101 protein-coding genes, 2 pseudogenes and 1 riboswitch (1 of these 104 only partly in view) are annotated in these 113,859 nt (G+C 73.7%); of the genes and pseudogenes, 44 read left to right on the top strand and 59 right to left on the bottom strand.

The features are described 5' to 3' along the window. On the top strand, window positions 1–292 hold a 292-nt coding region (locus D7I43_RS07975), incomplete at its 5' end, for a transposase (RefSeq protein WP_147427235.1). Between the two features lie 121 nt (window positions 293–413). Here D7I43_RS07975 and D7I43_RS07980 read toward each other — a convergent pair. Then, window positions 414–1,376, bottom strand: coding sequence for an AraC family transcriptional regulator (locus D7I43_RS07980; protein WP_338041995.1), 963 nt, complete (start codon window positions 1,374–1,376; stop codon window positions 414–416). Between the two features lie 346 nt (window positions 1,377–1,722). Here D7I43_RS07980 and D7I43_RS07985 point away from each other — a divergent pair, with 346 nt between their 5' ends. After that, window positions 1,723–2,199, top strand: coding sequence for a hypothetical protein (locus tag D7I43_RS07985; protein WP_120327778.1), 477 nt, complete (start codon window positions 1,723–1,725; stop codon window positions 2,197–2,199). A 67-nt stretch (window positions 2,200–2,266) separates the two neighbouring features. Then, window positions 2,267–4,081: a glycoside hydrolase family 15 protein gene (locus tag D7I43_RS07990; RefSeq protein ID WP_204985170.1), complete on the top strand. Its 1,815-nt coding sequence runs from the start codon at window positions 2,267–2,269 to the stop codon at window positions 4,079–4,081. On the opposite strand, the gene D7I43_RS07995 is transcribed toward D7I43_RS07990, so the two are convergent. Next, complete coding sequence (locus D7I43_RS07995; protein ID WP_120327780.1) at window positions 4,023–5,309, bottom strand: alpha/beta hydrolase; 1,287 nt, start codon at window positions 5,307–5,309, stop codon at window positions 4,023–4,025. The two genes, D7I43_RS07990 and D7I43_RS07995, sit on opposite strands and share 59 nt — an antisense overlap. A gap of 428 nt (window positions 5,310–5,737) precedes the next feature. Between D7I43_RS07995 and D7I43_RS08005 the strand changes: the two genes are divergently transcribed. Both D7I43_RS08005 and D7I43_RS08010 read left to right on the top strand, forming a co-directional pair. Continuing rightward, window positions 5,738–7,027: a sensor histidine kinase gene (locus tag D7I43_RS08005; protein ID WP_120327782.1), complete on the top strand. Its 1,290-nt coding sequence runs from the start codon at window positions 5,738–5,740 to the stop codon at window positions 7,025–7,027. Next, window positions 7,018–7,692 (top strand): response regulator, encoded by a 675-nt coding sequence (locus tag D7I43_RS08010; protein ID WP_120327783.1) that lies wholly within the window; start codon window positions 7,018–7,020, stop codon window positions 7,690–7,692. Before D7I43_RS08005 ends, D7I43_RS08010 begins: the two co-directional genes overlap by 10 nt. A gap of 84 nt (window positions 7,693–7,776) precedes the next feature. On the opposite strand, the gene D7I43_RS08015 is transcribed toward D7I43_RS08010, so the two are convergent. The 3 genes from D7I43_RS08015 to D7I43_RS08025 form a co-directional block, all read right to left on the bottom strand. Continuing rightward, window positions 7,777–8,535, bottom strand: a complete 759-nt coding sequence (locus tag D7I43_RS08015) for an SRPBCC family protein (protein ID WP_120327784.1) — start codon at window positions 8,533–8,535, stop codon at window positions 7,777–7,779. A 108-nt stretch (window positions 8,536–8,643) separates the two neighbouring features. Beyond that, window positions 8,644–9,252, bottom strand: coding sequence for an ArsR/SmtB family transcription factor (locus D7I43_RS08020; RefSeq protein ID WP_192902103.1), 609 nt, complete (start codon window positions 9,250–9,252; stop codon window positions 8,644–8,646). A 175-nt stretch (window positions 9,253–9,427) separates the two neighbouring features. Further along, the gene (locus D7I43_RS08025; RefSeq protein WP_120327785.1) at window positions 9,428–10,060 is read right to left on the bottom strand and encodes a TetR/AcrR family transcriptional regulator; all 633 of its coding nucleotides are present in this window, start codon (window positions 10,058–10,060) and stop codon (window positions 9,428–9,430) included. Between the two features lie 123 nt (window positions 10,061–10,183). Between D7I43_RS08025 and D7I43_RS08030 the strand changes: the two genes are divergently transcribed. From D7I43_RS08030 to D7I43_RS08045, 4 genes are all read left to right on the top strand, one after another. After that, a complete protein-coding gene (locus D7I43_RS08030) occupies window positions 10,184–11,215 on the top strand; it encodes an aldo/keto reductase (RefSeq protein ID WP_120327786.1) in 1,032 nt (343 codons plus the stop codon). Between the two features lie 491 nt (window positions 11,216–11,706). Next, a complete protein-coding gene (gene ileS / locus D7I43_RS08035) occupies window positions 11,707–14,829 on the top strand; it encodes an isoleucine--tRNA ligase (RefSeq protein ID WP_120327787.1) in 3,123 nt (1,040 codons plus the stop codon). A gap of 90 nt (window positions 14,830–14,919) precedes the next feature. Continuing rightward, window positions 14,920–15,252 (top strand): YciI family protein, encoded by a 333-nt coding sequence (locus tag D7I43_RS08040; RefSeq protein WP_120327788.1) that lies wholly within the window; start codon window positions 14,920–14,922, stop codon window positions 15,250–15,252. Window positions 15,253–15,264: 12 nt separating this feature from the next. Then, on the top strand, window positions 15,265–16,527 hold the full coding sequence (locus D7I43_RS08045) for an RNA polymerase sigma factor (protein ID WP_120327789.1): 1,263 nt from the start codon (window positions 15,265–15,267) through the stop codon (window positions 16,525–16,527). A gap of 57 nt (window positions 16,528–16,584) precedes the next feature. Here D7I43_RS08045 and D7I43_RS08050 read toward each other — a convergent pair whose 3' ends face one another. Together D7I43_RS08050 and D7I43_RS08055 are read right to left on the bottom strand one after the other, a co-directional pair. After that, a complete protein-coding gene (locus D7I43_RS08050; RefSeq protein ID WP_120327790.1) occupies window positions 16,585–17,493 on the bottom strand; it encodes an LLM class flavin-dependent oxidoreductase in 909 nt (302 codons plus the stop codon). Then, window positions 17,490–19,778 carry an LLM class flavin-dependent oxidoreductase gene (locus tag D7I43_RS08055; RefSeq protein ID WP_240032856.1) on the bottom strand — a complete coding sequence of 763 codons (2,289 nt, stop codon included), beginning with the start codon at window positions 19,776–19,778 and terminating at the stop codon, window positions 17,490–17,492. The genes D7I43_RS08050 and D7I43_RS08055 overlap by 4 nt, the downstream gene beginning before the upstream one ends. A gap of 134 nt (window positions 19,779–19,912) precedes the next feature. Between D7I43_RS08055 and D7I43_RS08060 the strand changes: the two genes are divergently transcribed. Both D7I43_RS08060 and D7I43_RS08065 read left to right on the top strand, forming a co-directional pair. Then, complete coding sequence (locus tag D7I43_RS08060) at window positions 19,913–20,392, top strand: MarR family winged helix-turn-helix transcriptional regulator (RefSeq protein WP_204985171.1); 480 nt, start codon at window positions 19,913–19,915, stop codon at window positions 20,390–20,392. A gap of 127 nt (window positions 20,393–20,519) precedes the next feature. Then, window positions 20,520–21,473, top strand: coding sequence for a sensor histidine kinase (locus D7I43_RS08065; RefSeq protein WP_120327793.1), 954 nt, complete (start codon window positions 20,520–20,522; stop codon window positions 21,471–21,473). A gap of 18 nt (window positions 21,474–21,491) precedes the next feature. On the opposite strand, the gene D7I43_RS08070 is transcribed toward D7I43_RS08065, so the two are convergent. From D7I43_RS08070 to D7I43_RS08080, 3 genes are read right to left on the bottom strand one after another with little or no spacing between them, the layout of a single operon-like run. Then, window positions 21,492–21,950 (bottom strand): hypothetical protein, encoded by a 459-nt coding sequence (locus D7I43_RS08070; protein WP_120327794.1) that lies wholly within the window; start codon window positions 21,948–21,950, stop codon window positions 21,492–21,494. 2 nt (window positions 21,951–21,952) lie between these two features. After that, a complete protein-coding gene (locus tag D7I43_RS08075; RefSeq protein WP_120328058.1) occupies window positions 21,953–24,391 on the bottom strand; it encodes a molybdopterin oxidoreductase family protein in 2,439 nt (812 codons plus the stop codon). Between the two features lie 17 nt (window positions 24,392–24,408). Beyond that, the gene (locus D7I43_RS08080) at window positions 24,409–24,909 is read right to left on the bottom strand and encodes an HPP family protein (protein WP_120327795.1); all 501 of its coding nucleotides are present in this window, start codon (window positions 24,907–24,909) and stop codon (window positions 24,409–24,411) included. A gap of 149 nt (window positions 24,910–25,058) precedes the next feature. Here D7I43_RS08080 and D7I43_RS08085 point away from each other — a divergent pair, with 149 nt between their 5' ends. Together D7I43_RS08085 and D7I43_RS32715 are read left to right on the top strand one after the other, a co-directional pair. Beyond that, the gene (locus D7I43_RS08085) at window positions 25,059–25,586 is read left to right on the top strand and encodes a DUF421 domain-containing protein (RefSeq protein WP_120327796.1); all 528 of its coding nucleotides are present in this window, start codon (window positions 25,059–25,061) and stop codon (window positions 25,584–25,586) included. Window positions 25,587–25,703: 117 nt separating this feature from the next. Then, window positions 25,704–25,862 carry a hypothetical protein gene (locus D7I43_RS32715; RefSeq protein ID WP_158610083.1) on the top strand — a complete coding sequence of 53 codons (159 nt, stop codon included), beginning with the start codon at window positions 25,704–25,706 and terminating at the stop codon, window positions 25,860–25,862. 57 nt (window positions 25,863–25,919) lie between these two features. Here the strand turns inward: D7I43_RS32715 and D7I43_RS08090 are convergent, their stop codons facing one another. The 7 genes from D7I43_RS08090 to kdpF all read right to left on the bottom strand — a co-directional run bounded on the left by D7I43_RS08090 (window position 25,920) and on the right by kdpF (window position 34,599). Then, window positions 25,920–26,327 carry a four-helix bundle copper-binding protein gene (locus D7I43_RS08090; protein ID WP_240032857.1) on the bottom strand — a complete coding sequence of 136 codons (408 nt, stop codon included), beginning with the start codon at window positions 26,325–26,327 and terminating at the stop codon, window positions 25,920–25,922. Window positions 26,328–26,452: 125 nt separating this feature from the next. After that, window positions 26,453–27,133, bottom strand: a complete 681-nt coding sequence (locus D7I43_RS08095; RefSeq protein ID WP_120327797.1) for a response regulator — start codon at window positions 27,131–27,133, stop codon at window positions 26,453–26,455. Then, a complete protein-coding gene (locus D7I43_RS08100) occupies window positions 27,130–29,682 on the bottom strand; it encodes a sensor histidine kinase (protein ID WP_120327798.1) in 2,553 nt (850 codons plus the stop codon). Before D7I43_RS08100 ends, D7I43_RS08095 begins: the two co-directional genes overlap by 4 nt. A gap of 78 nt (window positions 29,683–29,760) precedes the next feature. Next, window positions 29,761–30,642, bottom strand: a complete 882-nt coding sequence (locus D7I43_RS08105) for a potassium-transporting ATPase subunit C (protein WP_120327799.1) — start codon at window positions 30,640–30,642, stop codon at window positions 29,761–29,763. Beyond that, the gene (gene kdpB / locus D7I43_RS08110) at window positions 30,642–32,834 is read right to left on the bottom strand and encodes a potassium-transporting ATPase subunit KdpB (RefSeq protein WP_120327800.1); all 2,193 of its coding nucleotides are present in this window, start codon (window positions 32,832–32,834) and stop codon (window positions 30,642–30,644) included. The genes D7I43_RS08105 and kdpB overlap by 1 nt, the downstream gene beginning before the upstream one ends. Before the next feature lie 20 nt (window positions 32,835–32,854). Further along, the gene (kdpA, locus tag D7I43_RS08115) at window positions 32,855–34,510 is read right to left on the bottom strand and encodes a potassium-transporting ATPase subunit KdpA (RefSeq protein ID WP_120327801.1); all 1,656 of its coding nucleotides are present in this window, start codon (window positions 34,508–34,510) and stop codon (window positions 32,855–32,857) included. Continuing rightward, a complete protein-coding gene (kdpF, locus tag D7I43_RS08120) occupies window positions 34,510–34,599 on the bottom strand; it encodes a K(+)-transporting ATPase subunit F (protein WP_120327802.1) in 90 nt (29 codons plus the stop codon). Before kdpF ends, kdpA begins: the two co-directional genes overlap by 1 nt. Before the next feature lie 343 nt (window positions 34,600–34,942). Here kdpF and D7I43_RS08130 point away from each other — a divergent pair, with 343 nt between their 5' ends. Continuing rightward, window positions 34,943–38,137: an ATP-binding protein gene (locus D7I43_RS08130; protein WP_120327804.1), complete on the top strand. Its 3,195-nt coding sequence runs from the start codon at window positions 34,943–34,945 to the stop codon at window positions 38,135–38,137. On the opposite strand, the gene D7I43_RS08135 is transcribed toward D7I43_RS08130, so the two are convergent. Beyond that, window positions 38,113–38,904: an ABC transporter permease gene (locus tag D7I43_RS08135; protein ID WP_120327805.1), complete on the bottom strand. Its 792-nt coding sequence runs from the start codon at window positions 38,902–38,904 to the stop codon at window positions 38,113–38,115. The genes D7I43_RS08130 and D7I43_RS08135 overlap by 25 nt on opposite strands. Beyond that, window positions 38,901–39,857: an ATP-binding cassette domain-containing protein gene (locus D7I43_RS08140; protein WP_120327806.1), complete on the bottom strand. Its 957-nt coding sequence runs from the start codon at window positions 39,855–39,857 to the stop codon at window positions 38,901–38,903. Before D7I43_RS08140 ends, D7I43_RS08135 begins: the two co-directional genes overlap by 4 nt. A gap of 158 nt (window positions 39,858–40,015) precedes the next feature. Here D7I43_RS08140 and D7I43_RS08145 point away from each other — a divergent pair, with 158 nt between their 5' ends. Together D7I43_RS08145 and D7I43_RS08150 are read left to right on the top strand one after the other, a co-directional pair. Continuing rightward, window positions 40,016–41,164, top strand: a complete 1,149-nt coding sequence (locus D7I43_RS08145; RefSeq protein WP_120327807.1) for an acyl-CoA dehydrogenase family protein — start codon at window positions 40,016–40,018, stop codon at window positions 41,162–41,164. Beyond that, window positions 41,154–42,305, top strand: coding sequence for a CaiB/BaiF CoA transferase family protein (locus D7I43_RS08150; protein WP_120327808.1), 1,152 nt, complete (start codon window positions 41,154–41,156; stop codon window positions 42,303–42,305). The genes D7I43_RS08145 and D7I43_RS08150 overlap by 11 nt, the downstream gene beginning before the upstream one ends. 192 nt (window positions 42,306–42,497) lie before the next feature. On the opposite strand, the gene D7I43_RS08155 is transcribed toward D7I43_RS08150, so the two are convergent. After that, window positions 42,498–43,892 (bottom strand): cation:dicarboxylate symporter family transporter, encoded by a 1,395-nt coding sequence (locus tag D7I43_RS08155; protein ID WP_120327809.1) that lies wholly within the window; start codon window positions 43,890–43,892, stop codon window positions 42,498–42,500. 104 nt (window positions 43,893–43,996) lie between these two features. On the opposite strand from D7I43_RS08155, the gene D7I43_RS08160 reads away from it, so the two are divergent. Together D7I43_RS08160 and D7I43_RS08165 are read left to right on the top strand one after the other, a co-directional pair. Then, a complete protein-coding gene (locus D7I43_RS08160; protein WP_120327810.1) occupies window positions 43,997–45,604 on the top strand; it encodes a sensor histidine kinase in 1,608 nt (535 codons plus the stop codon). Beyond that, window positions 45,601–46,284 (top strand): response regulator, encoded by a 684-nt coding sequence (locus D7I43_RS08165; RefSeq protein WP_120327811.1) that lies wholly within the window; start codon window positions 45,601–45,603, stop codon window positions 46,282–46,284. The genes D7I43_RS08160 and D7I43_RS08165 overlap by 4 nt, the downstream gene beginning before the upstream one ends. 73 nt (window positions 46,285–46,357) lie before the next feature. Here D7I43_RS08165 and D7I43_RS08170 read toward each other — a convergent pair whose 3' ends face one another. The 3 genes from D7I43_RS08170 to D7I43_RS08180 are packed head-to-tail and all read right to left on the bottom strand — an operon-like array spanning window position 46,358 to window position 48,014. Then, window positions 46,358–46,747, bottom strand: coding sequence for a hypothetical protein (locus tag D7I43_RS08170; RefSeq protein ID WP_204985172.1), 390 nt, complete (start codon window positions 46,745–46,747; stop codon window positions 46,358–46,360). After that, window positions 46,744–47,568 (bottom strand): cytochrome c oxidase assembly protein, encoded by an 825-nt coding sequence (locus D7I43_RS08175; RefSeq protein ID WP_204985173.1) that lies wholly within the window; start codon window positions 47,566–47,568, stop codon window positions 46,744–46,746. Before D7I43_RS08175 ends, D7I43_RS08170 begins: the two co-directional genes overlap by 4 nt. Before the next feature lie 2 nt (window positions 47,569–47,570). Continuing rightward, complete coding sequence (locus D7I43_RS08180; protein ID WP_120327814.1) at window positions 47,571–48,014, bottom strand: DUF2243 domain-containing protein; 444 nt, start codon at window positions 48,012–48,014, stop codon at window positions 47,571–47,573. 156 nt (window positions 48,015–48,170) lie between these two features. Between D7I43_RS08180 and D7I43_RS08185 the strand changes: the two genes are divergently transcribed. Genes D7I43_RS08185 through D7I43_RS08195 form a run of 3 tightly spaced genes read left to right on the top strand, consistent with a single transcriptional unit; the run spans window position 48,171 to window position 51,283 of the window. Beyond that, complete coding sequence (locus tag D7I43_RS08185; protein ID WP_120327815.1) at window positions 48,171–49,415, top strand: DUF2786 domain-containing protein; 1,245 nt, start codon at window positions 48,171–48,173, stop codon at window positions 49,413–49,415. Between the two features lie 48 nt (window positions 49,416–49,463). After that, window positions 49,464–50,027, top strand: coding sequence for a YciI family protein (locus D7I43_RS33530; RefSeq protein WP_240032858.1), 564 nt, complete (start codon window positions 49,464–49,466; stop codon window positions 50,025–50,027). Between the two features lie 38 nt (window positions 50,028–50,065). Then, complete coding sequence (locus D7I43_RS08195) at window positions 50,066–51,283, top strand: RNA polymerase sigma factor (protein ID WP_120328060.1); 1,218 nt, start codon at window positions 50,066–50,068, stop codon at window positions 51,281–51,283. A 193-nt stretch (window positions 51,284–51,476) separates the two neighbouring features. On the opposite strand, the gene D7I43_RS08200 is transcribed toward D7I43_RS08195, so the two are convergent. The 6 genes from D7I43_RS08200 to D7I43_RS08225 all read right to left on the bottom strand — a co-directional run bounded on the left by D7I43_RS08200 (window position 51,477) and on the right by D7I43_RS08225 (window position 57,690). Then, window positions 51,477–53,012, bottom strand: a complete 1,536-nt coding sequence (locus D7I43_RS08200; protein WP_120327817.1) for an alpha/beta hydrolase — start codon at window positions 53,010–53,012, stop codon at window positions 51,477–51,479. A gap of 124 nt (window positions 53,013–53,136) precedes the next feature. Then, complete coding sequence (locus tag D7I43_RS08205) at window positions 53,137–53,631, bottom strand: hypothetical protein (protein ID WP_120327818.1); 495 nt, start codon at window positions 53,629–53,631, stop codon at window positions 53,137–53,139. A 145-nt stretch (window positions 53,632–53,776) separates the two neighbouring features. Next, a complete protein-coding gene (locus D7I43_RS08210) occupies window positions 53,777–53,950 on the bottom strand; it encodes a CsbD family protein (RefSeq protein WP_120327819.1) in 174 nt (57 codons plus the stop codon). Window positions 53,951–54,177: 227 nt separating this feature from the next. Continuing rightward, window positions 54,178–56,442 (bottom strand): heavy metal translocating P-type ATPase, encoded by a 2,265-nt coding sequence (locus D7I43_RS08215; protein WP_120327820.1) that lies wholly within the window; start codon window positions 56,440–56,442, stop codon window positions 54,178–54,180. 11 nt (window positions 56,443–56,453) lie between these two features. Next, entirely contained in the window at window positions 56,454–57,449 is a 996-nt protein-coding gene (locus D7I43_RS08220) for a hypothetical protein (RefSeq protein ID WP_120327821.1), read from the bottom strand. Between the two features lie 31 nt (window positions 57,450–57,480). Further along, window positions 57,481–57,690, bottom strand: a complete 210-nt coding sequence (locus D7I43_RS08225; RefSeq protein ID WP_120327822.1) for a heavy-metal-associated domain-containing protein — start codon at window positions 57,688–57,690, stop codon at window positions 57,481–57,483. A gap of 148 nt (window positions 57,691–57,838) precedes the next feature. Here D7I43_RS08225 and D7I43_RS08230 point away from each other — a divergent pair, with 148 nt between their 5' ends. From D7I43_RS08230 to D7I43_RS08240, 3 genes are all read left to right on the top strand, one after another. Then, on the top strand, window positions 57,839–58,135 hold the full coding sequence (locus D7I43_RS08230; protein WP_120327823.1) for a metal-sensitive transcriptional regulator: 297 nt from the start codon (window positions 57,839–57,841) through the stop codon (window positions 58,133–58,135). A gap of 130 nt (window positions 58,136–58,265) precedes the next feature. Next, a complete protein-coding gene (locus D7I43_RS08235; protein WP_120327824.1) occupies window positions 58,266–59,657 on the top strand; it encodes a YibE/F family protein in 1,392 nt (463 codons plus the stop codon). 166 nt (window positions 59,658–59,823) lie between these two features. Further along, a riboswitch (cyclic di-AMP (ydaO/yuaA leader) is annotated at window positions 59,824–59,954 on the top strand. A gap of 4 nt (window positions 59,955–59,958) precedes the next feature. Next, the gene (locus D7I43_RS08240) at window positions 59,959–60,975 is read left to right on the top strand and encodes a coiled-coil domain-containing protein (protein WP_120327825.1); all 1,017 of its coding nucleotides are present in this window, start codon (window positions 59,959–59,961) and stop codon (window positions 60,973–60,975) included. A gap of 135 nt (window positions 60,976–61,110) precedes the next feature. Here the strand turns inward: D7I43_RS08240 and D7I43_RS08245 are convergent, their stop codons facing one another. Continuing rightward, a complete protein-coding gene (locus D7I43_RS08245; RefSeq protein WP_192902104.1) occupies window positions 61,111–61,830 on the bottom strand; it encodes a carbonic anhydrase in 720 nt (239 codons plus the stop codon). A gap of 277 nt (window positions 61,831–62,107) precedes the next feature. Here D7I43_RS08245 and D7I43_RS08250 point away from each other — a divergent pair. Beyond that, window positions 62,108–62,425, top strand: a pseudogene (locus D7I43_RS08250) (helix-turn-helix transcriptional regulator); the annotation flags it as partial. A gap of 320 nt (window positions 62,426–62,745) precedes the next feature. Next, window positions 62,746–63,993: a type VII secretion-associated serine protease mycosin gene (mycP, locus tag D7I43_RS08260; protein WP_240032859.1), complete on the top strand. Its 1,248-nt coding sequence runs from the start codon at window positions 62,746–62,748 to the stop codon at window positions 63,991–63,993. 306 nt (window positions 63,994–64,299) lie between these two features. Here the strand turns inward: mycP and D7I43_RS08265 are convergent, their stop codons facing one another. The 3 genes from D7I43_RS08265 to eccCa all read right to left on the bottom strand — a co-directional run bounded on the left by D7I43_RS08265 (window position 64,300) and on the right by eccCa (window position 69,127). Then, window positions 64,300–64,599, bottom strand: a complete 300-nt coding sequence (locus D7I43_RS08265; RefSeq protein WP_120327826.1) for a WXG100 family type VII secretion target — start codon at window positions 64,597–64,599, stop codon at window positions 64,300–64,302. A gap of 28 nt (window positions 64,600–64,627) precedes the next feature. Beyond that, a complete protein-coding gene (locus D7I43_RS08270) occupies window positions 64,628–64,936 on the bottom strand; it encodes a WXG100 family type VII secretion target (RefSeq protein WP_120327827.1) in 309 nt (102 codons plus the stop codon). A 231-nt stretch (window positions 64,937–65,167) separates the two neighbouring features. Continuing rightward, complete coding sequence (gene eccCa, locus D7I43_RS08275) at window positions 65,168–69,127, bottom strand: type VII secretion protein EccCa (RefSeq protein WP_120327828.1); 3,960 nt, start codon at window positions 69,125–69,127, stop codon at window positions 65,168–65,170. A gap of 165 nt (window positions 69,128–69,292) precedes the next feature. Between eccCa and eccD the strand changes: the two genes are divergently transcribed. Next, window positions 69,293–70,690, top strand: a complete 1,398-nt coding sequence (gene eccD / locus D7I43_RS08280; RefSeq protein ID WP_120327829.1) for a type VII secretion integral membrane protein EccD — start codon at window positions 69,293–69,295, stop codon at window positions 70,688–70,690. On the opposite strand, the gene D7I43_RS08285 is transcribed toward eccD, so the two are convergent. Further along, complete coding sequence (locus tag D7I43_RS08285; RefSeq protein ID WP_120327830.1) at window positions 70,674–71,861, bottom strand: type VII secretion protein EccE; 1,188 nt, start codon at window positions 71,859–71,861, stop codon at window positions 70,674–70,676. The two genes, eccD and D7I43_RS08285, sit on opposite strands and share 17 nt — an antisense overlap. A 161-nt stretch (window positions 71,862–72,022) precedes the next feature. On the opposite strand from D7I43_RS08285, the gene eccB reads away from it, so the two are divergent. The 8 genes from eccB (at window position 72,023) to D7I43_RS08325 (ending at window position 78,904) form a co-directional block, all read left to right on the top strand. After that, the gene (eccB, locus tag D7I43_RS08290) at window positions 72,023–73,603 is read left to right on the top strand and encodes a type VII secretion protein EccB (protein WP_120327831.1); all 1,581 of its coding nucleotides are present in this window, start codon (window positions 72,023–72,025) and stop codon (window positions 73,601–73,603) included. A gap of 103 nt (window positions 73,604–73,706) precedes the next feature. Next, window positions 73,707–74,075 carry a hypothetical protein gene (locus D7I43_RS08295; RefSeq protein WP_120327832.1) on the top strand — a complete coding sequence of 123 codons (369 nt, stop codon included), beginning with the start codon at window positions 73,707–73,709 and terminating at the stop codon, window positions 74,073–74,075. Beyond that, window positions 74,068–75,312: a WXG100 family type VII secretion target gene (locus D7I43_RS08300; protein ID WP_120327833.1), complete on the top strand. Its 1,245-nt coding sequence runs from the start codon at window positions 74,068–74,070 to the stop codon at window positions 75,310–75,312. The genes D7I43_RS08295 and D7I43_RS08300 overlap by 8 nt, the downstream gene beginning before the upstream one ends. 172 nt (window positions 75,313–75,484) lie before the next feature. Further along, entirely contained in the window at window positions 75,485–75,856 is a 372-nt protein-coding gene (locus D7I43_RS08305) for a hypothetical protein (RefSeq protein ID WP_120327834.1), read from the top strand. A gap of 300 nt (window positions 75,857–76,156) precedes the next feature. After that, window positions 76,157–76,960: a hypothetical protein gene (locus tag D7I43_RS08310; protein ID WP_240032861.1), complete on the top strand. Its 804-nt coding sequence runs from the start codon at window positions 76,157–76,159 to the stop codon at window positions 76,958–76,960. A gap of 129 nt (window positions 76,961–77,089) precedes the next feature. Beyond that, on the top strand, window positions 77,090–77,431 hold the full coding sequence (locus D7I43_RS34065; RefSeq protein ID WP_120327835.1) for a YkvA family protein: 342 nt from the start codon (window positions 77,090–77,092) through the stop codon (window positions 77,429–77,431). 93 nt (window positions 77,432–77,524) lie between these two features. Further along, window positions 77,525–77,908: a pyridoxamine 5'-phosphate oxidase family protein gene (locus D7I43_RS08320; protein ID WP_420870190.1), complete on the top strand. Its 384-nt coding sequence runs from the start codon at window positions 77,525–77,527 to the stop codon at window positions 77,906–77,908. 300 nt (window positions 77,909–78,208) lie between these two features. After that, window positions 78,209–78,904 carry a C39 family peptidase gene (locus D7I43_RS08325; protein WP_120327837.1) on the top strand — a complete coding sequence of 232 codons (696 nt, stop codon included), beginning with the start codon at window positions 78,209–78,211 and terminating at the stop codon, window positions 78,902–78,904. A 10-nt stretch (window positions 78,905–78,914) separates the two neighbouring features. Here the strand turns inward: D7I43_RS08325 and D7I43_RS08330 are convergent, their stop codons facing one another. Continuing rightward, entirely contained in the window at window positions 78,915–80,258 is a 1,344-nt protein-coding gene (locus tag D7I43_RS08330; RefSeq protein WP_120327838.1) for an FUSC family protein, read from the bottom strand. 127 nt (window positions 80,259–80,385) lie between these two features. Between D7I43_RS08330 and D7I43_RS08335 the strand changes: the two genes are divergently transcribed. Together D7I43_RS08335 and D7I43_RS08340 are read left to right on the top strand one after the other, a co-directional pair. Further along, complete coding sequence (locus D7I43_RS08335) at window positions 80,386–81,273, top strand: aminoglycoside phosphotransferase family protein (protein WP_120327839.1); 888 nt, start codon at window positions 80,386–80,388, stop codon at window positions 81,271–81,273. 98 nt (window positions 81,274–81,371) lie between these two features. Next, complete coding sequence (locus D7I43_RS08340; protein WP_120327840.1) at window positions 81,372–81,971, top strand: hemerythrin domain-containing protein; 600 nt, start codon at window positions 81,372–81,374, stop codon at window positions 81,969–81,971. 49 nt (window positions 81,972–82,020) lie between these two features. On the opposite strand, the gene D7I43_RS08345 is transcribed toward D7I43_RS08340, so the two are convergent. Further along, complete coding sequence (locus tag D7I43_RS08345) at window positions 82,021–82,203, bottom strand: antitoxin (protein WP_120327841.1); 183 nt, start codon at window positions 82,201–82,203, stop codon at window positions 82,021–82,023. A gap of 70 nt (window positions 82,204–82,273) precedes the next feature. Further along, complete coding sequence (locus tag D7I43_RS08350; RefSeq protein ID WP_120327842.1) at window positions 82,274–82,927, bottom strand: dienelactone hydrolase family protein; 654 nt, start codon at window positions 82,925–82,927, stop codon at window positions 82,274–82,276. A 168-nt stretch (window positions 82,928–83,095) separates the two neighbouring features. On the opposite strand from D7I43_RS08350, the gene D7I43_RS08355 reads away from it, so the two are divergent. Further along, on the top strand, window positions 83,096–83,293 hold the full coding sequence (locus D7I43_RS08355; RefSeq protein ID WP_120327843.1) for a hypothetical protein: 198 nt from the start codon (window positions 83,096–83,098) through the stop codon (window positions 83,291–83,293). A gap of 41 nt (window positions 83,294–83,334) precedes the next feature. Here D7I43_RS08355 and D7I43_RS08360 read toward each other — a convergent pair whose 3' ends face one another. The 9 genes from D7I43_RS08360 to D7I43_RS08400 form a co-directional block, all read right to left on the bottom strand. Continuing rightward, window positions 83,335–85,707, bottom strand: coding sequence for a glycoside hydrolase family 65 protein (locus tag D7I43_RS08360; protein ID WP_120327844.1), 2,373 nt, complete (start codon window positions 85,705–85,707; stop codon window positions 83,335–83,337). Next, window positions 85,704–86,456 carry an HAD family hydrolase gene (locus D7I43_RS08365; RefSeq protein WP_120327845.1) on the bottom strand — a complete coding sequence of 251 codons (753 nt, stop codon included), beginning with the start codon at window positions 86,454–86,456 and terminating at the stop codon, window positions 85,704–85,706. Before D7I43_RS08365 ends, D7I43_RS08360 begins: the two co-directional genes overlap by 4 nt. A gap of 84 nt (window positions 86,457–86,540) precedes the next feature. Then, window positions 86,541–87,005, bottom strand: coding sequence for a DUF4442 domain-containing protein (locus tag D7I43_RS08370; RefSeq protein ID WP_120327846.1), 465 nt, complete (start codon window positions 87,003–87,005; stop codon window positions 86,541–86,543). 62 nt (window positions 87,006–87,067) lie between these two features. Beyond that, the gene (locus tag D7I43_RS08375; protein ID WP_120327847.1) at window positions 87,068–88,366 is read right to left on the bottom strand and encodes an ABC transporter ATP-binding protein; all 1,299 of its coding nucleotides are present in this window, start codon (window positions 88,364–88,366) and stop codon (window positions 87,068–87,070) included. Between the two features lie 228 nt (window positions 88,367–88,594). Beyond that, entirely contained in the window at window positions 88,595–90,805 is a 2,211-nt protein-coding gene (locus D7I43_RS08380) for a bifunctional glycosyltransferase/CDP-glycerol:glycerophosphate glycerophosphotransferase (protein WP_120327848.1), read from the bottom strand. Between the two features lie 15 nt (window positions 90,806–90,820). Then, a complete protein-coding gene (locus D7I43_RS08385; RefSeq protein WP_120327849.1) occupies window positions 90,821–92,794 on the bottom strand; it encodes a DUF5941 domain-containing protein in 1,974 nt (657 codons plus the stop codon). Continuing rightward, entirely contained in the window at window positions 92,791–93,537 is a 747-nt protein-coding gene (locus D7I43_RS08390; RefSeq protein WP_120327850.1) for an ABC transporter ATP-binding protein, read from the bottom strand. The genes D7I43_RS08385 and D7I43_RS08390 overlap by 4 nt, the downstream gene beginning before the upstream one ends. Before the next feature lies 1 nt (window position 93,538). Next, the gene (locus tag D7I43_RS08395) at window positions 93,539–94,366 is read right to left on the bottom strand and encodes an ABC transporter permease (RefSeq protein ID WP_120327851.1); all 828 of its coding nucleotides are present in this window, start codon (window positions 94,364–94,366) and stop codon (window positions 93,539–93,541) included. Between the two features lie 70 nt (window positions 94,367–94,436). Further along, window positions 94,437–95,807, bottom strand: a complete 1,371-nt coding sequence (locus D7I43_RS08400) for an L-serine ammonia-lyase (RefSeq protein ID WP_120327852.1) — start codon at window positions 95,805–95,807, stop codon at window positions 94,437–94,439. Window positions 95,808–96,235: 428 nt separating this feature from the next. Between D7I43_RS08400 and D7I43_RS08405 the strand changes: the two genes are divergently transcribed. Next, window positions 96,236–96,442, top strand: coding sequence for a PspC domain-containing protein (locus tag D7I43_RS08405; RefSeq protein WP_120327853.1), 207 nt, complete (start codon window positions 96,236–96,238; stop codon window positions 96,440–96,442). Window positions 96,443–96,731: 289 nt separating this feature from the next. On the opposite strand, the gene D7I43_RS08415 is transcribed toward D7I43_RS08405, so the two are convergent. The 7 genes and pseudogenes from D7I43_RS08415 to pdxH all read right to left on the bottom strand — a co-directional run bounded on the left by D7I43_RS08415 (window position 96,732) and on the right by pdxH (window position 102,910). Continuing rightward, entirely contained in the window at window positions 96,732–97,487 is a 756-nt protein-coding gene (locus tag D7I43_RS08415) for a DUF4230 domain-containing protein (RefSeq protein ID WP_120327855.1), read from the bottom strand. Window positions 97,488–97,601: 114 nt separating this feature from the next. Next, on the bottom strand, window positions 97,602–98,771 hold the full coding sequence (locus tag D7I43_RS08420) for an acyl-CoA dehydrogenase family protein (protein ID WP_120327856.1): 1,170 nt from the start codon (window positions 98,769–98,771) through the stop codon (window positions 97,602–97,604). Window positions 98,772–98,803: 32 nt separating this feature from the next. Continuing rightward, window positions 98,804–99,109: a type II toxin-antitoxin system VapB family antitoxin gene (locus D7I43_RS08425; protein WP_091593012.1), complete on the bottom strand. Its 306-nt coding sequence runs from the start codon at window positions 99,107–99,109 to the stop codon at window positions 98,804–98,806. Window positions 99,110–99,297: 188 nt separating this feature from the next. Further along, window positions 99,298–99,900 (bottom strand): nitroreductase family protein, encoded by a 603-nt coding sequence (locus D7I43_RS08430; protein ID WP_120327857.1) that lies wholly within the window; start codon window positions 99,898–99,900, stop codon window positions 99,298–99,300. 17 nt (window positions 99,901–99,917) lie between these two features. After that, window positions 99,918–100,847 carry an aldose 1-epimerase family protein gene (locus D7I43_RS08435; protein ID WP_120327858.1) on the bottom strand — a complete coding sequence of 310 codons (930 nt, stop codon included), beginning with the start codon at window positions 100,845–100,847 and terminating at the stop codon, window positions 99,918–99,920. A gap of 159 nt (window positions 100,848–101,006) precedes the next feature. Continuing rightward, a pseudogene (locus tag D7I43_RS08440) lies at window positions 101,007–102,284 on the bottom strand (MFS transporter); the annotation flags it as partial. Beyond that, window positions 102,281–102,910: a pyridoxamine 5'-phosphate oxidase gene (gene pdxH, locus D7I43_RS08445; protein ID WP_120328064.1), complete on the bottom strand. Its 630-nt coding sequence runs from the start codon at window positions 102,908–102,910 to the stop codon at window positions 102,281–102,283. The gene pdxH and the pseudogene D7I43_RS08440, both read right to left, overlap by 4 nt. A gap of 282 nt (window positions 102,911–103,192) precedes the next feature. On the opposite strand from pdxH, the gene D7I43_RS08450 reads away from it, so the two are divergent. From D7I43_RS08450 to D7I43_RS08465, 4 genes are all read left to right on the top strand, one after another. Further along, window positions 103,193–104,299 carry a citrate synthase 2 gene (locus D7I43_RS08450; protein WP_120327860.1) on the top strand — a complete coding sequence of 369 codons (1,107 nt, stop codon included), beginning with the start codon at window positions 103,193–103,195 and terminating at the stop codon, window positions 104,297–104,299. Window positions 104,300–104,545: 246 nt separating this feature from the next. After that, window positions 104,546–105,673 (top strand): phosphoserine transaminase, encoded by a 1,128-nt coding sequence (serC, locus tag D7I43_RS08455; RefSeq protein ID WP_120327861.1) that lies wholly within the window; start codon window positions 104,546–104,548, stop codon window positions 105,671–105,673. A gap of 183 nt (window positions 105,674–105,856) precedes the next feature. Then, complete coding sequence (gene sepH, locus D7I43_RS08460; protein WP_120327862.1) at window positions 105,857–106,933, top strand: septation protein SepH; 1,077 nt, start codon at window positions 105,857–105,859, stop codon at window positions 106,931–106,933. Window positions 106,934–107,100: 167 nt separating this feature from the next. Then, the gene (locus D7I43_RS08465; RefSeq protein WP_120327863.1) at window positions 107,101–108,087 is read left to right on the top strand and encodes an aldo/keto reductase; all 987 of its coding nucleotides are present in this window, start codon (window positions 107,101–107,103) and stop codon (window positions 108,085–108,087) included. Between the two features lie 104 nt (window positions 108,088–108,191). Here D7I43_RS08465 and thpR read toward each other — a convergent pair whose 3' ends face one another. From thpR to D7I43_RS08490, 5 genes are all read right to left on the bottom strand, one after another. Next, window positions 108,192–108,770 (bottom strand): RNA 2',3'-cyclic phosphodiesterase, encoded by a 579-nt coding sequence (thpR, locus tag D7I43_RS08470; protein WP_120327864.1) that lies wholly within the window; start codon window positions 108,768–108,770, stop codon window positions 108,192–108,194. A 13-nt stretch (window positions 108,771–108,783) separates the two neighbouring features. After that, a complete protein-coding gene (locus D7I43_RS08475) occupies window positions 108,784–109,293 on the bottom strand; it encodes a hypothetical protein (RefSeq protein ID WP_120327865.1) in 510 nt (169 codons plus the stop codon). Window positions 109,294–109,445: 152 nt separating this feature from the next. Beyond that, entirely contained in the window at window positions 109,446–110,729 is a 1,284-nt protein-coding gene (locus D7I43_RS08480) for an MFS transporter (RefSeq protein ID WP_120327866.1), read from the bottom strand. Window positions 110,730–110,803: 74 nt separating this feature from the next. Then, window positions 110,804–111,253, bottom strand: coding sequence for a MarR family transcriptional regulator (locus D7I43_RS08485; protein WP_192902105.1), 450 nt, complete (start codon window positions 111,251–111,253; stop codon window positions 110,804–110,806). 116 nt (window positions 111,254–111,369) lie between these two features. After that, window positions 111,370–112,842, bottom strand: coding sequence for an NCS2 family permease (locus tag D7I43_RS08490; RefSeq protein WP_120327868.1), 1,473 nt, complete (start codon window positions 112,840–112,842; stop codon window positions 111,370–111,372). 133 nt (window positions 112,843–112,975) lie between these two features. Here D7I43_RS08490 and D7I43_RS08495 point away from each other — a divergent pair, with 133 nt between their 5' ends. Continuing rightward, the gene (locus D7I43_RS08495; protein ID WP_396843829.1) at window positions 112,976–113,182 is read left to right on the top strand and encodes a DUF2530 domain-containing protein; all 207 of its coding nucleotides are present in this window, start codon (window positions 112,976–112,978) and stop codon (window positions 113,180–113,182) included. A 5-nt stretch (window positions 113,183–113,187) separates the two neighbouring features. Here the strand turns inward: D7I43_RS08495 and D7I43_RS08500 are convergent, their stop codons facing one another. Beyond that, window positions 113,188–113,859 carry the 3' portion of a DUF3027 domain-containing protein gene (locus D7I43_RS08500; RefSeq protein WP_396843830.1) on the bottom strand. It continues 258 nt past the right edge of the window, so the window shows 672 of its 930 coding nt (coding positions 259–930); its start codon lies off the right edge, out of view; it ends in the stop codon at window positions 113,188–113,190.

Raw genomic sequence — 113,859 nt, forward strand, 5'->3', positions numbered from 1 at the left:
CGCCGCCTACGCCGGTCTGGCACCCGTCACCCGCCGCTCCGGCAGCAGCATCCGCGGCGAACACCCACCCCGCGGCGGCAACAAGCAACTCAAACGCGCCTTCTTCCTCGCCGCGTTCGCCGCCCTCGCCGACCCCATCAACCGCGCCTACTACGACCGCAAAAGAGCCGAAGGCAAACGCCACAACGCCGCCCTCATCTGCCTCGCCCGACGCCGCTGCGACGTCCTATTCGCCATGCTCCGCCACAAGACCCCCTACCAACCACGCCCGACGGCCCCCGTCGCTGCTTGACGAAACCCATAGGGACACCCCCCGGGCCGAACTGCCGGATCCCCTCGGCGGTGACAGACCGAGCGACCTGGGCACCCGATCGTCTCGCGTGGTTGCGCGATCCTCTTCGTCCGGGCGAGTGTCAGGGCAGCGCCGCGGGGGCGGGGGCGGCGGCACCGCGCATACGGGCCGCGTCGACGCTGGGCGGCGCACCGAACTGACGCCGGTACTCACGGCTGAACTGGGACGGATTGTCGTACCCGACACGGTGACCGACACCGGTGACGTCGTGCGGGCGGCTCGCCAGCAGCAACCTCGCCGCCTGCAGCCGGATGTGCTTCTGGAACTGGATAGGGGCCAGCCCCGTGACCGCCTGGAAGTTCCTGTGGAAGGCGGGCACACTCATCCCCGAAAGCCGCGCCACCTCCTCGACCCGGAACGGTCGGTGGTAGTTCTCCCGGATCCACTGCACGGCCCGTCTGATGTGCGCCAGGCTGCTGTCGGCCAGGCCGAGCTGGCGGACGACGTCCCCTTGCTCGCCGGTCATCAACAGCCAGAGGATCTCCCGCTTCACCAGCGGGACCAGCACCCTCCGGTCCCGAGGCCGGTCGAGCAGCCGCAGGAGCCGCACGATCGCGTCGAGCAGCTCGTCCGGGGCGTCGGTGACCGCGATTCCCGGCCGTACGCCGCCCGGGGACTTCGGTAGGTCACCCGGCCCGGCCTGCAACAGCAGCTCCGCGATGGCAGCGGGCTCCACAGTCATCCCGAAACCGAGTGCCGGCTGGTCCGGACCGGCGTCGAGGAACTGCCCCGTCACCGGAAGATCGACCGAGGCCACCAGGTACTGACCGGGGCCGTACTCGTAGACGTGATCCCCCACCGCCAGACGCTTGGTGCCCCGGGCGACGACCGCCAGCACGGTGCCGGACATCGAGGATCCCGGCGAAACCGTGTGGTCGGCCCTACAGATCCGGACCCCGTCGATGACAGTGGTCAGATCGGGACGCGCATGCCGTTGCAGCAGCTCGACCAACTCGTCTGCGGGCATGGCACCAGTGCAGCACAGAACCCACGCCGGCTCCCACGAGGCGAAAGGATCGTGCATGCATGAGAGAGTTTCGTGCAGAGCCGCAGGCGGAACAGCGGTGGGATCTCGCCAGCCGCCGACACCACCGATCCAATGGGCTTATGGTGACAGACTGGGTGGAAATGGTCCCCGTCCGTTGATCTCCGGCGGGTGCGCGCTCCACCGACGTGTCTGTGAACGGAGGGTGGACCGTTGACCGAGAGGATCTCGGCGCGCCCGTCGACGGCTCGCCGTTCGGCAGCTCGCCAGCTCACCGTGGTTGACGCGGCCGGCGGGAGACTCGGCGTCGCCGGCGCCCGCCGCGCGTGCCGGGGAGGGCTCGCCGTAACGACCGCGCACGCCCGCGGCGTCCAGCACCGCTGAGATGGACTGGGCCGGATGGGCGTTGTTTGGTCTGGTCGCCACCACGGCGCTCACCGCCGCGCTCGTTGCCGCCCAACTGGCCGGCCTCACCCGGCTCGACTTTCCCCTGGTGCTCGGGACCCTCGTCACCGAGGATCCCGACCGGGCCCGGATCGTCGGGTTCCTCATGCACCTGGGCATCGGCCAGGGCTTCGCCGTCGGTTACGCCGCCACGTTCGCCCTGCTGCACCGCGCCACGTGGTGGATCGGGGCGCTGCTCGGCGCAGTCCACGTGGGCATCGCGCTCACGGTGATCCTGCCGCTGCTTCCGGGTGTGCACCCGCGCATGGCCTCACCGCGGGCGGGCCCCGCCAGCACCGCCGTGCTGGAGCCGCCCGGCCTGTTCGCCGTCAACTACGGCGTGCAGACTCCCACCGTCGCCGTGGTCGTCCACATCCTCTACGGAGCCGTTCTCGGACTGCTCCTCGACGGCGCGTGACCCGCTCCCCCGGGCCGGACGGGGGCGTGCTCGCCAGCGCACCGCGCGATCGTCAGGAAGCGACGTCATGAGCGGTGAGCCCCTGGTGACGCGTCCGCGATCCCCCATGAGGATCGAGGACTACGGGCTGCTGGGTGACACGCGCACCGCTGCCCTGGTCGCCGCTGACGGCGGGATCGACTGGCTCTGCGTACCCCGCTTCGACGGCGAACCCCTGTTCGGCCGCCTGGTCGGGGGGTCGGAGGCGGGAACGTTCCGGGTCGGCCCCGCCGGGCCGGTGACGGCCGTCGAGCGCCGCTACCGGCAGCACAGCGCCACCCTGGAGACGACCTGGACGGTGGGGAGCGGCCGCCTCAGCCTCACCGAGGGCATGGTGGCCGAGGTCGGCGGCCGTCTGCTACCCGGAACCCTGCTCGTGCGGCGGCTGTCGGCCGAGGGGGCACCCGTCGCCGCCGTCATCGAGTTCGATCCACGCCTCGGCGTACGGCACCGGCGTCCCCGGGTCGATCAGCGGAGCTGGGCCCTGGTGTGCCAGTGGGGGTCGCTGGCGGTCTCGCTGCGCTGCTCGCCCGAGTTGACCGTCGAACCGGGTCGACCCACCACGATCACGGTCACGCCGGACCGTCCGGTCACCCTGGTGATGGCCGTGGCCGACCGCGAACCGCTGGTCCACATCGAGCCGGAGGCCGCCTGGGCGCTGCTCGGCGAGGACGAGGAGCGCTGGCGGGAGTGGACCGCCGGGATCGACGAATCGCTGCCCTTCCGCGAGCACGTCGTCCGAAGCCTGCTGACCATGCGGCTGCTGACCTACTCACCCTCGCGCTCCCCGGTGGCGGCGCCCACGACGTCGCTGCCCGAGGATCCCGGCGGCGTACGCAACTGGGACTACCGCTACGTGTGGCCCCGAGACGCCAGCATCAGCGTCAGTGCCTTCCTCAGCGTCGGCAAGGCCGACGAGGCCCGCGGTTTCCTCGCGTGGCTGCTGCACGCCAGCCGGCTGCAGCGGCCCCGCCTGCCCGCGCTGCTCACGCTGCACGGCCGCCACGTACCGGCCGAACGGGAGCTGCCCGGCTGGCCCGGCTATCTCGACAGCGCCCCGGTACGGATGGGCAACGGTGCCGCCGGCCAGCACCAGCTCGACGGGTACGGCTGGGTGATCGACGCCGCCTGGGCCTTCGCGCAGGCCGGTCACCGCCTCTACAGCGAAACGTGGCGGGCGGTGCGCGGCTTCGCCGACGTGGTCGCCCGTTGCTGGCCGGAGCCGGACGCCGGCATCTGGGAAGTCCGCGAACCCGCCCACCACGTCCATTCCAAGCTCATGGGCTGGCTCGCCCTGGACCGGGCCCTGCGCATCGCCGAGACCCACCCGCTGCCGGATCGTCAGCGGCGACGCTGGCGGACGGCACGGGACGCCATCGCCGCCGAGGTCCGGACGCGCGGCTTCGACCCGGAGATGGTCAGCTACGTCCGCAGCTACGGCTCCGAGGACCTCGACGCGGCCCTGCTCGCCCTGCCGCTGCTCGACATGGACGACATCGACTCGCCCCGGGTACGTGGCACCATCGACGCCATCCGCGCGAGGCTGTCCGCCGGCGGGCCGCTCCTCTACCGCTACCCACCGGGACGTGACGGCTTCCCCGGCAGCGAGGCCGCCTTCCTCCCGTGCTCGTTCTGGTTGGTGCAAGCCCTGGCTCGCACCGGGCGCCACCGCGAGGCGGTCGAGCTGTTCGAGGCCATGGTCGGCTACGGCACCCCGCTCGGCCTCTACGCCGAGGAACTGGACCCCGCGACCGGCGCGCATCTCGGCAACTACCCGCAGACGCTCACCCACGCCGCGCTCGTCCAGGCCGCGCTCGCGATTCGAGACGCCCCCCGCCCGTGATCCCGGGCCGCAGAGCCCGTGGATTCCGGCCCGTGGATTCCGGGTCCGCGGCTCCCTGACTAGCGGGGACGTTCCTGTCCCGTGACCTCACCCAGGCCGTGAAGGCCTCGACGGCGTCGACGACGGCCTCGAAGCGGAGCGAGTGGAACAGGTCGAAGGCGTGGTGCCCGCCCTTCAGTTCGGCGTAGACGACGGGGGCGGCCGAGGTCCGGCGGAGCTGGCGGACGAAGTGCCGGGCGTCCGCCACGGGGACCAGTGTGTCCTTGTCGCCGTGCGCCAGGAAGAAGGGCGGTGCGTCCGCGGTGATGTGCGGTTCCGGCGAGGACTCTGGCCCCTGGCCGTAGTAGGGGCCGTACCAGGCGTTCAGGCAGATGGCGCCGCTCACGGACGTGTCGACGTCCGCGAAGCCCGGCTGGAAGGCGGGGTCGTTCTGGGTGAGTGCGGCCAGCGCCGCCAGGTGTCCGCCGGCCGAACTGCCCGCGACGAACAACGTCGTGGGGTCGGCTCCGTACTCGTGGGCGTGCCTCCGCACCCAGCCGATGACCTTCTTGAGGTCGATCAGGTGGTCCGGATGCTGGGCCTGTGGCCGGAGCCGGTAGTTGGCGCTCACGCACACCCAGCCCTGGCTGGCGAGCCGGTGGAGCAGCGGCAGCGACTGGCTGTTCTTGTGGCCCCCGGAGTAGCCGCCGCCGTGCAGGTGGATCATGACGGGCGCGCCGTGCGGGCGCGCGCGGTGGTGGTAGAGGTCGAGCAGGTTGCGCCGGCCCGCATCGCCGTAGGCGAGGTTGGCCACGCGCCGGACGTCCAGGCGGCGCCGGAAGACGGGCAGGAGCAGGATGCGGGCCAGCGGAAGGCGGCGCCGCAGTCCCGCGGCGAGGTCGGCGTCCACGGCGGCACGCCACCCCGCCCCCAGCCCTTCGTCGAGGGCGCGTCTGATCCTGTCCCGCTCGCCCAGCGCCTGACAGGCGACGACCGCGAGCCCGGTCGCGGTCACGGTGGCCAGGGCGACGACCGCCCAGCCACCCGGCGAGTCGATGTCACCCTCGGCGAACGCCAGCGCCGTCGGGAGCAGCAGCATCCAGAAGAAGGCCGCGAACGGCAGTTCGTTGGCGGCGACGCCGACGAAGTAGCTGACGCGGCCGAGCGGGCGCGACCACGGCACTGGCCGCAGCGCGAACAGCGTGCCGATCGCGACCAACACCACGGTGATCAGATAACCGACCGGCACGGAGCCTCCCGGGGATCGTCGATGGCCGGGAGCGCGCGGGCCGCTCCCGCGGCGACGGTGACCGCGCGGCCCGTGTGCCCCGGGATCGTCCAGGTCGTGCCGGTCGGTTGCGTGTCGTTCCTCATGCCGATGAGCCTCGCAGCCCGGCCGACCGGTGACATCCGACCGCGCGCCGCGCCGGCGCTCACCTGGGTAGGGCCGACCTCCGACTTTGGAAGGTGCCAACGCCCGGCCCCGCGACCGGCGTGTGAACAGCACTTCCGCAAGCTGTCGTGCAGAGTTCGTGCCGGCGTAGCCCGGGCCCCGAGGACAGGGCCCGGACCGGGTGGACGGGCCGGGTCAGCGGGCCGGGACGGTAGGGGTGGCCATACCCCGATGGTGGACGCAGCCGGCTGGGTCGGCGCCATCGCCGTCGATAGCGTCGCCGCATGACATCGGCTCAGCCTCCACACCTGGCCGCGGCACTGCGCCACCGCGGCTACCTGCTCTCCTGGTGGCCGTGGCGGGCACTGGCGTACGTGCTGACCACCGTCCCGATCGCCGGCGTGCTCTCCGTCGGTCTGCTCGTGGTCGGCGCGCCCCTACTGGCGGCCGTCAACGCGGTCCGCCAGCACGACCGCCCGGTCTCGCTGCCCCTCGCGCTCTTCCTGGCCGTGGGGACGCTCGTCGTGGTGGCCCTGGCCCCGCTGGTGAGCGCCGCGGTGGCGGCGCTGGAACGCGGGCGGCTCGGCGTCGTCGACGGGCGGCCGGTGCCGGCCCGGCCCTGGTCGGGCCTCGCCGCCCGCTACACGAGCGCGGACGCCTGGCGGGAGGCGGCGTACGCGGCGCTGCTGGGCAGCGTGGTGCCGCTCGCGTACTGGGTGTACCTCCTGCTCGTGCTCGTCGACCTCATGCTGGTCGCCAGCCCGTGGCTGGCCGGGGACGCCGACCAGGTCATCGTGGTCTGGTCCACCGTCGACACGCCGGCCGAGGCCGCCCCGTACGCCGTCGTGGGCGTCCTGCTGCTGCCGGTGCTCTGGTACGGCCTCGGGGTGGTCGCGGCGGCTCAGGCCGCGATGGCGCGCAGGCTGCTGGGATCCGCGGGCGACACGGCGGCGCTGCGGGAGGTCACGCGGTCGCGGGCCCGCCTGGTCGACAGCTACGAGGCCGAGCGCCGCCGCATCGAACGCGACCTGCACGACGCCGCCCAGCCACGGCTCACCAGCCTGACCCTGCAACTGGGCCTGGCCCGCCTCGACGTGCCCGAGGACTCCCCCGCGGCCCGGCCGCTCGCGGTGGCGCACGAGCAGGCGAAGGGACTCATGGTCCTGCTCCGGCAGATCGTGCACGGCATCCGCCCGCAGAGCCTCACCGACCTCGGCCTCGCCGGGGCGGTCCGGGAACTGGCCGGCGAGGCCACCATCCCCGTCACCGTGCACGCCGACCTCGACCGGCCCCTGCCCGAGACCGTCGAGACGACCGCCTGGTACGCGGTCTCGGAGGCCCTGAACAACGTGACCCGGCACGCGGCGGCGACCCGGGCCGAGGTGCGGCTGGCGCGGGCCGGCGACCGGCTGGTGGTGGAGGTCTCCGACGACGGCCGGGGCGGCGCCGACCCGGCGCGGGGCACCGGGCTGACCGGCCTCGCCGACCGGGTGGGCGCCGCCGGCGGCCGGTTGCTGCTCGCGAGCCCGCCGGGCGGACCTACGCTCGTCCGGGTGGAGCTGCCATGCCGGTGACCCGGGTCGTGCTCGCCGAGGACGAGGTCCTCCTGCGGGAGGGGCTCGTCGGCCTGCTGGACCGGTTCGGCTTCCAGGTGCTGGCCGCCGTCGGCTCGGCGCCGGACCTGATGGACGCCGCCCGTACGCACGGCCCCGACCTCGTGGTGACCGACATCCGGATGCCCCCCGGCGGACGCGACGACGGCCTGCGCGCGGCGGTCGCGTTGCGGGACGAACGGCCGGACCTCGCGGTCGTGGTGCTCAGCCAGCACGTGCAGGCCGAGTACGCCGCCGCCCTGCTCGACAGCGGGGACGGCCGCCGCGTCGGCTACCTGCTCAAGGACCGGGTGGCCGACGTGGCCGAGTTCGTCGGGCATCTGCGTACCGTCGCCAGCGGCGGCACCGTCGTCGACCCCGACGTCGTACGCCGGCTGCTGCACCGCCCGCGCGACCCCCTCACCGCGCTCTCCGCCCGGGAGCGGGAGGTGCTCGCGCTGATCGCGGAGGGCCGGTCGAACGCGGCCATCGCCGCGGCGCTGCACGTCACCGAGGCGGCCGTCGGCAAGCACGTCGGCAACATCCTCACCAAGCTCGGCCTGCTGCCGAGCGACGACACCAACCGCCGGGTGCTGGCGGTGCTCACCTACCTGCGTACGCAACCGCCCGGCGGACCGCCGCGGTAGGCCGAGTCGCGCGACCGGCCCGACCAGCGACCACCGGGGCGGCCGCCTCCCGCGGAAGGGAGATGGCCGCCCGCGTCTCGACACTCAGCCGATGGCGAGGTTGTCCACCCACGCCTGCCACGCCTGCTCGGCACGCGCCGGGTCCTGGTCGGCGGCGAAGAGGTGGTGGCCGAGCACCAGGACGTTGCCCCGGTCGGTGCCGGAGTGCAGGAACCGGTAGAGCGCGTCGTCGGTGCGGACCCCGAAGTAGGTGGGCAGACCGGCGAGGTCGACCACGCCGTCGATCGGGGGCAAACCGTCGACGGTGAGCCGGGCGCGCTGCCCCTCGGCGACCGGGCCGGAGATGCCGAAGGCACCGGCCACGGCGGCCCAGACCTGGTCGGGGGTGCCGGCGCCCGGACGGAACGCCGCGACCGGTGCGCCGGAGCGGCCGGCGAAGTGGGCGACGTACGCGGCGAGCGTGCCGAGGTACATGTCCCAGCCGACCTTCATGGCCTCGTACTCGGTCTCCCAGTTGTCGCCGAGCACGCCGCTCTGGACCATACGCAGCACCGTCGAGCCCTGGTCACGCCCCTCGATCAGGTACTCCAGTGCCATGAACGTGCCGTCCGGCCCGGGGTCGCTGCGGTACGCGAACCGCTTCCCCGGCTCCCACGAGGTGACCGTCGCCTCCTCGGTCTGGCCGGCCATCGTGAAGCGGGTCCGGCCGCCCTCACGCGGCTCCACCTCGCTCCGGCCCATGAACCAGGAGTCGATGCCGGGCCCCGTGGCGATCGCGTCCCACACCTCCTCGGGGGTGGCGGCCAGCTCGATGTCCTTCTGAAGCTCGAAGTGGTGTCCCATCGTGGTGAACCTTTCGTGTGCGGGTGTCGGTGGCGGGTCGAAGGTGCGTGCCGGTCCGGACGGCCGGCGGGCAGGCCCCGGCGGGACGTCGGTCCGTGCCGGGGGCGGTCAGGACTCCTCGGGGGCGTCGGTGGTCGCCGGATTGACGCTGGGGTGCAGGGCGATCACGACGCGGTGCTCGCGGCCGCCGGGTGCGTTCTCGTCGTGGTAGCGGCCGACCAGGGAGGCGACCGTGGCGGCCAGCTCCTCGGCGAACGCGGACCGGTCGCTCGCCGACGCGAACCTCACCGTCGCGTCGACGGTGAAGGTCGCCAGTCGCTTCTTCGCCCGCTCGGCACCGGTGATGAGGGCGCCGACGTCCTGGACGAGCCGGGCCGCGACCGCGAGCAGCCACCGCGCCGACAGGCGGTCGGGCGCTCGGGCCGGATCGGGCCGCACGGCGGCCAGGGCCGCGGGCGAGATCACGTACGACGCCGCGGTGGCGCGCATGACCCGCTCGGTGACGTTGCCCTTGCGCCGCTCCTCCACGAGCTCGATGAGGCCGTGCTGCTCGAGAGCGCGGAGGTGGTAGTTGACCTTCTGCCGGGGCAGGCCGACCCGGGCGGCGAGCATCGTCGCCGAGGCCGGCTCGGCGAGCTCGGCGAGGAGCCGGGCCCGCATCGGGTCCAGCGACGCCTCGGCCGCCGCCGGGTCCTCGATCACTGCGATGTCGAACATGCCATGACTCTCCTACCGACAAATCCTCTTGTCAAGACAAAAAATCTCGTCGGTGCGAGATCAGCACCCGCGATCTTGCAGTTTCGGCCCCGACAAAAAACCCGAAATGCCGCAAAACGAGGGCACAAAGTGCAAGATCGCGGGGGGTTCGGCGGGGAGAGAGAGCGCGGGGGCGTCAGGGTTTGGGGGTGGGGCGGCGGTAGACGCCGTACCACCAGGTGGCGGCCAGCTCACGGGCGGCTGTCTCGTCGCCGCTGCCGTCGTCGCTGGTCACGTGGTCGGCCACGAACCGCTCGCCGCCGACCACGATCAGGCGGCTCGCGATGACCGGGTCGAGGTCGGCGGGAGCACGGCCCGCCCGCTGCTCGGCGATCAACAACTCTTCGGTACGGGCCGCGAACTGGTCGACCCGGGCGTGCCAGAACCGGCGGATCATCGGGTCGTACGCGGAGACCTCGGTGATCGCGGCGAGCACCGCGGCGTGCCGCCGGTAGACGGCGATGATCTGCCGGAACGTCTCGACCAACCCCTCGAACGCGTCCGGCCCGCCCGGCTCCCACGCCGCCGCCACCTCGAAGGACTCGGCGCTGAACGAGCCCGCGAGCCGCATGAGCAGCTGCGACTTGTCCGCGAAGTGGGTGTAGAAGGTCGACCGGGCGACGCCCGCCTCCCGGGCGAGGCGCTGCACGCCCAGTTCGGTGAAGGTCTCCCCCTCGCTCAGCAGGCGTTCGGCGGTGGCGAGGATCCGCGCCTCGACCGTGAGACGTCGGTCGGCGCCGCCGGAGCGTCGTCGCGTGATCGAAGGCATATCCCGATCCTAGGCAGCTCGCGACGGGCCTGGGTACGCTTGCCCGGACACAGTGTCCGACAGAGTGTCCGACATCTTGACCGACGCGCGGCCCGACCGCGCACCACGCAGGGAGCTGTCAGCGTGAAGTACCGACTCCTCGGCCCCACCGGCGTCTGGGTCTCCGAGCTCTCGCTCGGCGCCATGACCTTCGGCGGCACGAACCACCCCGTCTACTCCACGCTCGGCGCGCTGGGCCGCGAGGACACCGAACGCATGGTCGGCACGGCGCTCGACGCCGGGATCAACTTCATCGACACGGCGGACGTCTACAGCGACGGGGAGAGCGAGGAACTGCTCGGCCACGCGCTACGGCACCGGCGGGACGACGTCGTGCTGGCCACGAAGGTGTACGCCCCGACCGGCCCCGGCCCCAACGACGTCGGCTGGTCGCGGCTGCACGTGACGCGGGCGCTGGACACCAGCCTCCGCCGGCTCGGCACCGATCACATCGACCTCTACCAGCTGCACAACATCGACCCCGTGACCCCCTTCGAGGAGGTCCTCGCCGCGCTCGACGACGCGGTGCACCAGGGCAAGGTCCGCTACATCGGCTGCGCCAACCTCGCCGCCTGGCAGATCAGCAAGGCCCTCGGCGTCTCGGCGCTGCGGAACCTGAACCGGTTCGTCTCGGTCCAGGCGTACTACTCGCTGGTCGGCCGGGACGTCGAGCGCGACCTGCTGCCGATGGCGCAGGCCGAGAACCTCGCGGTCACCGTCTGGAGCCCGCTCGCCGGCGGCTTCCTCACCGGGAAGATCAGCCGCGACGGGGGCTCCACGGGCCCCTCCCGCCGCACGGCCGAGGGCGGGCAGGACTTCCCGCCCGTGGACCGCGAGCGCGGTCACGAGGTGCTCGACGTGCTGCGTACCGTCGCCGGCCGGCACGGGGTGAGCATCCCCCGGGTCGCGATCGCCTGGCTGCTGGCCCAGCCGGCCGTCACCAGCGTCATCGTCGGCGCGCGCACGACCGACCAGCTCACCGACAACATCGCGGCCAGCGGGCTCACCCTGAGCGAGCAGGACCTGGCCGAGCTGGACGCGGTCAGCCGGCAGGCCCCGGCGTACCCGAACTGGATCCACGAGATGTTCGCGCCGGTGCGCAACCCGAACGCCTGACCGCCGCCCGGCCGTGGGCCCGGGGGTCCACGGCCGGCCGGCAGGCCGCGGGCAGCGCGGGCGGGGGCCACGGGCCGCGCGGGGCGACAGGCCACGGGCCGCGCACGGCGACAGGCCACCGGCCGCGCACGGCGACAGGCCACGGGCCGCGCAGGCCGGCAGGCCGCCGCGCCGGCCGCGGGCTCGGACGCCGGGCACCCGGCGTCACCGTCGTGGCCCGCGCTCCGGCTGGGATAAGATGCGTCCGGAAGGCGTAGATGGGGACGAGTACCGTCGCACGCAGCCAGGAGCGATCCGGGGATGGTGGAAGCCCGGAGGCGTGCGCGGCGGGAAGATCACCCCGGAGCCGTCGGAAGAAAGGCCGCGAGGCCGAGTAGAACCGACCACACCCGAAACGAGAGGGCCGGCACACCGGTCAAGGAGGGTGGTACCGCGGGGCCACGGCCTCGTCCCTCCGGCGGAGCTTCAGCACACGCGCCGACGGAGGAGCGATGTACCGCAGCGTACCGACCCAGGTCGATCTGCCCGACCTCGATCACCAGGTCCTGCACTTCTGGCACGCCAACAGCATCTTCAGGCGCAGCCTGGAGCAGTCCGAGGGCCGGCCGGAGTGGGTCTTCTACGAGGGCCCGCCCACGGCCAACGGCATGCCCGGCGCCCACCACATCGAGGCGCGCGTCTTCAAGGACGTGTTCCCGCGCTACAAGACGATGAAGGGGTTCCACGTCGCCCGTAAGGCCGGCTGGGACTGCCACGGCCTGCCCGTGGAGCTCGCCGTCGAGCGGGAACTCGGCTTCTCCGGCAAGCAGGACATCGAGAAGTACGGCATCGCCGAGTTCAACGCCCGGTGCCGGGAGTCGGTGACCCGGCACACCGACGCGTTCGCCGAGCTGACCGAGCGCATGGGCTACTGGGTCGACATGGACGACGCCTACCGGACCATGGACCCGGAGTACATCGAGTCCGTCTGGTGGTCGTTGAAGCAGATCTTCGACAAGGGTCTGCTGGTGGAGGACTTCCGGGTCGCGCCGTGGTGCCCGCGCGACGAGACCGGCCTGTCCGACCACGAGCTCGCCCAGGGGTACGAGACGGTCGTCGACCCGTCCGTCTTCGTCCGCTTCCCGCTCACCTCCGGGCCCCTGGCCGGCCGCGCCGCCCTCCTGGTCTGGACGACCACCCCGTGGACGCTGCCCTCGAACGTCGCCGTGGCCGTGCACCCCGACGTGCGGTACGTGGTCGCGAGCGACGGCAACGAGCAGCTCGTCGTCGCCGAGCCGCTGCTGGCGTACGCGCTGGGCGACGGCTGGGAGCTGACCGGCGAGTCGTTCAAGGGCAAGGAGCTGGAGCGCTGGACGTACCGGCCGCCGTTCGACCTCGTCGAGGTGCCCGACGCGCACTTCGTGGTCCTCGCCTCGTACGTGACGACGGACAGCGGCACCGGCCTGGTCCACCAGGCGCCGGCGTTCGGCGCGGACGACCTCGCGACCGCCCGGACGTACGGGCTGCCGATGGTGAACCCGGTGCAGTCGAACGGGCGGTTCTCCCCGGAGATCCCGCTGGTGGGCGGGAAGTTCTTCAAGGAGGCCGACCGGCCCCTCATCGAGGACCTCCAGCTGCGCGGGCTGCTCTTCAAGAACGTCCCGTACGAGCACACCTACCCGCACTGCTGGCGCTGCCACACGGCGCTCATCTACTACGCCCAGCCGTCCTGGTACGTGCGGACCACCGCCATCCGGGACGCGCTGCTGCGCGAGAACGAGCGCACCACCTGGCACCCCGCCACCGTCAAGTACGGCCGCTACGGTGACTGGCTGAACAACAACGTCGACTGGGCACTGTCACGGCGGCGCTACTGGGGCACTCCCCTGCCCATCTGGCGCTGCCCGAACGACCACCTGACCTGCGTCGGCTCGTTGACCGAGCTGAGCGAGCTGACCGGGACGGACGTGACCGGCCTCGACCCGCACCGGCCGTTCATCGACGAGGTCACCTTCGCCTGCCACTGCGGCGAGACCGCCCGCCGCGTGCCCGAGGTCATCGACGCCTGGTACGACTCGGGCTCCATGCCGTTCGCCCAGTTCGGGTACCCGTACCGCAACGCCGACCTGTTCGAGAAGCGCTACCCGGCCCAGTTCATCTCCGAGGCCATCGACCAGACGCGCGGCTGGTTCTACACCCTCATGGCGGTCGGCACGCTGGTGTTCGACCGGTCGTCGTACGAGAACGTGGTCTGCCTCGGCCACATCCTCGCCGAGGACGGCCGGAAGATGTCCAAGCACCTGGGCAACATCCTCGAACCCATCCCGCTGATGGACCAGCACGGCGCGGACGCGGTGCGTTGGTTCATGGCCGCGGTCGGTTCCCCGTGGTCGGCCCGGCGGGTCGGGCACACGGCGCTCCAGGAGGTCGTCCGCAAGATCCTGCTGACCTACTGGAACACCGTCGCCTTCCAGTCCCTCTACGGCCGTACGGCCGGGTGGACCCCGTCGGCGGCCGACCCGGCGCCGGCCGAGCGGCCGGTGCTGGACCGCTGGCTGCTCTCCGAGCTGAACACCCTGGTCCAGCAGGTCGACGCGGCGATGGCCGCGTTCGACACGCACCAGGCCGGCCGGCTGCTCGCCGCGTTCATCGACGACATGTCGAACTGGTACGTCCGGCGCAGCCGGCGGCGGTTCTGGCGCGGTGACCCGGCGGCGCTCGCCACCCTGCACGAGGCGCTCACCACCGTCACCCTGCTGCTGGCGCCGCTCACGCCGTTCATCACCGAGCGGGTCTGGCAGGACATGGTCGTGGTCGTCGACCCGGAGGCGCCGCAGTCGGTGCACCTGGCGCCGTACCCGGTGGCCGACGAGTCGCTGATCGACCCGGCGCTGTCCCGGCAGATGGCGCTCGCCCGCCGGCTCGTCGAGCTGGGCCGGGCGGCCCGGGCCGACTCCGGCATGAAGGTCCGCCAGCCGCTGTCGCGGGCGCTGGCCTCGGCTCCCGGCTTCGAGGAGCTGTCGCCGGAGCTGCTCGCCGAGGTGGCCGCCGAGCTCAACGTCGGCGCGGTCGACCCGGTGGGCGGGGCCGGCGGATCGCTCGTCGACACCACCGCGAAGGCCAACTTCCGTACGCTCGGCCGGCGGTTCGGCAAGACGGTGCAGCAGGTGGCCAAGGCGATCGCCGCGGCCGACGCCGCCGCCCTCCGCGACTCGTTGCGGGACACCGGTTCGGCGACCGTCCAGGTGGGCGACGAGACCGTGACGCTCGGCCCGGACGAGGTGGTCGTGACGGAGACCCCGCGGGAGGGCTGGGCGGTGGCCAGCGAGGCCGGCGCGACGGTGGCGCTGGACCTGCACCTCACGCCGGAGCTGCGCCGCGCCGGTGTGGCGCGGGACGCGATCCGGCAGATCCAGGAGGCGCGCAAGTCCAGCGGCCTGGAGGTGACCGACCGGATCGAGCTGCGCTACCGCACCGACCGGGAGGAGACCGCGCTGGCGCTGCGCGAGCACCGCGACCTCGTCGCCGAGGAGGTGCTGGCCACCGACTGCGCCGAGGGCGAGCCGACCTGGGCCGACCCGCGGGCGTTCACGGAGGAGTCGCTGGGCCTGACCTTCTGGATCCGCCGGTCCTGACCGCGGAAGAAAAATCCGCGGGGCCTGTCGATCCGCGCCGGAGCCGTTCGTCGTCAGGTCGTACGGCAACCGAGACGACAGGAGTCGGACATGAAGTACATGCTGCTCATCTACGGTTCCACCGACACGCAGAACGCCTGCACGGTGGAGGACTGGATGGCCTACGACAAGGAGGTCCAGGAGGCGGGCATCTTCGTCACCGGGCACTCGCTGGCGGACCTGACGACGGCCACCACGGTCCGGGTCGACGACTCCGGCGAGCGGACCGTCACCGACGGTCCGTTCGCCGAGACCCGCGAGGTCCTCGGCGGCTACTACGTCATCGACGTGCCGGACCTCGACGTGGCCCTCGACTGGGCCGCCCGCTGCCCCGGCGCCCGTGACGGCGGGACCGTCGAGGTGCGGCCGGTCGCCGAGTTCTGAGGCGAGGTCGGGATGGACGAGCGAGCCGCCGGCACGCGCGCCTCGGTCGAGGCGGTGTTCCGCGAGGAGCGCGGCCGGCTGCTCGCCACACTGGTGCACCGCTTCGGCGACCTCGACCTCGCCGAGGACGTCGCCTCCGAGGCGGTCGAGGCGGCCCTGGTGCACTGGCCGGTCGAGGGCGTACCGGCCCGGCCCGGGGCGTGGTTGCTCACCACGGCCCGGCGCAAGGCCGTGGACCGGCTCCGGCGCGACCAGGCGTACGCCGCCCGGCTGGCCCTGCTCGCGGCGGAGGCGGAGCGGACCGGCGGCGCGGTGCCGGAGGAGGCCGACGGCGGCCTGCCGGACGAGCGGCTGCGCCTGTTCTTCACCTGTGCCCACCCGGCGCTGCCGGCCGCCGACCGCGGTGCGCTGACCCTGCGCTACCTCGCCGGCCTCACCACGCAGGAGGTGGCACGGGCGTACCTGGTGCCGAACGCGACCATGGCCCAGCGGCTGGTCCGGGCCAAGAAGAAGATCCGCGAGGCGCGGATCCCGTTCCGGGTGCCCGAACCGCACGAGCTGCCCGGGCGGCTGCCGGGAGTGCTCCAGGCGGTGTACTCGATCTTCACGGAGGGGTACGCCGCCAGCTCCGGTCCTCTGCTCCAGCGGCTCGACCTCGCCGAGGAGGCCGTCCGGCTGGGCCGGATCCTCCACCGGCTGCTCCCCGCCGAGCGGGAGGTGACCGGCCTGCTCGCGCTCATGCTGCTGGTGCACGCCCGGCGGGACGCCCGGACCGGTCCGGACGGCGAGCTGGTGCTCCTCGACGCCCAGGACCGCGGGCGCTGGGACCGGGACATGATCGCCGAGGGGGAGGCGTTGGCGGTCGCCGCGCTGACCGGCGGTCCACCCGGCCCGTACGGGGTGCAGGCCGCCATCGCCGCGCTGCACGACGAGGCCGCCGACGCGGCGTCCACCGACTGGCCGCAGGTGGTGGCGCTGTACGACGTCCTCCTCGCGCTGAACCCCTCGCCCGTCGTGGCGTTGAACCGGGCCGTGGCGGTCGCCATGCGCGACGGCCCCGCGGCCGGCCTCGCGCTGCTCGACGAGCTGGCGGGCGAACCGCGGCTGCGCGCGTACCACCCGTGGGTGGCGGCCCGGGCCGAGCTGCTGCACCGGCTCGGCCGGGACGCGGAGGCGGCGGACGCCTACCGCCGTGCGCTGGAGCTGGCCGGTACCGAGCCGGAGCGGTCACACCTGCGCCGGCGGCTGGCCGCCGTCGCGCCGCCCGAGCGCTGAGCCCGGGCGGGCCTGGGCCAGGAGGGGATCCCTTCGGGAAGGGTCCCCTCCTTCCGCTCAGGCGGCGGTGCGGGCGCGCTCCTCGGCGACCAGTTCCCGGGTCGCCGGGGCGACCTCCGCGGCGAAGACCTCGATGGCGGCGGGGTCGTCGGTGGCCAGGATGAACGCGCTCACCCCGTGCTCCAGGGCCAGCCCGGCGAGGTCCTCCGCCCACTGCTCCGGCGGCCCGTCGAGCAGCGCCCGGCCGGTCGGCGCGAACCGGCCGGCGACGTTGAGCAGCCGCCGGATCCGCGCCGGCTCCCGACCCGCCGCCGCGGCGGCCTCGTCGATCTGCGCGTTCATGGCGGTCAGGTCGGCCGGCCCGCCGGGCAGGTACTGGAGGCTGGGCAGCCACCCGTCGCCCACCCGACCGGTGAGGCGCAGCATCCGCGGCTTGTACGCGCCGATCCACACGTTCACGTGGTGGGCCGGGGCGGGCCCGCGCTTGGCGCCCTCGACCCGGTAGAAGTCGCCGTCGACGCGTACGCCGCCGGGCCGGTCGGCGGCCCAGACCTCGCGGATCACCCGGATCGCCTCGTCCAGGGCGGTGATCGCCTGGCCGGGGGCGAGCCGCCGGCCGCCCATCGCCTCGATGGCCTCCCAGAACGCGCCCGCGCCGATGCCGAGTTCGAACCGGCCGCCGCTCAGCAGGTCGAGGCTGGCCGCGGCGCGCGCGAGCACGGCCGGTTGCCGCAGCGGCAGGTTGAGCACGTTGCCGCTGAGGTGGACCCGTTCGGTGCGCGCGGCCACGTACGACAGCAGGGTCCAGGTGTCGTGGAACCGCGGCTGGTACGGGTGGTCCTGGAAGGTGACCAGGTCCAGCCCGGCGCGGTCGGCCAGCACGGCCAGGTCGACGGCGTGCCGCACGGGTTGCGCGGCGGGCGTCGTGAACGTGCCGAACAGCAGGTCGTGCCCGTAGTCGGTCATGGCGTCGTCCTCGATGCGGTGTCGGGTGTGATGGCGAAGTTGTCGTGGAACAGGCGGTCCGGGTCGTACCGCGACTTCAGGGCGCGCAGCCGGTCCAGCGTGGCGGGCGGGAACGCGTCGCGCAGGCGTTCCGGGCGCGGGTCGGTCTCGAAGCTGAGGTAGAGGCCGCGCTGGTGCGTCCCGAGAAGCTCGTCCCAGAGCGCGTCCAGCCGTCCGCGGTGCCGCCCGAACGCGGTCACGTGGAAGTTGGCTCCCCGGTGGCTCCAGGCCATGGCGCCGGGCGGGACGTCGTTGACCGCCCCGCCGACCGAGCGGATGTGGAAGAAGTAGACCACCCCGCTGGCGAGCAGGCGGGCCGCGGCCTCGGCGAAGTCGGGCGTGATGTGGTCGACGAAGCCCGAGCGGGTGATGGGCTCGCCCTGACCGTGGTGCGGGCCGTCGGTCGCGTTGGCCATCACCGACGCGTACGAGGTGAGCACCACCTGCTGGTCGTAGCCGGGCGCGACGTCGGCGAGCGGCTGGAGCTGCCGGACGACCGTCTCCGGGTCGTCGGAGTCGACCATCGCCATCACCTGCGCCACCCGCGGCTGGCCCATCCGGGGCGGGCCCATGATGATCGCGCTGGTGAGGTCGCGGGGCGCCGCCTCGACCGCGGCCCCCCACCGGGTCAGCAGGCCCACCGGGTCGCTGGCGTCGAGGGCGAACTGCGCCCAGCCGACCGCGCCCACCTCGTCGACCTCGAACTCGAACGCGGTCACCACGCCGAAGTTCGCGCCGGCTCCGCGTACCGCCCAGAACAGGTCCGGGTTCTCGGTCTCGCTGGCCCGCACCCGCGTGCCGTCGGCGAGGACCATCTCGACGGCCCGCAGGTGGTCGATGGTCAGGCCGTGCTTGCGCGCCATCCAGCCGACGCCGCCGGCGGTGGCGAGGCCGCCGACGCCCACGCCGCCGTAGTCACCGGAGGTGAGCGCCCAGCCGTACGGGTGCAGCGCGGCGGCCACGTCCATCCACCGCGCGCCGGGGCCGATCCGCACCCGGCGGGTGGCCCGGTCGAGCACCTCGATCTCGTTCAGCGCGCCGACGTCGATCACGATGCCGCCGTCGTTGGTGGAGCGCCCGCTGATGCCGTGCCCGCCGCTGCGGACGCCCAACGGCAGGTGCCGGTGCGCCCGGGCGAACGCGAGCGCGTCGGCCACCTCGGCGGGGGTACGCGGGCGCAGGACGAGCCCGGGCGCGCCGCCGCGCAGGTAGTTCGACCGGACCCGGGCGTACGCCACGTCACCGGGTTCCACGGCGGTGTCGGCCAGCGAGGCCGGCACCTCGTCGTACGCGATGCCCGGACGCCGCTTGGCGCGGACGGCGGCGCTGCGTCCCACGGTGCGCGGCAGCGGCGCGGGCAGGGCCCGGTCGACCGCCTCGCGCAGTGCGGGAACCACCTCGCGGGCGAACCTCTCCATCGTCCCGGTGTCGTCCGTCGCGACGACGAGGGTGCCGACGCCATCCTCGACGACCAGCGGCAGCAGGTCCTCGACCCACGCGGCCGGCGGCCCGTCGAGGAAGCCCCGGCGGGTGTCGGCGAAGACACCGGAGATGGTCACGAGCCGCCGGATCTCGGCAGGGTCGCGGCCCGCCTCCCGCGCCGCCTCGTCGATGATCTTGTTCCCGGCGCGGAGGCCGTCCGGTCCCGTGCGGTCGAGCGTGGCGAGCCACCCGTCGGCCTTCGTCCCGACGAGCCGCAGCAACCGGCCGTCGTCCCCGTCGAGCCAGAACGGGATGTGGTGCGCCGGCAGCGGACCGCGCTCGGCGCCGGCGAGGCGGTGGTGGGCACCGGAGTAGCGGAGGGCGTCCTGCCGGTCGGTGTCCAGCATGTCCCGGATGACGTCGAGGGCCTCGCCGACGGACTCGACCGCCTGGTGCGGGTCGAGCCGGGGGCCGCCCATCGCCTCGACGGCCTCCGGGGCGTCGCCGACGCCGAGGGCCAGCTCCAGCCGGCCGCCGGAGAGCAGGTCCAGGCTGGCGGCGGAGCGGGCCAGCACCGCCGGGGAGCGCAGCGGGACGCTGCGCACGCTCGCGGCGAGGTGGATCCGTTCGGTCCGCCCGGCCACCCAGGCCAGCAGTGTCCAGATGTCGAGGTGCGCCGGCTGGTCCGGGTCGTCCCGGAAGGCCACGAGGTCGTACCCCAGTTCCTCGCTGCGCCGCGCGAGCGCCACCGGCGTGGCGGGCGACGTGGCCACGGGCGTGACGAGTGTGCCGAACTCGAGCCGGTGGCCGTAGTTAGCAGTCACGACTTCCCCCAAAGGTTGATGCGTCAACCAGAATACGGCCGCGGCGTCCCACCCGCGTGTGAGCCTCGTCATCCCCGCCGGACCCGGATTCTTCCCGACAGGCCCGGTCGTGCCAGCCGAACTACGCTGGTCGTGTGGGCGGATCGGTAACTCGGCTCGACGAGCGCGAGCAGCAGGTCTGGCGCACCTTCCGACGGATGCGCGACCAGCTCGCGCTCGCCCTCAACCAGTCCCTCCAGCAGGATTCCGGCATCTCCGAACCGGACTTCGAGGTGCTCGCCGCGCTGGAGGAGGCGCCGGAGCACGCCCTGCGCGCCCGTACGCTGCGCCAGGAACTCCAGTGGGAGAAGAGCCGCCTCGCACACCAGATCCGCCGGATGGAGCAGCGCGGCCTGGTCGCCCGTGACGAGTGCCCGGAGGACGGCCGCGCCGCGACGGTCCGGCTCACCGACGCCGGCCTCGCCGCCATCCGCGCCGCCACCGCGGCCCACGCCGCCCGGGTGCGCGAACTCTTCCTCGACGCGCTCACCCCCGCCCAGCTCGACGCCCTGCACGAGGCCGGAACGGCCGTGCTGGCTCGGCTGCACCAGAACTGCCCGGCCGAGGCGCCGTGACCCGGTTGTGCCTAGACTGCCGGCATGAGGCACAGGGCGTGACCCGGCACGTGCGCGCCTCGACACCGCACGGCCACGTCTGCTCGGTCCGTGACGACCCGATCGGGCCCACCGTGGAGGTGGCCGGATGAGGACGGGCGCCGCCGCCGGGCACCAGGGCTACTTCCACGAGGCGGTCCGCTACGACTCGGACGAGGAGTTCCTCGCCGTCGTGGTGCCGTTCCTGCGCGGCGGGATCGAGGCGGGTGAGCCGACGTTCGTGGCGCTCGGCGAGCGCACCGCCGACCTCGTCCGGCGCGCCCTGCCCGCCGGCTCGGACGTCGAGTTCCTGAGCGGCAGCGGCATGTACGCCCGCCCGACCGCCGCGATCCGCTCCTACCGCCGGTTGCTCGCCGACCGGACGGCCGCCGGGGCCGCCCAGATCCGGATCATCGGGGAACTGCCCCCCGTCGCGTTCGGCGCCACCTGGGACTGGTGGGCACGGTACGAGTCGGCGATCAATCACGCGTACGACGACTACCCGCTCTGGAGCATGTGCGCGTACGACAACCGCACCACCCCGCCGCACGTCCTCGACGAGGTCGCCCGCACCCATCCGCGGTTCGCCACGCCGGACGGCCGGCACCCACCCAGCCCCGCGTACACCGAGCCCGCCGTCTACCTGCGCGAGGAGCGGGCCGCGCCGCCCGACCCGCTCCAGGCGACGCCGCCGCTGGTGGAACTCACCGACCCGACGGCGGCGCAGGCCCGCGCCGCCGTCGAGGCCGTGGGCCGCGGCGTGCTGCCGCGGGACGACGTGGACGACCTGATCGTCGCCGTGAGCGAGACCGTCAGCAACGCGCTGCGGCACGGATGCCCCCCGGTCCGGCTGCGCCTCTGGACCGGCCCCGACCGGATCGTGGCCACCGTCAGCGACTGCGGTGACGGCCCGAAGGACCCGTTCGCCGGGCTGCTCCCCGCCGGCACCGGGGTGACCGGCGGCCTGGGCCTCTGGATCACCTACCAGTCCTGCAACCACGTGAGCCTGCAGCGGGGGGCCGCCGGCTTCACGCTGCGCCTCACCGCCGGCAACCCGCACTGACCGGCGGCGGGACGACTGTCACTCGGCCACCACGAGCGCCTGCGGTGCGGCCTGCTTCATCCGCGTACGCAGCCACTTGAGCTGCATGGCGGTCTCCCCCTCGCAGCGGCGGACCACGGCGAGCAGCTCCCGGTCCCGGGCCCCGTACGCGGCCTGCCCGACGATCGTCCAGCAGATGTCGCACTCCGCCGCCATCAGGTAGAGGTCCTGGAGGTCGCGCAGCAGCCCGATCCCGCCGGTACGGGTGCCCCGGAACAGCTCCGAGTGCAGCCGGTCCGGCTCGGCCGGCGCCTCCTCGGCGTACCGCTCGGCGAAGGGGCGCAGCTGTTCGGCGTACCCGTCGCAGCGCTTCGCCTGCTGCTCGCACAGGTGGAAGACGTCCGGCTCCTCGCCGTGCGCCGCGCCGACCTGCCGGAACGCGTCGGCGAGGTTCAGCTGGGCCCGGTGCAGCAGACCGAGGTAGTGGGCGAGATGCATCGTCACTCCCCTCCCGCTCGGCTGGTCGCCTCGGCGGCGGGTCCACCCACCGTGGCCGGGACACCGGCCACCACGGGCGCGCTGCCCCCGACGGTCGGCGCCGGGGACGGTACGCCCCGCCCGTCGCCGAGCCGGGCCACGGCGACCGCGGCGACCTTGAAGAGCGGCTGTTTGGACACGGGATCCCAGGCGGTGATGGTCAGCTCGTTGGCCGCCCGCGGCGTACGGTCGGCCGGGTCCTGGTCGAACCAGCCGTAGTGGAACGGCAGGAAGACCACGCCGGGGCGGATGCCGCTGAGCCGGGCCCGCGCCTGCACCCCGCCGCGCGCCGAGGCGATCCCCACCAGGTCCCCCTCGGCGATGCCGAGGCGATCGGCGTCGGCCGCGTTGAGTTCCACCCACACGTCCGGCGCGGCGGCGTCCAGTTGCGGCGCCCGCCCGGTCTTCGTGCGCGTGTGGAACTGGTAGACGGTGCGACCCGTGGTGAGCAGCAGCGGATGTTCCGCGTCGGGCACCTCCGGTGAGGGCTGGTAGTCGACCGCGTGCAGGAACGCCCGCCCGCCCGGCTGCTTCGCCCGGTACTCGGCGGCCGTGAACTCGGCACCCGTGGCCAGGTCCTGGCCGTAGGTCTCGCACACCTCCGGGTCGGTGGGGAACACGCCGTCGGTGTAGAGCCGTTCCGTGCCGTCGGGGCGCTCCTCGGTGCACGGCCACTGGATGCCGCTGCCGCCGCGCAGCTTCTCGTAGCTGAGGCCGGTGTAGTCGCAGGGCCGCCCCCGCGAGCACTCCTTCCACGCCTCGAACGCCTCCTCCGGGGTCGTCCACCGGATCAGCGGCTGGCCGTCGCGGTTGCGGAAGTCCATCCGCCGCGCGTAGTCGAGGAAGATGTCCAGGTCGGCGCGGGCCTCGCCGGGCGGGTCGACGGCCTTCTCACTGAGGTGGACGGTGCGGTCCACGTTCGTGAAGGTGCCGGTCTTCTCGCCCCAGGTCGCGCCGGGCAGCACCACGTCGGCCAACTCGGCGGTCTCGGTCAGGAACAGGTCCTGCACCACGACGAACAGCTCCGGCCGGCGCAGGATGTTCCGGATGCGGGACAGGTCCGGCAGGGACACGGCCGGGTTGGTGGCGCTGATCCAGAGCAGCTTGATCGAGCCCTGCTCGGCGTACCGGAAGATCTGCATGGCGTGCGTCGGCGGCGCCCAGTGCGGGATCGTCTCCGGCTCCACGTTCCACAGCCGGGCCAGTTCGGCGATGTGCTCGGGGTTCTCCCAGTTCCGCAGGCCGGGCAGGTCCCCGTCGGCGCCCGTCTCCCGGGTGTTCTGCGCGGTGGGCTGGCCGTTCATCTGGTAGATGCCCGCGCCCAGACGGCCGATCATCCCGCGGATCAGGTGCAGGTTGTTGACCTGGCAGGACGCCGCGGTGGCCTGGTTGGACTGGTAGAAGCCCTGGAGGACGGTGGAGAGCAGCCGTTGCGACCCGCCGAGCAGCTCGGCGGCCCGGCGGACGTCGGCGGCGGGCACGTCGCAGATCTCGGCCACCCGCTCGGGCGGGTACGCGTCGACCGTCCGGCACAGCTCGTCGAAGCCGAGGGTGTGCGCGGCCACGTACTCCTCGTCGTACCAGCCGTTGCGGATGATCTCCCGCAGCAGGCCGTTCATCAGCGCCATGTTGGTGCCGTTGCGGATCGCCAGGTGCAGGTCCGCCTCGCGGGCGACCGCCGTGGCCCGGGGATCCGCCGCCAGCATGGCCGGCGGGTTCGGGCCGCGCCGCCGGTCGAGCATCCGCATCCAGAGCACCGTCTGGGTCTCCGCGACGTTGTGCCCCCAGAGCGCTATCGCGTCGCAGTGGTCGATGTCGGTGTACGAGCCGGGCTGCCCGTCGGCGCCGAAGGTCGCCTTGAGCGCCGCCGCGGCCGTGGCGGTGCAGAGCCGGGTGTTGCCGTCCATGTGCGGGGTGCCGATACCCGCCTTGCCGATCACGCCGAGCGTGTAGTACTCCTCCAGGAACAGCTGTCCCGTGGTGTAGAACCCGAAGTGCCCCCACCCGCCGGGGCCCTTCAGCAGCTCCTGCGAGCGGGCCACGATCCGGCCCATGGCCGTGTCCCAGTCGGTCTCCACCAACCGTCCGCCCTCGCGGACGAGGGGCCGCGTCAGCCGGTCCGGGCTGTGGTTGGCCTGCCAGCCGTAGAGGTCCTTCGGGTCGACCCGGCCCCGGTTGACCCGGTCCACCGCCCGGCCCCGTACGCCGACGATCCGGCCGTCCTTCACGGCGATGTCGAGCGCGTCCCCGTTGGAGTGCAGGATGGACGCCGACTGCACCCAGCGGTCGACGTCCGACTCCCGCAGGCCGGCGTCGAGGAACGTGTCCACCCGCACCGGCCACTCCTGCCCCGGCCCGTACGGGGTGCGGTCCCCCCAGGGGTCGGCGATCCGGTCAACCACGATCCACTCCCTCCACGTCAGGCCGCCCACACGGGCATCGCCCGACCCGTCGCCCGGTTGTACGCCCAGTCCACGACCGTCACCAGCAGCACCGAGGCGGCCGCCACGACCAGTTGGACCGGGGTGTGCAGCAGTCCGAGGCTCACGATCAACGTGGTGGCGCCAGCCGGCGGGTGCGACGCCCGCAGCAGGTACAGCACCACGGCCGTGACCGCGAGCGAGCCGGCCGCCGCGACGATCCGCCACCCGCTGACGCCCTCCTCCAGCGCGGACGGGTGATCGGCGAGACCGCAGGCCAGCAGGAAGGCGTACCCGGCCAGCAGCGCCACGACGTGCCCGATGAGGGTGCTGCGCGGTGACGACTGCGGCGCCCGCGGCTTCTCCACGTGCAGCATGACGGCGGGGCCGAGGCTCGGGAAGAGCCAGGGCTGCCCGGTGGCGATCGCGACCGCGCCGGCCACCACGACGGCGACGGCGCCGCCCACGAGGATGTGGGTCGCGTCCCGCGCGTTCGCCATCGCCGTGCCACCTCCTCGCGGGCTCAGCCGGCTTTCTCCACCGGTCCGATCCTCACACCTGCCCGGCGTGAAGCGGCCCAAACGGGAGAGACGGGTCGAACCCCGGCCCGGGCGGGGAATGGCCCCGCCGCGGACGGGTAGCCAACGCCGTGATCGACTGGGGGCAGGTGTTCGTTCCGAGCACGCCGCTGCTGGAGACGGTCGTCCGGGGCAGCGTGATGTACCTGACCCTCTTCGGGCTGCTCCGGGTCATCCTCAAGCGCGAGAGCGGCACCACCGGCGTCACGGACCTGCTGGTCATCGTGCTGCTGGCCGACGCCGCCCAGAACGGCATGTCGGGCAACTACACCTCGATCACCGACGGGGTGCTGCTCGTCGCGGTGATCATCGGTTGGTCGTACCTGCTCGACGCCGTCGCGTACCGCTGGCCCGCCGCCGCCCGGCTGATCCGGCCCGGTTCGCTCGTCCTGGTACGCGACGGACGCATGTTGCACCGCAACATGCGGCGGGAGCTGATCACGGACGAGGAGCTGCGTCAGAAACTACGCGAACAGGGCGTCGACGACATCGCGAAGGTCCGGGAGGCCCGGATGGAGTCCGACGGGCAGGTGAGCGTCACCACGTCGAGCGGCGACGACCAGCCCCGCTCGCAGAGCCGACGCCGCGGCGTCCCCTGACCGGCGGGCCGGCGCGTCCCCTGACCGGCGGGCCGTTTGCCCGTACCGGCACCGGGAAACCGTCTGCTGCCCGGCGCGAGGCCACGCCTCGTGCGAGTCACACGGATGGAGGCTGAGATGACCAGCCGGGAGCAACTGCACGATCTCCGTCAGCGCGCCCACAACGCGGGCATCGAGGGCAACTCCAAGATGACGGAGAGCCAGCTGAAGGACGCCCTCAAGAAGGTCGGCAAGGGCATGGACCCGCAGGCCGCGAAGCAGCAGACCCGCCGCTGACCCCGGGCATCCCGCCGACCGTCCCGGCTGTGCCGGCAGGCGGTCGGCGGCCGTCGCTCAGCTGATCGTCGCCAGCAGGTCCCGGCAGGCCCGTTCGCACTCGCGGCAGGCGTCGGCGCAGATCCGGCAGTGCTCGTGCCGGTCGGCGTGCCGGGCGCACTCGTCGCCGCAGGAGCGGCAGGTGGTGGCGCACGCCTCCAGCAGGCTGCGGGTCACGTTGGCGTCGTAGCCGGTGTGCCGGGACAGCACCCGGGCCGTGGTCGTGCAGACGTCCGCGCAGTCCAGGTTCGAGCGGACGCACTTCGCCAGCTCGGCCACCATGTCGTCGCTGAGGCAGGCGTCCGCACAGGCGGTGCACGCCTGGGCGCAGGAGTTGAGCGTGTCGACGACCGCCGCCAGCTTCGCGCGGTCCAGGTTGATCGACTTCGGGTACGCCTCGAGCATCGACATCGTCACGCTGGCCACTGGCTGCCTCCGATCGTGGTGGACAGGGCTCCGCCAGCCGTACCCGAACACCTCCCGGACATGCCTACCGGCCACCCGGGACCCACCCGACGGCGACGTGGCCGTCCCGCCCGGCCGCGCGAGGGTCAGGGGCGGTAGCGGTAGCCCATCCCCGGTTCGGTGATGAGGTGCCGGGGACGGGCCGGGTCGTCCTCCAGCTTGCGGCGCAGCTGGGCCAGGTACTGCCGCAGGTAGTTGCTCTCGTTCTCGTACTCCGGCCCCCACACCTCGTGCAGGAGCTGCCGCTGGCTGACCAGCTTGCCGGGGTGGCGCAGCAGCTTCTCCAGCACCGACCACTGGATCGGCGTCAGCTTGACCTCGGCGCCGTCGTCGCGGGTGACCGTCCGGTCGGCGAGGTTGACGGTGTGCCGACCGACCCGCAGGGCGGCGTTCGCGTCGCCGCCGGGTCCGAGCCGTCGGGTGACCGCCCGGATGCGGGCGAGCAGCTCCTCGACCCCGAACGGCTTGGTCACGTAGTCGTCGGCCCCCGCGTCCAGCGCGCCCACCTTGTCCTCGCTGCCGGCCCGACCGGACAGGACGATGATCGGCGCGCTGGTCCAGCCTCGCAGACCACGGATGACGTCCACGCCGTCCATGTCGGGCAGGCCGAGGTCGAGGATGACCAGGTCCGGCGGGTGGCCGGCGGCGGTCTTGAGCGCGGCCGCGCCGCTGTCGGCCACGTCGACGTCGTACCGGCGGGCGCGCAGGTTGATCCGCAGGGCACGCAGGATCTGCGGCTCGTCGTCGACGACCAGGATGCGCGTCATTCCTGTGGTCCCTCCACCATGCCGTGGGTGGCGGCGGGCAGCCGCAGCACCATGGTCAGTCCACCACCCGGCGTGGTCTCCGGGGTGAGGCTGCCGCCCATCGCCTCGGCCAGCCCGCGGGAGAGCGCCAGCCCCAGCCCCACGCCGGTCTGGTTGTCCCGGTCACCGAGCCGCTGGAAGGGCAGGAAGACGTGCTCCCACTGGTCCTCCGGGATGCCCGGGCCGGTGTCGATGACCCGTAGCTCGACCTGATTGGCGTGGGCGCTCGCGGTGATCGTCGGCGGCTGGCCGGGCGGGCTGTGCCGCAGGGCGTTGGCGACGACGTTGACGAGCACCCGCTCCAGCAGGCCGGGGTCGGCGGTGGCGGCGGGCAGGTCGGCGGGGATGTCGGTGGCGACACCGGCGGCCTGGGGCCCGAGTTCGTCCAGGGCGCGCGGCACCGCGTCCTCCAGCCCGATGACGGCCGGCGTGACGCCGAGCGCTCCGGCCTGGAGCCGGCTCATGTCGAGCAGGTTGGCCACCAGCCGGGCCAGTCGGTCCAGCGACTCCTCGGCGGTGGCGAGCAGCTCCGCCCGGTCCTCCTCGTCGAAGTCGATGTCGGGGCTGCGCAGGCTCGTCACCGCCGCCTTGGCCGAGGCGAGCGGCGTGCGCAGGTCGTGGCTGACCGCCGCGAGCAGCGCCGTACGCATCCGGTCGGCCTCGGCCAGCGGCCGGGCGGTGGCCGCCTCCTCGGCCAGCCGCTCCTGCCGCAACGCGACGGCCGCCTGCGCCGCGAACGCCTCGATCAGCCGGCGGTCCGCGGCCTCCAGCCGGGCGCCGCAGAGCACGACCGTGATCCGCTCGTCGACCGGCACCACCGTCTCACCGCTGTCCGGCGTGGTGGCCGCTTCCTCGCCGACACTGGCCACCACGCGCCAGGCCCGCTCCTCCCGGGCCCGGGCCGGCCGGCCGGTGGCCTCCTCGGCCAGCTCCAGCACGCTCACCGCGCGCAGGCCGAACGTCTCCCGGAGCTGGTCGAGCAGGGCGATCAGCGGACGGCCGCCCCGCAGCACCCCGCCGGCGACCGCGGCCAGGGTCTGGGCGTCGGCGGCGGCGCGGGCGGCCTCCCGCGTGCGCCGGGCGGCCACGTCCACGATCCAGCTCACGGAGAGCGCCACCCCGACGAAGACGGCCAGGGCGAGCAGATTGTCCGGCTCGGCGATGGTCAGCGTGTAGAAGGGCGGCGTGAAGAACCAGTTGAGGATCAACGACCCGCCGAGCGCGGTGATCAGCGCCGGCCAGAGCCCGCCGACCAGCGCGACCACGATCACCGCGGCGAGGAAGAGCAGGATGTCGCTGGCGAGGGTGAGGTCGGGCAGGACCTTCAGCAGCAGCGTCAGCAGCGGTACGCCCACCGCGGCGAGGGCGAAGCCGAGCAGCCGCCGGGGCCGGGACAGGGCCGCCGGTACCCCGCCGGCCCGGCGTCCCCGGCCGGCCTCGGTGTGGGTGACGAGGTGCACGTCGATGGCGCCGGACTGCGCGATGGTGGTCACCCCGACGCCCCGCGAGAGCAGCTGGGCGAGGCGGCCCCGGCGGCTGGCCCCCAGCACCAGCTGGGTGGCGTTGACGCCCCGTGCGAAGTCGAGCAGCGCGGCCGGCACGTCGGTGCCGAGCACCTGGTGGTACGTCCCGCCGAGGCTCTCCACCAGCACCCGCTGCCGGGCGAGCTGCGCCGGGTCCGCGCCGACCAACCCGTCACTGCGGGCCACGTGCACGGCGAGCAGGTCGGCGCCCTTGCTGCGCGCCGCGATCCGCGCCGCCCTGCGGATCAGCGTCTCGCCCTCCGGACCGCCGGTCAGCGCGACGACCACCCGCTCGCGGGCCTCCCAGGTCTCGGCGATGCCCTGCTGGCTGCGGTACTGGCCGAGCTGCTCGTCCACCTTGTCGGCCAGCCACAACAGTGCCAGCTCGCGCAGCGCGGTGAGGTTGCCGACCCGGAAGTAGTTGCCCAGAGCGGCGTCGATCTTGTCGGGCCGGTAGATGTTGCCGTGCGCCATCCGCCGGCGCAGCGCCTCCGGGGTCATGTCGACCAGCTCGACCTGCTCGGCGGCCCGCACGATCTCGTCCGGGACGGTCTCCCGCTGCACGGTGCCGGTGATCTGCGCGACCACGTCGTTGACCGACTCGAGGTGCTGGATGTTGACGGTCGACAGCACGTCGATCCCGGCGTCGAGCAGCTCCTGGACGTCCTGCCAGCGCTTGCCGTTGCGGGAACCGGGCACGTTGGTGTGCGCCAGCTCGTCGACGACGGCGACCTGCGGCCGGCGGGCGAGGACGGCGTCCACGTCCATCTCGGTGAACTCGGCGCCGCGGTACTCGATGGTGCGACGGGGCACCTGCTCCAGGTCGCCGATCATGGCCGCCGTGTGCTTGCGGCCGTGCGTCTCGACGAGCCCGATGACCACGTCGGTGCCCCGCTCGGCTCGCCGGTGGGCCTCCTCCAGCATGGCGTACGTCTTGCCGACGCCCGGGGCGGCCCCGAGGTAGATGCGGAGCTCTCCCCTTGCCACGGGCACATCCTCTCCGATGGGCGGAAGGAGGGGCCCCTTCTTGACGCGGACGCGGCGAAGGGGTCCCTTCCCGACAGGTCAGCGGGCCGGGAACTCCCGGTCCAGGGCCAGGTTGAGTTCGAGCACGTTCACCCCGGGCTCGCCCATGAAGCCGAGCGCCCGGCCGGTCGTGTGCGCCTCGACGAGCCGGCGGACCGCGGCCGGGTCCGCGCCGCGCTCACGGGCGACACGGTTCACCTGCAGCTCCGCGTACGCCGGGCTGATGTGCGGGTCGAGGCCGCTGCCGCTGGCGGTCACGGCGTCGGCGGGCACCGCGGGGTCGGCCGGCGCGTCGCCCCGGATCGGGGTGACGATCCCACCCTCGGCCACGTAGTCGTGGCCCGGCTGGGCCAGCTCCACCGGCACCCCCTCGTAGGTCGCGAGGAACGGGGTGGCCGGAGCCGTCTGGTTGACGCTCACGACCCGGGTGACCGGGCCGGTGAGCCCGTCGGCGCGGAACACCGCGAGCACGGCGCCGACCCCGTCCGGCGTGCAGAACGGCCGGCTGCCGTCCACGCCGTCGAGCTCACCGACCGCCCGGCTCCGGGCGCAGACCTGGGTGAGCAGGCTCTGCGTGGACTCCTCGGGATCGGTGGCGATGGTGTCCACCACGCTCTCCGGCCCGAGGTTGCTGGCCGAGGTGGACGTGGGGTCGTAGCCGTCGCCGGCCGCCGACGGTCGACTCTGGAAGTAGCGGACGATCGGGTTCCCGTCCGCGTCGGTGAAGGACTGGCCGATCAGGCTGCTGCCCACGGTGCGTCCGTCGACGCTGATCAGGGAACCGTCCGCCCTGCCGTCGAGGCCGGGGATCCGACCCACGGCGACCATCGCGAGCGGGTAGGCGATGCCGAGCAGCACGGTGAAGACGAGCACGGCGCGCAGGGCGGCGAGGTGCTGGGCGAGCCAGGTTGGTAGGCGCATCACGAGATCCCTGGGATGAACTGGATGAGCAGGTCGATGAGCTTGATGCCGACGAACGGCACGACGAGGCCGCCCAGGCCGTAGAGCCAGAGGTTGCGGCTGAGCAGCTTCGACGCGCTGGCCGGCCGGTACCGCACGCCGCGCAGGGCGAGCGGGATCAGCGCGACGATGACGACCGCGTTGAAGATCACCGCGGCCAGGATCGCCGACTCCGGGCTGGCGAGGCGCATGACGTTCAGCGCGTCCAGGCTCGGGTAGATGCCGGCGAACATGGCCGGGATGATGGCGAAGTACTTCGCCACGTCGTTGGCGATGGAGAAGGTGGTCAGCGCGCCGCGGGTGATGAGCAACTGCTTGCCGATCTCGACGATCTCGATGAGCTTCGTCGGGTCCGAGTCGAGGTCGACCATGTTGCCGGCCTCCTTGGCGGCCGACGTGCCGGTGTTCATGGCCACGCCGACGTCGGCCTGCGCGAGCGCGGGCGCGTCGTTGGTGCCGTCGCCGGTCATGGCGACCAGCCGGCCGCCCTCCTGCTCCTTGCGGATCAGGGCGAGCTTGTCCTCCGGCGTGGCCTCGGCGAGGAAGTCGTCCACCCCGGCCTCGTCGGCGATCGCCTTCGCGGTCCGCGGGTTGTCGCCGGTGATCATGACGGTCCGGATGCCCATCCGGCGCATCTCGTCGAAGCGCTCGCGCATCCCGGACTTGACCACGTCCTTCAGGTGGATGACGCCGAGCGCCCGGGCCGGCCGGCCGTCGAGGTGTTCGGCGACCACCAGCGGCGTGCCGCCGGTGCCGCTGATCGCGTCGACCAGCTCACCGACATGTGCGGTGGGGTGGCCGCCGTTGTCGCGTACCCACTTCATGACCGCGGCCGCCGCGCCCTTGCGGATGCGGCGCACGCCGCCGTCGACGCTCTCCGCGCCGAGGTCGACGCCGCTCATCCGGGTCTCCGCGGTGAACGGCACGAAGGTGGCGTGCGGCATGACGCCCGGCTCGCGTTCGCGCAGCCCGTACTCGTTCTTCGCGAGGACCACCACCGAGCGCCCCTCCGGGGTCTCGTCGGCCAGGCTGGAGAGCTGGGCGGCGTCGGCGACCTCCGCGGCCTCGACCCCCTCGACCGGGAGGAACTCGGCGGCCTGCCGGTTGCCGAGCGTGATGGTGCCGGTCTTGTCGAGCAGCAGGGTGTTCACGTCGCCGGCCGCCTCGACCGCCCGGCCACTCACCGCGAGCACGTTGCGCTGCACCAGGCGGTCCATGCCGGCGATGCCGATGGCCGACAGCAGCGCGCCGATGGTGGTCGGGATCAGGCAGACGAGCAGGGAGACCAGCACCACGCCGGTGACACCGGCGTCGGTGATCGCGCCGGTGTCCGGCGCGGCGGCCTGGAAGCCCTTCGAGAAGATCGCCAGCGGCTGGAGGGTCACCACCGCGAGCAGGAAGATGATCGTGAGCGCGGCGAGCAGGATGTTCAGCGCGATCTCGTTCGGGGTCTTCTGGCGGTTGGCGCGCTCGACCAGGGCGATCATGCGGTCGATGAAGCTCTCACCCGGCTTCTGGGTGATCTTCACGACGATCCGGTCGGACAGCACCCTGGTGCCGCCGGTGACCGCGCTGCGGTCGCCACCGGACTCCCGGATCACCGGGGCCGACTCGCCGGTGATGGCCGACTCGTCGACGCTGGCGATGCCCTCGACGACGTCACCGTCGCCGGGGATGACGCCGCCCGCCTCGACCAGGACGATGTCGCCCTGCCTCAACTCCGGGGCGGGCACCGCCTCGTCCCGGTACGCGTTCGCCGGGGCACCCGACGTCCAGCCGATCAGCCGGGTGGCGATGGTGTCGCGCTTCGCCTGGCGCAGGGTGGCGGCCTGCGCCTTGCCCCGGCCCTCGGCCACCGCCTCGGCGAGGTTGGCGAAGACCACGGTGAGCCAGAGCCAGACGGCGATCGCCCAGGCGAACACGGAGGGGTCCGCGATCGCGAGCACGGTCGTGAAGACGGAGCCGATCTCGACGATCAGCATCACCGGGTTGCGCCAGAGCGTGCGCGGGTCGAGCTTGCGCAGCGCGTCCGGCAGGGACCGGAGCAGCTGCTTCGGGTCGAGCAGACCGCCGCCGACCCGGTCGCCCTGGGTGGCAGGGGTGCCGGCGGTCGGCTCCTCGCCGGCCCCGGATGTCACCGACGTGACGGACATGTTCTCGTTCCTCATGGAGATCAGAGCCCCTCGGCCAGCGGGCCGAGCGCGAGGGCGGGCAGGAAGGTCAGCGCGACGAGGACCACCGTGACGCCGACGACCATCCCGACGAACAGGGGTCGGTGGGTCGGCAGGGTGCCCTCGGACGCCGGGGTGGGTTGCTGGCGGGCCAGCGAACCGGCCAGGGCGAGCACGAAGATGATCGGCAGGAACCGGCCGAGCAGCATGCACAACCCGAGTGCCGTGTTCCACCAGGCGGTGTTCACGGTGATGCCGGCGAACGCGGAGCCGTTGTTGTTGCTGGCCGAGGTGAACGCGTAGAGCACCTCGGTGAGCCCGTGCGGTCCGACGTTCAGCGCGGTCGCGTTGTTGCCGGTGGCGAACGCCGCGGCCGTGCCGATCAGCACCAGCGCCGGCGTGATCAGGAAGTACATCGAGGCGAACTTGATCTCCCGGGCACCGATCTTCTTGCCCAGGTACTCGGGAGTACGGCCAACCATCAGTCCCGCGACGAAGACCGTGATCACCGCGAGGATCAGCAGGCCGTACAGGCCGGCGCCGACACCGCCGGGGGCCACCTCGCCGAGCATCATGTTGACCAGCGGCACCATGCCGCCGAGCGCCGTGTACGAGTCGTGGAACGAGTTGACCGCGCCGGTGGAGGTCAGCGTGGTCGCCGCGGCGAAGGTCGCCGAGTTCGAGACGTCGAAACGGACCTCCTTGCCCTCCAGCGCGGCGCCGACCGCCTGCGGCACCGTGCCGTGGCCGCTCAGCTCGAAGACGTTGGTCAGCGTGACGCTGGCCAGCGCGAGGATGGCCATCACGGCGGCGATCGCGTAGCCCTGGCGGTTCTGCCCGACCATCCGGCCGAAGACCCGGGGCAGGCTGAACGGGATCATGAGGATCAGGAAGATCTCGATCCAGTTCGTCCAGGACGTGGGGTTCTCGAACGGGTGGGCGCTGTTGACGTTGTAGAAACCGCCACCGTTGGTGCCCAGCTCCTTGATCACTTCCTGGCTGGCCACCGGCCCACCGGTGATCGTCTGCGTGCCCCCGGTCAGCGTCGTGACGTCGGTGCCGCCCGACAGGTTCTGCACCGCGCCGCCGATCATCAGTGCGAGCGCCCCGAGCACTGCGATCGGCAGCAGGACGCGCAGGGTGATCCGGGTCAGGTCGACCCAGAAGTTGCCCAGGTGCCCGGTGCGCTGCCGCGCGAAGCCACGGACCAGGGCGATGGCGACCGCGATGCCGACGGCGGCGGAGACGAAGTTCTGCACCGCGAGACCGGCCATCTGCACGAGGTGGCCCATGGTCGACTCACCGGAGTACCACTGCCAGTTCGTGTTCGTCACGAACGAGACCGCGGTGTTCCAGGCGCCGTGCGTCATCACCGGGTCGAGGCCGAGCGACAGCCAGAGGTGGTTCTGCAACCGCTGGAAGGCGTACAGGAACAGGATCGAGACAGCCGAGAAGGCCAGCACGCTGCGGGCGTAGACGCCCCAGGTCTGCTCGGCGGCCGGGTTGACCCCGACCAGCCGGTAGATGCCGCGCTCGACGCGGGACTGCCGGGTGCCGGACACCACCCGGTACATGTAGTCGCCGAACGGCCTGTAGATGGCGACCAGCGACACCACCAGTGACAGGACGAAGATGACGCCGGCCGTTGTCGTGGTCATCAGAAGCGCTCCGGGAACAGCAGGGCGACCACCAGGAAGATCCCGAGGCCGATCGCCAGCACCAGGCCGACGGCGTTGACGACGCTCACAGCTTCTCCACCGCCCGGACCACCAGGACGAGCGCCGCGAAGAGCGCCACCGTCAGGACCACGAACACCACGTCAGACACGCCGACTCCTCGTAGGGAAAGGTTCGTCCGCGACCGCCTTCCGGTCGCGCCGGGCAATCAAAACGCCGGGTTCACAGGGGCGACAGGGCCCATAACGAAACCATGACGAGACGACCCCCTTTCTTGACGCCCCTTTCACACCCCCACCCCACCCCTCCCGCGATCTTGCAGTTTCTGCCCCGGCATTCCGGGTACAAGCCGCGAATCGAGGGCCGGAAGTGCAAGATCGACGCGGTGGGGGGCGGGGGGCCTAACCTTGTCGCGTGACCGCCGAGCTGATCCTGCTTGCGGGCGTCTCCTACCGGGGCCGGGAGATCACCGGCTCCCGGCTGCGCGGGCTGCTCGCGCTGCTCGCCACCGACCTGCGCACCGGGTGCGGCACCGGCCGCCTCATCGCCGGGCTCTGGCCCGACGAGCTGCCGGAGAACCCCGCCAAGGCGTTACAGGTCCTGGTCTCCCGTGCCCGGGCACAGCTTGGCGCGGACGTCATCGAGCGGACGCCCACCGGCTACCGGCTCGCCCTGACCGAGGAGCAGGTGGACGCCGCCGCCGTACGCGGCCTCGCCGCCGCGAGCGCCGACCGGGCACGCGCGGGCGACCACGCGGCGGCCCTCGCCCACGCCGAGGCCGGGCTCGCGCACTGGGCCGGGCCGCCCGAGGAGACCGAGGCCGTCGACCCGCTCGCGGCGCTGCGGGCGGAACGGGCGGCCACGTACCGCGCGTTGGTGCGCGCCCGGGCGCTCGCGCTGGCCCGGCTCGGCCGGCACGCCGAGGCGGTCGGGCCGCTCGGCACGCTGGCCACCCAGCGTCCACGGGACGAGGAGGTGCTGGCCGAACTGCTGCGCGCCGAGGCGGCCACCGCCGGCCCGTCGGCGGCGCTGGCCCGGTACGAGGCGTACCGCCGGAGGCTGCGCGACGAGCTGGGCTCGGACCCGGGCGCCGCACTTCAGGCCGTGCAGCGGGACCTGCTGCGCGGCGAGTCGCCCACGGTCCGGCAGGGCGTGCCGTACGAGCCGAATCCGCTGCTCGGCCGGGACGCCGACATCGCGGCGGTGACCGACCTGCTCCGCACCTCGCGGGTGACCTCCATCGTGGGGCCGGGCGGGCTGGGCAAGACCCGGCTCGCGAACCTCGTGGCCCGGCGGGCCGAGCAACGGGTCGTCCACCTCGTGCCGCTCGCCGGCGTCCGGACGGACGACGACGTGGTTCCCGAGGTTGCGGCCGCCCTCGGCGTCGGGGAGTCCCGCGCCACCGGCGCCTCCGCCCACCCCGGCGGGCGGGACCTCCTGGCCGGCATCGCCGCCGCGCTCGGCACCGGCCCCGCGCTGCTGGTGCTGGACAACTGCGAGCACGTCGTACGGGGCGCCGCCGACCTCGTTGGTGGGCTGGTGGCGATGACCCACGACGTGCGGGTGCTCACCACCAGCCGTACGCCCCTGGGCCTGTCCTCGGAGGCGGTCCACCTGCTGCCCGAGCTGACGCTGTCGACCAGTGTCGAGCTGTTCGGGCAGCGTGCCCGCGCGGCGCGGCCGGGCGTCGAACTGCACGGCGACACCGTGGCCTCGCTCTGCCGGCACCTCGACGGGCTGCCGCTCGCCGTGGAACTGGCGGCGGCCCGGGTCCGGACCATGTCGGTGGCGGAGATCGCCCGCCGGCTGGACGACCGGTTCGCCCTGCTGCGCGGCGGGCCACGGGACGCGCCGCGGCGGCACCACACCCTGCACGCGGTGGTCGACTGGAGCTGGAACCTGCTCGACGAGGCCGGCCGGACGGCGATGCGGGCCCTCTCGGTCTTCGCGGGCGGCTTCACCGCCGACGCGGCGCGCTTCGTGGTCGACGGCGACCCGCTGCCCGTCCTGGAGCATCTCGTCGACCAGTCCCTGCTGAAGGTCGACGAGACCGTGACCGGCGTACGGTTCCGGATGCTCGAGACGGTCCGCGAGTTCAGCGCCGCCCGGCGGGACGAGGCCGGGGAGACCGAGGTGGTGACCGACCGCTTCCTGGCCTGGGCGCGGAGTGTCGGGCTGGAGCACCACGAGGCGCTGCTCGGCCCCGAGGCGTTCCGCACCGCCGAACTGGTCCGCGCCGAGCAGGACAACATCGTGCAGGCGTACCGGATGGGACTTGCCCGGGACGACGGCGCCACCGTGGCGGCCACCGCCGCGGTCCTGGCCAGCATGTGGACGCTGGAGGCCGCCTACACCCGGATGCTCACCCTCGCCGAGGAGACCGGGCCGCTGCTGTCGCACTACCGGCCGACGCCGGAGTTCGTCGAGGTGACCAGGACCGCGTCGGCCCTCTCCGCGGCGAACCTGTTGATGCTCCAGGGCGCCCGGCCCGTCCGCCCGCTGGTCACGCTGCGCCGCCTGCCACCACCGTCGGCGGCCACCCTGACCGGGGCGTTGTCGATCCTGCTGGACGCCCTCCCGGCGATCGGCGCGGACCGCGCCGCGCTGCGCGCGCTCCAGGACGGCCCGGAACCGGTCGTGGCCTGTCTCGCCCACTGCCTCGGCACCTACCTCTACGAGCGGGACGGCGACCCGGAGCAGGCGCTGGACGCGGCCCGGCGCATGGTCGACGGCGTCGGGACGGGCGTCAACCCGTGGTTCCGGATCCTCGCCCACACCCGGCTCAGCGAACTGCTCGCGCAGCAGGAGGAGTGGAAGCAGGCCCGGCACCACCTCACGGTCGCGCTCGGTCTGCTGGAGGAGACGGGGCCGTGGGCCGACGTGATCCAGCTCCGCTGGGCGCTCGCGCTCGCCAACCTCGGGGCCGGTGACGTCGACGCCGCGGAGCGCTGGCTCGACCTGGCGGCCCGGGACGACCTCGGCGACGCGTACGGGCTGGCGTCGTTCGCGCTGGGCGTCCGGGCGGAGGTCCGGCTGTGGCGCGGCGAGGCCGACCGCGGACTCGACCTGTGGCGGCAGGCGGTCGCGCAGGTCACCGCGTCCGTCGATCCGCTGTTCGAGGCGGACACGTCCGGTGCGACCCCGTGGGGCCTCCAGATCCAGGCGGTCGCCGTCGTCGCGCACGCGCGGTGCGGCCGGCTCGACCTCGTTCCCGCGTTGCCCGACGAGTTGGCCGGCCACCTGTGCCGGATGCTCGCGAACCCGGCCGTGAACCCGCCCGCGTTCGTGGCGGAGCAGCCCACCTGCGGCACGCTCCTCCTGGCGCTCGCCATGGTGGACATCGAGCGGGCCCGGCGCACCGGCGACGCGGTGGCCGCCGCCACCGGCGCCCGGTTGGTCGCCCTGGCGGAGCGGTTCCGCTTCCTCAAGGACTTCCAGCCCACGATGTCCTCGGTCACGGCCCGGCACGAGGCCGAGCAGGCGGACAAGGCGGCGTACGCCGACGCGGTGTCGTCGTACGCCGCCCTCGATCCGGCCGAGCTGCGGGCGGCCGCGTTGTCGGCGCTGGCCGCCCGCGCCGGCGGTCACCGCGAGGCGTCCCGGTCGTAGAGGCGGCGTGCCCAGAGGTAGCCGAGCAACGAGATGGCGGCGCACCAGGCGAGCGCCTGCGTCGCGCTGGAGCCGATCGGCCCGCCGACGAGCAGGCCGCGCAGCGTCTCCATCACCGGCGTGAACGGCTGGTACTCGGCGAACCAGCGCAGTCCCGCGGGCATCGAGTCGGTGGGGACGAACCCGCTGCCGAGGAACGGGAGCAGCAGCAGCGGCATGGGCAGGTTGCTCGCGGTCTCCACGCTCTTGCTCACCATGCCGAGGGCGACCGACAGCCAGGTGATCGCGAACGTGACGGCGGCGAGCAGCCCGGTGGCCGCCAGCCACTCGACCGGATTCGCGGTGGGACGGAAGCCGACCAGCAGGGCGATCCCGGTGACCGCCGCGAGACCGAGCATGGTCTGGATGAGGCTGCCGACGACGTGACCGGTCAGCACCGACACCCGGGCGATCGACATGGTGCGGAAGCGGGCCACGATGCCCTCGGTCATGTCCATCGCCACCGAGATGGCCGTGCCCTGCGCCACCCCGGCGATGGTGATCAGGAGGATGCCGGGGGTGACGTACGTGGCGTACTCGGCCCGGCCGCCGGACGTGCCGCCGAGCCCGGCGCCGAGGGTGCCGCCGAAGACGTAGACGAAGAGCAGCAGGAAGACCACCGGCATTCCGATGATCATCAGAGTCAGTGACGGGTAGCGCTGCATGTGGCGCAGGTTGCGCCGCAGCATGGTCGCGGAGTCGCTGAGGGTGTGGGCCATGGTGCTCATGCGCTGACCTTCTCCTGGGTCGGGTGGCCGGTGAGGGTGAGGAAGACGTCGTCGAGGTCGGGCGTGTGCACGCTCAGCGACTCGACCTCCACGGCCGCGTCGTCGAGCCGGTCGAGCAGGGCGCGCAGCGAGCGGACGCCGCCGTCGCTGGGCACCCGGAGGGTGAGCGCCTCCTCGTCGCGTGGTGCGTCGCCGAGGACGCGGGAGGCCAGCGCCAGTGCGTCGCCGTCGGCGAAGCGCAGCCGGATGTGCCCGCCGGGCACCCTCCGCTTCAGCTCCTCGGCGGTGCCCTCGGCGACCAGCCGGCCGTGGTCCAGCACGGCGATCCGGTCGGCGAGCTGGTCGGCCTCCTCCAGGTACTGGGTCGTGAGGAAGATGGTCACCCCGCCCGCCACCAGGTCGCGGATGATCTGCCACATCGCCCGGCGGCTGCGCGGGTCCAGGCCGGTGGTCGGCTCGTCGAGGAAGATCAGCCGCGGCTCGCCGACGAGCGTCATCGCCAGGTCGAGCCGGCGGCGCATCCCGCCGGAGTAGGTGGCCGCCGGCTTGCCCGCCGCGTCGACGAGATCGAAGCGCTCCAGCAGGTCGGCGGTCCGCCGCCGGCCCGCCGCCCGGCCCAGATGGAGCAGGTCGGCCATGAGCTTCAGGTTCTCGGCGCCGGTGAGCAGCCCGTCGACCGCCGAGAACTGCCCCGTCACACCGATGCCGGCGCGGACCCGGTCCGGTTCCCGGGTGAGGTCGTGACCCAGCACCCGCACGTCGCCGGCGTCGGCCCGGATCAGCGTGGAGAGGATGTGGACGGTGGTCGTCTTGCCGGCCCCGTTCGGGCCGAGCAGCGCGAACACGGTCCCCTCGGCGACATGGAGGTCGATGCCGTCGAGCACGACGTGTTCGCCGTACGTCTTGCGGAGGCCGGTCGCGGCGATCGCCGGCCGTCGTGAGGTCGTCGTCATGGGAGAAGCGTGCGGCCGGCCGGGATCACGGCGGTTTCACCGCGGTTTCACGGCCCCCGTCCCGGGGCTCCCGGGGCGAAACCCCGACGCTCCGCCGCCCCTTTCGGAGCTGATCGAGGGCTGTTGACACGCCGGTGACCGGGCACGAGGGTGGGGCCATGCCGACGCCCCACCCCTGGCGCAAGCCGGAGCACGACGACCTGGCCGACCTGGCCCGCACCTTCTTCACGAAGGAGGTGCTGCCGCACACCGAGCGGCTGCTCGCGCAGGGCCACCCCGACCGGGAGCACTACCGCCGCGCCGGCGAGCTGGGCCTACTCGGCCTCTCCGTCCCCGAGCAGTACGGCGGCGGGGGCGGCGACTTCACCCACGAGGCGGTGCTGCTCCACGAACAGGCGTACGCCGGGGAGACCAGCCTCGGCCTGGCCGTGCACAGCGGCATCGTGACCGGCTACCTGGTGGCGTACGGCACCGAGGAGCAGAAGCGCCGGTGGTTGCCCGGCCTGTGCAGTGGCGAGCTGGTCGGCGCGATCGCGATGACCGAGCCCGACGGCGGCTCGGACCTCCAGGCGATGCGTACCCGTGCGGTCCGCGACGGCGACGACTACGTGATCAGCGGCGCGAAGACGTTCATCACCAACGGCGGGCTGGCCGACCTGGTCATCGTGGCCGCGAAGACCGACCCGGAGCAGCGCGCCGCCGGGATCTCGCTGCTCGTCTGCGAGGTCGGCGACGCGCCGGAGGGCTTCCGCCGGGGCCGGCTGCTCTCCAAGATCGGTCTGCACGCCAACGACACCGCCGAGCTGTTCTTCGACGGGCTCCGGGTGCCGGCGGCGAACCTGCTGGGCGGCGCCGAGGGCCTCGGCTTCGTGCAGCTCATGCAGCAGCTCCCGCAGGAGCGGCTGGTGATCGGGATCGGCGCGGTCGCCGCCATGGAGCGAGCCGTCGAGCTGACCGTGGCGTACGCCAAGGAGCGGACGGCGTTCGGCAAGCCGCTGCTCGGGCACCAGAACACCCGCATGGTGCTCGCCGAGTGCGCCACCCGGGCCCGGGCCAGCCGGGTCTTCCTGGACGACTGCGTCGCCCGGCACGCGCGCGGCGACCTCGACGTGGCCACGGCCGCCATGGCGAAGTACTGGCTCACCGAGGGGCAGTGCGAGGTCGTCGACCGCTGCCTGCAACTGTTCGGCGGCTACGGCTACACCACCGAGTACCCCATCGCGCGCATGTACGCCGACGCCCGCGCCCAGAAGATCTACGGCGGGACCAACGAGATCATGAAGGAGCTGATCGCCCGTGCCCTCTGAGGCGGGCACCTCCCGTCCACGGTCCGGGGGCCCGCTGGCGGGCGTACGCGTGGTGGAGCTGGCGAGCCTCGCGCCGGCGCCGTTCGGCTGCATGGTCCTCGCCGACCTCGGCGCCGACGTGCTCCGGGTGGACCGGCCCGGTGGCCCCGCCGCCGGGCGCCTGGCCGCCCCGGCGGGCGGGCCGTTGCAGCGCGGCCGGCGGGTCACCCAGCTGGACCTGAAGTCGCCGGAGGGCGTGGCCGACCTGCTGCGTCTCGTGGAGCGTGCGGACGTGCTGGTCGAGGCGTACCGGCCGGGGGTGGCCGAGCGGCTGGGCCTCGGGCCGGAGGTCTGCCGGGCCCGCAACCCGCGCCTCGTGTACGCGCGGATGACCGGCTGGGGTCAGGACGGGCCGCTGGCGGCACGGGCCGGTCACGACATCGACTACATCGCGGTGGCCGGCGCGCTGGAGCCGCTGGGCCGCGCCGGGGAGCGCCCGCACGCCCCGCTGAACCTGCTCGGCGACTTCGCCGGGGGCGGGATGCTGCTCGCCGTCGGGGTGCTGGCCGCGTTGCTGGAGCGGGAACGCTCCGGTGTCGGGCAGGTGGTGGACGCCGCCATGGTGGACGGTTCGGCGCTGCTCACCGCGTTCCTGCACGGGATGATGGGCAGCGGCCTCTGGCCCGCGCCCCGGGGGCGGAACCTCCTCGACGGCGGCGCACCGTTCTACGACACGTACCGCACCGCCGACGGCGGTTTCATGGCGGTCGGCGCGCTGGAACCGGCCTTCTACACGGCCCTGCTCACCGGCCTCGGGCTGGCCGACGATCCCGACCTGCCGCCCCAGTACGACCCGGCCGGCTGGGACGAGTTGCGCCGCCGGTTCGCCGAACGGTTCGGGAGCCGGACGCGCGACGAGTGGACCGCTGTCTTCGCCGACCTCGACGCGTGCGTGGCGCCGGTGCTCGCCCCCACCGAGGCGCACCGGCACCCGCACAACGCCGCCCGGGGCACGTTCGTCGAGGTCGGCGGGCAGATCCAGCCGGCGCCGGCGCCCCGGTTCGACCGTACGCCGGCACCGCCCCCGCGCCCCGCGCCCGATCCGGACCGGGACGTGCTGCCCGTGTCGTCCGTGCTGGAGAGCTGGCCGGCCCGCCCCTGACGGCGGCCGTGCGGACGCCGGCGCCGCCGGCGTCGCCCGTGGTCGGGAGCCGACCGGCCCGCCCGTGCTCACGCCGGCGCCGCCGGCGTCGTCCATGCCCTGACCGGCCCGTGCGGACGCCGGTGCTGCCGGCGGCACCGGGACCGTGCCGCCGGCAGCGGACGGCGGGGGCGCTGGCGCCCCCGCCGCCGGTCAGCGCCCGCCCGTGCCGACCTTCTCGGCCGGCTCCGCGCCCGCCGGCTGTTCCGGCTCGGGATCGGGCCCGTCGTGGTGCTCGTCGAGCATGGTGGCCTCGTCGAACGGCCGTTCGCCGGAGAGGACCGCGAGAGCCTGTTCCCGGTCGAACTCGCCGGTCCAGCGGCCGATGAGGACGGTGGCCACCGCGTTGCCGGCGAAGTTGGTGAGCGCGCGCGCCTCGGACATGAACCGGTCGATGCCCACGATGAGGCCGACGCCGTCGACCAGGTCCGGCCGGTGCGACTGGAGGCCGCCCGCGAGGGTGGCGAGGCCGGCGCCGGTGATGCCGGCGGCGCCCTTGGACGCGATGATCATGAAGACGAGCAGCGAGACCTGCTCACCCACGGAGAGCGGGTCGCCCATGGCGGCGGCGATGAACAACGAGGCCATCGTCAGGTAGATGGCGGTGCCGTCGAGGTTGAAGGAGTACCCGGTGGGCACCGTGATGCCGACGACCGGCCGGCTGACCCCGACGTGCTCCATCTTCGCGATGAGCCGCGGCAGCGCGGACTCCGACGACGACGTGGACACGATCAGCAGGAACTCCCGACCCAGGTACCGCAGCAGCGAGAAGATCGAGATCCGGGCCACGAACCAGAGCAGCGCGCCGAGCACCACCAGTACGAAGATCAGGCAGGTGGCGTAGAAGCCGAGCATGATCTGGGCGAGGCTCTTCAGCGCGTCCACCCCGGTCGCGCCGACCACGGCGGCGATGGCGCCGAAGGCGCCGATGGGCGCCAGCCACATGACCATGGTGAGGATCTTGAAGACCAGGCGCTGGGCGATGCCGACGGCCCGCAGCACGGGCTCGCCCCGGCTGCCCATCCCCTGCACGGCGAACCCGACCAGGAGGGCGACCAGCAGGGTCTGGAGCACCTCGCCACCGGTGAGCGCCGACAGCAGCGAGGTCGGGATGATGCCGAGCAGGAAGTCGACGGTCCCCTCGCTCTCGGCGCCCGCGGCCTTCTGGCCCGCCTCGGCCAGCTCGCTGCTCAGCTGGAGCCCGCTCCCGGGGTGGATCACGTTGCCGACCACCAGGCCGATGGCCAGCGCGACGGTCGACATGACCAGGAAGTAGCCCAGCGCCAGTCCGCCGACCTTGCCCACCTTGGCGGCCTGCCGTACGGAGCCGACGCCGAGCACGATGGTGCAGAAGATGACCGGGCTGATCATCATCTTGATCAGCGCGACGAAGCCGGTGCCCAGGGGCTTGAGTTCCTGCGCCGCGTCGGGGGCCACGAAGCCGAGGACGATGCCCGCCAGGACGGCGACGATCACCGCGAGATAGAGGAGGTGGGTGCGGTCCCGCCGGGGCCGCGCAGCCGGTGTGCTGGTGGTGGGGGTCTGCATGGCAGAGACTGTGGCGCAGGTCTCAACCGGAATCAGCCTTGCGTTCATTCTGTTCACCGGACCTGTACGCCGGCCGTGCCGCACGCCCGCCACGACGAGGAGACATGACCCGACGGAAGTGGAGCATCGCGGGGCAGCTGTTCGCCCTCCAGGTCGTCGTGGTCACGCTGCTGGTGGCGGCGGCCACCGTGGGCGTCGCGCTGGTCGCCCGTGCCGACGCGCGGCACGCGGCCCGCGAGGAGGTGCTGTCCGTCGCCGAGACCGTGGCCCGGTCACCCGAGGTGGCCGTGGCGTTGCGTTCCGCCGACCCGTCCGCCACCCTCCAGCCGTACGCGGAGTCGATCCGGCTCGCCACACGGACCGACTTCGTGGTGGTCATGGCCCCGGACCGGACCCGCTACTCGCACACCGACCCGGCCCAGATCGGCCGCCCGTTCATCGGCGAGATCGCACCGGCCCTGGCCGGGCGACCCTTCACCGTCATCAACACGGGAACGCTCGGCGAGTCGGTCCGTGCCGTGGTCCCGGTCCGCGCCGCCGACGGCACGGTGATCGGGTTGGTGTCGGTCGGCATCACCACCGAGGCGATCAACCGGGAACTGCTCGCGAGGTCGCCCGTGCTCATCGCCGCCACCGCCGCCGCGCTGGCCCTGGCCGCCGCCGGCTCCTGGCTGCTCAGCCGCCGGCTGCGGCGGCAGACCCACGGGCTCGGCCCGGAGCAGATGACCCGGATGTACGAGTACTACGACGCGGTCCTGCACTCGGTGGGCGAGGGTCTCGTGGTGATCGGCCCGGACCGGCGGATCGCGTTGATCAACGACGAGGGCCGCCGCCTGCTGGGGCTGTCCGCCGACGCGCCGCTGGTCGACCGGCCGGTGGCCGAGGTCGACCTCCCCGCCGCCCTGGCCGACCTCATCACGGCCGGTCAGCCCGCTCGGGACGAGCTGATCCTGACGGCGGACCGCGCCCTGGTGGCCAACCTGCGGCCCACCGGCAGCGGCGGGCGGGCCATGGGCACGGTGCTCACCCTGCGCGACCACACCGACCTGCGGGCCCTGACGAGTGAGCTGGACTCGGTGCGAGGGCTCACCGAGGCGCTCCGGTCCCAGGCGCACGAGGCCGCGAACCGGCTGCACACCGTGCTCACCCTGGTCGAGCTGGGCCGTACCGAGGAGGCCGTCCGGCTCGCCACCGAGGAGCTGGCGCTCGCCCAGCAGCTCACCGACCAGGTCGTCGGTGCCATCGCCGAACCGGCGCTCGCCGCGCTGCTGCTCGGCAAGTCGGCGCAGGCCGCCGAACGCGGCGTCGAGCTGACCGTCGACCCGGCCTCCCGGCTCGACGTCGGCGCGCTGCCGGCGGGGGATCTGCTCACCGTCGTGGGCAACCTCGTCGACAACGCGCTGGAGGCCGTCGCCGCCGGGGAACCGCCCCGACGGGTACGCGTCCACGTGGCCGAGGCCGACGGCGAGGTGCTGGTCGAGGTGACCGACAGCGGCGCCGGGCTGCCGCCCGAGCGGGTCGCCGACGCGTTCCGCCGGGGCTGGTCGACCAAGGCCAGCGGCCGGGGGCTGGGCCTGGCCCTGGTCGGCCAGGTGCTCGCCCGGCACGGCGGCCGGCACGAGGTGCACGCGGCCCCCGAGGGCGGGACGGTGTTCCGGGTCCGGCTGCCCGTGGCCCCGTCCGGCGCCGAGCGCGGCGAGGTGCCGGCGTGAGCGACGTCCGGGTGCTCGTCGTCGAGGACGAGGAGCTGATCGCCGAGGCGCACCGCGCGTACACGGAACGGGTGACCGGATTCCGGGTGGTCGGGGTGGCGCGCACCGCGCGGGACGCGCTGCGGGCGCTGCGGCGTACCGGAGACGACGCCGTCGACCTGGTGCTGCTCGACCTGCACCTGCCCGACATGCCCGGTCTGGACCTGTGCCGGGCGATGCGGGCGGCGGGCAACGACGCGGACGTGCTGGCCGTCACCTCGGCCCGCGACCTCGCCATGGTCCGTGCCGCGGTGGCCCTCGGCGTGACCCACTACCTGCTCAAGCCGTTCACGTTCGCCGCGTTCCGGGACAAGCTCGAACGCTACGCCGAATACCGGCGGCAGACCTCGGCCGGCGGGGCGGTCGCCGCCCAGCACGAGGTGGACCGGATGCTCGCCACCCTGCGCGGCACCGCGCCGGGCACACTGCCGAAGGGGCTCGTCGCGCCGACCCTCGACGCCGTGCTGGACGTGCTGCGCCGCCGGCCCGGGCTCTCCGCCTCCGAGGTCGCCGAACACACCGGGATGTCCCGCGTCACCGCCCGGCGCTACCTGGAACACCTCGCCGACACCGGCCGGGTGACCCGGAACCCGCGCTACGGCACGCCCGGACGCCCCGAGGTGGAGTACCGGCCCACCTGACGGCCGGTCGCGCCGCCGGCCTGCCCGTGGCGGCCATCGCGGGCCGGGGCGCGGAGGTCGACCGACGGCGGAATCAGGCCCGCCGCGGCTGACCCGTCCGGTCCCGGCCGAGCAGCCACCGCCAGCGCGGCACCTCCAGCACCACGGTCAGTCCAGCCAGGGCGGTCACCACCGCCGCGACCGGCGCCGGCCAGGCCAGCCAGGACGACACCACCGCCGCCACGAGCTGGAGCAGCACGAGACCGACGGTGACCGGGCCCGGAGCGGGCACCATCACCCGCGGCTTGTCGCCGGGTGTCGCGAAGACGGTGGGCAGGCCGACGAGGACGACGACCGAGGCGACCGCCAGCGCCACCGAGTGCGGCGCGAGCGCCCACGGCGTGGCCACCCAGGCGACCAGTTCGGTGACGAAACGCAGGGCGGACGCGGCACCCGGACGGTTCGGCGAGGTCGGCGCGGTCACGCCCGCCAGTATTCCCCGGCATGATCATGGGAGGCCAGTCGGCCGATCGGCCGGGTGTGGGGCGGGGTGCCGGCCCGGCCGCCGGCCCGCGGAGCCCTTCGGCGGTACCAGGCGGCGAAGAGCGCGGTGGCGAGCAGCAGTTCGGCGAGGTCGCCGCCGTAGTACATGAGGCGGGCGGCCTCGCGCAGCGCGGCGACGTCCCGCCCGTCGAGACCCGGCGGGAGCGTGTCGGCGCGGGCGTAGAGGTACTTGGCGAGCACCGCGTGCCCGGCCGCCGCGACGAACAGGGCGCCGGCGCGTACCGGCAGGCCGGGGCGCCGGGGCGCCGGGTCGGGGCCGGCGACCGACCAGGCGAACAGGTACCCGGCGAGCAGGTAGTGCAGGTGCAGCCCGTGGTGCAGCCACCGGTGGCTCTCCGCCGCGGCGTACAGCGGGGTGAGCAGGACGAGGTAGAGCCCGCCCGTGCCGAGCAGCACCGCCGTGGCGGGATGGCCGAGCAGGTGCACCGGGCGGGAGCGCAGCAGGCGCCCCACGGCGCGGCGTACCGGCGGGCGCGCGACGCGCAGCAGCAGCGTCACCGGGGCGCCGAACACCAGCGCGACGGGGGCCAGCATCCCGAGCAGCAGGTGCTGGGCCATGTGGCCGCTCGGACCGGGCGGCAACAGGGCCGGCGGGCCCAGGGCGGCCGCCAGCAGGGCGCAGCCGGCGAGCCAGGCCGCGGTCCGCCGGCGGCGCCAGCCGCGCCGGTCGCGGGAGACCCCGAAGAGGTACGCGGACGCCAGGAGGGCGACGGCCGCCAGCGGCAGCGGGTCCGCGCCCACGGTCACGGGGTGCCGGCCGGGCGGGACCAGGCCCGCCAGGTGAGCGCCGCGCCGGCGAGCAGGAGTACGGCGCCCGCCACGTTCCACACCACGTCGTACGGCAGCAGGTGCACCCCGTACCGGATCTGGTGCAGCCGCAGCACCTTGTGGTCCACGATCCCGTCGAAGAGCTGGAACGCGCCGGCACCGAGCAGGAACCCGCCCCAGGCGGACCGTGCGGCCAGCACGCCCCGGCGGCGCAGGTCGGCGAACCAGAAGAAGCCGCCGACCAGGGCCAGCAGTTCGGCCGCGTGCAGCAGCCCGTCGGAGAGCAGCGCCACCGACGGGGTGGACCGGTCGTAGAAGTGGTGCCAGCCGAGCACCTGGTGGAAGACGATCTCGTCCACGGCGGCCATCACCGCGACCCCGATCACCGCACCGGCCGCCGTCGACCGCCGATCGTCCATCGCGTACCCGCCTCACCTCGCGTTCGGTCCCGGACTACCCCGAACGGGACGGGACATGCTCAGAGGGCACGTTCGGACTCCCGCTCCGACGCCGGCGGCCGGGCGGGGCATGATCCTGGTGGCGGCACCGGGCCGCCGCCGAGGAGGGACCACGCCGTGCCGGACGCCGACGAGTTGATCGCCGACGCGCTCGCGGCGGCCCGCGGCAGCGACGTACGCCTCGCGGAGCGGCAGCTGGACCGGCTCGTGGTGGGCACCGGCGCCGCGGACGGCGCGGCGGACGTGGACGCCGCGCTCCTGCGGCGCCTCGCCCGCGACGTGGGTCAGCTCTGGCCGCGCGGCTGGCAGCCGGCCGACCTGGCGCGCATCGCGCAGCGCCGCCTCGGCCCCCGGGCGGCCGGGCTGCTGCGGGACGCGATGGCCGCGCAGCGACGTGACCTGCCCGAGCCGGTCCCGGCGTGGTGGGACGACCAGTTGCGGGACCTGGACGCCCGGGTGTGGTGGGACGACGACCGGCACCTCGCCGCCTGGGCGCGGCGGGAGGGCGTGGACCGGGTGACCGCGCTACGGGAGGCGGTCGACGCGCTGGCGCTCGTGGCGGGGCTGCCGCCGATCGCCGTGCTGCGTCCACCACCGGGGGCGACGGCGACCGCCCAGCCGGCCCGCCTCGGCGCCGGTGGCAGCGGCTCCCGGATCCTCGACCGGGTGCGGGCGCTGCTGGCGAAGGCGGAGTCGACGACGTTCCCGGCCGAGGCCGAGGCGCTGACCGGCAAGGCCCAGGAGCTGATCGCCCGGCACAGCCTCGACGAGGCACTGCTGGCGGCCGGGGCGCCGCGCGACGAGCTGCCCGGCGGCGTGCGACTCGGCACCGACGCCCCGTACGCCGGCGCGAAGGCGCTGCTGGTGCAGGAGGTGGCGGCGGCGAACCGCTGCGAGTCGGTGTGGTCCGAGGAGCTCGGCTTCGCCACCGTGCTGGGCTGGCCGGCCGACCTGGAAGCGGTCGAGTTGCTCTACACGTCGCTGCTCGTGCAGGCCACCGCCGCGATGCTGCGTGGCCGGGGCGAGCGCCGCGCGGCGACCGGCGGGCGGCGGACGCGCGGCTACGACGAGTCCTTCCTGAACGCGTTCGCGCTGCGGATCGGGGAGCGGCTGCGCGCGGCCACCGAGGCCGCGGACCGGCAGGCCGCGGAGGAGTCCGGCGGGGAGCGCCTGCTTCCGGTGCTCGCCGCGCGGAGCGACGCGGTCCGGGAGCGGATGGAGGTGTTCTTCCCGGGGGTCACCCGGCAGCGGCTGACCATCCGGGACGCGGAGGGCTGGGCGTCCGGCACGTCGGCCGCCGACCGGGCGTCCCTCGACGGGCGGCCGACCCGGCAGGTCCCGAGCCGGCGCCGCCGCCGCTGACCCACCGCCCCGCCGCCACCCCGTGGATCATGCACTGTGATGCCCGGTATGAGCACCGTCAAGGCTTTTGTCGCCCACCGCAACCGCGTGATCGACGAGGAACCGGCGCCGGGCGGCCGTGGCACCGCCCTGTCGGCGCGACATTTCTGGGATCTTCTTTCGGGCGGGTGTAGGGAACGGGGCGTCGGCTCCGACCCCTGGGTGAGCCGCCCCCACCGGGTGCGGCCAGGACACGAGGAGCAGACCGTGAAGTACATGCTGTTGATCTGGAACCGGCCCGGTTTCGTCGAGGAGCTGTCCGAGCAGGAGCGCGTCGCCCTCTTCGGCGAGGTCGACGAGATCATGAAGGAGCTCACCGAGTCCGGGGAGCTGATCGGCGGGCAGGCGCTGGCCGACCCGTCGCAGACGCGGACGATCCGGCTGGGCGGTGGGCACCCCGAGGTCGTCGACGGGCCGTTCATGGAGAGCAAGGAGCAGTTCGCCGGGTACGTGGCCGTCGACTGCGACACCCCGGAGCGGGCCGTGGAGATCGCGCGGCGCTGGCCGGACGTGCGCTACGGCGGCGTCATGGAGGTCCGGCCGATCATGGACGAGGCCGGGACGGAGATGTGAGCGACGGGTCGCGCGAGGTCGAGGAGCTGCTGCGCGTCATGGCGCCGCAGGTCCTCGGCCTGCTCGTCCGCCGGCACGGCCAGTTCGACCTCTGCGAGGACGCGGTCCAGGAGGCGCTGCTCGCCGCCGCCCTCCAGTGGCCGGAGCAGGGGGTGCCGGACAACCCCCGAGCATGGCTGCTCACCGTGGCGACCCGGCGGCTCACCGACGAGTGGCGCAGCGAGCGCGCCCGGCGGGACCGCGAGGTCGCGGTGGCCGTACGCGAGCCGGCGGCGGTGGCGCCCCCGGCGGACGCGGAGCCCCCGGTCGGCGACGACACGCTGCGCCTGCTGTTCCTGTGCTGCCACCCCGCGCTGGCCCGGTCGGCGCAGGTGGCGCTGACCCTGCGGGCCGTGGGCGGCCTCAGCACGGCGCAGATCGCCCGGGCGTACCTGGTCCCCGAGGCGACGATGAGCCAGCGGATCCGGCGGGCCAAGCAGCGGATCGAGGCGACGGGGGCGCGGTTCACCATGCCGTCGCCGGCCGAGCGGGACCAGCGGCTGGGCGCCGTGCTCCAGGTGCTCTACCTGATCTTCAACGAGGGGTACACCGCCTCCAGCGGGCCCGACCTGCACCGCGCCGAACTGACCGGCGAGGCCATCCGGTTGACCCGGATGCTGCACACGCTCCTCCCCCACGAGGGCGAGGTGAGCGGACTGCTCGCGCTCATGCTGCTCACCGACGCGCACCGGGCCGCCCGGGTCGGGCCGGGCGGGGAACTGGTGCCCCTGGCCGAGCAGGACCGCACCCTGTGGGACGCGGCCGCCATCGACGAGGGGGTCGCCCTCGTCACCGAGTCGCTGACCTGGTCGGCGCCCGGCCCGTACCAGCTCCAGGCGGCGATCGCCGCGGTCCACGCGGAGGCGCCCTCGGCCGCCGAGACCGACTGGCCGCAGATCCTCGCGCTCTACCGGCTGCTCGCGAGGATCGCGCCCAACCCGATGGTCACCCTGAACCAGGCGGTCGCGGTGGCCATGGTGGACGGTCCCCGGGCGGGACTCGCCCTGCTCGCGCCGCTCGCCGAGGACGCGCGTACGGCCGGGCACCACCGGGTCGACGCCGTCCGCGCCCATCTGCTGGAGCTGGCCGGCGAGCCCGGGCCGGCGCGGAAGGCGTACCTGGCCGCGGCGCGGGCCACCACGAGCCTCCCCGAACAGCGCTACCTCGAACTGCGGGCCGCCCGGCTCGCCGCCGAAGCGACGGCGGCCGATCCATGAGTACGGTGACCAGCTACGTGGCCGTGCCGCGCTGACCGGTCGTGCCCGGCGGCCGGACATGCCGGCCGGCCGCACCTGCCGGCGCCGGGCCGTCGCAGGCTGGGCCGGACGTGCCTGCGTCCGGCGCCGGAGGTGGCGCCGCACGTGCCGGCGCCCGGCCGTCGGACGGGGACGCCCGGGAGCCGGCACCGGCTCAGGAGGTGAGATCCACCGCGGGGCACCGGGTGCCCCGGGCCGGTGCCACGCCGCCGACGAGGTACCGGTCCACGACCGCTTCCATGCAGGGACTCGTCGTGTAGCTGCCGTGTCCCGAACCCTCGTACGTCACGAGCACACCGTGCCGGCCGATCTGCCGCGCGACGTTGGTCGCCCACTCGTAGCCGCTGGCCGGGTCGTGCCGGGTGGCGGCCAGGAGCAACGGCACGTCGGTGCGTACCTTCAGGCGGTGCTGCGGGTTCGCGACCGTCGGCGTGCCCAGGCAGGTCGAGACCGCGAAGACCGCCTGCGGATACCGCAGGTCGGGGGCGAGGCGGGTGAGCCGGCGCAGGTGCTTCGCGTACTCCCGGTGGTCGCGCACCGGCAGCGACCAGTCCTGGCAGAAGACCGCGAAGGGGTACGGGGTGGCCTGGTCCTCTGCACCGGTCACGGGCGCCGCCGGGTGAGCCGCCGTCGCGGCGGACGCCACCGGGGCGACGGCGGCGGCCGGGGAGGCCGGGGAGGCCGGGGCGACGGCGGCGGCCGGGGCGGTCGCCATGGTGGCGATGTCGTCGGCGAGCCCGGGCCAGTCCGGGCCGTAGAGCGCCCGTTGCGCGAGCCGGCTGAGCAGGTACGGCGTCAGCCGCGTTCCGGGCCGGTCGGGGTCGGTGAGGTCACCGCGCTCGGCGCGGGCCCGCAGGCCCGCCCAGACCTCACGGACGTCCTGCCCGTGCAGGGCGCACCGGGTGGCCGCCGCGCACCAGGCCACGAACTCGTCGAACGAGTCCTGGGCGGCGACGGCCTGGGTGTCCAGGAAGGACCGGGTGCCGAGGCTGTGGTCGACCACGCTCTCCAGCACCATGGCGCGTACCCGGTGGGGGAACAGCTCGGCGTACTGGAGCCCGAGCAGCGTGCCGTACGAGCTGCCGTGGAAGGTCAGCCGGGATTCCCCCAGCGCGGCCCGGACGGCGTCCAGGTCCCGCGCCGCGCTCCGGGTGTCGACGGGGTCGAAGAGCGGGCCGGTCCGGGCGCGGCAGTCGGCCCGCAGCAGCGCGTTGTTCTCGATCGTGGCCGCGAACTGCGCCTGGTCGGCGATCACGTGCGGCTGTGCGGCGAGCAGGTCGGTGGCGCACCGGACGGGGTTGCTGCCGCCGACGCCGCGCGGGTCGAAACTGACGATGTCGAAGCGACGCCGCAGGTCGTCGCTGAAGCGGTGCATGCCGGTCAGCACCCGCTGCACACCGCTGTCGCCCGGACCTCCCGGACCGAACACCAGCGAGCCGACCCGGGCCGCCGGGTCCGTGGCGGCGCGCCGGGCCAGCGCCAGCGTGAACCGCTCACCGTCCGGCTCGTCCCAGTCGACCGGCAACGACAGCGTCCCGCACTCGGCGGTCGGGTCCGCCGCACAGCGCTGCCAGGAGATCGTCCACTCGCGGTGCGGTCCGGCCGCCTCTGCCGCGGGCGCGGCGGGGCCGACCAGCGCGACGGCCATCGCGGCCACCGCCGCCCAGCCGGCGAATCTGCGTGTCCACATGCCGAGGGAAGCTAGCCGCGTCGATCCATGGTGCACAGAGCCGCCGGCGCGGTCGAGGGGGAAGTGGGGGTTGGCACCCAGGGGTGGCGGACGTGCGTCACGGGGCCACCTCAGGGACGCGTCCTCAGGGGCGGCACTCCCGCATGAGGGTGGCCGGGATCCTCGTGAAGGTGCTGTCCAGCCAGGCGGCCGGGCGCTGGGCGCGGGCGCCCGCGTCGATCCGGTCCGCGGTGTCACCGAGCAGCGCCCGGACCTCCTGGTCCTGCGCGCGGCGGGCCTGTGCGCGTACGTCGTCGGCGAGGTCGCCGAGGGTCCGCCGGAGCTGGGCGCTGATCTGCTCGCCGGTCAGCTCGCGCTCGGTCGCCGCGGTCGAGTCCGCGGCGATCTTCCGGCTGGCGGCGATGACGAGCCGGTCGACGGCCTGACACACCTCGACGGTGTTGGCCGCCGTGACCGGTGAGGGGCTGGTGGTGGGCGTCGACGCGGCACCGGTCGTGGGCGCGGCGGGTGTGGTGGGTGCGGGTCCGCCCGTCTCCGTCCCGGACGTCTGGCAGCCGGTGAGCAGCGCCAGCGCGGCCGCCGCGGCGGCCCACCGGACGATCGACGTGGGCTGGGACATGCTGTCTCCCGTTCCGTGGTCGGCGTCCCCGTCCGCGCGTCACCCCGACCTGCCAAACGATCGCGCGGTGGGCCGGGACACGCGGGGGCGGGACGGCGGCGCGCCGGGCCGGTGGTCACCGGCCCGGCGCGCGTACGCCGATGTGTCAGCTCTTGAAGGCGTCCTTGACCTTCTCGCCGGCCTGCTTGAGGTTCGCGGCCGTCTGGTCGTTGCGGCCCTCGGCCTCCAGCCGCTCGTCGTCGGTGGCGCGGCCCGCGTGCTCCTTGACCTTGCCGGCCGCGTCCTCGGCCGCATTGCTGATCTTGTCGTCGATGCCCATGGGATCCCCTTCCTGACGTCGCTACGACCGGGTTACCCGGCCGCCCGCCCGCTCAACCCCACCCCACCGACCGCCCCCACCCCCCCACCGACCGCGACGATCATGAGGTTGACGGGGGTTTCGGAGATCGAACACCCCGCCAACCTCATGATCATCGGTGAGCCGGGCCGGGGCGGGTCGGGGCGGGTCGGGGCGGGCCGGGCGGTGGCGCGGGCGGGCGGCGGCGGTCAGCTGGGGTCCAGCGGGCGGAACCGGCGGAGGCGGAGGCTGTTGGCCACCACGAAGACCGAGGACAGGGCCATCGTGGCCCCGGCGATCATCGGGTTGAGCAGCCCGGCCGCCGCGAGCGGCAGGGCCGCCACGTTGTAGCCGAACGCCCAGAACAGGTTCCCCCGGATCGTGTTCAACGTGCGCCGGGCCAGCCGGATGGCGTCCGCCGCCACGGTGAGGTCGCCGCGAACCAGGGTGAGGTCCGACGCCTCGATGGCCACGTCGGTGCCGGTCCCCATGGCGAGGCCCAGGTCGGCCTGGGCCAGCGCGGCCGCGTCGTTGACGCCGTCACCGACCATCGCGACGGTCCGTCCCTCGCGCTGCAGGCGGGCGACGACGTCCACCTTGTCGGCCGGGAGCACCTCGGCGATCACCTCGTCGATGCCGACCTCGGCGGCCACCGCGCGGGCGACGGTGGCGTTGTCGCCGGTCAGCAGGACGGGGCGGAGTCCGAGCTCGCGCAGCCGGGCCACGGCGAGCGCACTGGTCGGCTTGACCACGTCGGCCACCGCGAGGACGCCCCGCGCCCGGCCGTCCCAGCCGGCCAGCACGGCCGTACGCCCGGCGGCCTCCGCGTCGGTCACGGCCCGCTCCACCTCCGCGGGTACGTCGAACCCGCGCTCGCGCAGCAGCCGCAGCCGGCCGACCAGCACGGCGCGCCCCTCCACGGTGCCGGTCACGCCGAGCCCTTCGACGTTGGCGAAGTCGGTGACCGGCGGAAGCGTGCCGGCCTCGGCGGCGCCGGTGGCGACCGCCCGGGCGATCGGGTGCTCGGACGCCGCCTCGAGCGCGCCGGCCAGGCGGAGCAGGTCGGCCGGGTCCGTGCCCTCGGCGGGCCGTACGTCGACGAGGGTCATCCGGCCCGTGGTCACGGTGCCGGTCTTGTCCAGCACCACCGTGTCGACCTTCCGGGTGCTCTCCAGCACCTCCGGCCCCTTGATCAGGATGCCGAGCTGGGCGCCGCGCCCGGTGCCGACCAGCAGCGCGGTCGGCGTGGCGAGGCCGAGCGCGCACGGGCAGGCGATGATCAGCACGGCCACCGCCGCGGTGAACGCGGCGGTCGGCCCGGCCCCGGTGCCGAGCCACCAGCCCAGCGTGCCGACGGCCAGGGCGATGACGATCGGGACGAACACGCCGGAGATCCGGTCGGCGAGCCGCTGCACGGCCGCCTTGCCGCTCTGGGCCTGCTCGACCAGGCGCGCCATCTGGGCGAGCTGGGTGTCGGCGCCCACCCGGGTCGCCGAGACGACCAGCCGGCCGCCGGCGTTGACCGTGGCGCCCACGACGGCGTCGCCGGGGCCGACCTCGACCGGTACGGACTCGCCGGTCAGCATGCTCGCGTCGACCGCCGACGTGCCCTCCTCCACCACTCCGTCGGTGGCGATCTTCTCCCCCGGCCGGACCACGAACCGGTCCCCGACGGCGAGCTGGTCGACCGGGATGCGGGTCTCCGCCCCGCCGCGCAGCACGGCGACGTCCCGGGCGCCGAGTTCGAGCAGGGCGCGCAGCGCCGCTCCGGCCGTCCGCTTCGAGCGGGCCTCGAAGTAGCGGCCGGCGAGGATGAACGTGGTCACGCCCGCGGCGGCCTCCAGGTAGATGTTCCCGGCGCCGGCGGAGCGGGTGATGTCGAAACGGAAGGGGTGCGTCATCCCGGGCATCCCCGCGTCGCCGAGGAAGAGTGCCCAGAGCGACCAGCCGAACGCCGCGAGGGTGCCGACCGAGACCAGGGTGTCCATGGTCGCGGCGCCGTGCCGCAGGTTGACGAGCGCGGCCCGGTGGAACGGCAGGCCACCCCAGACCACCACCGGAGCGGCCAGGGTCAGGGACAGCCACTGCCAGTAGTCGAACTGCCAGGCGGGCACCATGGCCAGCACGATCACGGGTACGGTCAGCGCCACCGACGCCCACAGCCGCGTCCGCAGCCGGCGCAGCTCGTCGACCGGCGCCTCGGCGGCCGGCTCGGCCGCCGAGGCGGGCGGCGGGGGCAGCTTCGCCGTGTAGCCGGTCTTCTCGACGGTGGCGATCAAATCGTCCGGGGTGACGTCGTCGGCGTACCGGACGGTGGCCTTCTCGGTCGCGTAGTTGACCGACGCGGAGACGCCGTCCATCCGGTTGAGCTTCTTCTCGATGCGGGCGGCGCAGGAGGCGCAGGTCATCCCGCCGATGGACAGTTCGATGAGGTTCGGCGCCGTCGGCAGCGGGCTGCTGCTGGTGGTGGTCATCACGGCTCCTGTCAGTTGTGCCCGTGGCCGGGTTCGCCGTGCGTGGCGGTGCCGGTCGGGGCGGGTGCGCTCGGGGCGGGTGCGGCGGTCGCCGCCGCGGTGCCGGCCACCACGGTGAACTCCGCGGTGCGCACCGTCCCGCCGTGCTTGAAGTCGAGGTAGAGCCGGTAGGCGCCGGCGGACGGCACCTCGGCCAGGAACCTGACGGCCGGCCCGGGCGGGGTCCGCCCGTCGCCGGGCGCGCCCTCCGGGTGCACGTGCAGGTACGCGAGGTCGCCCTGGCGCAGCGCCACCAGGTGGCCGTACGCGCCGAGGTAGGGCTCCAGGTCGGTGACCGGCGCGCCGTCCCGGCTGACGGTGAGGGTCAACTCCGTCGTCCGGCCCGGCTGCGGGTCGCCGGCCAGCGTGACCGTGTAGCCGTCGACCGTGGTGCTGGTCGCCGGGGCGGGCAGCGGCCGGGCGGTGAGCGGGCCCGGCACGGTCACGTCGACACCGAGAGTCAGGGGTTCGCCACCGGTCGGGGTGAAGTCGGCGAACGCCCGCCACACCCCGGGGCCGTCGAGCGGCGAGGCGACCCGCCAGGTGCCGTCCGACCCGAGGTCGGGGTGCACGTGCCGGAAGCCGGAGAGGTCGCGCCGGGCCACGATCAGGTGCATGCGCTTGTCGTGCGCCACGTCGTACGCCGTGACGGGCCGTCCGTCGGGCCCGAGGACGCGGAAGGCGAACTCGCCCGCCGGGGCGGCGACCGGCGTGAGGGTGTAACCACGGTCGGAGACGAGAAGGCCCGCCGGCAGGTGCGGGCCCTCGGTGCCGTGCCCGGCGCCGTGCTCGCTGTCGGTGCCGTGCGCGGTGTCGGCGCCGGTGCCGTGCCCGGCCTCCTCGGCGCCGTCGTGGCGGGATTCGGCGGTGGGGGTGACGGGGCCGGCCACCTGGCCGACCCCGTACGCCGCGCCGAACACCGCCGCCAGGCCGAGGGCGAAGCCGCTCAGCTTCATCGCGGTGTTCATCTGAGGTACCTCGATCTGCGTCGGGCGCCGGTCACTCGCCGACGAGGTCGTATCCGGCCTCGTCGACGGCGGCGCGAACGGAAGCGGTGTCCAGCGGCTTGTCGCTGGTGACGGTGACCTGGCCGGTCGCCAGGTCGACCCGGACGTCGCTGACGCCCTGGATGGCGCCGACCTCGGCGCTGACCGCGCTCACGCAGTGCCCGCACGTCATGCCCTGCACCTGGTACGTCGTGGTGACCATCGGACCTCTCCTTCCCTTGCCCAGCATATACCCCCCTGGGGTAATTGCCGGACAGACTGCTCCCCTGTCGGTGCACCGGTACCCCGTGGGGGTATCGGCCACGTGGTCACCGTAGCATACCCCCCAGGGGTACGCTATCCTTGTCGACATGACCACACCGACCCCGACCCGCGGGTACACCGCCAGCAAGGACCAGCTGCTCGCACGGCTGCGCCGCATCGAGGGACAGGTGCGCGGCGTCGAGAAGATGGTCGAGGACGACCGCTACTGCATCGACGTGCTCACCCAGATCTCCGCCGTCCAGGCCGCGCTCGACAAGGTCGCCCTGGGGCTGCTCGACGGGCACGCCCGGCACTGCATGCACGAGGGGGCGGCCGAGGGCCGCGCCGACGAGATGGCCACCGAGATGATGGCCGCCGTCGGTCGCCTCATGAAGCGCGGCTGAATCCCCGGCCCCCACCCGGCGACCGTCCGGCCCGGCGGTTACCCTCACGGCCCAGCCCCGCCGGGCCGTCGGTACTGAACCGATCGTCCCGCCGGCACGTATCCCGCCCCGGACTCGTTGGGAGATTCGTATGGGCGCCGACCATTCCCGTCCCGCACCGCCCGCCCCGCGCCGGGTGCGGCGGATCCTCGTGGCGGCGGTGGTCCCCCTCGTCCTCGGCACCCTGGTCGCCGCTCTGCTGCTCTGGCCCCGCGACGCCCCGACGCCGGCCGACGTCAGCGACCCGGCCCGCTACCACGGCACGGTGACCCGCGTGGTGAGCGAGGCCTGCCCGGCCCTGCCGGAGACGCCGGAGGAGGCGCCCGGCGCCCGGCCGCAGCGGTGCGGCACGGTGAGCGTACGGGTGGAGGACGGCCCGGCCGCCGGGCAGGAGGTCGTCACGCCGATGCCCGACGGGCCGGGCGCGCCGGTCGTCGAGGCCGGCGACGAGGTCGTCCTGGTGGAGTTGACCGATCCGGCCGACCCGGCCTCGGTGACCTGGAACATCGCCGAGCACCAGCGCGGCATGCCGCTGATCTGGCTGGCGCTGGTCTTCGCCGCCGCCATCGTCGTGTTCGGCCGGTGGCGGGGCCTCGCGGCGCTCGCCGGCCTGGCCGCGAGCTTCGCCATCCTGCTGACGTTCGTGCTCCCCGGCATCAGCGCCGGCCGCCCGCCGCTGCTGGTGGCGGTGGTCGGCGCCGCGCTGATCATGTTCGTGGTGCTCTACCTGACGCACGGCGTCACGGCGCAGACCTCGGTGGCGGTACTGGGCACGCTGGGCAGCCTGGTGCTCACCGGCGTGCTCGGCGTGGTGGCCACCGCCGCCACCCACCTCACCGGCTTCGGCAGCGAGGATGCCACGACCCTGTCGATGTTCCAGGCCGACGTGGACCTGCACGGCCTGCTGCTGGCCGGCATCATCATCGGCTCGCTGGGCGTGCTCGACGACGTCACGGTCACCCAGGCCGCCACCGTCACGGAGCTGGCCCACGCGAACCCGGGGCTGTCCCGGCTCCAGCTCTACCGCGCCGCGACGCGGGTCGGCCGGGCGCACATCGCGTCCACCGTGAACACCATCGTGCTCGCGTACGCCGGCGCCTCCCTGCCGTTGCTGCTCCTGCTCACCGCCGATTCGCGTCCGGTGAGCCAGATCCTCACGAGCGAGTTCCTGGCCCAGGAGATCGTCCGCAGCGCGGTGGCCACGCTCGGCCTGATCGCCGCCGTACCGCTCACCACCGGGCTGGCCGCGGTCGTCACGACCGCCGGACGCGGCGGGCCGGCCGCCGACGGCGCTACGGACACCACGCCGGACCCCACCGCGAACGCACTCCCCGCCCCCGCCACCCCGGCCACCCGGCGTCCCGCGCACGACCGGGCGGACGTCCTGCGGGCCCTCGGCGCGGACGGCTCCGACCCGACCGCATCCCCCGCCGGCCGTCGCGGCTGGCCCGACCCGGACAGGAGCACGGACAGCGCATGGTGACACTCCTCAACGTGACCAAGTGGGCTGGAAGGCCTGACGACTGGGTCACTCGTTACCCAGCGCTATGGCGAAATGACGCTTTTAGCGGGCATCGGGACGTAGATCCCCAGGAGGGCTCTCGGGTAACCTCGCTGCCGGTCACCGCCGAAGGCGCGCAGCGGCGCCTGCGGTGCCACCGCCCAATCGCCATCCGGCGAGCCGGGAACCCAGGTACGTGGGGTGAATCCGCGCCAGCGGTAGGGGCCACTTCCGCCCCGAACCCGTCAGCTAACCCGGTCGGCGGTCGACGGAAGGGAAGACTGTGACGGCACCCCTACGCCGCTGGTTGACACCCGTGGTGGCCGTGTTCGCCGCGCTGACCGTGCTCGCCGGGCCCCTCCCGGTGTCCGCCGCGCCCAAGCCGGCAACGCCGTCCGGCCACGAGGACGACGATCCACCCCTGCTCAACGAGGTCATCGAGACGACCAACCGCAACTACAGCGCCGCCAAGGCCAAGCTGGCCAAGTCCGAGAAGCGCCAGCTGGAGCTGAGCCTGGAGGTCAAGCGGGCCGAGGCCGAGCTGCAGGCGCTGGCGCCGCAGGTCAGCGAGATCGCGGCACAGTCGTACCGCACGGGCCGGATCGGCGCGGTCGCCATGCTCCTGTCGAGCAACAGCCCCAACACCTTCGTCGAGCGGGCCACCGGCCTCGACGAGCTCAACATGGTGAACGCCCAGAAGCTCGCCCAGATCAACGAGATCAAGCGCCGCGCCGAGCTGGCCAAGCTCGCGATCGACGCCGAGGTCCGCGAGCAGCAGAAGCAGACCGCCATCATGGCGAAGCAGAAGCGGGAGGCCGAGAAGGCCCTCGCCCTCGTCGGCGGCAAGGGCTTCACCGGCGGCCTGGTCTCCGCCACCTCGCCGGTGGCCCGGATCGGCCCCGGGCGCACCGCCGACGGCGACTGGAAGCCCGAGTCCTGCAGCGAGCCCGACCCCACCACCTCGGGGTGCGTCACCCCGCGCACGCTGCACGCGTACAAGGAGGTCAAGCGGGCCGGCTTCAACCGCTTCGTCGGCTGCTACCGGCCCGGCGGGCCCTGGGAGCACCCGAAGGGCCGGGCCTGCGACTGGTCGCTGCAGAAGAGCGGCTTCTCGCCGTGGCACAACAACGACACCCGGATGTACGGCAACAACCTGGCGGCCTTCCTGATCCGCAACGCCGACCGGCTCGGCATCTACTACGTGATCTGGAACCGGCAGATCTGGTTCCCGGCGACCGGCTGGAAGTCGTACAGCGGGCCGTCCAACCACACCGACCACGTCCACATGTCACTGCTGTAGCGACGGCACGCCGAACGGGCCGCCCCGCACCGGGGCGGCCCTTTCGCGTACGGTCTCCCGTGGCTCTGCGGGCCCTGCGCACGGCCTCCTGCGGCGCCGCGTTCGGCGGCCTGGCCTTCGGTCGCCGGGGACGGCTCAGCCGCGTACGCCGGCCGCCGGGCCGACCCCGCCGAGCGCCGCGGGCGCGGCGGCGACCTGGCGGACCTCACCGGCGGCGAGCCGGTACGACATGCCCACCACCCCGCACCGCCCGGCCACGACCTCGGCGGCCAGGACGGGCGAGCTGTCGAGCAGCGCCTCGACGGTCTGCGCGATGTGGATGTCGACGATTCCGTTGATGTCGTCCACGCCGTCGGCGGCGGCCCTGCGGAGGCTCGGCACCACGGCGTCCACCACCGCACCGAGGTGACCGGCGGGCGGCGTGCCGGTGGCGACGGCCTCCCGCGCCGCCTGCACGGCCCCGCACGAGTCGTGGCCGAGCACCACCACCAACGGCGTTCCCAGGACGGTGACGGCGTACTCCACGCTGCCGAGCACCTCCGGCCCGGTGGTGTGTCCGGCCGTCCGGACCACGAACAGGTCGCCGAGGCCCCGGTCGAAGATGATCTCGGCGGCGAGGCGTGAGTCGGAGCAGCCGACGATCACCGCGAACGGGTGCTGCTGCTCGGCGACGGCGGCTCGCCGGCCGGCGTCCTGGTTGGGGTGGCGCGGGGCGCCGGTGACGAAGCGGCGGTTGCCGTCGAGCAGCTCGGCGAGCGCCTGCTCGGGACCGATGGCCGGGGGCAGGTCCGTCTCCGGCCCGCCCGGCCCGCGCTGGGCGTCCGGCTGCACCACGGTCGATTCCGCTCCGCTCATCCCCGCACCTCGATTCCCCACCTGATCGATCCGCCCACCCGGATCCCGACTCCGGTCCAACGGTCACACCGCCCTCAAGACACGTCAAGGGATACGTGATTTGCATTTCAGGTGTCCCCCATCCCCCATCCCCACGGCTTGCCCCCGCCCCCGCCCTGGCCCCGCCCCCGCTCCGGCCCCGGCTTCGCCCCGGTGATCATGAGGTTGTTGTCGCGACACGCCGATGCGGCTGACAACAACTTCATGATCAACGCGCCGGGAGGTGGGGGCACCTACGATGACGGCCATGGCGACGACCGGGAGCGGGTACGGGAGCCCCCGAAACTGGACCTTCCTCACCAATCACGGGCACGTGCTGCTCGCCATCGCCCGCAACCCCACCGCCCGCCTGCGTGACCTGGCCGACGAGGTCGGGGTCACCGAGCGGGCCGCGCAGGCGATCGTCGCCGACCTGGAGGCGGGCGGTTACCTGAGCCGGACCCGGGTGGGTCGCCGCAACGAGTACACGCTCAACCCGGCCGGGCGGTTCCGGCACCCGGCGGAGGCGGACCAACAGGTGGGTGCCCTGCTCGCCCTCTTCACCGACGTGCCCGACCGCCCCGACGGCGACACCGATGTCGGAGAGTCGGTCACCGACCGCTCCGCCGCGACTGGCGACCCCACCGGCCCCTCCGCCGTCACCGGCGATGCCGCCACCACCGACGACCCCACCGGCCCCTCCGCCGCCACCGGCGATGCCGCCACCACCGACGACCCGACCGACCCCTCCGCCGCCACCGGCGATGCGGCCGACACCTCGACGGCCTGAACGTGGACCACCGCAGCCGACCGCGCCCCCGCACCACTACCGCGCCCCCGCACCGCTGCGGCGCTCCCGTCACCGCGCCGCCCCTGCGGCGGCGGTAGTCTCACCGCGTGCGCGAGAGCTTGCGGCTGGACGGGAGCGACGTGCCCCGTCACACCGGACGCGGCCTTCGGGCCGTCCTGTGTGGAGCGGTCAGTGTCCTGCTCGGCACCGCGGTCGTGCCGCCGTCACCCGCCGTGGCGGCACCGACGTGCGGCCCGGCCGGCGAGGCGGCGCCGAGCGCGGAACCGTGGGGGCTGCGGCGGCTCGAACCGTCGTCGGTCTGGCATCTCACCCGCGGCGCCGGGGTGACCGTCGCCGTCATCGACTCCGGCGTCTCGGCCACCCACCCGCTGCTGAAGGGGCAGGTCCGCGAGGGCGCCGACTTCAACGGCCTCCCGTCGAGCAAGGGCCAGTGCGACCTCGTGGGGCACGGCACGATGGTGGCCGGCATCATCGCCGGGAAGGCGGACACCGGGGTTCCGTTCAACGGTGTCGCACCGGAGGCCCGGATCCTGCCGATCCGGGTGTTGGCGGAGCGCCGCGCACCGAACGACGAGGCGCTGCCGGGTGAGATCGCCCAGGCGATCCGCTGGGCGGTCGACCACGACGCCGATGTCATCAATCTGTCCCTGGTGACCCTGCCCCGCCCGCAGCTCGCCTCCGCCGTCGACTACGCCCTGAGTCGGGGGGTCGTCGTGGTGGCCGCCTCCGGTAACCGGGAGGAGCAGCAGCAGGACTATCTGGCCTACCCGGCCGCCTACCCGGGGGTCATCGCCGTCGCCGGCATGGACGAGCAGGGTGCGCACGTCGGCAGCTCCGTGAGCGGCGACTACGTCGACATCGCCGCACCCGGGCTCAACATCCTGGGCCCGGCACCGCGCGGCTCGGGCTACGTCCTCGAGCCGCAGGGCGGCACCAGCTTCGCCGCCGCGTACGTCTCCGGCGTGGCCGCGCTCGTCCGCGCCGCCCACCCGGATCTCACGCCTCAGCAGGTGGCCGACCGGCTGATCAAGACGGCGGACAACCCGCCGGAGGGCCACAACGCCGAGGTCGGCTACGGCATGGTGAACCCCTATCGGGCGGTGACGGCGCTGCTCGGCACCCGCACGAACCCGCCGGTGGGGGCCATGCCGGCACCCGCCGCGCCGGAGGATCCGTTGGGCTGGCAGCGGGTCGTCGCCGTCTGGGTGGCGGCGGTCGGGGCGCTGCTCGCCGCCGTGCTGCTCACGGTGAGGCCGATCCTGGCCCGCGGCCGGAGCCGCGGCTGGCGTCCGGGCCGGCGCCCCACCGAGACCGGGCCCTCCGCCGCCGGCTGACGACGCAGGTACGCGTCGCCCCGCCAGCCCCGTTACGGCCGCGGACGCGACCTGCCGTACGGGTCGCCGCTGGCCGGCGTGCTCCCATAGCCGCGCGTGACGCGCCACAACGACCAGCCGTACGCCCGCTGGCCGGCGTGCTCGCAGCCCCGCGTGGCGGCGGCAACGACCTGCGGTACGGCTACTGCGTCCGCCCTGTCCTAGCAGCGGCGACGGCCCTGGCAGCCCCGGCAGCCCTTGAACGGCCCCGTGAACGCGGACGGCTCCGGCCCGGCAGAGCCGGACCGGAGCCGTGCAGACCGTCGGTCAGAGCCTGCGGCCGCCGCCGCCACTCCAGACCTTGGAGTTGCTCATCTCGGTGGTGACGTAGTTCTCGCGGGCGATGCCGACCGCGCCACCGATCTCGTTGAGGATGCGGTTGATGTCGCGCACCGCCGCGTCCCACTGGGCCTGGTGCTGCTCGTACGCGACCCGGTCCTCACCCTCCCACTGGAGCTTGCTCAGCATCTGGCGGAGCGTGTCCAGCTTCTCGTCGATCGTCCGCGAGATCGTCTGCATCTGCTGGTTGGCGCTCTCGAGGACCGCGTAGTCAACCTTGATCGTCACGACTTCCTCCTCTGCTCCTGGATTCGGGTCACGGGTTGAGGGCAGAGTGGAACTTGTCCAGCATCTGCTGCTGCTCTTCGTCGTTGACCTGGTGCGTCGTCCCCGACTGGTCGAGCAGGTCGGCGATGTTGTCCATCGCCGTCAACAGCTTCGTCGTGTCCTCGTTCCAGCGCGTCATCAGGTTCTGGAAGCCCGTGGACGCCGCGCCCTTCCAGGCCATGGCCAGATCGTCCACGACGTTCCACAGCTTCCTCAGCTCGCCGTCGACCTCGCTGCGCGTGGACCGCACGTCACTCGCGGCGGTATGTAGGGTCGCAGCTTCGACCTCGAACGCCATGCTTCACACCCTTCCGTCATCTTGTGGCGGCGGATCTGCCGCGCCCTCCCCCGCGGCAAGGCGAAACACCCCACCGACGGACACTCCTGAGAGAACCGTAGCGGACCGGCTCCAGCGCGCGCAGCCCCGGTCCTACGGAAATCAATGGGTTTGCGCCATTCCCCTCTCACCATCTGGCGCAAAGCGCTTTCTACCAGCGCGTGTGCGACCCGCCACAGTGGATCATCTCCCCTACGTCGGCTCGGACCACGCGGTCTGGATGAGCTGCTGGCCGTCACGCCGGCGTACGAGCGTGCCCCGGCCCGGCGGCTGCGGGCTCGGCCGCAACGTGCCGAAGACGGCGCCCTCCTCCCGGTTGCCGGACATCAGCAGACCCGGCGAGTCCAGCTCGCGCAGGCGTTGCAGGACCGGCTCGTAGAGCGCCCGGGCGACGCCACCCACCCGCCGGGTGATGATGAGGTGCAACCCGATGTCGCGCGCCTGCGGCAGCAGCTCGTGCAGGGCGCTGAGCGGGTTGTTGCCGCCGCTGGCCACCAGGTCGTAGTCGTCGACCAGGATGTAGAGGTCCGGGCCCTTCCACCAGCTGCGGTCGCGCAGCTGGGCGGTGGTCACGTCCGGGCCGGGCAGCCGGTTGGACAGCGCGCTGCGGATCGAGGCCAGGCCCTGCGCGAAGACCTGGTTCGACGGCGCGTAGTCGAGGAGGTGGTCCCCCTCCACGGCGCCGAGCAGGCCGCGCCGGTAGTCGGCGATCACCAGACGGGCCTCGGCCGGCGTGTACCGCTCCACGATCCCGCGGGCGATCAGCCGGAGCAGGTTGGTCTTGCCGCACTCGGAGTCGCCGAAGACGGTCAGGTGCGGCTCGTTGACCAGGTCGAGGTAGACCGGCGCCAGCGCCGACTCGTTGACCCCGATCGGGAGGCCGGGCACCGAACGGTCGGCGATCCGGAGAAGCTCGCTCACGGGAAGCTTGCGGGGCAGCAGCCGGACCGTGGGCGCGGGGCGGCCGGGCCAGTTCTCCGCCACGTGCCGGGCCAGCGCGGCCGACGCCTCGGTGAGGTCGTCGATGTCCCGCCGGCCGTCGATCCGCGAGATCGCCGCGAGGAAGTGCAGCTTGTCGCGGGTCATACCCCGGCCCGGGGAACCCACCGGCACGTTCTGCGCGGTCCGCCGGTCGATCTCCGACTCCGACGGGTCACCGAGGCGCAGCTCCAGCTTGGTGCCGAGCAGGTCCCGCATGTTGATCCGGATCTCCGCCCAGCGGACGGCGGTGATCACGACGTGGACGCCGAAGCCCAGCCCGCGGTTGGCCAGGTTGGTGATGGTCTGCTCGAGTTCCTCGTACTCCTGGCGCAGCGTGTTCCAGCCGTCCACCACGAGGAAGACGTCACCGAACGGGTCGTCGGCGAACTCGCCCGCCGCGCGGCGCCGGCGGTAGCTGGCCACCGAGTCGATGCCGTGCTGGGCGAACCGGGCCTCCCGGTCGTCCAGGATGGCCACCACCTCGGCGACCGTACGGCGGACCGCCTCGACGTCACGCCGCCCGGCCACGCCGGACATGTGTGGCAGCGCCTCCAGGCTGCGCAGCGCGCCACCACCGAAGTCCAGGCAGAAGAACTGCACCTCGCGCGGCGTGTGGGTGAGCGCCAGCGAGGCGAGCATCGAGCGCAGCATGGTGCTCTTGCCGCTCAGCGACGCACCCACGATGACGACGTTGCCGCCCGCGCCGGCCAGGTCCACCATCATCGGGTCGCGGCGCTGCTCGTACGGGCGGTCGACGATGCCGACGGGCACGGCGAGCCGGCCCCGGCCGGGCCAGTTCGCGCAGAGGCCGAACTCGGGATGGACGGCCAGCGGCGGCAGCAGCTCGGCCAGGCCGGGCGGGTCGGCCAGCGGCGGCAACCAGACCTGGTGCGCCGGGCGGCCCCGGCCCTTGAGCCGGTCGATGAGCACGTCCAGCATCGCCACGGCCTTGCCGTCGGCCGGCTCCTCCGGCTCCGGCAGGGTCTCGACCGCCACCTGCGGGGTCTGCACGGGGACGAAGTTCACCCCGTACGGCACGATCCGGCGCTGCACCAGCGCCTGGGAGCGGGACTTCTGCTGCCCCGGCGCCCGGTACGGCCCGGAGACGTACGCGGCCCGGAACCGCAGCATGGTGCTGGTGTCCGTCTTCAGGTAGCCGTGGCCGGGCGCGCTCGGCAGCTCGTACGCGTCGGGCACGCCGAGCACGATCCGGCTCTCCACGGCCGAGAAGGTGCGCAGACCGATCCGGTACGACAGGTGGGTGTCCAGGCCGCGCAGCTTGCCCTCCTCCAGCCGCTGGCTGGCCAGCAGCAGGTGCACGCCGAGCGACCGGCCCAGCCGGCCGATCATCACGAAGAGGTCGATGAAGTCGGGCTTCGCGGCGAGCAGCTCGCTGAACTCGTCACAGATGATGAGCAGGCTGGGCATCGGTTCGAGCGGCTCACCGGCGGCCCGGGCCTTCTCGTACTCGAAGCGGGAGATGTAGTTGCCCGCCGCCCGCAGCACCTCCTGCCGGCGGTTCATCTCACCGGCCAGGGCGTCACGCATACGGTCGACCAGGGGCAGCTCGTCGGCCAGGTTGGTGATCACCGCGCTGGTGTGCGGCAGCGCCTCCAGGGACGCGAACGTCGCGCCGCCCTTGAAGTCGACCAGGACGAAGTTCAGCTCCTCCGAGGAGTGGGTGACCGCCAGTGCGGCCACCACCGTACGCAGCAGCTCGCTCTTGCCCGAACCGGTCGCGCCGATCACCAGGCCGTGCGGGCCCATGCCCTCGTGCGCGGACTCCTTGAAGTCCAGCTCGACCACGCTGCCGTCCGGCCCCACGCCGAGCGGGATGCGCAGCCGCTCGCGGTGGCTCCGCGGCCGCCACGTCTGCTGCACGTCCACGGCGGCGGCGTCGCCCACGCCGAGCAGGTCGGGCAGTTCCATGCTGCGGGCCAGCGGCTCCTCGGAGGTGGCCTGCTGCTGCGAGAGCCGGTACGGCGCGATCTGCCGGGCGAGCCCCTCGGCCGCCGCCGCGCCCAGCCGGTCCGGCCTGCCCAGCCGCGTCGAGGAGGTGCCCCGGATCAGTTCGAGGGAACTGCCGTCGCCCGTGTCGAGGCAGAGCAGCCAGCGGCCCGCGTCCCGGGGCACGGCGCCGGAGAGGTCGAAGACCGTGGTGCCCAGCAGGCCCGGACCGGTCAGGTGGCAGGTGGGCGACACCTCGCCGCCGTCGAGCACCACCACGACGTGCGGTGCCGTCGTCAGGGGCTTCGCCTCGGGCGCGAAGCGGGGCCGGCTGGTCAGCGTCTCGCCCAACGCCTCCTCGGCCTCGGCGAGGCTCGCGTACACCAGCCGCCGGGCGCCCGCGGCGTCCGTCCGCGCGGGGTGCTGCGCGTGCGGCAGCCACTTCACCCAGTCCCAGTCCGGCTGCCGGTCCGGCGCCGCGACCACCACGATGACCAGGTCGTCCGGTGCGTGGAACGTGGCGAGCTGCCCCAGCGCGGCGCGGGTCAGGTCGAGCACCGGCTCCCGGTCGCCGCGCAGCGCCACCCGGCTGAACGACCGCACCGACAGCGCCGTTGGCAGGTCGGGCACCGTGGAGTGCGCGCGGACGAACCGGCGCAGCGCGATGGCGCTCATCGGCTCCAGGTCCTCCACCGGCTTGGTCTCCGGTGGAACGATCTCCACGGCCAGCCGCTGCGGGCCCAGGGCGATCCGCGTGTCGCCGAAGTCGTCGTCGGTGATCCGACGCTCCCACAACCGTCGCGACGCCGCGATCGACCAGAGCGCGTCCGGCTCCGGGTGCCGCCACGCCATCGCCTCCCGCTGCTGCTCGGCGGCGCGCCGGGTGCGCTTGCGCATCTGCGCCAGGTAGCGCATGTAGTCGCGGCGGTTCGCGTTCAGCTCGGCCTTGTCGGTGCCGCCGTTGGCCAGCGAGCCGATGGCCATGCCGAGCATGGAGACACCGAAGAGGCCACCCGCGACGTACGTCATCATGCCGCCGCCGCGGCCGGCGTAGAGGAACGCCATCGCGCCGACGCCGCAGACCATGGGCAGGATCATCAGCAGCTGGCCGAGCCCGCGCGGTGTCGGTTCGGGGAGTTCCGGTGGGGACTCCAGCAGCACCTCGCCCCGCGGCAGGGCCGGCCCCGGCTGACGCGGGAGCCGGCGGAACACCACCGTGCTCACGGCTGTCTCCTCCCCAGAAGCGGCCCTGACGAAGGTCCGCGACGTGCCGGACCCGTCGGGTGGGCATCGTACGTGGCTGCCATCGTAGGTAATCTCCCGTGGGCGTCGCGGACCCGTGGTCGACGCCCGGGCCGGGGATCGTACGGAGAGCACGAGGAGGCCACAGTGGCGACGAAGACGGCTACCGGCGGTCTCAGCCGGATCACTATCGTGGCTCCCCGCACGCGCATGGATCTCGCGCTGCCGTCCGACGTACCCCTCGCCGACCTGCTGCCGACGCTGCTGCGTTACGCCGGTGAGGACCTCGCCGACGAGGGCGTACGGCATGGTGGCTGGAGCCTCGCGCGGCTCGGCGGGCAACCGTTGGACGGCGGCCGCACCGTCGCCCAGCTCGGCATCCGCGACGGCGAGGTGCTCTACTTCAACCCGCGCGCGGCGGCCGCGCCCGAGGTCGTCTTCGACGACGTGGTGGACGCGGTCGCGACGGCCACCAACCGGCGGGCCGGCGCCTGGCAGGTGGGTACCACCCGGTCGTTCGCCGTGCTCTTCGCGGCGGCGGCGCTCGGCGCCGGCGCGGTGGCCGCGCTCTTCGCCGGCCCGCCCCAGCTGCCCGGTGCGCTGGCCGCCCTGCTGATCGCGGTGGCGCTGCTCGTGAGCGCCGCGGTGCTCTCCCGCGCCGCGGGCGACAGCCGGACGGGCGCGGTGCTGGCCACGGTCGGTCTGGGGTACGCGGCCGTCGGTGGTCTGCTGCTGCTGGCCGGTGACCGGCGGCTGTCCGAACTCGCGAGCCCGCACGTCCTGCTCGCCGCCACGGCGGTGGTGATCTTCGCGGCGGTGGCGGCGCTGGCCGTCGGCGACCGGCTGCCCCTGTTCCTCGGTGCCACGGCGGTCGGCGCGGCCACCGGTCTGGGCGCCGTGCTCTGCCTCGTGTTCGGCATCGGCCCGGCGGCCGCGGCGGCGGTGCTGGCCGCGGTGACGTTCGGCACCGTGCCCGCGCTGCCGATGGCGTCCTACCGGCTGGCCCGGCTTCCCGTGCCCTCCATCCCCACCGGGCCGGACGACCTGAAGACCGACAACGAGTCGGTCGACGGGCGGCGGGTTCTGCAGCTCAGCGAGCGGGCTGACGAGTTCCTCACGGGTCTGCTGTGGACGGTGTCGCTCGTGGTGCTCGGCGCGCAGGTCGTGCTCGCCCTCAACGGGCGGCTCCCGGCCGTGCTGCTCTGCCTCGTGCTCGCCCTGCTGGCGCTGCTGCGGGCGCGGCCGTTCCTCAGCCGCGCGCAGCGCACGCCGGTGCTGTTCACGGGCACCGTCGGCCTCGGCCTGACCGCGGCGGCCACCTTCGCCGACGGTGGGATGCCGCTGCGGCTCGGCCTGATCGTCGGCGGCCTGCTGGTGGCCGCCGTGGTCAGCCTGATCTACGGCCTCACGGTGGCCGGCAAGCGCATCTCGCCGGTCTGGGGCCGGCTGCTGGACATCGTCGAGATCCTGCTGATCATCGCGCTGGTGCCGTTGGCCGTCTGGGTCCTCGGCCTCTACGGCTGGATCGTCAACCTGCGGCCCTGACCGACCCGGTCCCGTCGACGAGCGCCCCGGCCGGGGTGGCCGCCCAGACGCCCGGCCCGTGCTGGCCGTCCAACGGCCGGGCCGGGGCGCCGGAGCGCCGCGCCACGTCCCGGACCACCTTCACCAGCGCCTCGACGTGGCCGTCCATGGCGGCCACCCGCAGCAGCGGGGTCGGGGCCCGGCCGGGGAGCACCACGGCGGCCACGGTGTGCGAGGGCGCCGAGGTGGCCGTCACCGCGTCGACCACGGGACCGAGCGGCGCGTCGGGCCGGACCCGCAGGGCCAGGCAGCGGTGGGTCCAGCCGCCGCCGCGCAGCCCGGTCCACGTCTCGACCGGCGCCTCGGGCGTGAGGTCCAGGCCGGCCGCCGAGACCACCGCGGCGCGCAACTCGTCACGGCTGAGCGCCCGGTGCGGGAGGCCGGCGGCGTTCAGTGCCTTGCCCAGTCGCCCGATCCCGGCGGTGAGGGTGCGGTGCACGCCGGCCAGGCCACCGCCGCGGGCGACGGCCTCCGCACGGGCGTCCCGCACGGACAGCCGCAGCGCCACCCACACGGTCCGGTGCGCGGCCGGCGGCGCGCCGGGCGCCGGGTACCAGACCAGGGTGTGCGAGACCACCTGGGCGAGGGTGACGGGCGCGGTGAACTCGCTGAGGACCCGCAGGGCCCGGTCCACCACCGAGGACTCCACGGAGCCGGCCGGCGCGCCGGCACGGCCGTGCAGCGCCACGGCGGCGAACCAGCCGTGCTCGTCCTGGCCGATGCCGAGCCGGGTGCCCCGGTCGGTCAGCTCGATGACGGACAGCTGCGGGGCGAGCGACACCAGCCGCGGGTCGCTCCCGCCGCCGGCGGACAGGGCGGCCCGTGCCCGCTCCCGCCGCTCGCGCAGCCGGCGGCGCAGCAGGACGTCCTCGTACCACCAGCGGCCGCCGCGCCGGGCGAACACCGCCACCAGGACGGCCAGCGCCACGGCGGTCACGACACCGAGCACCCACGCCGGCCCGCTCAGCGCGGCCCAGACGGCCACCGCGCAGAGTTCCACCGCCACCAGCTGGCCCACCACCAGCGGCCCGACGCGCCCGCGGCGGCGCTGGTCGGGAGCGGCGGCGGGCCGTTCCGGTACGGCGGACGGTTCGGCGGCCGTACGCGCGGGTGGCGCCTGTAGCTGCGTCATCGCTGACTGTCCCTCCTGCACGGTGCGGTCTGCCGCCACGTCGGTACGCTGCCGGTCGCGGGCGCGGGTCCCGATGACCCGTCGACGGCCCCTTATCGTAGGGAAGCCCGCGACACGACCCGGACCTGATCGTCGCGGACCCACCCCTCCGGAGGTAAGTCATGCGGACCCGCCGCGATCAGGTGCAGGCGTACCGCTTCGTCACCCGCCGCATCGTCTCCGCGCTGCTGTCGGGCGACCCGGAGACCAGCAACCTGCCGATGCGGCGGCTCGGCATGGCGGTGTTCGGCAGCGTCATCGCCGCGGCCGTGGTGCTCGGCGGCGCCGGCGCGTACGGGCAGCTGACGGGCAACACCGCGCCGCTGGAGGAGAACACGCTGGTCATCGAACGGGAGACCGGCGCGACGTACGTCTTCTACGAGGGCCGGCTGCACCCGACGCTGAACTACGCGTCCGCCCGGCTCATCCTGAACGAGGCCGATCCGGAGGTCCGCACGATGTCGCGCGCCTCGATCGAGGACCGGCCGCGTGGGCGGACGGTCGGCATCGTCGGCGCGCCGGACGACCTGCCGGACCGCGAGTCGCTGGCGGGTCTGCCGTGGTCGGTGTGCCAGGTGCCGGACCCGACCGACCCCCGCCGGTCGAGCACCCACCTGGTGATCGACCGGCCGCTCCCCGGCGGTACGCCGCTGGGCGACCGGGCGGTGCTCGCGAACATCGACGGCCAGCGGTACCTGCTCACCCACGACCTCCGGATGCAGCTCGCCGGCGAGAGCCGCCTGGCCGCGCTGCGGATGGCGAACGCGCCCACCCTCACCGTGGGACCGCAACTGCTCAACGCGGTGCCGGCCGGTCCCGCCCTGCGCGAGCCGGAGCTGGCGGGCATGAACCAGCCGAGCGGCCTGTCGGTGGGGGGCCGGCCGGGCCGGATCGGCCAGGTCTACCGGGCGGCCGGCCAGCACTACGTGCTGACGCGGGACGGGCTGGCCTCGATCGGCGAGGTCACCACACAGCTGCTGCTGCGCCAGGGCGGCCAGGTGATCGACATCACTCCGGAGCAGGCGGGTCGGCACCTCACGGACGAGCGGGTGGAGGAGGCCGGCATGCCGGCGACGCTGCCCGAGCTCTACCCGACGCAGGAGGGGCGGACCGTGGTCTGCGCGACCTACCGGGCGGGCGCGGGCGGAGGCCCGCCGGTCACCACGCTGGAGGTGTTCGACCGGCCGCCGGCGGACCTCGCGGGCGGCGAGCCGGAGTCGCTGCCGGTGGAGCAGACCAGCCGGGACACGGTACGCACGGCGGACCGCGTGCTGCTCCCGGGCGGCAAGGGCGTCGTGGCCCAGGCCGCACCGGGTGCGGGCGAGAGCGGCGCCGGCGCGCCGGGGTCGACGGTCTACCTGATCAGCGCGCAGGGCGTCCGGTACCCGCTCGGCACGCGTTCGGGGGACGCGCTCACCGCGCTGGGCTACGGCGGCGTCACGCCGCTCGCCGTGCCGGGCTCGCTGCTCGCCCTCATACCCACCGGCCCCACGCTGGAACGCGACGACGCCCGGACGTACTACGAGCCCGGCACGCCGGCCGGGGGAGCCGCGAAGCCCTCCGCCCAGGCCCCGTCGTCGAGCCCCTCGGCGTCCACCGACCCGGACACGGACGGGTCGCCGTCGCCGGGCGCCGGCACCACGCCCACCGGCACGCCGAGCGGCGGTACGCCCGCCTCCGGCGGGCCGGCGGACGCGAACTGACCGCCGGGGCGGCACACGGCGACGGGCGGGTCGCCCGTGTCGTCCGCGTGCACTAACCTGAGGCTGGCCAACGGTTGTCGATTACCACTACGGGGATGTTGCCATGACCGGGCGCACGGAAGTCGATCTGCTGTCCCTTGAGGACTTCCACAAGCGGTTGGCCGATCGGCTGACCCAGGCCGACTCGCTGCTGCGGAAACTCAACACGGAGATGCAGTGCCGGCCTCCGGCGTTGGGGACGTTCGCCCACGCCACCAGCAACTCCCAGCGCTACTCGGAGATCCACCAGTCCTATGTGGAGCAGGTCGGTCGTCTCCAGCGGGCGGTGAAGGCCGCACAGGAGGCGACGAGCACGATCCTGACCAACTACCGGACGGCCGAGGCCCGCAACGCCGCCACCGCGGACGACATCAGGGCCGCCCTCGACGGAGTCAACGAGGCGCTCAATCCGGAGGAGAAGCCGCGTGTCTGAGTACACCCAGCGCTACGAGGGCGCGAGCCACCAGGAGCTCTACGACGCCGTGATGGCCGGCAAGCCGGGGCAGATCGACGATCTCGCCGCGGACTGGTCGTCGCTGAAGGGCACCGTCGAGGCCCTCGGTCGCGACCTCGGCGACGACCTGGAGAAGCTGTCCCACACCTGGACGGGTTCGGCCGCGCAGGAGTTCCAGCGTCGGCTGACGTACATCGTCGACTACGCGGGCACGCTGGGCGAGGGCATGGCGGACGTCAAGCAGGCGCTCACCATGATGGCCGGCCAGTTGCGCACGGCGCAGCGGTCCGCGGAGAGCCCGGAGGAGACCGACGACCACGACCAGGCCCTTTCCGGTGCGGTCAAGGGCGGCATCATGTTCGGCGTGCCGGGCGCCGTGGTCGGCGGTCTGCTCGGTCACCAGCAGGACAAGGAAGAGCAGCAGAAGGCGCACCAGCGCATGATCAAGGTCGTGGCCGACCTGGCCGAGGGGTACGACCTCTCCGCCTACGGGCGGGTCGTCGCGCCCCCGCCGCCGGACCCGGACCTCCCGGGCACCGTGGACGGCAGCGGCCCGGCCCCGCGCAGCGGCCCGAACGTCGGCACGCCGACGACCGTGGCGCACCTCGGCGCCGCCGACCCGCAGACCGGCCGCGCCTCGATCAGCACTCCCGAGCACGTGAGCAGCGGGCCCACCAGCACCCACGGGGGCGGCGGCGGCCTGACCACGGTGGGCGGCGGCGCGCCCACGCCCGCCTCCGTGACCGGGCCGGGCTCCGGCGAGCCGGAGTACGGGACGTCGCTGGCCGGTGCCGGCCCGCTCACCAACAGCACGCTGATGCCCGGCGGCGGCCCCGGCGGGGTCGGCCTCGCCGGTGCGGGCACCGGGACGGCCGGTGCCGGCGTGCTGGGCGCCACCGGCATGTCCCCGGGCGCCGGCCTGGTCGGCACGGCCGCGCTCGCCGGCTCCAGCAGCACCGCGCCGACGACCACGGGCCGGCCGGCCGGCGGCCCCGCCGGGCCGGAGAACCGCTCGGCGACCGGCGTGGGACGCAGCTTCGACGGCCGGCGCGGCGACGGCACCGGCCGCGGCGCGGCGGCCACCCGGCCGGGCGTCCTCGGCGGCCGCGGCCAGCAGGACGAGGACGAGTCCGACGAGCGCCTGACCTGGCTCACCGAGGACGAGATGGTGTGGGGTGACGGCAAGGACGCGGCGCCCCCGGTGCTCGGCGGCTGACCCCTTCGCATCGCCGACGGCCCACCCGGTCCGGTTCCGGGTGGGCCGTCGCCGTACCGGCCCTCGTCGGCGCGGGCCGGCGTCCGTCCACATTCGCCGGCGTGGGCACGGTCACGTTCCTCACGGCCCGGTACGCGCTGCGCCCGGTCGCCAAGAGCGATAGGTTGGTGACGTGCTGTCCGTAGCGTTCGCCCGCCCCGCCTGGCGGGCCACGCTGCGTTCGCTGCGCGAGTTGACGCGCCTGGCCGTCGCGGCGCTGGCCCTCACCGTCGGCCTCAACGCCGCCACTCTCGCGTCCGCCCCGACGCCGGCCGCCGTGGCCGCGCCGGCGAGCACGGTGAGCAGCCGGGCCCTCGTGGGATCGCCCGACAGCGCACCGACCGCGGATCGGCTGGCCGACACCGACGTCTCCGCCCACCCGCCGACGGACGAGCACAGCTCCGTCGCTCCGGCCGCCGACGTCGTGCTGCCGGCCGCGGTCGCCACGCCGGCCGCCGAGCCCGGCCGCCGCACGCCCGGCCGCCGCGGGCCACCGACCGCCTGATCCGAGGGCCACGACGACCGCCCGCTGAGCGCCGCTCCCGGCGACGACGGCCCGCACCGGTCCCCGCCCGACCGCCCCGCCCTGCCCGGATCTCCGGACGGCGGCCATCCGTCGCGGCGCGCCGGTGCGACCGCCCGTCGGGAATCGCCCGGACCGGCCCGTCACGGTCCTGGCGCGGCGCGGGTGTGACGCCCACCGGTCCGCACGTCGTCGCCGGCGCCCGACGCGGCCCTCCTCGCCGACTCTCCGCCCACCGGCGGGTCACATCGTCCACTCCCGACACACGACCACGAGGTGCAGATGATGCAGACCGTCCTCTCCGCCGTCCTGCCCGACGTCCCGCGCGCCGCCGTGATCTGGCTGAGCCTGCTCGCCGTGGTGGCCGTCACCGTCGCCGTCCTGCTGCTGCGGCCCGGCCGGCTCGCGAGCGACGCCGCCGCCGCACGGATCCGGAGCGCCGCGATGCCGAGCCCGCTCGAATCCGCCGAGGAGGAACGGGAACGGGCCCGCTACGCGCAGGAGGTCGCCGTGGCCGCGGAACGCGCCACGACGACCGCGCAGCGCCGGCGGGAGGAGTGGTTGGCCGCGCAGGAGGCCGTCGAGACGGCCTGGCAGGCGTACGAGGCGGCCGAGGCGGACGTACGCCGGCTGAGCGCCGCCGCCGCGATGCCGCTGCCCCGCACGGCCCGCACCCCGGCCGAGTACGTCGACCGTGAGCGCTTCCTGCACCGCGCGGCGCTGGACGCGTACTGGCGGCGGGAGCTGTCGGTGGAGCAGCTCAGCGACGTCTTCGCGCACCGCAACGGCTGGGACCCGCGGCTGCACCCCGTGGAGCAGGAGCTGGTGCTGCGACGGGCGGTACGGGACAACCTGTTCGCCCGGCACCAGGCCGCACGGGAGCGGGAGCAGGCTGCCTGGCGGGCCGCCGAGGTGGCCGCGGAGGCGGCCCGCAGCCTGCGGGAGGAGGCGTTCGCGGCCACGGGCCGGCGCGTCGAGGACTCGCAGTCGGTGCTGCCGCTCGACGAGGTCGTGGCCTCGGCCGAGGGGCAGACCCGGGAGAACCCGGTGGTCGCGCGGGGCCGCGCGGCGGTGCCCGCGTACTGATCGGCGGTCCGGACGGCGGCCGCGCATCGGGTGGCCGCCGTCGGCATTCGCGGCGGGCGGAGGGGCGGGGCCACGGTCCGTCCACCCGCGTGGCGGGCCGGGATGGTCCGGCTGGGTTAGCGTGACCGCATGTCCCGGGAAGCGTGGATCGTCATCGTCATCGTCGGCGTCGTGGCGCTCGCCACGTTGGTCGGGGCCGTGCTGCTCGCGATCCGGCTGGTCCGCGCCCACCGCCTGCTCACCTCCCTCGGCGCGGGCGGCAAGGTGGCCCTCTACGGAGCGCTGATCTACACGATCTTCCCGGTGGACCTGCTGCCCGACCCCATCTACCTGGACGACATGGGAGTCCTGGCCGGCGCGCTGATCTACGTGACCCGGCTCGTCCACCAGCACCGGGCGGCGACCCGCCGGCTGCCCGGCCAGGCGGGCCCCCCGCCGGATCCCGGGCGCGCCCACCGACCGGTGCGATGATCGCCGGGCGCTCGGCGGCCGTGGCCCGTGCCGGGTGGCCGGGGACCATCGGGATACGGAGGACGGGACATGCCGGTCGGGCATCATCTGGACATGCGTGACGAGCGGGTCGTCGCGTTCTTCCGGGAGCGGCACCTCGCCACGCTCACCACGCTGCGTGCGGACGGCACCCCGCACGTGGTGCCCGTCGGGGTGACCCTGGACGCCGACGCCGGCCTGGCCCGCGTCATCACGTCCGCCGCCTCCCGCAAGGCCCGCCACGTGGCGGCGGCCGGCCCGCAGGGCGCCCCCGTGGCGCTCTGCCACGTCGACGGCCGGCGGTGGCTCACCATCGAGGGCCGGGCGGTCGTACGGGCGGACGTGGCCGCCGTGGCCGAGGCCGAGCGCCGGTACGCCGAGCGCTACCGGACGCCCCGCCCCAACCCGCAGCGCGTCGTCCTGGAGATCGCCGTCGCCCGCCTGCTGGGCAGTCTGTGACCGTCCGCGCCGCCTGACCGGTTCCGGCGCCACGGGTGCCTCACGTCACTCCCTGGCACGTCACCGCGCCTGGAATGGCGCCGCTCCTGCCGCCGTTGCACGAGACCGCGACGCCACCCGCCGTGACGGTCTTGGTCACCCTCCGTGGCCGAACCGGAATGCCGGCCGGGGCAGGGCCGTTACGTCCCGGGTGAGCCCAGGCGCCCGTCCCTGGGCGTCGCGTGCTGCTGAGCCGAGCGCCGGTCCCGGTGCCTGCGCCTCCGGCCGGAGGCGTCATACCCCCCGATTGGAGCCCGACCCATGAATCCGATCATTCACAAGAGCGGCCTGTCCGTCGCCGGTCTGCTGGTCGCCGGTGGGTGCGCGCTGGGTCCCGCCGTGGCGGCCCACGCCGCTCCGGTCCACACCAACCCGTCGATGTTCGCCCCGGCCGGTAGGTCCGACAAGGCGAACAACGGGGGCAAGGCCGACAAGGTTGGTCACGACCGCCGGGCCGAGCGCCTCGTGGGCGTCGACTACCAGGCCCAGCCCAACTTCTTCTACTGCGGGCCGGCCGCCACCCGGATGGCGCTCTCCGCGCAGGGCAAGGCGATCTCCCAGGACGAGGTGGCCCGGCTGCTGGGCACCACCGAGGCCGGTACGCCCTCCGCGCTGGACACCACCCGGGTGCTCAACGAGCTGACCGGCGGCGGGTACCGCACCACCGAGATTCCCGACCCGGTGGCCCGACCGGACCAGGTCGAGCGGCTGCGTACCGACGTGATGAAGGCCCTGGACGCCGGCCGCCCGGTGGTCGCCAACGTCAAGGGCACGGCCGTGGACACCGACGGCAACCCGCACTCGTACGAGGGCGGCCACTACCTGACCCTGGTGGGCTACCGCGACGGCGGTGACACCATCCGGATCGCCGACCCGGCCGACCCGGGCAACGGCGAGTACTGGATGCCGCTGGCCAAGGTCGCCAACTGGATCGCGGAGCGCGGCTACTCCGCCTGATCCACGAACGTCACCGGGCCGGGCTCCCCTTTCGGGCGGGCCCGGCCTGTTCGTCCCTCGCCCGGCCGGGCCGACCCCGCCGGGCGGCGCGGCGCGCCATCCGCTCGGTACGGGTCGAGAAGTTCTGCTGGGCGGCCCGGTGCAGGCGACGGCGTGCCGGGGGCCGGATCGCCCGCTGGCCGGCCCCGGCGGCCGTACGCACCATCCGGTTGGCTTCCTCCGGCTCGTGACCGATGGCCCGGAGCAGGTCGCTGGCGCCCGACCGGAGGTCCGTGATCACGGAGTCGCCGTAGGAGTGGACCCCCTGCGCCCACGCGCGGCCCGCGAGGTTCGCCGCCTCCAGGACGAGCTTCTGGGTCCGCTCGGGCCGCTCCCGCTCCCGGCAGTCCTCGCGCATCTGGTGGACGGCCGCGCCGAGCCGCGCCATCGCCGCGGGTAGTTCCTCCGGGATCGGTTCCTGGTACTGGATGGTGGTCGCCGAGCGCCGAGCCAGTACCCGCACGTCCAGCGCCAGCCGCTCCAGGTGCTCGATGGTCCGGGCGTACTTGTGGAACTGCGCCCGGCGGTGCCACCGGGCCGGCGCCAGGGTGACCACCTCCTCCGCGCCGCTGAGCGCCTCGTTCAGGCGGCCCAGGTCCGGTTCGAGTCCGCGTACCTGCTCCAGGGCCCGGATGGCCCGGTCCGCGTCGCGCTCCCGCAGCGCGGCCGCGATCTCCTTGAGCTGGGTGGTGACCGTCAGGAAGACCGGCATCGCGGCCCGGTCCAGCACCCGGATGGGGTTGACCGGCAGCAGCAGCGCGACGACCAGCAGACCCGCGCCACCGCCGATGAGGGCGTCGAGGATCCGGGGCAGCTCCAGGCCGCGCTCCGTGGGTGTCAGGGTGGAGATCAGGACGGCGGTACCGCCCGCCTGGCCGACCAACGCTCCGCCGCGGCCGGCGACAAGAAGTGCGGTGGCGATGGCCAGTCCCACCACGAGCCCCGTCTGCCAGGGACCGCTGCCGAGCAGGAGGCGCAGCAGGTCTCCGATCATGATGCCGAGTCCCACCCCGGCGAGCAGTTCGAAGGTACGGCGGGTGCGCTGCCCGATCGCCGTGGCGATGGTGGCGACGGCTGCCGCCGGCGCGAAGACGTGCGCGCCGTGGCCGAGCAGCTTCTGCGCGACGAGCGCGGCGAGTGCGGCCGCGAGCCCGGCCTGCGCCGCGATGACGAGGGTGACCTCGAGCTGGCGCAGGCGTACCCTGCCCGCCTCGCCACCGCGGTGCCGAGCCTGCGCGAGGTGTTCACCGCCCCGCTCGGCGGCCGTGCCGAGTGGCGACCGCGCGTGATCGGTGTCCGGACGGTCCTCGGCCATGGCGGCGGTTACCCCACCCCGAGCGGGTGATTCCTGCACCGCCCGCCGTCACCCGCCCGGACGCCTCCCGCCCGCCGAAAACCGGTCGCCACCGGGACACCGGTGCCGCCAGGATCGGCGGGTGAGGATGCACCCCGACCAGGTCGACGTCACATCCGGGGTCGTCGCCGCCCTCGTCGCCGCGCAGTTCCCCCGGTGGCGGCACCACCCGGTACGTCCGGTCGTCTCGCACGGCACGGTGAACGCGCTGTTCCGGCTCGGCGAGGGGATCGTGCTGCGATTCCCGTTGCGGCCGAGCCCCGAGCACCGGGACGAGCTGGTACGCGAGCAGGAGGTCGCCCGCCGGATCGCCCCGCAGGTCCCGCTGCCGGTTCCCGAGCCCCTGGCGCTGGGCGAGCCGGGACCGGGCTATCCGGGCGTCTGGACGGCGTACCGCTGGATTCCCGGCACACCGCTGGACGACGCCGCGGTCGGCGACCCGGTCCGCGTCGCCCGCGATCTCGCCGGTTTCGTCACCGCCCTGCACGGCATGGACACGGCCGGGGCGGTCTGGCCCGGTCGGGGGCGCGGGGGGCCGCTGCACCTCATGGACGGGTTCGTCCAGCGGTGCCTCGCGGGGAGCGTCGATCTGGTGGACACGGCCCGGCTCGGCAGGATCTGGGCCGGGTGCCGGGACGCCCCCGCGCACACCGGCGCGGACGTGTGGGTGCACGCCGACCTCATGCCGGGCAACCTGCTCGTCCGCGACGGGCGGCTGGCCGCCGTCATCGACCTCGGCACGGTGAACTTCGGCGACCCGGCCGTGGACCTCATGCCGGCCTGGAACCTGATGGGACCTGCGGCCCGGGACGCCTATCGGCGCGCGCTCGGCGTCGACGACGCGACCTGGGAGCGCGGGCGCGGTTGGGCGTTGGTCCAGGCGATCGGCGCGCTCCCCTACTACGTGGACACCAACCCGGTCATGGCCGCGACGGCGCGACGCACCCTGGGCGCCCTCCTCGACGCATCGGGGTGACGGAGCCGTCGGATACCCCGGCCGGCGACGATTCGCCCGACCGGGGGAGGGTACCCACTCCGGCACCGACCGTTCCGCAACCGGTAAGGGGCCACGACATGACCAGTCCGTCGTATGCCGACCAGGACGTCGTCGACGTCCTCACGGCCGACCACCGCGAGATCGAGGCGCTCTTCGTCGAGCTGGAGAGCCGGCAGGGCACCCCGGAGCACCGCCGCCAGCTGGCCGACGTGGTGATCGCGGAGCTCGTCCGGCACGCGGTGGCGGAGGAGATGTACGTCTACCCGGCCGCCCGCAAGGCGTTGCCGGACGGCCGCAAGGTCGCCGAGCACGAGATCTCCGAGCACTCCGACGCCGAACGGACCATGAAGGACCTGGAGGGCGTCGACCCGTCCGATCCGCGCTTCGACGAACTCCTCGGCCATCTCACGAGCACGATCCGCCACCACGTGCAGGACGAGGAGGGGGACCTGTTCCCCCGGCTGCGGGCCGCCGTGGCCCGAGAGGAGCTGGTCGAGCTGGCCGGCAAGGTCGCCACCGCCAAGAAGGCCGCCCCGACCCGGCCGCACCCCGCCGCGCCGGACCACCCGCCGGCGAACAAGCTGCTCGGACCGGGCGCCGGGCTGGTCGACCGGATGCGCGACGCGCTGACGGGACGCACCACGTCGATGGCGGAGCTGCGCGAACACCAGCGGTGACCGCTGGTGCGACGCTCCCGGGTCGCGAGGACCCGGGAGCGTCGGTCGCTCAACGCGCCTGGTCGCCGCCGCCGGTACGCGTCTGCGCCTGGTCGACGGCCTTGTCGATGCGGTCCTTGTACTTGCCGCCGGTGCGCTTGTCGGCCATCTCGCCGGCCTTCCGCAGCCCCTGGTCGATCTGCTGGTCGTGCTTCTTGGCGAAGTCCTTGGCCTTGTCCATGAAGTTGCCCACGACGTCCTCCTCGCTACGGTTGTCGATCCGTTGCCTTCCCGACGGCCCGAACCGCAAACACGGCCCGCGATCAGCGCGCGAGGTGCGTGGCGAACCAGTCGGCGGCCGCGTCGGCGACCCGTTCGAGCGTGCCGGGCTCCTCGAAGAGGTGCGTGGCGCCCGGCACCACCTCCAGCTCGACGAGGCCGGGCAGGGCGGCCCGCGCCTGCTCGTTGAGTTCGAGCACCTGATCGTCCAGGCCGCCCACGAGCAGCAGCGTCGGCGCCTGCACCGAGTCGAGCGCGGGGCCCGCCAGGTCGGGCCGGCCACCGCGGGAGACCACCGCACGGACCTGCTCCGGCCGCGCCGCGGCGCTGACCAGGGCCGCGGCGGCGCCGGTGCTGGCGCCGAAGAGGCCGATGGGTAGTCCGCGGGTCCCCGGCTCGGTGGTGAGCCAGTCGACGATCGCGGCGAGCCGTTCGGCGAGCAACCGGATGTCGAAGCGGAGTTCGGCGGTCCGGGCGTCGACGGCGTCCTCGGCCGGCGTCAGCAGGTCGACCAGGACGGTGCCGAGGGACCGGTCGTTGAGCACCCGGGCCACCGCCGTGTTCCGGGGGCTGTGCCGGGAACTGCCGCTGCCGTGCGCGAAGAGCACCACCCCGGCCGGATCGGCGGGTAGGACCAGGTCGGCCGGGAGTTCGGCCTGCCCGACCGGGATCGTCACCTCACTGGTACGTACGTCCATCCCGTCACCTCCACCCACCGGCCGGCACGCGCCGGCGCCGTCGACTTACCCGGAGCGGCCGGCGCCACGCATGGACGGGCGTTTGCCGGCGGGCGGGTCGGGTAGGCGGCAGGCGACCGCAGACCGTGTCGGCGCGAGATCGCGCCCCGACGGATCGCGAGGATCACCATGGCCGAGCAGCGGCAGACGTCCCAGCAGCAGGCGTCCCGGCAGCAGCAGAGGTCCGAGGAGGAGCGCCGGCTCCAGGCCGCGGAACGCAACAAGGACTGGGCGGACCGGGCGGCGCACGCGCGTACCGCCGACGATCCCCGGGCCGTCGCGCCCCGGGACGCGGCCGGCCGCCCGTCCACGGGCGAGCGCTTCTGACGCCGGTGCGGACGGCCGGGGCAGGTGGCCCCGGCCGTTCGTCACGACTGCGCCTCGGGCAACCGGAGCAGCGGTGACCGCCCGGGCGGTTGCTCCGGCATCGGACCCGTGGGGTCGGCCGGGGGCACGGGTACGGTCACCGGCTGGTCGCGGCTGACCTGGATCTTCTCCCCGTGATGGCGTAGTTCGACCACGTCGTCCGGGTCGGCGTGGCGCAGCGAGTACGTCGTCTGGTGCGGCCGGACGTCGACCCGCAGCCGCCGCCCGCGCCACTGGAGGGAGAACTCCAGACGGCTCAACCGGCTGGAGAGCCGGGGCGAGAACGAGAGCGTCCCGTCGTGGTCGCGCAGGCCGCCGAACCCGGCCACCAGGGCGATCCACGCGCCGGCGAGCGAGGCCATGTGCACGCCGTCCCGGGTGTTCTCGTTGAGGTCGTGCAGGTCCATGAGGGCGGCCTCGCGCAGGTAGGTGTGCGCCAGCTCGGGGTGGCCCACCTCGGCGGCGAGCACCGCCTGGGTGCAGGCGGAGAGCGAGGAGTCCCGCACGGTGCGCCGCTCGTAGTAGAGGAAGTTGCGCGTCTTCTCGTCCGGCGTGAACGCGTCGCCGCGCCAGTGCATCGCCAGCACCAGGTCCGCCTGCTTGATCACCTGCTTGCGGTAGAGGTCGAAGTACGGGTAGTGCAGCAGCAGCGGGTACTTCTCCGCCGGCGTGTGCAGGAAGTCCCACTCCTGGAGGCGGGTGAAGCCTTCGACCTGCTGGTGGACGCCGATGTCGTCGTCGTACGGGATGTGCATGTCCGCCGCCGCGTCCCGCCAGCTCGCCGCCTCCTCGTCGGTGACACCGAGGTGCAGCGCCTCGTCCCGGTAGCGGTTCACCGCGTCGGCGGCGGCCAGCAGGTTCCGCTGCGCCATGAGGTTGGTGTAGATGTTGTCGTTCTTCACGGCGGTGTACTCGTCCGGCCCCGTCACCCCGTCGATGTGGAACACGCCGTTGCGGTCGTGGTGGCCGAGCGAGCGCCACAGCCGGGCGGTCTCCACGAGCAGTTCCAGGCCGATCTCCCGCTCCAGCTGGGTGTCCCCGGTGACGAGCACGTACCGGCGCAGCGCGTCGGCGATGTCGGCGGCGATGTGGAACGCGGCGGTGCCGGCCGGCCAGTAGCCGGACGACTCCGGTCCCTCGATGGTGCGCCACGGGAAGGCGGCGGCCTCGAGGTTGAGCGTCCGAGCCCGTTCGCGCGCCTGTTCGAGGGTCGCGTGCCGCCAGTGCAGGGCGTCGCGGACCGCGTTGGGCTGGGTGTACGTGAGCACCGGCAGCACGAACATCTCCGTGTCCCAGAACGCGTGCCCGTCGTAGCCCGGGCCGGTGAGGCCCTTCGCCGAGATCGGCCGCCGTTCGGCCCGCGCGCCGGCCTGGAGCACGTGGTAGAGACCGAACCGGACCGCCTGCTGCACCTCCGGGTCGCCCTCGACGAGCACGTCCGCGGCGTCCCAGAACTCGTCGAGGTAGGCCCGCTGCTCCCGGCAGAGCCCCTCCCACCCGTCGAGCCGGGCCGCGGCGAGCGCCGCCCCGACCTGGTCGCGCAGGGCCGGCAGCGAGCGCCGGCTGGACCAGCCGTACGTCAGGTACTTGACCACGCGCAGCGTCTCACCGGGTTTGAGAACGCAGCCGATGGTGGTGCGCACCCAGTCCTCGTACCCCTCGGACTCGATGGTCGCGTGTTCCGGCCCCTGCACCTCGTGCTCCATGGCGGCGGCGACCCGAAGGCCCGAGACCTTCGTCCGGTGGATGAGCAGCCCGCCGTCGTCGGTGGTCAGCTCCTCCTCGGCCAGCAACGGCGATTCGAGGACCGCCGCCACCCGGGGGTCGCGGCTCTGCGCCGGCAACGACTCGTTGGCCACCAGCTCCGACTGGACGATGAGCCGCAGCGGCCCGTCCACCGCCTCGACCTCGTAGTTGATGGCGGCGGCCGCCCGCTGGGTGAACGAGACCAGCCGGGTGCTGCGCACCTTGACCTCGCGCCCGGCCGGCGACCGCCAGTGCAGCTCCCGGTGCAGGGTGCCGGCGCGCATGTCGAGGACCCGCTCGTGGGAGAGCAGCTCGCCGTACCGGACGTCGAGCGGCTCGTCGTCGACCAGCAGCCGGATCAGCTTGCCGTTGGTCACGTTGACGATGGTCTGGCCCGACTCGGGGAAGCCGAACCCCGCCTCGGCGTACGGCAGCGGCCGCAGCTCGTAGAACGAGTTCAGGTACGTGCCGGGCAGGCCGTGCGGCTCCCCCTCGTCCAGGTTGCCGCGCAGGCCGACGTGGCCGTTGGAGAGCGCGAAGACGGACTCGGACTGCGCGAGCACGTCCATGTCGAGCCGGATCTCCCGCACGTGCCACGGCTCGACCGGATAGGCCCTCTCCCTGATCATGCAGCGCGCCCTTCGTCCAGAAGCTCGACCAGGTCCCGGACCACCACGTCGGCGCCGTGCGCCCGCAGCGCGTCCGCCTGGCCGACCCGGTCGACCCCGACCACGTAACCGAAACCGCCGGCGCGCCCGGCCTCCACCCCGGCCAGCGCGTCCTCGAAGACGGCGGCCTGGGCCGGCTCGACGCCGAGCAGCCGGGCCCCGGCGAGGAACGTGTCCGGGTGGGGCTTGCCGCGCAGGCCCTCGGCCCGGGCGACGAGCCCGTCCACCCGGACCTCGATGAGCGGCTCCAGGCCGGCGGCGGCGACGACCTCCCGGCCGTTGGCGCTCGCCGTGACCACGGCACGGTGCAGCCCGGCCGCCGCGGCGGCCTTCACGTAGGTCACCGAGCCGGGATAGACGTCCACGCCGCGCGTACGCAGCTCGTGCAGCAGCAGCACGTTCTTGCGGTTGCCGAGCCCGTTCACGGTCTCGGCCTCGGGCGGGTCGTCCGGCGAGCCCTCGGGGAGCACGATGCCCCGCGAGGCCAGGAAGGTCCGGACGCCGTCGGCGCGAGGCCGGCCGTCGACGTAGCGGTTGTAGTCGGGGCCCGGGTCGAACGGCCGGTACGGCTCACCGGTGGCCGCCGCCCGTTGCCGGAGGTAGGCGTTGAACGTCTCGGTCCAGGCGGCGTTGTGCACCCGGGCGGTCTGCGTCAGCACGCCATCGAGGTCGAAGAGACAGGCGGTCAGGTGAGCAGGTAGGCCCAGCACGTTACGAATCTATCCACCCGATCGGGCCCACAAACGCGTTTCCGGCCGCTCGTCGCCGACGTGACCGCTTCGACCGTTCAGGGCTCACTGGGGGCGCAGCGTCCAGATCACCGTCATCTCGGACGTCGGCGTGCCGTCGTCCGTGCTGATCTCGACCTCGACGGGGAACTCGGGCCGCCGGCCCGACTCCAGCTCCGCGACCACCTCGGCGGGCGGGCGGCCCAGGCGGGCGGTGGCGCGTACCGGGCCGAGCGCCAGCTTGCGGTAGGCGATGTCGGCGCGGACGGCCAGCGGCACGGCACGGTCGAGCACCTGCCCGAAGGCGGCCAGCACCACGGCACCCGAGGCGGTCTCGCCGAGCGTGAACATGGCGCCGGCGTGTGGGCCGCCGACATGGTTGTGGGTGGCCGGGGAGTCGGGCAGCCGGACGACGGCCCGGACCCCGCCGTCGGCCTCCGGCGCGATCTCGACGAACTCGAAGCCGAGCGTACGGGCGAACGGCACGGCTTCGAGCATCCCGGCCGCCACCTGGCGTGAGTCGATGGACATGACCAGACGCTACTCGCCGGTAACATGCTCGGGCAAGCCGTCGGGTACCCGAGGTCGAGGGGTCAGCGCCACCCCACGTCGATGCGGTCGCCCCGTTCGTCGAAGAAGTGCAGTGCGTCCATCCGCACCCGTACGGAGAGCGGGTGGCCTGCGGAGACCGCCGGGTACGGTGCCAGCCGCACCGCGAGTTCCGCCGGGCGCCGGTGGTGCCGGCCCGGGTCGGGGAGCACGCTCGTCGACGCGCGGCCCACCGCCGGCTCGGGCGCGTCGCCCGGCCTGCCGGCCAGCCGCTGCATGACCTGGCCCAGGCGGCGCAGGCCGCGCTGGCCGCCGTCGCCCGGGTCGCCCCGGCTGGCCATCTCGTCCACGACGACGGCCGTCGCGCCGATGTCGAGGAACGCCAGCGATTCGTGGCCGTGGTGTTCGAGGTAGCGGATCCGTCCGTGCAGCACGTCGCCGGGGCTCTCCGGGGCGACGGGCGTGAGCGCCTCGGCGCGCATCCCGACCACGATCCGCTCGCCGTGGTAGTGCGCCACCGCCCGGGTGCGGATGTCGTTCCACGGCAGGTAGAGCGCCTGCTCGCCGAGCGTGAGGGTGACGTAGCGGTCGAGGTGGACGTAGACCGACGCCTCCAGCAGGTTCATCCGCGGGCTGCCCAGGAACGCGGCCACGTAGAGGGTGGCCGGACGGCCGTACACCTGGGTGGGCGTGCCGACGTCCTGGAGGACGCCGCGACGCATGATCGCCACCCGGTCGGCCATGGTGAGCGCTTCGGCCTGGTCGTGCGTGACGTAGATGGTGGTGACGCCCAGCTCGCGGGTCAGACCGGAGATCTCCGCGCGCAGTTCGGCGCGGAGCCCGCTGTCCAGGTTGGACAGCGGCTCGTCCATGAGGAACAGGCCCGGCCTGCGGACGATGGCCCGACCCATCGCCACCCGCTGGCGCTGCCCGCCGCTGAGCTGGCTGGGCCGGCGGGAGAGCACGTCACCGATACCCAGGGCGCTGGCCACGTCGCTGACCCGCTCGCCCCGCGGGCCCGGCTCGACGCCGGCGAGCCGCAGCGGGAAGGCGATGTTGTCGCCGACCGTCATGTGTGGATAGAGGGCGAAGTCCTGGAAGACCATGGCGATCCTGCGGTCCCGCGGCGAGAGGTCGTTGGCCAGCTCGCCGTCGAGCAGGACGGCGCCCTGGGTCGGATCCTCCAGACCCGCGATCATCCGCAGGACGGTCGACTTCCCGCAGCCCGACGGGCCGAGCAGCACCATGAACTCGCCGTCGTTGACGTCCAGGTTGATGCTGTCGACGGCGACGGTGCCGTCCTTGAAGACCTTCGTGACATCCTTGAGCGCGACGGTGGTCACCGCCACCTCCCCCCACGAACACGCAGCGAACCCGAATGACTGTGACGAAGATCATGAGGTCGGCACATCGGGTAAACGTGCCATGTTCGTAACGTGACGGCCCTGTTACGGACCCATCGAATGGCGGCGATGGCACCGCGAGCGCCGTTCCGAGCCGTTCCGAGCCGTGCGGAGCGCCGTCGACGGCCGCCGCGAGCGGTCCTCGCGCGGCGGTGCCGGCCCCCGCGCTCAGCAGCCCTGACCCGGCGCGGCCGACTCGCCGAGGAACACCTGACGCACCACCCGTTCGGCCGCGTGGCCGTCGTCCAGGCCGCAGAACCGCGCGCGGAACTGCTGTCGGGCCTTGGTCGCCGCGTCCGACCAGACCTCGCCCGCGCGGAACAGGTCGAGCAGATCCGGGAAGGTCATCGCCACGGCGCCGGGCGGCTCCGCCGTCACGTCGAAGTAGACACCGCGCGCCAGGCGGTACGCCTCCCAGTCGGGCGCGTAGACGACGATGGGACGGTCCAGGACGGCGTAGTCGAACATCGCCGAGGAGTAGTCGGTGACCAGCACGTCCGCGACCAGGTAGAGGTCCTCCACCCGCTGGTACGCGCTCACGTCGGTGACCCGGCTCCACCGCACGTCCCGGCGGGGTCGGCGGTCCCGGTCGTGGAAGTAGTGGCTGCGCATCAGCAGCCGGGCGGACGGGCCGAGCGCCTCGACGAACCGCTCCGGGTCGAACGGCGGCCGGTAGTTCGGCAGGTGCTCGCGGTGCGTCGGCGCGTACAGCACCACCTGCTCAGTCGGGTCGATGCCGAGGTCGGCACGCAGCCGCCGCACCTCCTCGGGGGTCGCCGTGACGAGCCGGTCGTTGCGCGGGTAGCCGACCTCCAACGTGGTGTACGAGGCCGGGTAGGCCCGGTCCCACATCTGGGTGGAGAAGCTGTTCGAGGTGATGCTGTAGTCCCAGCGGTCCACCCGGCGCAGCAGGCCCGCGAAGTCCATCCGGCCGGCGCCGATCGGGTACCGCTGCTGGTCGAGCCCCATCACCTTCACGGGCGTGCCGTGGTGGGTCTGCACGTGCACGGTGCCGGGTCGCTTGCGGACGAAGTCCGGGAAGTTGACGTTGTTCACGAGCCAGCGGGCCCGCGCCAGCATCCGGTAGTACGCCGCCGTGCCGGCGACGACGTACTCCACGCCGGGCGGGAGGGTGCCCACGCGGTCCCGCCGTACGATCCAGACGCCACGGACCTGCGGGGCGAGCCGGCGGGCCGCCTCGTAGATGGCCGCCGGGTTGCAGGCGTACCCGCGGTACCAGTACGCGGCGTAGACGGCGAGCGTCGGGTCGACGGGCCGGTGCAGTTCCGCCCGGTAGTACTCGCGCAGCAGCACGTCCCGGGCCCGGCGGGCGTTGCGGCGCGCCACCGGGGCCACCCGCCGCTTGGCGGTACGCGCCGAGCGCCGCGCCGCGTCCCGGGCCCGGTTGGCGGCGCGCAACGCGCTGAACGTACGCCAGCGGCCGGTCGCCACCAGGCGGTGCTTGAGCCCCTCCACCCCGTCCGGCGTCGGGTAGCCCGCGGGCGGCAACCAGCGGGCGTAGTCGGCGGTGATCTGCGCGAAGAACGCGGGGCGCAGCTCCGGGGCGATCCGCTGGCCGTTTCCGAGCACGGTGAGGTAGTGCCAGATCATCCGCTCGAAGACCGCGGGACGCAGCTCGTCGACCGCCGGGCCCCACCGGTCCATGAGGTGGAACACCCGGTGCCACTGCGGGAACACCTCGAAGTGCCGGTCGCCGCGGGTGCGGGTGATCGCCCCGACCCGGCGCTGCCGGTAGTTCACGCAGACCCGGTCCAGCACACCGATCCGGTCGGCCGCCATCAGCACGGGATAGCTGAACGAGACGTCCTCGTACCAGCCGGGGGCGAAACGCAGCCCGTGCTCGACGAGGAACTGCCGGCGGACCACGCGGTTCCAGGCGGTGTGCAGCAGACGCAACGTCTCCGGCCGGTCCCGCAGCCGGAACGTCCCCTCGCCGGGCGGCTCGGGGAACACGTCCCGCATGGCGCTGCGCGTGGCGGCGTTGTTCCAGTGCGTCCGGACGTGGTCAACCATCAGCACGTCCGGCCTCGTGCCGGTCAGCCGCTCGGCGACCGCCGGCAGGCAGTCCGGCGCGAGCCAGTCGTCACCGTCGACGAACCAGACGTACTCGCCGACGGCCCGGTCCAGCCCGACGTTGCGGGCCGGACCGAGCCCGACGTTCTCCGTCAATCGGATCGCGCGGACCCGCTGGTCGCGCGCCGCGTACTCGTCGATGATCTCGCCGCTGTCGTCGGGCGAGCAGTCGTCGACGGCCACGACCTCCAGGTCGGTGAAGGGCTGGTCGAGGATCGAGTCCAGGCATTCCCGCAGGTAGCCCTGCACCCGGTAGGCCGGAACGACGAAGCTCACCAGTGTCATCCGGCCGTCCCTCCGTCAGCCCGGCACGCCTCCCGTCCGCACCGGCAGCGTCGACGCCCGCGCCGCGCGGGCCGGCAGGACGACCCAGGCAAGGACGACGCTCGCCACGAAAACCACGAGAAGGTACGTACCGAGTGTAGCCATCCCGATACCCGCGAACCCGGCGATTGCCGCCAGGGCCAGCAGCACCGAACGCCCGTCCCAGCCGAACGTGGCCGGGTGCAGCGGGGGCGCTGCCTGCCGCTTCTCCAGCCGCGCCGTGAGGTCGTAGTGGTGGACCGTGAGCACGAAGACGTACCCGAAGATCAGCCACGGCGGGACGGCGCCGATCACGCCGACGGCGATGGCGAACAGGTACTCGCCGGCCCGCAGCGCGGCCGGCACCAGCCAGTCCAGGCCCCCGTCGTGGGCCGCGCCGGACCCCAGGGCGCCGACCAGCAGCACCAGCAGCGCCGCCGGAACGAGCCACACCAGGTCGCCTGCCCCGTCGCCGGAACGCGCGACGACCAGCGCCGCCACGAGCAGCGCCGCCGGACCGAGGGCCGCGACCACCGCGAGGGCCAGCGGCGCCACGCGCGGCAGCACCGGCAGCCGGGTGGCCAGCGCGCCGTCGTCGCGGTGCAGGGTCGCGTCGACCGTGCCCAGCACGGGTACGCGCATCCAGCGCGCCCGCAGCGTCCGCAGCGCGCCCGTGTACGCGAACGCCAACGTGCCCCACACCAGCACCGCGATCAGGCTCACCCACGGGTTGAACAGCGCCACGGTCAGCGCGACCAGCGCCCACCGCTCGCCGATGGGGAAGACCACGGTCCGCTTCAGCCAGTACGACAGGGAACCCGTGTCCGCCTGCACCCGGGTCGAGGCGGCGTTCAGCCGGTCGCCGATGCCCCCGCCCGTGGCGGCGGGACGGGGCCGGCGGGCCGCCTCGTCGTGCAGTACGCCGTACCAGGTGTCGGTCATGTGCCGCACCGTCTGGAGGGTCATCGCGGCGATCGCCAGCGCCCAGCCGTACCGGTGGCCGGCCTGCGTGGCGCCGACGCCCAGGCCCGCGTAGACCACGTACTCCTTCGCACGGTCGGCCATGGTGTCCAGCCAGCCGCCCCAGGCGCTGAAGTTGCGGGTGTAGCGGGCGAGCTGGCCGTCCACGCAGTCGAGCACGAACCCGAGGTAGAGCAGGACCGCCCCGGCGACCAGCGCGGGCCGGCCGCCGACGGCGAACAGCACCGCGGCGGCCACCGCGAACGCCACCGAGATCATCGTGACGACCGTCGGGGTGAGGCGCAGGCGGGCCGCGACCCGCACCACGTACGGCGACCAGGTGCTCACGAAGAACGTGGTGAAGAAGTCGTCGCGCTCCTTCACCGACAGGCGCAGCTCGGCACGGTCCTCGTCGACGGCGGCCACCGCCGCCTCGGCGGCGGACAGCTCCGCCGCGTCGCCCACCCGTCGGGCGACGAGCAGGCGTACCCGGTGGGCGAACACCAGCGTGCCGAGCGCGCTGAGCGCCGCGAAGAGCCGGTCCACGACGCCCGCCGGCGCCCCCGGTGCGACGGCGCCGGACCGCACGGCGCGGGCGGCGGTGACCAGCGCCGGCAGGTCGTCCACGCCGACGCGCAGCGCGCCGCCGAAGAAGCCGGTCGGACCGTCGGTGGCCGGACCGGCCTCGACCACCTGCCCCCGCTCCTCCCGCACCCGGGTGGCGCCGCCGGCGGGCGGGTCGGCGAGCACCAGCGCGACGGTGGGCCCGACCGGGCTGGTGGCGAGGTGGCGCAGCACGGCGGTGTGCGCCACCAGGTCCGCGCCGGTCACCAGGACCGGCCCCCGGGCGGCGCCGGCCAGCGCGGCCAGCTCGTCGAGGTCGGCGGCGAACCGCACCTCGTCCGCTCCGGCCCGGCGGCACTGCGCGGCGATCCGGTCGGCGAGCGGCTTTCCGGTACGGGTCGTCAGGCTCGCGGCGGCGTCGCCGGCGAGCACGATCGCGAGCGTCACCGCGGTACCGCGCTCTGGTAGGCGTCGAGCGCCTCGGCGATGGTGCCGTCCAGGCGGAGCCGGCCCCCGTCGAGGAACAACCCCCGGCGGCAGAACCGGGTCAGGTCCTTTTGGTTGTGTGACACCAGCACCAGAGTGCGCCCCTCCCCGAGCAGACGGTCGATCGTCGCATAACACTTCTTTCGGAACTCCGCGTCCCCGACCGCGGTCACCTCGTCCATGAGCAGGATCGGGTGCGGCAGGTGGGAGATGATCGCGAAGCCGAGCCGTACCTTCATGCCGGACGAGTAGTGGCGCACCGACGTGTCGATGGCCCGCTCCACCTGCTCGCCGGCGAACGAGACGATGTCGTCGAAGTGCCGCCTCAGGTAGCCCGGCGAGAGCCCGTGCAGGCCACCGACGAGGTGCAGGTTCTCCCGTCCGGTGAGGTCGTTGGAGAAGCCCGCGGACAGCTCCAGCAGCGGCGCGACGTCGCCGTGGACGCGGATGCTCCCCTCGTCGGGGATCAGCACCCCGGCGATCAGGCGCAGCAGGGTGCTCTTGCCGGTGCCGTTGCGGCCGATCACGCCGACCGTCTCGCCCGGCCGTACGGTGAACGACACGTCGCGCAGCGGCCAGAACTGGCCCGAGGACGCGGAGCGCCCGCCCCGGTGGATGAACAGCTCACGCAGCCGCAGCTGGCGGCGCCGGTTACGGACGAACCGGATGCCCAGACCCTCCGCCTCGATGATCGGGTCGGCCATCTCAGAGTTCCTTGAGCACGGCGGGTTCGAGCCGGCGGAACGACCACCACCCGACGACCAGCACGAGCACGCTCCCGGCGACGGTGGTGGCGAGCAGCCGGGCGTCGGGGAACTCGTCCGGGTACCAGATCGCGTGGTGCAGCTGGAAGATGCCGACCAGCGGGTTCACCTCGTACGCGATCTTCAGCCAGCCGGGCAGGTCGGAATCCCGTACGAGACTCAGCGGGTAGATGATCGGCGTGGCGTAGAAGAGCACCCGGATGACCAGGCGCATCACCCGCTCGACGTCGCGCATCAGCACGTTGAACGCGGACAGCAGCAGGGCGAGGCCGATCAGCAGGACGCCCTGGACGGCCACGGCGAGCGGCAGGGCGAGCAGCGACCAGCCGGGATCGGCCCGGCCGCGGACCGTGTACGCCAGCGCGACGGCCGCGAGGATCGGCAGGCCGGCGGCGTACTCGGCGAAGCGGCCGGTGACCCGACCGATCGGGAAGACCTGCCGGGGCACGTTCATCGTGGTGATCAGCCGGGACTGCCCGGTGAGCGCGTTGGTCGCCTCGCTGAGCGCCGAACTCGTCCACATCCAGGCAAAGATCCCGGTGATGAGGAAGAGCGGGTACGACTGCGCGGCGTCGCCCAGGTGCCGCCCGGTGTCCCGCGCGTACAGGACGCCGAAGACGAACCAGTAGATCGCGCCCATGCCGAGCGGCTCGATGAGCGACCACACGTAGCCCAGGACGGACTGCTGGTACTTCACGGCGAGGTCGCGCCGGACCAGGATGCGCAGCGAGTTGCGGTGCGACCACAACGCCGCGACGCCAGAGGTCACCGCCGCCTCCCGCCTGTGAAACGGACGACAGGCTAGCAGTCGGTGGACGAACGTCCCGAGATGGGAGCGCTCAACACTCGATCACGTTGACGGCCAGACCGCCGCGTGCCGTCTCCTTGTACTTGACCTTCATGTCCGCGCCGGTCTCCCGCATGGTCTTGATGACCTTGTCCAGCGAGACGGCGTGCACCCCGTCACCGCGCAGCGCGAGCCGGGCGGCCGTGATCGCCTTGATGCTAGCCACCGCGTTCCGCTCGATGCAGGGGATCTGCACGAGGCCACCGACCGGGTCACACGTCAGGCCCAGGTTGTGCTCCATGCCGATCTCGGCGGCGTTCTCCACCTGCGCGGGCGTGCCGCCCAGCGCCTCCGCCAGGCCGGCGGCCGCCATCGAGCAGGCCGACCCCACCTCGCCCTGGCACCCGACCTCGGCGCCGGAGATCGACGCGTTCTCCTTGAACAGCACACCGATGGCGCCGGCGGCCAGCAGGAAGCGGATCACACCCTCGTCCGAGGCGTCCGGCACGAACCGGGTGTAGTAGTGCAGGACGGCGGGGATGATCCCCGCCGCTCCGTTGGTCGGCGCGGTGACCACCCGGCCGCCCGCCGCGTTCTCCTCGTTGACGGCCAGGGCGAAGAGGGTCACCCAGTCCATGGCGCGCAGCGGGTCGCCGGCGTCGGCCTCCGCCTCCAGGCTGCGGCGCAGCTCCGCGGCCCGGCGGCGGACCTTCAGACCCCCGGGGAGCACCCCGTCCCGCTCACAGCCCCGCTGGACGCACTCCCGCATCACCCGCCAGATCTCCAGCAGACCGGCGCGCACCTCGGCCTCGCTCCGCCAGGAACGCTCGTTGGCGAGCATCACCTCGCTGATCGACAGGCCGGTGGCGGCCGTGACCTCGAGCAGCTCGGCGCCGGTGAGGAAGGGGTGCGGCACCGGGGTGGTGTCGGGAACGATCCGGTCCGCGCCGGCCGCCGCCTCGTCCACCACGAAGCCGCCGCCCACGGAGTAGTAGGTGCGGGCCCGCAGCTCCGCGCCGGTGTCGTCGTACGCCACGAACGTCATCCCGTTCGGGTGGTACGGCAGCGAGCGGCGGCGGTGCAGCACCAGGTCACGGTCGGGGTCGAAGTCGATCTCGTGCGCGTCGAGGAGGCTGATCCGCCGCTCGGCGCGGATCCGGGCGACGCGGGGCGCCACGCTGTCGGTGTCGACGGTCTCCGGCGCCTCCCCGGCCAGCCCGAGCAGCACCGCGCGGTCGCTGCCGTGGCCGTGCCCCGTGGCGCCGAGCGACCCGAAGAGCTCGGCCTGCACGCGGGCGGTGGCGGCGAGGAGCCCGTCGGCCTTGAGGCCGGTCACGAACGTCCGGGCGGCCCGCATCGGCCCGACGGTGTGCGAGCTCGACGGCCCGATGCCGACGCTGAAGAGGTCGAAGACACTGATCATGGATGCACTTCCCTCGCCGTCGCCCCCGTCGTGCGGGTTGCGCCCCGATGGTGGCCGTGACCTGGCGGGCACCAGGGGTGTGGACGCCCAACCGGCGAGCCTACCCGCCCAGCTCACGCCCCGCCCGGCGGTCCGCCCGCCCCGCCGCCGCCCCACCCTCGGCCATGATCGCCCCGCCCCCGGCCATGATCGCGCTGCTTCCGGGAAGCAGTGGCATCCGGCCGTCGACGAGGCCACTACATCCATGTTCCCGCGTGATCTCCGCAGGGGGGCGCGGCGCACGCGGCGGCGCGTCGCGCCCGGCCCTGCCGGGTAACCACCTACGGGTACGCGGGTCGCCGATCGTCCTGCGGACTGAGGGCGGGGTGGCCGCCCGTTCCTACCGTGGATGTCAGACGCGGCGCACGCCGCAGAGTGGGAGTACGACGATGAGTCGCAAACTGGTCCGGCCCCGCCAGGGGCGCATGCTCGCCGGTGTCTGCGCCGGCCTCGCCCAGCGGTTCGGCGTGTCGGCCGGCATGGTCCGGCTGCTGTTCCTGCTGTCGCTGCTGCTGCCCGGCACCCAGGTGATCGTCTACCTGATCCTCTGGATCCTCATGCCCAACGAGGACCGCTACCTGGCCACCGTCCGCTGACGGCGGCGCCGGCCGTACGAGGTGGCCCGTCATCGGAGACGGCCCCGCCCGGGACACGGCAGGCTGCGGGACCTCGCCCCGATCGTGAGCACCGAGTACCGGCGCTTTGACGACGAAGTTATGCCGCCGGCGCGCGCTCACGCCCCGATCATGGGCGGCGAGGGCGCGGGCGGCGCGCTCACGCCCGACCGTGAGCACCGAGGGCGGGCGGCGCGGCGCGCTCACGCCCGCGACGACGCCGAAGCGCCCGCCCCGAGCCGTGGGGGCGGGCGCTTCCACGTCACGCTGGTCAGGGGGTGACGTAGGTGACCGTCACCCGCTCGTAGCCGAGTGAGCCGAGCAGCCCCTCCAGCATCTTGCGCGTGTTCTCCTCGGCCCGGGCGCCGAGCCCGCTGTCGCGGGCGGCCGCCGTGATCCGCTCCTCCGCGAGGCGGTAGACCTCCTGCTGCCGGTTGGGGTCGCCGCCGAACACCTCGCCCAGCCGGTTGAGCAGGCCACGCCGTTCCGCGAAGACGTAGCTCTTCTCCAGGTCCAGGTTGGTTTCGCCGAGCTGCGGCGCCGGCAGTTTGATCTCCACCGACTTGCCGTCGGCCGACTCGACCACCGCCCCGTCGGAGATCCGCGCGAAGTCCACGTACGCCTCGACGCTGCCCGCCCCGACGAACAGCGTCCGCTCGTTGAGCAGGAACTCCGGCACGTACTGGCGGTCCTTCTGGAGGTCGACCACCACCTGGTAGTTGCCCTCGGCCGCCACGTAGCGGCTGAGATCCTGGATCGACTTCAGCAGCGTCGGCTGGCTGCGGTCCGTCCGCTCCTCGGCGAACGGGTTGCGGAAGCTCGGCCAGAGCCCGCTGGTCTGCACGCCGAGGAGCACCACCACCGCGAGCGCCGCCGCGCCGAGCACCCACAGCAGGCCCCGCGTGGGGCGTGCGGCGGGCGCCGGTGTGGGCTCGGGTGGGGTGTCGGAGCGGGCCGTGATCGCGTCGCCGGTCGGGTGACCGGAGAGCTCCCGGGTGGGCTCGTTGCTGTCAGCGTCGCGGGCCATGGCCCTCACCGTCCTCGTCAGACACTGCCGTCTGCAATGACGGTACGACCGTCGTACGACACGCGCGCGCCGAGCGGGCCAACCCGCTGTTTCCGCAGGTCAGCGCCGCACTGGTCAGGCGAACGCGTTGATCCCGGTCAGCTTCTGCCCGATCACCAGCTGGTGGATCTCCGAGGTGCCCTCGTACGTGAGGACGCTCTCCAGGTTGTTGGCGTGCCGCATGACCGGGTACTCGCCGGAGATGCCGTTGGCGCCGAGGATCGTGCGGCACTGCCGGGCGATGGCCAGCGCCTCCCGCACGTTGTTCAGCTTCCCGACGCTGACCTGCTCGGGGCGGAGCGCGCCCGCGTCGGCGAGCCGCCCCAGGTGCAGCGCCAGCAGCTGGCCCTTCTGGAGTTCGACCACCATGTCGGCGAGCTTGGCCTGGGTGAGCTGGAACCCGGCCAGCGGCCGGCCGAACTGGGTGCGGGTGCCCGCGTACGCCAGGGTCGTCTCCAGGCAGTCCCGCGCGGCGCCGAGCGCGCCCCAGACGATGCCGTACCGCGCCTCGGTGAGGCAGCTCAGCGGCGCCCGGAGCCCGACGGCGTCGGGCAGCAGCGCGTCCGCCGGCAGGCGGACGTCGTCGAGGACGATCTCCCCGGTCACCGACGCCCGCAGGGACATCTTGCGGCTGATCTCGCGGGCGCTCACGCCGGGCGTGTCCATCGGTACGGCGAAGCCCCGCACGCCGTCCTCGGTGCGGGCCCAGATCACCCCGACGTCGGCGATCGGCGCGTTGGTGATCCACATCTTGCCGCCGGTGAGGATCCAGTCGTCGCCGTCGCGGCGCGCGCGGGTGGCCATCGACGCGGGGTCGGAGCCGTGGTCGGGCTCGGTCAGCCCGAAGCAGCCAATCGCCTCACCGGCGGCCATCGGGGGCAGCCAGCGCTGCTTCTGCTCCTCGCTGCCGTACCGCCAGATGGCGTACATGGCCAGCGAGCCCTGCACCGACACCAGGGACCGCAGGCCCGAGTCGCCGGCCTCCAGCTCCAGGCACGCGAGCCCGTACGCGACGGCCGAGGCGCCCGCGCACCCGTAGCCGGTCAGGTGCATGCCGAGCAGGCCGAGCTTGCCGAACTCCCGGGCCAGCTCGCGAGCCGGTACGCGACCCGACTCGTACCAGTCGGCGACGTGCGGGCGTACCCGGTCGTCGACGAGCTGGCGCACGACGGCGCTGATCTGCCGCTCCTCCTCGCCGAGCGTGGAGTCGAGGTCGAGCAGGTCGAGGGGGGCCGTGGGGCTCATGGCAGCCACCCTAACGAAGGCTCAGGAGCCCGTCACTCCACCGCCTCGGAGAGCACGAGCACCCGGGCGTGGATCTGGTTGCGCTGCTGGAGCGCCGCCCGCAGCGCCCGGTGCAGGCCGTCCTCCAGGTAGAGGCCGCCGTTCCACTGCACGACGTGCGGGAACAGGTCGCCGTAGAACGTCGAGTCCTCGGCGAGGAGCTTGTCCAGCGCCAGTTCGCGCTTGGTGGTGATCAACTGGTCCAGGCGCAGCGGCCGCGGCGGGATCTCCGCCCACTGCTTGAGCGTCAGGTTGTGCTCCGGGTAGGGACGCCCGTCCCGGACCGCTCTGAAGATCACGACGGCACGCTCCCCTCCCCGTGGCCGGGCCGACCGACGGCGCCGTGCCGGGTCGCGGCGTGGCACCGCACGGCGCGGCACCGATGACCGTGCCAGCCTAGCCGCCTGTCGCACACCGCGTTCTGCTCCCTGATGTCAGTTTCGCTACCGCTCGCCCGATCTTCAACGGGACGAATCCGGCGTGCCGCTCAACTCCACCGTCCGCGCCGGACCACGTCGTCGACCGGTCGGCGTCCCCGGCGCAGCGACGGTGACCGATGGTCCGGTGCCCGGTAACCCACCGTGACCGCACCGATCGGCGCGAACTCCTCCGGTACGCCGAACGCCTCCCGGTACGCCGCCAGCCGCTGGGGCGGAATGCCGAAGAAGCACGCCCCGAGTCCCTCGTCCACGGCGGTGAGCAGCATCAGCAGGGCCGCGAAACCGGTGTCCACGTACCAGTAGGGCACCGGCCAGCGCTCCGTGGAGCGGTCCGTCCAACCCTTGTCCGGCTCGGCGTACCGCTCCAGGTACACCGAGCGGTTCGCGTGCGGTACGACGATGAGCGGCGCCCGTCGCATCCCGGCCAGCCAGCGCTCCCGGCCGCCGCCGCCCGGCGTGGTGGCCGCCCAGAACCGCTCCCGGTCGGCCGGCTCCTCCAGCACCAGGAACCCCCAGCCCTGCGCGAAGCCGGCGGAGGGCGCGCGGACCGCGTGGTCGAGCAGCCGCTCCACGACCTCGGGCGGGACGGGCCGGTCCGGGTCGTAGTTGCGCACCATCCGCCGGCGCCGGACGACCTCGGCGAACTCCATGCGGCTCCCCCTGCCGGTCAGGCGCCCGGGCGGACGCCCCAGACGCCCCGCCAGGTCTCCCCCGGCTTCAACATGATCACGTCGCGCCCGGAGCGTAACGCGTCGGGCGGGCAGGTCATGGGCTCGATCGCCACCGATCGGCGGTGCCGCTCCCCGGTGAGCGTGTCGCCCGAGAAGACCTGCCACCAACCGAACTCCCGATCGGCCCAGATGGTCACGCCGGCCGAGCCGTCCGGAGCCGCGAGGCTCACCGACGATCCGCCGTCCTCGTCCCGGATGACGTCGCCGAACGCGAGGTCGAGGACGGCGTCACCGATGCGGCGGGGGCTCGTCCAGTCGTACTCGGTGCCGGCCACCTCGGTGGCCGCGATCGGCAGCAGCCGGTCGTCCACGAGGAGCCGGGTCCGGGCGGGCAGCCGCATCGACAGGTCGTCGACCGCGACCCCGGGCAGTTGCAGGTACGGGTGCACGGAGAAGCCGAACGGGGCCGGCTCGGCGCTGACGTTGCGCACCTCGTGCTCGGCGCGCAGACCGTCCGCCCCGACACTCCACCGGCTGCGCAGGTGCAGCTCCCACGGGTAGCCGGGCTGCGGCGGCAGCGCGTAGCCGACCGTCACCGCGTCCGGCGAGCGCTCCAGCAGCCGCCAGGGCACCCAGTTGACCAGCCCGTGGATCGCCACGTGCCGCTCCGGCTCGGTCAGCGGCAGCTGGTGCGTCCGCTCGCCGAGCGTGTACCGCCCGTCCCGGATCCGGTTCGGCCACGGCGCGAGCACCTGCCCGGCGCAGCCGGGGCACAGCTCGTCCTCGGCGTACCCGTCGACGTAGTCCACGCCGTCGTGCCGGTACGTCCGCAGCCCGCCGCCCACCTCGACGACGACGGCCTCGTGGCCGTCGGCCGCGATGGTCCACTGGGCGCCCGAGGGGGAACGGTGATCAGGGGTGCTCATGTCGGCGACCCTAACCGGTCACTCGCGGTCACCGCCCGGTGCCGCCGCCCCGCCGCCGCGCGACGTGGCGCCCGCCGGGTCGCCGCTCGCCGCCTCGCCGTCGGCCGCGCTGCTGGCCCGCCCGCCGTCGGCGGCCGTCGCCACGTCGGTGCCGGTGGCGGTCGCCGCCCGGTAGCGCAGCAGGGCCGGGAACGCGACGGCGAGCACCACCACGAGCACGGCCGAGGCGACGCCACCGGCCACCCAGGCGACGCCGCCGCCCAGCCCGGCCGCCATGGCGCCGGCCCGCAGGTCGCCCAGGCGCGGCCCGCCCGCGACCACGACGGTGTTCACGCCCTGGAGCCGGCCCCGCATCCGGTCCGGCGCGTACACCAGCAGCATGGACTGGCGCAGCACGGCGCTGACCAGGTCGGCGGCGCCGGCCACGCCGAGCAGCAGGACCATCAGCCAGAGCTGGTGGGCCAGCCCGGCCGCCGCGATGGCCACGCCCCACGCGACCACGGCGACCACGAGCCCGAGCCCCTGCCGGCGCAGCCGGCCGATCCAGCCGGAGGTGAGCCCGCCGAGCATCGAGCCGATGGCGATGGCGCTGTACAGCCAGCCGACCGCCCCGCCGTCGCCGAACCGCTCGTGGGCGATCTCGGGGAAGAGCGCCCGCGGCATCGCCAGGATCATGGCGATGAGGTCGACGGCGAACGAGAGCAGCAGGACCGGCGTGGTGGCCAGGTAGCGGAACCCGTCCACCACGCTGGCGAGGCCCGCCTTGCGCGGCGTGTCGCCGCCGCCCGGATCGGGCTCGGGCGGCAGCGCGGGCAGCCGCAGGGTGGCCCAGAGCGAGACGGTGAACAGCAGTGCGTCGACCGCGTACGCGACGGGCAGGCCGACGTCGGTGCCCCACCAGGTGAAGATCATGCCGGCCGCGAGCGGCCCGACCACCGACGCCGCCGTGAACGTCGTGTAGTTCAGCGTGGTGGCCGCCGGGACCAGCTTCTCCGGCACGAGCCGCGGCAGGATGGCGCTGCGGGCCGGTGACGTGATCGCGAACGCCGTGGACTGCACCGCCACCAGGAGCAGGAGCAGCACCGGACTGCCCACCTGGAACAGCGACTGGGCCAGCAGCCCGAGGGTCGACGCCCAGAGCAGCGCGCCCGCGCCCAGCAGCACCTTGCGGCGGTCCCGGGCGTCGGCGACCGCGCCGCCCCAGAGCCCGAAGATCAGCAGCGGCACGAACCCGGCGACGCCGAGCAGGCCGACCCAGAACGAGTCCCGGGTGAGGTCGTACATCTCGACGGGCACGGCGACGGCGGTGAACTGGAAGCCGAACATGGCCACGCCGTTGCCGAGCCAGATCCGCCGGTAGTCCGCCACCCCCAGCGGACGCAGGTCGATCGCCAGGCGGCGCAGTCCCCGCCGCCGGGCCTCCGGCGCCGCCGTCACGGCGCCAGCCGTTCGACGGTCCAGTCGCCGGCCCCGGTACGCCGGAACCGCAGCCGGTCGTGCAACCGGCCCGCCCGGCCCTGCCAGAACTCCACCGACTCGGGACGGACGCGCAGCCCGCCCCAGTGCGGCGGGGCGGGGATCGACGCCGCGTCGGCGAACCGCTCCGCCGCCTCGCGGTAGCGCTCCTCCAGCGCCGCCCGGTCCGGGATCACCTGCGACTGCGGGCTCGCCCACGCGCCGATCTGGGACGTGCGGGGCCGGGTGGCGAAGTACGCCTCGGTCTCCGCCCGGTCCACCGGCTCGACGGTGCCGGCGACCACGACCTGCCGCTGCATCGGGAACCAGGGGAAGACCAGGCTGGCGTACGGGTTGGCGGCCGCCTCGGCGCCCTTGCGCGACGTGTGGTTGGTGAAGAAGACGAAGCCGTCCGGGTCGTACCCCTTCAGCAGGACCGTCCGCCCGCTGGGCCGCCCGGCGGCGTCGGCCGTGCCGACGACCATGGCGTTCGGCTCGGGCAGCCCGAAGGCCACCGCCTCGGCGAACCAGCGGGCGAACTGGGTGTGCCAGTCGCCGGCCAGCTCGGACTCGGAAAGGCCCCGGTCCGCGGCGTACTCGTTACGCATCGCGGCCGGGGCGGGTGTGTCGCCCGTCACGTCGTTCCACTCCTTCTCACCGGGCCGGCCACGCCGGGCAGGGCTGGCGGCCCGTACGCCCCAGTCTTGCCCAGCCTCGGACGCGGCGCTCGGGCGGGGATGTCGCGTGCGGCACAGTCGCTGCGGGTCGCGGACTCGGTTACCCAGCAGGCAAGATGTTCCGAACACATCCCTGAGGGTCGCCAACGGTGCTCGACCGGCCGGGCCGCGTTGAGCGCGACCAGGCGCACCGACCAGAGCCAGGAGAGCGACATGGCCGACTTCAAACCGGGACTGGAAGGCGTCGTCGCCTTCGAGACGGAGATCGCCGAACCCGACCGGGAAGGCGGTGCGCTGCGCTACCGCGGTGTGGACATCGAGGATCTGATCGGCCAGGTCTCGTTCGGCAACGTGTGGGCCCTGCTGGTCGACGGCCGTTTCGGGCCCGGTCTGCCGCCCGCGGAGCCGTTCCCGGTGCCGGTGCACTCCGGCGACATCCGCGTCGACGTGCAGTCCGCGGTCGCGATGCTCGCGCCGTACTGGGGGCTCAACCAGCTGCTGGACATCTCCGACGAGCAGGCCCGCGAGGACCTCGCCCGGGTCTCGGTGACGGCGCTCTCCTTCGTCGCCCAGTCCGCCCGGGGCCTGGGGCTGCCGGCCGTGCCGCAGAAGGAGATCGACAAGGCGTCCACGATCGTGGAGCGCTTCATGAAGCGCTGGCGGGGTGAGCCCGACCCGCGGCACGTGAAGGCCGTCGACGCGTACTTCATCTCGGCCGCCGAGCACGGCCTGAACGCCTCCACCTTCACGGCCCGGATCGTCGCCTCGACCGGCGCGGACGCCGCGGCCTGCATCTCCTCCGGCATCGGGGCGCTCTCCGGCCCCCTGCACGGCGGCGCGCCGTCCCGGGTGCTGAACATGCTGGAGGCGGTCGAGCGCAGCGGCGACGCCGAGGGCTACGTCAAGGGCGTGCTGGACCGGGGCGAGCGGCTCATGGGCTTCGGGCACCGCGTCTACCGGGCCGAGGACCCGCGCGCCCGGGTGCTCCGGCGGACCGCCAAGGAGCTGGGTGCGCCCCGCTTCGAGGTGGCCGAGGCGCTGGAGAAGGCCGCCCTGGACGAGCTGCACAACCGCAAGCCGGACCGGGTGCTGGCGACCAACGTCGAGTTCTGGTCCGCCGTGGTGCTCGACTTCGCCGAGGTGCCGGCGCACATGTTCACCTCGATGTTCACCTGCGCCCGGATGGGTGGCTGGAGCGCGCACATCCTGGAGCAGAAGAAGCTCCAGCGCCTCGTACGCCCCTCGGCCCGCTACGTCGGCCCCGGCCCCCGCAAGCCGCAGGAGGTCGAGGGCTGGGACGCCATCCCGCACGGCGTGTGACGCCCGCTCTCTGACCCCCGCTGAAGGCCCCGACCCCTCGGTCGGGGCCTTCACCGTGTGGCGCATCCCTCACGTCGCGGTGTGGGACCAGCGGTCGACCGGCCCGGCCCGGATGGGAGGATGAAGGCCGGCAGCGCCGCCGGACCGGGCTCGGACCCGGCTCCCCCGCGCGCCCGCGCGCGGCCGCCGTCGCTCCGCGCCCGCTGAAGGGCCAGCCCTCGCCCACGCGGAAGGATCGAGACAACCGTGGCTGACGCACCGACCATCCGGATTCCCGACGAGATCAAGCCCGCCGACGGACGGTTCGGCTGCGGGCCGTCCAAGGTTCGTCCGGCGGCGGTCTCCGCCCTGGCCGACGTCGCCACCACGTACCTCGGCACCTCCCACCGCCAGAAGACGGTGCGCGACCAGGTCGCCCGGCTGCGTCGCGGCATCGCCGAGTTCTTCTCCCTCCCCGAGGGGTACGAGGTGGTGCTCGGCAACGGCGGCACCACCGCCTTCTGGGAGGTCGCCACGTTCGGCCTGATCCGCGACCGGGCCCAGTTCGCCAGCTTCGGCGAGTTCGGCGCGAAGTTCGCGAAGGCCGTCAAGGACGCGCCGTTCCTCGGTGAGCCGACCATTCACAAGTCGGACGCGGGCACCGCGCCGAGCCTGGTCGCCGAGGCGGGCGTCGACGTGTACGCGACCCCGCACAACGAGACCTCCACCGGCGTGGCCGTGCCGATCTCCCGGGTCCCCGGCGCCGACGAGGGCTCGCTGCTGCTGGTGGACGCCACCTCGGGCGCCGGCGGCCTCGACGTGGACGTCGCCGAGACGGACGTCTACTACTTCGCACCGCAGAAGTGCTTCGGCTCCGACGGTGGCCTGTGGCTGGCCCTCATGTCCCCGGCGGCGCTGGAGCGGGCCGCCGAGATCAAGGCGTCCGGGCGGTACATCCCGGCCTTCCTGGACCTGGTCACCGCCATCGACAACTCCCGGCTGGAGCAGACGTACAACACGCCGGCGCTGGCGACGATCTTCCTGGCCGCCGAGCAGACCGACTGGATGAACGGCCAGGGCGGCCTGGCCTGGGCCGCGAAGCGGACGGCCGAGAGCGCCTCCATCGTGTACGGCTGGGCCGAGCGTTCGGCGGTGGCCACGCCGTTCGTGGCCGACCCGGCGCTGCGGTCCAACGTGGTCGCCACGATCGACTTCGTCGACGGGGTGGACGCGGGGGCGATCGCCAAGGTGCTGCGCGCCAACGGCATCGTCGACACGGAGCCCTACCGCAAGCTCGGCCGCAACCAGCTGCGGGTCGCGCTCTTCCCGGCCGTCGAGCCGGCCGACGTCGAGGCGCTGACCGCGTCCATCGACTACGTGGTCGAGCGGCTCTGACATCGTGACGCTGGGTGGCCGCGGCAACCGCCGCGGCCACCCACGGTGATCATCGCCGCTGCTCATCCGCGACATGCGGGTGTCGCATCCCCCACCCGCGGGCAGATGAGCGTACGGTGGTGCGAGACGCCCGGGTGGCTGGCCTGTGGCGTGCGGCCAACGAAGCGGGACGGAGGCAACGATATGCGCCCAGTACGCTTCGTCGCCCTTTCCGAGGACGGCCAGGCGCTGGTGCTCGCCGACGAGGTGGGGCGGCTGCTCGCGCTCCCGATCGACGAGCGCGTGACCTCGGCGTTGCACGCCGATCCGGGCAGCCCGCCGCTCGCCGTGGCACCGGCCGCCGCCGACCCGGTGCCGTCCCTGTCGCCGCGGGACATCCAGGCCCGCATCCGCTCCGGCGAGTCCGCTGAGGACGTCGCCCGGATCGCCGGTGTGCCGGTCGACCGCGTGCTGCGCTACGCCGGCCCGGTGCTGCAGGAGCGGGCCATGCTCGCCCAGCACGCGCGCCGCACCCGGCTCAAGGGCGCCGAGAAGCCGACTCCCCTGGCCGAGGTGGTCAACGGCCGGCTGGCCCAGCACGGCATCGACACCGAGAAGATCTCCTGGGACGCGTACCGGCGGGACGACGGCACCTGGCGGATCATCGCCACCTGGCCGTCCGGGAAGGCCACCGCGCAGGCGATCTGGGTCCTCGACAAGACGCGGCAGGCCGTCGCGCCGCACGACGACATGGCGCAGTACCTGTGCGCCGAGCGGCCCACGCCGATCCTCGGCCAGGAGCCGGCGCCGGAGCGGGGCGGGCACGCCCTGCCGGGGCCGTCGCGGGGCGAGCCGAGCCGCGGCGGGCACGGGCTGCCGACGCCCGCCGAGCACGCACGCCCGGGTCGCGACCCGATCCGGGCCGGCCGGGACGCCCTGCTGGCCTCGCTCGACCGCCCGCTCGGCGGTTCGTCCGGCCGGGGTCTGGAGCCGCGTACGCCGGCCGCGCTCGCGGGGTCCGACGCGCCCCGGCAGCGGGCGGTCACCGGCGGGGCGGCCGCGCTGCTCGGCGGCGGCCCGGGTTCGGCCTTCGACGACGACTCGGACGCGCCCAAGGAGGTGCCGGCCGTGCCGTCGCTGGCGGTCCTCCGCCCGCGCCGCACCGGCACGGGAGCCGGCGGGAACGAGGCCACCGACACCTCGGGCAAGCCGCGCAAGCGCCTGCCGAGCTGGGACGACGTCCTCTTCGGCAGCGGCCCGGCGGCCCGCGAGTCCTCCTGAGCCGTACGCCGGCGGCCCGCGACTCCTCCTGAGGCCGCGCCGGCGGCGGGCGCGTCCCCTGATCACGGCCCGGCGGCATGCCACTCCTTCGACCGCGCCACGACGGGCGGGTGGATCCACCCGCCCGTCGTGAGGCGCGGCCCGCGTCACGGTGGCAGGCTCGGGTCATGGAGTACACGAATCTGGGCCGCACCGGCCTCTCGGTCAGCCGCCTCTGCCTCGGCACGATGAACTTCGGCCCGCAGACCTCGGAGCCCGACAGCTACGCGATCATGGATCGCGCGCTGGAGCACGGCATCAACTTCTTCGACACGGCCAACGTCTACGGCTGGAAGACCGGCGAAGGGGTCACCGAGCAGATCATCGGCCGCTGGTTCGCCCAGGGCGGGGGCCGGCGGGAGAAGGTCGTGCTGGCCACGAAGGTCTACGGCCGGATGGGCGACTGGCCCAACGAGCAGGGCCTCTCCGCACGGCACATCATCCGGGCCTGCGAGGACTCGCTGCGCCGCCTCCAGACCGACACCATCGACCTCTACCAGATGCACCACATCTCCCGCACGACCCCGTGGGAGGAGATCTGGCAGGCGATGGAGACGCTCGTCGCGCAGGGCAAGGTGCTCTACGTCGGATCGTCCAACTTCGCCGGATGGCACATCTCGGTGGCGCAGGCGGCCGCCGCCCGGCGCAACTTCCTCGGCCTCGTCTCCGAGCAGTGCATCTACAACCTCCTGACCCGCCACGTCGAGCTGGAGGTGATCCCCGCCGCGCAGCACCACAGGCTGGGCATCATCCCCTGGTCGCCGCTGCACGGCGGCCTGCTCGCGGGGCTGCTGCGCAAGATGGCCGAGGGCACGGCGAAGCGGGGCACGGACGGCCGCTCGGCCGACACGCTGGCCACGCACCGGGCCACCATCGAGGCGTACGAGAAGCTCTGCGCCGACCTCGGCCACGACCCGGCGGACGTGGCGCTGGGCTGGCTGCTCTCCCGGCCGGGCGTGACCGCGCCGATCATCGGCCCGCGTACGGCCGAGCAGCTGGACCGGTCCCTCGGCGCGCTCGACGTCCACCTCGACGAGGCCACCCTCGCCCGGCTGGACGAGCTGTTCCCGCCGATCGGCAACGGCGGCCCCGGCCCGGAGGCGTGGGCCTGGTAACACTCTCCTTCTGGCGTCGATCTTGCACTTTGCGCCCTCGATATACGGCTTATGCACCTTTTGTCGGGGCAGGAAGTGCAAGATCGCGCAGGAGAGGTGCGGGGCTACAGCGGCCAGGCGGCGACCCGGTCGTAGCGGGGCCGGGGGCCGGGGTGGCTGCGGGTGAGCACCACCTCGGCCGCCGGCCACTCCGGCCCGAGGTAGCCGTCCAGGGTGGCCCGGTCCGCGTCGATGTCGGCCCCGTCCACCCGGTCACCGGGCCGGGCGACCGTGAGGTGCGGGCGGAACGGCTTCTCGTCGTACGGCAGGCGGGCGTGCCGCAGCCGGGAGCGGATCAGGCGGGCCAGGACGGTGAGCGCGTCCACCTCACCGCGTACGTCGACCCAGAGGATCGTGAAGCGACCCCGCCCGAACCGGCCGCCGCCGCCCAGCCGCAGTCGCGGGGGCGCCTCCCGGCTGTCGCGGAACCACTGGGCGGCGAGCCCGAGCGCGCTCTCCACGTCGATGAGCCGGTCCGCCTCGACGTCGCCGAGGAAGGCGAGGGTGAGGTGGGCGTGCGCCGGGTCGGCGAGCCGGACGTTCGTCCCGGCCGCGGACGCCGCCCCGACCCGCAGGCGGGTGACCTGGGCGGTCAGGTGGGCGACCGCCTCCGCCGGCGGGTAGACCGCGACGAAGAGCCTCAACCCGTCGACGTCCTCACCGGTGCTGCTGGCGGCGCCCGGTGCGGGCGGCCGGCAGGGTCAGGCCGGCGGCGTGCAGCAGCCCCTCGACCCGCACCCGCTCGATCTCCTGGTCGACGCCGTCCAGCTCGCCGAGGTGCTCGGTGATGCCGAGGGCACGGCAGGCCATCCGGAGCCGGTCGTCGTACGCCTGGAGGACCGCGCCGTGCCACACCATGGGCCGGCCCGCGCCGTCGAGTCGTTGGCTCCCGAGCCGACGCAGGTCGGCGGCGAGCTGTTCCAGCGGCCGGCGGCCCTCCCGGTCGAACTCGGACAGGTCGATGTCGCGGGTCAGCGCGTCGGCCTCGATGGCCTTGTCGAGGCGGGCGATGACGCGACGCTCGCGCCGGCGGTCGCGCCACTCGGTGTAGCCGCAGACCACGCGGTCGATGATCTCGTCGGCGCAGAAGAGCAGGGCGATGACCGCAGGCAGGCTGGCCACGGCGAGGAACGCCAGGGCCAGCAGCAGCGCGCGTCCGACACCCACGCATCGACGCTAAGCTGCCTCGTCCGGCTCCGCCACCGGAATAGCGGCATCCGCGCCATCCGCGCATCCGGACGCCTCGGGCCATCGGAGGTGGACCTGTGGAAAGGGGACCCCCGCTCGACGGAAACCGTTGCGCAGGGGCCCCTCCGTGCTCAGCTCTCGGTCTGCGTCACATAGAACCGCGGCATCGGCAGCACCCGGAACCGGATCCGGGCGCCGGAGCGGCGCAGCTGCCAGGTCAGTGCGAGCAGCGCCGTGGCCAGCGAGATCAGGCCGCCGATCCAGATGGCGGCGCCAGCGCCGAACGTCTCGGCAACCCAGCCGATCACCGGCGCGCCGACCGGGTTGGTGCCGAGGAACACCAGCACCCACAGGGCCATGACCCGCCCGCGGAACGCGGCGTCCACGCCGAGCTGCACCCGCTGGTTGGCGGCCTGGGCGAAGAAGACCATGAAGAACCCGGTCGGCACCAGCAGCGCCACGACCAGCCAGTACGTCGGGGCGAGCCCGACCAGCGTCCCGAAGGTCGCGCAGGCGATGGCGGCGCCCAGCACCAGCCAGACCGAGGGCCGGCTGCGCCGCCCGGTGCCCGACAGCGCCCCGCCGAGCGCACCGACGGCCAGCGCGGTGCTGAACAGGCCGAACGAGGCGGCGCCGGTGTTGAACACGGTCTTGGCCAGTGCCGCCAGGGTGAGCTGGAAGTTGAACAGCGACATGCCGATCACCGACATGATCACCATGGGGAGCAGCAGGTCGGAGCGCCTCCAGACGTACCGCAGCCCGTCGACCACCCGGGCCTCGGCCCGCTCGTCGCGCGGCGGGAGCGCCTCCCGGTGCAGCTCGGAGGTCCGCATCCGCACCACGTTCACGAGCGGGGCGATCGAGCTGAGCGCGGTGAAGAGGAAGACGGGGCCGACGTCGAAGGCCGCGATGGCGAGACCGGCGAGGGCCGGGCCGACGATCCGCGCGGAGTTGAACACGGCCGCGTTGAGCGAGAGCGCGTTCGGCAGCAGCGACACGCCGACCAGCTCGGAGACGAAGGCCTGCCGGACCGGCGTCTCGACCGCGTTCGCGACGCCGAGGAGGAGGGCGAACGCGAACACGTGCCAGATCTCGACCAGGCCGGTGAGGACCAGCAGGCTCATGCCGAGCGCCAGCACGGTCCACAGGGCGTTCGCGGCGAAGAGCAGGATCCGCTTGTCGTAGCGGTCGGCGAGCCGGCCGGAGATCAGGGTGAGCAGCAGTACGGGCGTGAACTGGAGCGCGGTCACCACGCCGAGCGCGGTGGCGGAGTTGTCGGAGAGGTCGAGTACGAGCCAGTCCTGGGCGATGTACATCATCCAGACGCCGAGCAGCTTGATGAGCTGCCCGGTGGCGAAGAGCCGGTAGTTGCGGACCTGTAGGGACTGGAACATGGTGCTCAACCTGGCCTGCACTCTAGGTGCGCCTCCTCAAGTCGTACGCGTCATCGACGACGGACGGCGCGGACCCGGTGGCGCGGGCGCGTGGCTCAGGCGCGAGCGATCTGCTGGAGGACCTCGGCGGCCCTCCGCAACGTCTCCCTGTCGGCCTCGGTGAGTTCGGCCAGCCGGTTGGCCAGCCATTCGTTACGGGCTCGCTCGAACTGTTCGAGCACCGCCCGTCCCCCCTCGGTCGGCGCGAGGATGACCTGGCGGCCGTCGGTCGGATGGGGTGTGCGCTGCACGAGGCCGCGCTCCTCCAGCTTCGCGACGATCCTGGTCATCGTCGGCGGCTGCACCCGCTCGACGTCGGCCAGCTCCCGGGGCGTCAGCGCGCCCGCGAGGTGCAGGCTGGTGAGCGCCGAGAGCTGGGTGGCCGTCAGGTCGCCGACGGGCCGGGCCTGCCGGACCCGCCGGTTGAGTCGGGTGATCGCATCACGCAGCTGGGGAGCCAGCTGCGCCGGTGGCACGCGTTTCGCAGTCACCGTCCGCTCCGTCACGATAGTTAGCATAACTAATGAGCATGGCTAAGGACGTAAGATATGACCAGGCTCACGGGACTTACGTCCCGCCCCGGGGTCGGAGGTCCGGTTCCACCGGCCCCGGGGCGCGGACGTCACAGCACCACGGACTCGACGGGCCCGCGCAGGAAGTAGACGACGAAGAGCACGGCCACCGCGTACAGCAGCGGGTGCACCTCGCGGCCCTTCCCCTTGACCAGCTTCAACAGGACGAACGTGATCACGCCGGCCCCGATCCCGTTGGAGATCGAGTAGGTGAACGGCATGAGGACGATCGTGAGGAACGCCGGGATGCCGATCTCGTAGTCGGACCAGTCGATCGTCCGCACGGCGGTCATCATGAGGAAGCCGACCACGACCAGCGCGATGGAGGCCGCCTCGAACGGCACCACCACCACGAGCGGCGTCAGGAACATGGCGAGCAGGAACAGCGCGCCGGTGACCAGGTTGGCCACACCCGTCCGGGCGCCCTCCGCCACACCGGCGGCGCTCTCGATGTACGCGGTGTTGCTGGAGGTGCTCGCCGCACCACCCGCGGCCGCGGCGATCGAGTCGACCAGCAGGATCTCCTTCGCCCGCGGCGGGGTGCCCCGCTCGTCGAGCATGTCGCCCTCCTGGCCGATCGCGACCATCGTGCCCATCGTGTCGAAGAAGTCCGCCACGAGCAGGGTGAAGACGAACATCAGCACGACGAGCCAGCCGGCGCGGGTCCACGAGCCGAGCACGTTGAAGTTGCCCAGCAGCGACAGGTCCGGCACGTCCACCACCGTCTTCGGCAGCTCGGGGACGTTCAGCGACCAGCCGCTCGGGTTGGGCTTGCCGTCGACCACCGACGGCCCGACCTTCGCGATCGCCTCGACGATGATCGCCAGCACGGTCGAGCCGATGATCCCGATCAGGATCGCGCCCCGCACCCGACGGACCACCAGCACCAGCGTGACCAGCAGCCCGACCACGAAGACCAGCAGCGGCCAACTGGCCAGCTTGCCGCCCATGCCCAGCTCGACCGGGACCGTCGTGTTCGCGACGTCCGGGATGCGGCGGACGAAGCCGGCGTCGACCAGACCGATGATCGTCAGGAAGAGGCCGATGCCCACGCCGATCGCCGTCTTCAGCTGGGTCGGCACCGAGCGGAACACGGCGGTACGCAGACCGGTCAGCACCAGGATCGCGATGATCACACCTTCGATCACCACGAGGCCCATCGCGTCGGCCCAGGTCATCTCCGGTGCGATCTCGTACGCGACCAGCGCGTTCACGCCGAGGCCGGCGGCGAGCGCCAGCGGGAACCGGCCGACCACGCCCATGAGGATCGTCATGACACCGGCGACGAGCGCCGTCGCCGCGGCGATCGCCGGGATCGGAAGGGTCTTGCCGTCGCCGTCGACGGCACTGCCGAGGATGAGCGGGTTGAGCACCACGATGTACGCCATCGTGAAGAAGGTCGCCAGACCACCGCGTACCTCGCGGCTCAGCGTCGAGCCGCGGGCGGAGATCTCGAAGAACCGGTCGAATCCGTTACGCGGGGGGTGGGGTGGTGTGCCGTTGTCGGGCGGCGCTACTGCCATCAGGTCCTCGCAGGTGATCTTCGGGTCGTCGCGCGCATCGTCCCAGATCAGCGGTCAGGCAGGAAAGTTGATCGCGTACGCTTGCCGCGTGCCGACCCCGCAGCAGCCGCGGCCCGAGCCGCTCGATCCGCCGATGGTGCCGTTCGCCCTCGCCGGAATGGCCGGCTGGGCGGTCGCCGGGTTGGTGCTGCTGGTCTTCTTCCGCGACTGGCTCACCGAGCACGACCACGAGAGCTGGCTCTGGATCTGCCTGGCCGGTTTTCTCTGGGGGATCCCCGGTCTCGCGGTGATGATGCGGCACGACGCGAACCGGCGTCGCCGCCGCGCCGCCGGCCGCTGACCCCGTCAGGGGTGGCCGTACGGCTCCGACGGCTCGGCCGCCTCGACCGACCCCGGCGCCCGGCTGACGGCGATCGTCTCCACGGCGCTGTCGTCGTAGACGGTGGGCATCTCGTCGACGGACGTCTCGGCCGCCTCGATGAGGGTCTCCGAGTGCGCGCCGCAGCCGTGGTCGGCGCTCACCACCCGACCGTCGTCCGGGGCGTAGAAGTTGCCGCAGGCGCCGAAGGCCTGCCGTAGGGAGCCGGCCAGCGGCAGGTAGAAGCCGCAGGTGCCGCAGCGGGCCGACGCCGGTGCCGACGTGGAGATCGGGGCGGACGGGCCGTGGTCGCCGTCGTACCACCGCTGGGCGGCCTCGGCGCGCCCCTGCCGGGACAGCACCCGCGCCCGGCCCAGCCCCAGCTCCCACGCGGTCTCCTCGACCGCCGGGTCGTCGGAGAGCACGTAGCCGGGGACGAGGCGCTCGTCGTCGGGCGGGGTGGGCAGCAGGTCGCCGGGGCCCAGGTCGCCCGGCTTGAGCCGCTCCTGCCACGGAAGCCAGCCGGGAGCGAGGAGCGCGTCGGTGCCGGGCAGCAGCACGGTCTCGCAGATGGTCACGTTGCGGCTGCGGGGCACCCGGGTGACGGTGACCGCCCAGCGCCAGCCCCGGTAGCCAGCCAGCTTGCACTCGAAGTAGTG

This window comes from Micromonospora globbae (assembly GCF_003610785.1).
Taxonomy (GTDB): Bacteria; Actinomycetota; Actinomycetes; order Mycobacteriales; family Micromonosporaceae; genus Micromonospora; species Micromonospora globbae.

Coding starts and splice junctions, on each gene's coding strand:
- D7I43_RS08270 (WP_120327827.1), bottom strand. CDS start 64,936: ATGGCGTTCGAGGTCGAAGCTGCGACCCTACATACCGCCGCGAGTGAC.
- D7I43_RS08245 (WP_192902104.1), bottom strand. CDS start 61,830: ATGAGCGGAGCGGAATCGACCGTGGTGCAGCCGGACGCCCAGCGCGGG.
- D7I43_RS08050 (WP_120327790.1), bottom strand. CDS start 17,493: ATGACCGACTACGGGCACGACCTGCTGTTCGGCACGTTCACGACGCCC.
- D7I43_RS08015 (WP_120327784.1), bottom strand. CDS start 8,535: ATGGGACACCACTTCGAGCTTCAGAAGGACATCGAGCTGGCCGCCACC.
- D7I43_RS08095 (WP_120327797.1), bottom strand. CDS start 27,133: ATGACGCGCATCCTGGTCGTCGACGACGAGCCGCAGATCCTGCGTGCC.
- D7I43_RS08415 (WP_120327855.1), bottom strand. CDS start 97,487: ATGGCCCGCGACGCTGACAGCAACGAGCCCACCCGGGAGCTCTCCGGT.
- D7I43_RS08195 (WP_120328060.1), top strand. CDS start 50,066: ATGGCGCCGCAGGTCCTCGGCCTGCTCGTCCGCCGGCACGGCCAGTTC.
- D7I43_RS08360 (WP_120327844.1), bottom strand. CDS start 85,707: ATGATCAGGGAGAGGGCCTATCCGGTCGAGCCGTGGCACGTGCGGGAG.
- D7I43_RS08155 (WP_120327809.1), bottom strand. CDS start 43,892: ATGCAGACCCCCACCACCAGCACACCGGCTGCGCGGCCCCGGCGGGAC.
- D7I43_RS08400 (WP_120327852.1), bottom strand. CDS start 95,807: ATGATCAGTGTCTTCGACCTCTTCAGCGTCGGCATCGGGCCGTCGAGC.
- D7I43_RS08010 (WP_120327783.1), top strand. CDS start 7,018: ATGCCGGTGACCCGGGTCGTGCTCGCCGAGGACGAGGTCCTCCTGCGG.
- D7I43_RS08420 (WP_120327856.1), bottom strand. CDS start 98,771: ATGAGCCCCACGGCCCCCCTCGACCTGCTCGACCTCGACTCCACGCTC.
- D7I43_RS08210 (WP_120327819.1), bottom strand. CDS start 53,950: ATGGGCATCGACGACAAGATCAGCAATGCGGCCGAGGACGCGGCCGGC.
- D7I43_RS08285 (WP_120327830.1), bottom strand. CDS start 71,861: ATGACGCAGCTACAGGCGCCACCCGCGCGTACGGCCGCCGAACCGTCC.
- D7I43_RS08350 (WP_120327842.1), bottom strand. CDS start 82,927: ATGGACGTACGTACCAGTGAGGTGACGATCCCGGTCGGGCAGGCCGAA.
- D7I43_RS08135 (WP_120327805.1), bottom strand. CDS start 38,904: ATGAGCACCATGGCCCACACCCTCAGCGACTCCGCGACCATGCTGCGG.
- D7I43_RS08370 (WP_120327846.1), bottom strand. CDS start 87,005: ATGTCCATCGACTCACGCCAGGTGGCGGCCGGGATGCTCGAAGCCGTG.
- D7I43_RS08025 (WP_120327785.1), bottom strand. CDS start 10,060: ATGCCTTCGATCACGCGACGACGCTCCGGCGGCGCCGACCGACGTCTC.
- pdxH (WP_120328064.1), bottom strand. CDS start 102,910: ATGCGTAACGAGTACGCCGCGGACCGGGGCCTTTCCGAGTCCGAGCTG.
- D7I43_RS08180 (WP_120327814.1), bottom strand. CDS start 48,014: ATGGACGATCGGCGGTCGACGGCGGCCGGTGCGGTGATCGGGGTCGCG.
- D7I43_RS08325 (WP_120327837.1), top strand. CDS start 78,209: ATGAATCCGATCATTCACAAGAGCGGCCTGTCCGTCGCCGGTCTGCTG.
- D7I43_RS08340 (WP_120327840.1), top strand. CDS start 81,372: ATGACCAGTCCGTCGTATGCCGACCAGGACGTCGTCGACGTCCTCACG.
- D7I43_RS08320 (WP_420870190.1), top strand. CDS start 77,525: ATGCGTGACGAGCGGGTCGTCGCGTTCTTCCGGGAGCGGCACCTCGCC.
- D7I43_RS34065 (WP_120327835.1), top strand. CDS start 77,090: ATGTCCCGGGAAGCGTGGATCGTCATCGTCATCGTCGGCGTCGTGGCG.
- D7I43_RS07990 (WP_204985170.1), top strand. CDS start 2,267: ATGAGCGGTGAGCCCCTGGTGACGCGTCCGCGATCCCCCATGAGGATC.
- D7I43_RS08020 (WP_192902103.1), bottom strand. CDS start 9,252: ATGTTCGACATCGCAGTGATCGAGGACCCGGCGGCGGCCGAGGCGTCG.
- D7I43_RS08235 (WP_120327824.1), top strand. CDS start 58,266: ATGGGCGCCGACCATTCCCGTCCCGCACCGCCCGCCCCGCGCCGGGTG.
- kdpA (WP_120327801.1), bottom strand. CDS start 34,510: ATGACCACGACAACGGCCGGCGTCATCTTCGTCCTGTCACTGGTGGTG.
- D7I43_RS08435 (WP_120327858.1), bottom strand. CDS start 100,847: ATGAGCACCCCTGATCACCGTTCCCCCTCGGGCGCCCAGTGGACCATC.
- D7I43_RS08140 (WP_120327806.1), bottom strand. CDS start 39,857: ATGACGACGACCTCACGACGGCCGGCGATCGCCGCGACCGGCCTCCGC.
- D7I43_RS08495 (WP_396843829.1), top strand. CDS start 112,976: ATGGTGCCGTTCGCCCTCGCCGGAATGGCCGGCTGGGCGGTCGCCGGG.
- D7I43_RS08205 (WP_120327818.1), bottom strand. CDS start 53,631: ATGTCCCAGCCCACGTCGATCGTCCGGTGGGCCGCCGCGGCGGCCGCG.
- D7I43_RS08005 (WP_120327782.1), top strand. CDS start 5,738: ATGACATCGGCTCAGCCTCCACACCTGGCCGCGGCACTGCGCCACCGC.
- D7I43_RS08490 (WP_120327868.1), bottom strand. CDS start 112,842: ATGGCAGTAGCGCCGCCCGACAACGGCACACCACCCCACCCCCCGCGT.
- D7I43_RS08450 (WP_120327860.1), top strand. CDS start 103,193: ATGGCCGACTTCAAACCGGGACTGGAAGGCGTCGTCGCCTTCGAGACG.
- D7I43_RS08335 (WP_120327839.1), top strand. CDS start 80,386: ATGCACCCCGACCAGGTCGACGTCACATCCGGGGTCGTCGCCGCCCTC.
- D7I43_RS33530 (WP_240032858.1), top strand. CDS start 49,464: ATGAGCACCGTCAAGGCTTTTGTCGCCCACCGCAACCGCGTGATCGAC.
- D7I43_RS08200 (WP_120327817.1), bottom strand. CDS start 53,012: ATGTGGACACGCAGATTCGCCGGCTGGGCGGCGGTGGCCGCGATGGCC.
- D7I43_RS08080 (WP_120327795.1), bottom strand. CDS start 24,909: ATGGCGAACGCGCGGGACGCGACCCACATCCTCGTGGGCGGCGCCGTC.
- D7I43_RS08405 (WP_120327853.1), top strand. CDS start 96,236: ATGAGTCGCAAACTGGTCCGGCCCCGCCAGGGGCGCATGCTCGCCGGT.
- D7I43_RS08330 (WP_120327838.1), bottom strand. CDS start 80,258: ATGGCCGAGGACCGTCCGGACACCGATCACGCGCGGTCGCCACTCGGC.
- D7I43_RS08220 (WP_120327821.1), bottom strand. CDS start 57,449: ATGAACACCGCGATGAAGCTGAGCGGCTTCGCCCTCGGCCTGGCGGCG.
- D7I43_RS08160 (WP_120327810.1), top strand. CDS start 43,997: ATGACCCGACGGAAGTGGAGCATCGCGGGGCAGCTGTTCGCCCTCCAG.
- kdpB (WP_120327800.1), bottom strand. CDS start 32,834: ATGTCCGTCACGTCGGTGACATCCGGGGCCGGCGAGGAGCCGACCGCC.
- D7I43_RS08230 (WP_120327823.1), top strand. CDS start 57,839: ATGACCACACCGACCCCGACCCGCGGGTACACCGCCAGCAAGGACCAG.
- ileS (WP_120327787.1), top strand. CDS start 11,707: ATGTACCGCAGCGTACCGACCCAGGTCGATCTGCCCGACCTCGATCAC.
- D7I43_RS07985 (WP_120327778.1), top strand. CDS start 1,723: ATGGACTGGGCCGGATGGGCGTTGTTTGGTCTGGTCGCCACCACGGCG.
- D7I43_RS08215 (WP_120327820.1), bottom strand. CDS start 56,442: ATGACCACCACCAGCAGCAGCCCGCTGCCGACGGCGCCGAACCTCATC.
- D7I43_RS08465 (WP_120327863.1), top strand. CDS start 107,101: ATGGAGTACACGAATCTGGGCCGCACCGGCCTCTCGGTCAGCCGCCTC.
- D7I43_RS08105 (WP_120327799.1), bottom strand. CDS start 30,642: ATGCGCCTACCAACCTGGCTCGCCCAGCACCTCGCCGCCCTGCGCGCC.
- D7I43_RS08310 (WP_240032861.1), top strand. CDS start 76,157: ATGATGCAGACCGTCCTCTCCGCCGTCCTGCCCGACGTCCCGCGCGCC.
- D7I43_RS08145 (WP_120327807.1), top strand. CDS start 40,016: ATGCCGACGCCCCACCCCTGGCGCAAGCCGGAGCACGACGACCTGGCC.
- D7I43_RS08065 (WP_120327793.1), top strand. CDS start 20,520: ATGAGGACGGGCGCCGCCGCCGGGCACCAGGGCTACTTCCACGAGGCG.
- D7I43_RS07980 (WP_338041995.1), bottom strand. CDS start 1,376: ATGCACGATCCTTTCGCCTCGTGGGAGCCGGCGTGGGTTCTGTGCTGC.
- D7I43_RS08390 (WP_120327850.1), bottom strand. CDS start 93,537: ATGGCCGACCCGATCATCGAGGCGGAGGGTCTGGGCATCCGGTTCGTC.
- D7I43_RS08040 (WP_120327788.1), top strand. CDS start 14,920: ATGAAGTACATGCTGCTCATCTACGGTTCCACCGACACGCAGAACGCC.
- D7I43_RS08295 (WP_120327832.1), top strand. CDS start 73,707: ATGACCGGGCGCACGGAAGTCGATCTGCTGTCCCTTGAGGACTTCCAC.
- D7I43_RS08430 (WP_120327857.1), bottom strand. CDS start 99,900: ATGGAGTTCGCCGAGGTCGTCCGGCGCCGGCGGATGGTGCGCAACTAC.
- D7I43_RS08045 (WP_120327789.1), top strand. CDS start 15,265: ATGGACGAGCGAGCCGCCGGCACGCGCGCCTCGGTCGAGGCGGTGTTC.
- D7I43_RS08070 (WP_120327794.1), bottom strand. CDS start 21,950: ATGCATCTCGCCCACTACCTCGGTCTGCTGCACCGGGCCCAGCTGAAC.
- D7I43_RS08380 (WP_120327848.1), bottom strand. CDS start 90,805: ATGACACTGGTGAGCTTCGTCGTTCCGGCCTACCGGGTGCAGGGCTAC.
- eccB (WP_120327831.1), top strand. CDS start 72,023: ATGCGGACCCGCCGCGATCAGGTGCAGGCGTACCGCTTCGTCACCCGC.
- sepH (WP_120327862.1), top strand. CDS start 105,857: ATGCGCCCAGTACGCTTCGTCGCCCTTTCCGAGGACGGCCAGGCGCTG.
- D7I43_RS08225 (WP_120327822.1), bottom strand. CDS start 57,690: ATGGTCACCACGACGTACCAGGTGCAGGGCATGACGTGCGGGCACTGC.
- D7I43_RS32715 (WP_158610083.1), top strand. CDS start 25,704: ATGACCAGCCGGGAGCAACTGCACGATCTCCGTCAGCGCGCCCACAAC.
- D7I43_RS08355 (WP_120327843.1), top strand. CDS start 83,096: ATGGCCGAGCAGCGGCAGACGTCCCAGCAGCAGGCGTCCCGGCAGCAG.